We start from the raw sequence: 115343 nt of genomic DNA, 5'->3' as shown, positions 1-115343 counted from the left end.
AAAGTTTAAGAATTACTACTTCTATCAAAAGCTATTTATATAAATCTTGTTACTATGAATTACTTGATAGCTACAAAAGAAATAAAAAAGAACTTAATTATATAGAGCAGATAAAAAAGGATGCTTTAGAACTTTTTGTAGAAGAGGATAATGATTTTGTGAAAAACAGAATAATTAAGGTTAGAGAAGAAATAGAGAAACTTCCACCAAAATGTAAAGAAGTCTTTGTGTTAAATAAGTTACAAGGATTTAAATATAAAGAAGTAGCAGAGCAGTTAAACGTTTCTATAAAAACAGTAGAAGCTCAAATGTATAAGGCGATGACAAGGATAAAAAAATCGTTAGAATCCAAAGATTAGATGTTCTTTACTTTATAATAAACTATTTTCTTAGCATGTAAATCCCAAAGATAGGACCGATACCCAAAAATAAGTAGAGTAAAGTAGGGTCTATTTTATTTGCCAAGAATGATAATAACTGAATGCTGATAATAGTGATAGCAAAACCAATACAATTTACAATAGTTAATGCTGTACCTTTAAGTTCTGAAGGAACTGAAGTAGCAACCATAGTTGAGAATTGAGGAGAATCAGAGATAACTAACATTCCCCAAATATGCATTGCAATCAGAAATAATTCAAATGGTAATTGAAAAAGTAAGGGAGAGGCAAGGCAAAATATTCCTGAGGTTAATAGTGAATGATACGCTACTTTTTTACTACCACTACTCAACGATAGTAGGCCTCCTAGAATACAGGAAATAGCGCCAACTCCTATAATGATAAACGACCAAAAAGATACTTGAATGTCAATATGTTGTGTTTGCGCATAGGTTTTAAGTATAATAGGTACAAATGCCCAAAAAGCATATAATTCCCACATATGACCAAAATAGCCAAAAGATGCTTTTCTAAAACTTTGGATACTAAATAACTGAATGACAATCCCTAGTTGTAGCTTTGATACAAGTTTTCTATAAGGACCATCAGGTACTGTAAGCCACATTGCAAGTCCACCAATAAAAGCTAATAATGAGGTGCTGATGATAACCGTTTTATAATCATTACTCCATGAATACTCATTAATCAAATGAGGTAATGCCGTGCCCAAAACTAAAGCACCTACAAGGTATCCTAATGCTTTTCCTAAACCATCCTTATAATAGTCAGAGGCTATTTTCATTCCTATTGGATAGATCCCTGCTAGAAAGAATCCTGTGGCAAAGCGTGCAGTAAGCAAGTTAAATATTGTAATCTCAGGAACTAAAAGGAATAAATTACAAACTCCTCCTAGAAAAGCGCAAATTATAAAAATGCGCGAAGGGGAAAACCTATCAGCAAGGGTGAGTAGTGCAAATATAAGTGTACCTATGATAAAGCCAAATTGTACGAATGATATAAGGTATCCTAATAGATTAAAATCAACATCAAATTGAGTGACGAGAGTATCGACAATAGCATTACCTGCAAACCATAATGATGTGCAAAAAAACTGTGAAATAATAATCACAGGGAGTATGTAGAATTTTGGCTTCAATATATTTATTCTTCTAGAATAATTGTGCCGAAAATATCAGCATTAATTCGTCCCAGATCTTTTTCTTTTCCAGGAACAAAAACCGAGCCAATACAATTTTCTCGCTCTTTGCTATTATCATTATCATTATAAGCGATAGCAAACCCTAGCTTTTGATCTTTATTCAAGATCACAGGATCATTTACTTTGCCTTCTTTATAAGTGTCATCATAAATGGTAACTTCAAATTCCCATACAGATACATCACCATTGGTTACTCGTTTTGAATGTACATGATTTGTAAGTAATATAGGGTTTTTTTCTTCATCAATATCAATTACGTTACCATCTAATGAAATAGAGTATGCAAATGCATTATTAGAATATTGATGCTCTCCTCCAGAATTATCTGCGTCAATAAAAATTTCTATATTATCATCATTTCTCCAGGAATCTAATGGGTTTTTATTTTGATCAATCAAAATATCATCTTTTATTTCTACAAGGATGTATAGAGCCTCATGTGTCCATGCCATCTTATACCTACCAAAAAAATCAGTAAAATTGTAGGCAGGACCTAACCATCTCTGATCAAAGCCATACCATAATGTTTCTTTCCAGATAGGGTCGTTCATGTCTCCATCTAATTTGGGAACAATAATAGCTTTTTTGACTTCTCTGATTTGATGATCAATTTTAGTGTTGTCAAGCTGTATACTTCGTTGATTGAGTATAGCTAATCTATTTCCTGAGTAATTAGTTATGTCTTTTTTACAACTGCTTATAACTAATAAAAAGCATAATAAAATTAATCTTTTCATAAATATAATTTGATCAAATAGTCGAGGTAAAAGTAAGGAACAAAAATTAAAAATAGAATGTAGTATATGAATAAGTAACAGTCATTTACTTTTCAAATATATAATTATTAAAAGGATGTAAATAGTTTAAGAGGCCTCAAATTGTACTAACCTTAAAAAAAGTGAACATACTTTTATAAAGAAATTCCATACTTCATTCTGTAATGAAATAAAAAAAATAATGAGATTTACTTTTGTGGACTATAAATATTAAAGTGCAAAGTATAGACATAAAAAAGAAGAAATACTCGATTATAGTATTTTATAAAAATAAACAAGAACGAGCGGTATTTGTAGATGGTAAATATAATCGATGACATATGTGATAATCAAAACCTTTACAATTAAAAAATAGTATATATCCATTAACATAAATTTATATTAAAAAATGAAAGATTCGCGAGAAGTAGTTGTAACCTCTATTGGAAAAGTAGAATTAAAAAAAAGATTACATCTAGAAATGTAAAAACCGCCTTTTGTATAATAAAAAGGCGGTTTACTAGACACTATTTCATTAAGTGTGTAATTAAAACTAGGTTATTGTTTTATTATTTTTTTAATTATAGTTTCTCTAGATGTGATAATTTTGATAAAATAAACTCCTTTAGGAATTTCATTTGTTTCAATACTTAATTTAGAGTCATCAGTTATTATTTTATTAACTGAGAATTGTTTTCCGTTTGCTGAATAAAAATATAGTTCAAAATCATTTTTAGTATCAATTCCTTTTATAGTAAGTTCATTAATAAAAGGAACAGGATGTATTTTAATATTTCCTTCTAAATTAGAAGTAGTAAAATTATTATTAGGGTTAGAATTACAAGAATTCGTGAAATTAGTATGTATATCTTTTCTAGTGAATTTTTGGTAAGCATAGTTGATATCATCAACACATATATGATTTAACGCAGGATTATTCGTAGCTACAAAATAGAATATGTTTTTATTGCTTCCGTTTTTGAGATTCACAAAGTTTAGATTCTTATTCTTGCTAAAATCTATACCTTTTAATAGTGGAGTTTGAGATAAATCCAATTCAATTAATTTGTTGTTTTGAATATATAAATATTTCAATTTCTTGTTGTTTAATAATTGTAAATCCTTTAACTGACAATTATTAACATTTAAGTTCTCTAAATTAATATTATACTCAGTATCTAGTTCGTTAATATTCGTGTTTGCTATATTCAAATTTTTAAGCTTCTTGTTGTTTTCTATATTTAAAGCTAGCAGGTTTTTATTATTATCTAAACTTAGATATTCTAATTCTGTATTAAATTGTAAATCAATATTAGAAAAGTTTGTCCCGTATCCTGAAAAAGATTTCAATTTTACATTATTAGATAGATCAATTGTAGTATAGTTTTTTGATTGCCATTCTAAATTCTCTAATTTAACATTGTATTGTAAATTTACTTTGGTCAAATTTGTTCCTCCAATCGATAAATCTATCAATTCTTTATTATTAGTAATATCAAGGGTTGATAAATTGCTAGAAAATGCATTTAATCTTCTAAGTGCTATGTTTTTGGATAAATCTATGCTGACTAGGTTATTATGATTGATGTCTAATTCTTCTAAGTTCACATTAGCATTAAGATTTAAGTTGTTGATTTGGTTAGCCCCAATATTTAGTTTTACCAAATGTATCGTATTAATCAATTTTATACTAGGAACCTGATTGCCTGAAATATCTAACTCCTTTAAAGCTATATTTTTAGAAAAATCTAAATCTGTATTGATGGAATGATCAGAACATTTAAAAGAAGTTATGTTGACAAAAGCTTCTATTCCTGTTATGTCATATATATGATTATAATCATAATTATAGTTACTTACGTCTATTGTTCCTAAAAATTTTTCTGCTTCAGAGTATTGAATTTCACTATCCTGATTTAAATCAATTGGAGGATTATGATTTAATAATGTTTTCTTAAACTTTACATCAGGGATATTTACGATCTCTTCTATAATACATTGATCAACAAAAGTTGTTGTAGCATCAATGTTTGTAAAATTTTGATTAGCATATGCTATATCATCTACACATATCTTAGCATTAGCACTTATATTTCTTAAGTAAAATCCACTAATCCCTATATTGTTAGTGTTTTTACAATTTACAAATTCCAGATTTTTATTGTTATCACCATATATATATGTCAATTTACTCTGCTTAGAGACGTCTAATTCTGTAAGAGAGTTAAATCCGCAAGTCAAAGAAGTTAGGTTGATGTTTTTAGAGATGTCTAAATTGGTAAGTTTATTAGAAGAGCAGGTTAGCACTTTTAGATTTGTAAGAGCACTAAGATCAATAGATGATAAATTATTATTATTACAACTTAATTTTCCTAGGTTGCTAGAAGTTGTTGGTAGTATTAATGAGGATATATTGTTATATTCAGAACCCAAGGTTTCTAACTTCGCATTTTTTGAAACATTTAAATTTTTGATTAGATTGTTATTACATAACAAATATGTTAAATTAAGATTATTTGAAACATTTAAATTTGTTATCAGATTATAAGAGATTACTAAACTTTTTAAGTAAGTTAGGGTGCTAATTTCTATGTTGCTTATTTTATTTTGATTTGCATATACATACTCTAAAGCATTATTATTAGATAGGTCTAAAGCTTGTATATCATTATTATTACAAGAGAAAACTTTTAGTGAGGTGTTTTTTGAAAGATCAATGTTTGTAATGGTATTGCCACTTATATGTAGTGAACTTAATTTTGTATTATTACTAACATTAATTAGAGAGAGATTGTTTTGATTTAATGCTAAATCAATCAATGCAGTATTTGCAGAAATATCGATTTTTGAAATATTGTTTGAAGAAGCATTTATTCCAGTAATATTAACAAACGCTTCAATACCTGTTAAATCATAAATTCCTTTGCTATACAAATTTAAATTTCCAGCAAATGCGATAGCTTCTTGTGTTTGTATTTCAGTATCTCCGTTAGTGTTTATTCTTATATTATCAATAAGCGCTTTCTTAAATTTTGTATCAGGTATAGTTACCGTTTGAGAAAAAATCGGAATGGTTAGTAGTAACAACGTTACTAAAAGATAGGTTTTTTTCATGTTTAAAGTTTTAGTGTAAGGAAAAAATGTGTGATTGTTGGTATAATGACTCATGTTTATACGGTTTAATATATATGTCGTAGCGGCAAAAAATGTTACCTTGATTTCAACACTTTTACGTTGATTTTTTTAAATAATCCATTTACAACTTTGGTGAGATCATGAGTATGTGGATTATTGTGTTTGTTGCTAGTCTGTTACGGATATGTGTGGAACCATTTTTACAGACTTATTTTTCGTAAAAAACATCATAATTTACTTCTGAAAAGCAATTTTCTTATCGATTTTTGTCAAAAAAAATATTGTAGGTGTTTTTTAGTATTTATCAGATACTAACCAATGAAAAAAGAATTATTCAAAACTCTGTTGAAAGTTCTGATTGTGTTTTGATTTTTAGATTCTAATTAAGATATGCTTAAAAGGAGCTAAGAATGAATTATAAAATAATTATATAAAAAAACTAAGAAGAGAAATGGAGTAATAAGTTTTGGGCAATCTTTACATCTAGAAATATAAAAACCGCCTTTTATATAATAAAAAGGCGGTTTTTTCATATCAAAATTAAACAACCCTCCAATTTTAAGCCTAGGAGAAAAGGCTTTTGCATATAGCATAGAAATAATATATCTATGCTATTCTATATGACATTGTTTACCCAATAAAATAACCGTTTTCTTGAGCAATTTTATCAGCGATTTTAGTTCTTAAAGCAACCACATTAGGTTGATTAGCATATTTTGTAAAACGTTTAAGTCCCATAAGCATCATACGTTGCTCATCACCTTCGGCAAAAGAAACTATTCCTTCTTTTCCTTTTCTAATTACGATATCTACAGCATTATATAAGTATAATTGAGACATTGCAATCTGAGTTTCTTGAGCCTCTTCGCCAAAACGTTTGGCATTTTTCTCAGTTCTAAGAATAGTAGATTCAGCCATGTATATTTCTATAAGAATATCAGAAGCGGCCATTAATAATTGTTGATGTTCTTCTATCTGAGGGCCATATTTTTGAATTGCAGCACCTGCTACCATTAAGAAAACCTTTTTTAGCTTTGCTATTATTTCTTTTTCTTCAGAAAACAATACAGAGTAATCTGGTGTGTCAAAAGAAGGGATGCCAGTAAGTTCATCTGCAACCTTCATCGCTGGCCCTAAAAGATCTAGATGTCCTTTCATCGCCTTTTTTATAAGCATTCCTACGGCAAGCATACGATTAATCTCGTTTGTACCTTCATAGATACGAGAAATACGAGCATCTCTCCACGCTGATTCCATTGGGGTATCAGCAGAGAATCCCATACCTCCAAAGATTTGTACCCCTTCGTCTGTACAGTTTTGCACATCCTCAGAAACGGCAACTTTAAGAATAGAACACTCAATAGCATATTCTTCAACTCCTTTAAGTTCGGCTTCTTGGTGAGAATTTCCTTCTTCTTGTCTGATCGCAATTCTATCTTCTATATTTTTTGCAGCTCTATAACTAGCAGATTCATCAGCATATGTATTGGTTGCCATTTCTGCAACTTTAGCTTTGATAGCTCCAAAATTCATAATTGGAGTTTTAAACTGAATACGTTCGTTGGCATATTTGGTAGCTTCCCCAATTACTCGGCGTTGTGCATCAAGACATGCTGCGGCTAGTTTAATACGACCTACATTCAATGCGTTCATTGCTATTTTGAATCCATTACCTCTTTCTGATAACATATTCTCTACAGGTACTTTGGTATCACTAAAAAATACCTGACGAGTAGAGGAGGAGTGAATCCCCAGTTTCTTTTCTTCGTCTCCTAGAGAAATTCCGTTGGAAGGATCATTTTCTACAATAAACCCTGTAATATTTTTATCATCTTCTATACGAGCAAAAACAATAAATAGATTACAGAACCCTGCATTAGAGATCCACATTTTTTGTCCTGAAATAGAGTAGTGCTTTCCATCTTCAGAGAGTACTGCTTTTGTTTTTCCTGAATTGGCGTCTGATCCAGCTCCTGGTTCTGTTAAGCAATACGCACCAAACCACTCTCCTGAAGCAAGTTTTGGCACACATTTGTTTTTTTGTTCTTCATTTCCGTAAAGGGTAATTGGCATAGTACCAATACCAGTATGAGCTCCAAAAGCTGTACTGAAAGACCCAGTTGCTCCAGAAATATAATCACATACCAACATGGTAGAAACAAATCCCATTCCTAAACCTCCGTATGCTTCGGGTACAGCAACTCCTAATAAGCCTAGTTCCCCTGCTTTGCGCATACATTCTTCGGTAAATGCGTAATCTTTATTTTCAAATCTTTCCCAATGTGCCCATAGTTCACGATCTACAAATTCTTTGGCACTATCACGCATCATTCTTTGCTCTTCAGAAAAATCTTCTGGAGTAAATACATCATCGCAATTGGTTTCTTTAACAAGGAATTGTCCTCCTCTAAGAATCGTTTTTTTTATGTTTTCTGTACTCATTTTTTATAATTTTTTAGGAGTTAGTGTTGAGTACTGAGATAAATTAATTCTTGTGGTACTCATATCTCAATTCTAATTAGTTTAAAAATTCAAAGATACCGGCAGCTCCCTGTCCTGTACCTACACACATGGTAACCATACCATATTTACCTTGCATGTTACGTTTACGCATTTCGTCAAATAACTGTACCGATAGCTTTGCTCCTGTACATCCAAGAGGGTGACCTAATGCGATAGCTCCTCCATTTACATTTACAATATCTTTATTAAGGCCTAATTCTCTAACTACTGCTAGGGATTGAGAGGCAAAAGCTTCATTAAGTTCAATAAGTTCTACATCGTTTTGATGTAATCCAGCTTGTTTTAGTGCTTTTGGAATTGCTTTTACGGGGCCAATACCCATAATTCTTGGTTCTACACCTGCTGCCGCATAATTTACAAGTCTGGCAATAGGCTCAAGATTAAGTTCTTTGACCATCTCCTCACTCATTACCATCACAAAGGCAGCCCCATCACTCATTTGTGAAGAGTTTCCTGCAGTTACACTCCCGTTGGCAGCAAAAACAGGACGTAGTCTTGCTAGTGCTTCTTGATTAGTACCTGCACGAGGACCTTCATCTTTTGTTACGGTATAAGATTTTGTAGCTTTTTTTCCGTTTTCATCAACATATATCTGTTCTACATCAATAGGAACTATTTGGTCTTGAAAACGATTTTCTGCCTGTGCTTTTAGAGCTTTCATATGAGAATGATAAGCAAATTCATCTTGATCTTCACGAGATACTTTAAATTGATTCGCTACTGCTTCTGCAGTATTACCCATTCCCCAATAATAATCTTCATGACCAGACTTGGCTAAGTCATAATTAAGTTCTGTCTTGTACCCTGTCATTGGTACAGAACTCATACTTTCTGCTCCCCCAGCAATAATACAATCTGCCATTCCTGATTGTATTTTGGCAGTTGCAATACCAATTGTTTCGATTCCTGAAGAACAAAATCTATTTACGGTTACTCCAGGAACATCAACAGAGTTAAGGCCCATTAATGAAATAAGGCGTGCCATGTTTAACCCTTGAGATCCTTCTGGCATTGCATTACCTACAATAACATCATCAATACGTGTTTTGTCTAATTGTGGCAGTTCTTTCATCATATGTGCTATGGTTTCTGCTGCCAGTTCATCAGTTCTTTTGAACCTGAACACTCCGCGAGGCGCTTTTCCCACGGCTGTTCTGTATGCTTTTACTATATATGCTGTTTTGCTCATAGTTACTGTGTTTATTTTAAAAAAATGAAGACTTTAGAGAATAAAGAGATTAGAATCTAGATGTTCTACTCGTTTAAATTATCCATAAAAGAACCTATCATTTTCTGTATTTGTAAAATTTTATTTTCTAATTCTTCAAACTTTTCTTTACTCAAGTAGTTTTCATTTAAGGAGACAATAAGTTGAGTTTCCCACTCAAAAGCTGATCCTAAACTGTTTTCTAAAAACTTTTTGAAATGTCTATTTGTGCTTTTACTCGACCCTTCTGCTATATTTGAAGGAATTGAAACAGCACATCTATTCATTTGACTAATTAGATTGAACCTTTCTGATTCAGGAAAAGTTTTTGTAAGAGCATAATTATCATTGACTAATTTTATGCTTTGTTGCCAAATTTTCAATTTTTTAAAATTATGTCTTACCATTTGTCTAATCTCTGATCATCTAGTCTCTAGTTTCTGTAAATTAATTACGTAACGGTTTTCCTTTTTTAAGCATATGTTCTATTCGTTCCAAGGTTTTTCGTTCTGTACATAGAGACAAGAAAGCTTCTCGTTCTAAGTCCAGGAGATATTGTTCTGTAACCAAAGTAGGTTCAGATAAATCTCCACCTGCCATTACATAACCTAGTTTATTAGCAATTTTTCTGTCGTGTTCAGAAATATATTTACTAGCTTCCATAGAATCAGTTCCTACTAAGAACATTCCTAAGGCTTGTTTACCTAGTACTTTTATATCTTTTCTTTTGGGTGATTGTGTATATCCTTGTTCTGCTATTAGTTTTGCATATGCTTTTGCTGTAGCAATCTGGCGATCTTTATTTACTACCACAATATCTTTTCCTTTTTGTAGTATATTAAGATCATATGCTTCATAAGCAGAGGTAGATACTTTTGCCATACCAATGGTTAAAAAGTGTTCTTGAAGCACATTAAGCTCAACATCATTTTTCTTGAATGTGTCTGATGCTCTTAGTGCCATTTCTTTTGATCCACCTCCACCAGGGATAACTCCTACTCCAAATTCTACGAGTCCTATATATGTTTCTGCGGCAGCAACTACCTTATCTGCATGCATAGAAAGTTCGCATCCTCCACCAAGGGTCATACCATGAGGAGCAGCTATTGTTGGAATTGATGAATAACGCATACGCATCATAGAATCCTGAAAGTACTTAATAGCCATATTAAGTTCATCGTATTCTTGTTCTACAGCCATCATAAAGATCATCCCGATATTGGCTCCTACAGAGAAATTTGCTGCTTGATTACCAACAACTAATCCTTGAAAATCTTTCTCGGCAATATCAATAGCTTTATTTAGTCCTGCTAATACATCACCTCCAATAGTATTCATTTTACTTTGGAATTCTACATTTAGGATTCCATCTCCTAGATCTTCAACTACAACACCACTATTTTTAAATACTTCAGAAGACTTACGAATGTTGTCTAGTATAATAAAAGCATCTTGTCCAGGAACTTTTATTTGTTCTTTTTTAGGAATATCATAGAAAAATGTTGCTCCATTTTTTACGGTATAGAAAGAAGTATTTCCAGAAGCGATCATATCATTAACCCATGTTGCTGGTACTAACCCTTCGGCTTTCATGATTTCGATTCCTTTTTCAACACCAATAGCATCCCAAATTTGAAAAGGACCATGCTCCCATCCAAAACCTGCTTTCATTGCATCGTCTATTTTGTATAAATCATCAGTGATTTCTGGAATTCTATTAGATACATACGCAAATAAGGCAGCAAAGGTTTTACGATAGAACTCACCAGCTTTATCTTTACCAGCGACTAATACCTTAAATCGATCTACAACCTTATCAATAGTTTTGGTCATTTCTAGAGTAGGGAAGGAGGCTCTTTTCTTTCCTCTGTATTCTAGAGTATTTAGGTCAAGAGAAAGAATTTCTTTTTTTCCATCGGCGTTTACATTCTTCTTATAAAAACCTTGCTTAGTTTTGCTTCCTAACCATTTGTTCTCCATCATGGTATTAATGAAATCAGGAAGTTTAAATAATTCATGGCGTTCATCATCTGAACAATTATCAGCAATACCATTGGCTACATGAACTAGCGTGTCTAAACCAACAACATCTACGGTACGGAAAGTTGCAGATTTAGGACGACCAATTACGGGTCCTGTAAGCTTATCTACTTCTTCTATAGTTAAATCCATATCTTTTACCATATGAAACAAGCTCATAATGCTAAAAATTCCAATTCTATTCCCAATAAATGCTGGGGTGTCTTTTGCAATTACAGATGTTTTTCCTAAATATTGTTCACCATAACCATTGAGGAAATCAAGAACTTCCTGAGAGGTGTTAGGACCAGGGATAATTTCAAATAATTTAAGATAACGGGCTGGATTGAAAAAGTGTGTTCCACAAAAATGTTTTTGGAAATCTTCACTTCTTCCTTCGTTCATAAACTTAATAGGAATACCTGAAGTGTTAGAAGTAATTAAGGTACCTGGGGTTCTGTGTTTTTCAAGGTTTTCAAAGACTATTTTTTTTATATCAAGTCTTTCTACAACTACTTCTATAATCCAGTCTACATCTGCAACTTTTGCAATATCATCTTCTAAATTTCCTGTTGTAATTCTATTAGAAAATTTTTGATGGTAGATAGGAGATGGTTTCGATTTTAGGGCGGCAGTTAGTGAATCATTTACTAATCGATTGCGTACTGCTTTATTTTCTAAGGTAAGCCCTTTTGCTTTTTCTTTGTCATTAAGTTCTCGAGGAACGATATCTAATAATAGTACTTCGACACCTATATTAGCAAAATGACAAGCAATGCCGGATCCCATAATCCCTGAACCGATCACTGCAACTTTTTTAATAATTCTTTTCATTTTATAACTTCGGGTTGTTAAGGTTTTATAGATTCTTGTTTTGAGTAAATTTTTTTGGACGCTATAAGATCATTTATTGTCTGAAAGACTTCTAGAAAGATATCCAGTTTTTCTTTTGATACATGTTTTTTTACAGTGTTATCAAAGGTGAAAACAACTTCTTTTGAGAAGTCTCTCATTTCTATTCCAAAAGGAGTAAGGTAGATCAATACACCGCGCCCATCTTGTGGATTCTTTTTTCTATAAATAAATCCTTTTTCCTCCATGGTTTTCAAGGTACGTGATAGACTTGTTGCTTCCATTCCCATTTTTGGTCCCAAAGAGGTAGAAGGAGTACCATTTTCTGGGTCTATGCTTAGCAATGCGAATCCAGTAGCCATGGTACTTCCCTTTTTGCTAGCTTCTTCATTGTACATCTTGGCAACTGCCATCCAGGTAGCTCTAAGGGCATAATCAATTGTTTTTTCTCTCATTAAAATAGATATTGTGATGTAAAGGTAAGGAATTTTATTATGCATGCATAATAAATAAAGTAGAATTTCAGGAAAATTTAACGTAATTTACATTTTTATATTGAATTAATAAAAAAACTCCTCATAAAATGAGGAGTTTACTGATTAACAGTTAAAGCTTATCGCATTTTGTGATGTAATCAGTTCATTGAATTAGCCATAAATTTTAGAGTATAATTCTTTATATTTTTCTTTTATTATTTTTCTTCTGAGTTTCATTGTTGGGGTAAGATGACCTGCATCAATACTCCATTCTTCTGGTGTAAGTTCAAAACGTTTTACTCGTTCCCATTTACCAAATTTTTGATTGTGTAGATCCATCTCTTTTTGATAACGATCTATTACAATTTGATGGCTAATTATTTCTTCATTAGAATTGCCAATTTGTAAGTTCTTACGTTCTGCCCATTCTTTTAGGAATTCAAAATTTGGTTGTATAAAGGCAGCTGGCATTTTTTCACCTTCTCCTATAACCATTATTTGCTCAATAAAGCGAGATTGCTTCATTGTGTTTTCAATAAGTTGCGGAGCAACATATTTACCTCCAGATGTTTTGAACATTTCTTTTTTACGATCTGTGATCCGTAAAAAACCATCACTATCAATTTCTCCAATATCACCTGTATGAAAGTATCCGTCTTTTAATACTTCGTTAGTTTTTTCTTCATCTTTATAGTAGCCTAGCATTACCTGAGGGCCTTTTACTAGAATTTCACCATCTTCTGCTATTTTTACTTCGGTATTAGGAATTAAGCGACCTACGGTTCCAATCTTGAAACCATTATTTTCCTTTTCGTTAACAGAAATTACAGGAGAAGTTTCTGTTAGTCCATAACCTTCCATAACACCAATTCCTGCAGCATTGAATATTCTGGCTAGTCTTGGTTGTAATGCTGCACTACCAGATGCAATTAGTTTTAAATTACCTCCTAATGCTTCTTGCCATTTGCTGAAAATGAGTTTTCTAGCAACATCTAATTTTTTTTCATACCACCAGCCATTGGCTCCATATGGTTTGTATTCTAAACCAAGCTCTACAGCCCAAAAGAATAGTTTCTTTTTTACACCTGTCAAATCAGTACCTTTTGCAATGATCTTATCATACACTTTTTCTAGTAATCTAGGTACTGCTGTCATGACATGTGGCTGTATCTCTTTAAGATTATCACTGATGGTTTCTAGTGATTCTGCAAAATAGATAGTCACACCACGGTATTGATATAAGTATATTAACATTCGCTCATATATATGACAAACGGGTAAGAAACTTAGTGATTTTGTGTCTCCATCTACAATAGGGAATCTGGTAGAGCTATTAAGAGCATCACTTACAATATTTTTATGACTAAGCATTACTCCTTTAGGTCTTCCTGTCGTTCCTGAGGTGTAGATAAGAGTTGCTAAGTCATCTTCTTGTATAGACGCCATTATTTTTTCTACTTCCTCTTGATTACTATCGTCTTTACCAAGTTCGAGAACTTCATTCCAGCTTTTACAACCATCTATGTCATTAAAAGAGTATACTCCTTTTAATGAAGGTACATTGGCATTAATGTTTTTTACTTTTTGATATACTTCATCATCAGATACAAAACAGTATGTAGCTTCAGAATGATTTAATACATACTGGTAATCTTCTTGAGAAATTGTTGGATAGATAGGAACATCTTGTGCTCCAATCTGAAGAACACCGATATCAGTGATGTTCCATTCGGTTCTATTGTTAGAGGATATGATCGCAATCTTATCATTCGGCTGTACACCTAATCGTAATAAACCACGGCTAATTTGGTTTGCTTTGTCTACATATTCTTTGGTAGAGGTAGCTACCCATTTCCCATTATACTTGGTAACTAGAGCTTTGTCTAAATTAAATTTTTTTAGTTGATGATGTGGAAAATCAAATAGTCTGGTAATTGTCGTCATATGTTGTTTTAAAATATTTATAATAGCTCCTTGTACTCTTGATATTATAAACTACTATTATATAAAAATAGTAATAAACGTATTTACATACATTATTTTTTTGAGAGTTTTAAAAAAAACTATTATGCGTGCATAGTTTTGCAAATTATAAAAAATCTGATAATACACAACTCCAAGATATAAAAAAACGAGCTTTAAAGTGTTAATTCTGTAAAAAATAGTGAACATTTTGATGGTGTTTGTAATAATAACGCATACAATCAGTGTTTTGTAGGGAAAAAAATAAATGAAATTTATTATAGATGTAATGGTTCTCTAGTCCTTTTTTTAATCAAAAAAAGAATAATACCATTTACACTTTGAATTTACCGCAATAAAATTCTCTTTTTCGCCTATGCTTCAGAATAAAAATTAACCGTATTTATAGCTATGCTAACTTTTTCTTCGTTGCATAAACAAAAAATAGCTGGTTTTCTTTTTACAGAAAATTCAAAGTATAACTGGTATAACACAAGTTTTGGATGTCAATAATGTGGTAAAAGAATTTCTTATATAAAAAAAACGAGCGGGATAAATCCCCGCTCGTATCATTCTTTAGCAATATTGATTACTTATTTAGAAGCTTTTTCTTCTAGCCATTTTCTAGCATTTACAAAGGCTTCTGCCCAAGGAGAGACTTGATCTTGTCTTTCTTGAGGGTAGTGAGCCCAATTCCATTGAAATATAGAACGTTCTATATGTGGCATCATTACTAGATGACGTCCTGTTTTGTCAGTAAGCATTGCTGTATTATAATCAGAGCCGTTTGGATTTGCTGGGTATTGGTCATACCCGTATTTTGCAACGATATTATATTGATTTTCATCAAGTGGTAGGTTGAACTTTCCTTCTCCATGAGAAATCCATACACCAAGTGTACTTCCTGCAAGTGTAGATAGCATTATAGAGTTGTTATCCTGAATAGTAACAGAGGTAAAGTTACTCTCATGTTTATGAGAATCATTATGGATTAATTTACCATGTGTTTTATGTTCAGGGTTGATTACCTCTAGTTCCATAAAAAGTTGACAACCGTTACAGATACCTACAGAAAGAGTGTCTTCTCTTTTAAAGAAGTTTTGTAAGGCTGTATTGGCTTTTTCGTTATATAAAAAAGCTCCAGCCCATCCTTTGGCAGAACCAAGAACATCGCTATTAGAAAAACCTCCTACTGCTCCAATAAACTGAATATCTTCTAATGTTTCTCTACCAGAAATCAGATCTGTCATGTGTACATCTTTTACATCAAATCCAGCTAGGTACATTGCATTTGCCATTTCGCGTTCAGAATTACTTCCTTTTTCGCGTATGATAGCTGCTTTTGGTTTTGATTTTGATGTGTCAGTTACAGGTATTTTTCCTGTAAAATGATTAGGAAATGTGTATTGCAGTGGTTGATTTGCATAGTTCTTATATCGATCTTCTGCCAGATTATTAGCAGTTTGTTTTTGATCTAATAAGAATGATGTTTTGTACCATGTATTTCTTAACTCTTCTATGTTAAGTTCAAAAGAATCGTTATGATTTTTGATAGTTACTGTAGCTTGTTCTGTTACTGTTCCTATATTAAAAAATGGAATACCATTTTCAGAAAGGATGGTTTCTATATCTGAATTTGAAGCGCTTTGAAAAACGATTCCAGAATTTTCTGAAAATAATAATTTTATAGAGTCTATTTCAGAAATAGAAGTAAGGTCTAGTGTTGCACCAAGATTTACATCTGCAAAGCACAACTCGAGTAGTGTTGTAATAAAACCTCCTGATGCTATATCATGACCTGCTACAATTTTACCTTCTCTAATTAAATTTTGAATGGTATTGAATGTTTTCTTAAAGAAAGCAGGATTGTTAATACTAGGAGCTTCAGAGCCAATAGTATTTTGGGTTTGTGCAAATGAGGATCCTCCTAATTGATGTTGATCACCAGAAAGGTTGATATAGTAGATGTCTCCTTCATTTTTTTGTAATACAGGCTCGATGACCTTGGTAATATCATTACAATTTGCGGCTGCAGATATAACTACAGTACCAGGAGCAATTACTTCTTCGTTTGGATATTTTTGTTTCATTGATAGCGAATCTTTTCCAGTTGGAACATTGATTCCTAGATCAATAGAAAAATCTGATATTGCCTTTACTGCTTTATATAACCTTGCGTCTTCTCCTTCATTTTTACAAGGCCACATCCAATTGGCTGATAAAGAGATGGATTGTAATCCATCTTTGAGTGGCGCCCAAATAATATTGGTTAATGCTTCTGCAATTGAATTTTTACTACCTGCTTCGGGGTCTACAAGACCAGAAATAGGAGAGTGCCCAATACTGGTTGCAATCCCCTCTTTACCATTATAATCCAATGCCATTACACCGCAATTATTTAAGGGTAATTGTAACGGTCCTGCACATTGTTGTTTTGCAACTTTTCCGCCAACACAACGATCTACTTTGTTGGTTAACCAATCTTTACAAGCAACAGCTTCTAGTTGTAATACTTGATTTAGATAGTTAGCAAAATTATCTGTATTGTATGAAACTTCTTTATAGGTGCGATCAATAGTTTTATCGGTCATGATTGTTTTAGGAGAACTACCAAACATATCTTCTAATGCAAGATTCATAGGAGTGTCTCCTTTGGTCTTAGACTCAAAAGAAAAGCGATGATCACCAGTAACATCACCTACTTCATACATTGGCGAACGCTCACGTTCTGCAATACGTTGTAGGGTGTCTATATTTTTTTGTCCGATTACAAGTCCCATTCTTTCTTGAGACTCATTACCTATAATTTCTTTTGCTGATAGAGTAGGGTCCCCAACAGGTAATGTATCAAGATCAATTTTTCCTCCTGTTTCTTCAACAAGTTCAGAAAGACAGTTTAGATGGCCTCCTGCACCATGATCATGAATAGAAACAATCGTATTTTCTTCACTTTCTACCATTCCGCGAATTGCATTGGCAGCACGTTTTTGCATTTCTGGGTTAGAGCGTTGTATGGCATTTAGTTCAATACCACTACTAAACTCTCCTGTATCTGCAGAGGATACTGCAGCACCTCCCATACCGATTCTATAATTCTCTCCACCTAGGATTACAATTTTATCTCCTTTTTCTGGTGTAGCTTTGATTGCTTGCTCTGCTTTGCCATACCCGATACCACCTGCTTGCATGATTACTTTATCAAAACCAAGTTTACGAGTTCCTTCTTCATGTTCAAAAGTAAGTACAGATCCAGTGATTAATGGTTGGCCGAATTTATTACCAAAATCAGAAGCTCCATTAGATGCTTTTATCAAAATATCTACAGGGGTTTGGTATAGCCAATCTCTTTCTGTCATAGCTTTTTCCCAAGAACGATTATTTTCTAATCGAGAGTAAGAAGTCATATAAACGGCTGTTCCTGCAAGGGGTAAAGATCCTTTTCCTCCTGCTAGACGATCTCTGATTTCTCCTCCAGAACCTGTTGCAGCACCATTGAATGGTTCTACTGTTGTAGGAAAATTATGAGTTTCAGCTTTAAGAGAAATCACACTATTAAATTCAGTTTCTTGATAGAAATCTGGTTTGTCTGCTGTTTTTGGAGCAAACTGGGTTACTTTTGGACCTTTTATAAAGGCTACATTATCTTTATATGCAGAAACAATATCATTAGGGTGTGTTTCTGATGTCTTTTTTATTAATTTAAAAAGAGAGGAAGGTTGTTCTTTTCCATCTATTACAAAAGTACCATTGAATATTTTATGGCGACAATGTTCTGAATTTACTTGAGAAAATCCAAAAACCTCTGAGTCAGTAAGTTTTCGACCTATTTTTTTACTTACATTCTCTAGATATTCAATCTCTTCATTATTAAGAGCTAAACCTTCTGCAGTATTATATGCAGCAATATCATCAATATCTATAATAGATTCTGGTAAAATATTGATAGTATAAATATCTTGATCTAATCGTTCATATTTTTGAGCAAGCATAGGGTCAAAGTCAGTAAAATCTTTTGATACTGCTTGAAACTCTTCGATCCTGATGATTCCTTCGACTCCCATATTTTGGGTAATTTCTACAGCATTGGTACTCCAAGGAGTAATCATTGCGGCACGCGGACCAACAAAAAAAGCGTCAATAGACGCCGCAGATAATTGGGGTTGGTCGCCAAATAACCAACTTAATTTTTTTACAGTTGATGAGGAGATTTCTTTGTTTACTTGAATTGCAAAGACTTTCTCTTTTGGGTTTCCGAAGAAATGGATCATGCTTCGATTATTTGATTTTTAGTAAGCCGCAAATTTACTATTTTATTACAAAAGTATGGTATAAAACAAAAAGAGAATCATGCTAGTTATTCACTGAATTTTGAACAATAATAAATAATACTAAAAAGAATTACATAAAAAACAACTTGGTTGCTCTATAATAGTCTTTTGAGTTGAGAGTTTTGATCGTTATAATAATGAGTAATAAATAATAACTCGCTGTGCATTTTGATATTAATACTAGTATAAAACTATTCTCGATATACTTCTTCTTAAGGAGAAGCCATATTTAGAGCTCAAAAATATCAAAATGCACAACGGTTGGTGATACACTAATAAGAGAGTTACTGTTTTGTATCTGTTTGAATAAATGTATGAATAGCTTCTAAATCTGTTTTTTGCTTTAGTTCGTTATCTAATTCTATAATGGCTTCTTTTTCTAATGCCTTAACTAGAAATTTAACTTTTTTAGATCCGTTATTTTCTGTATTGTAGTTTATTATCATTTTTTTGTTTTCAGCAGAAAAACCTACGATTTGGTCGTATTTAATTAATTTTTTTGAGGCTATTATACCTAGTTTTATTTCTAGATATTGTGGGTAAAGCTTTATTATTTTTAAATTTTTGTTTAGGATTCCCATTGTTGTAAATAAGATACCTATCCCAAATAATGTTGCGTTACCAATTAAAAATAAGAAGATTACACCTATTACTAGGGCAGTTATCCCCATATAGAAATTTTGATTGGCTATTTTTTTACTTAAAAAGAATTCTTTTGTTGGTTTCATGTTTAAAGTGTTTCTAAAAATTGATCTTCCTTTATTTTGTTTAGTATTTTTTTAGCACCTATTGCCCCAATCAAACCGATAGGAACAAAAATGATGCTTCCGATTAGGAATAAAGTACTTCCTATTTTGGGTTTACCTAATAAAATAATAATAATTCCTATACTGTTGAGTATTAGAAAAGGAAGGGTTATCCAGAAGAAGATTAAGGCATCTTGATCGTTGGAACTTATTGTGAATAGGACAATTGATAGTTGAATGATTAACCATATAATCATCTGAGGGTTAATTAGTTTTGTTTTTGGTGTCATTGATAAAAATTGAAGTTTTGAGATTTTTGTTTGTGAACTCAAAATTCAATCATTATTATAGATTTAACCTCCCTGTTTTCAGTGAAAATATTGATTCTTAATAAGTGGTAAAAGGTGTTTTTTTAGTATTATGATTTTCTTTCTAATAATGCCATATAAAATCCATCATAACCAGATTGGTGAGCTAGTACCTTTTTGTCTTTGATCATCATAAAATCACTTCCTATCTCTTTAGAAAGGAAGTTTTTTACTTGATTTTGATTTTCAGAAGGTAGAATAGAGCAGGTAGCATACACTAGTTTTCCTCCTGGTTTTACCATCTTGGAATAACTTTCTAATATTTCTGCTTGGGTAGTTCTGATTTTATCTAAGAATTCAGGTTGTAATTTCCATTTGGCATCAGGATTTCTTCTTAAAACTCCTAGACCACTACATGGGGCGTCGATAAGTACTCGATCTGCTTTGCCGTATAGCTTTTTAATATCCTTTGTGCTCTCAATAACTCTAGTTTCAATATTATGGGCACCCCCTCTACGGGCTCTTCTTTTGAGCTCTTTGAGTTTATTGCCATAAATATCCATAGAAACTATTTGTCCTTTATTTTGCATTAAGGCAGCTAGGTGTAAGCTTTTTCCTCCTGCGCCTGCGCAGGTGTCTATGATACGTTGTCCTGGTTGTGCGTCTATGAAATTAGCAACTAATTGAGATGAAGCATCTTGAACTTCAAAAAAACCTTTTTTGAATGCTTCTGTACTAAATACATTGGCTCTTTCTATAAGACGAAGTGCATCGGGGTATCCTTTGATAAATTCTGTATCAATGTTTTCGTCTTCGAGTATACTTCTTAATTTATCTCGTGATATTTTTAAGGTATTTGCTCTAAGAATTACTGGTGCTTGCTCATTAAGCGCTGTAATTTCTTTGCTCCATTGCTTTCCTAATTCTTGTTCTCCTAATTCATCAATCCAATCAGGAATAGACTCTTTAAACTTTCTTATTTTGCTTAGTTCATCAAAACGTCCTTTGATACGTCTGGTAGGAGTGGGAGCAATCTGTTTCCAATCGGGTAAAGAAATACCTCTTAGTGTTGCCCAAACTGCAAAAATCCGCCATAAGTTTTCTCTAGAAAAAGGTTCTTTTACTTCGGCAATTTCTGCATACAAGCGTTTCCATCTAACAATTTCATAAACCGTTTCTGCAATAAAGCTACGATCTCGAGAACCCCATCTTTTATCTCGTTTTAATAATTTTTGCACAATTTTATCTGCATATGCTCCTTCATTAAATATTTCGTGCAATCCATCTATAACGGCAAAGACAAGATTTCTATGTAAACGCATTGTATTCTTTTTTAAGGTGTGCAAAGGTAGACCTTTGTTATCAAATACCATTATATTTGAAATATAATTATTGTTTATGAGATTTATTTGCATAGTAGCATTCGTTTGGTTGTTTATAGCTTGTGGTGCTAAAACTAAAAAAGAAATTGTGACTCATGGTTTTTCTAGTGTGTTAATAGATGTTGTTTTAGACGATTCTTTGAGTATAAGGGCGTTGGATATCTTTAATGATTCATTGATCGGTTTTGGTTTTGATAAAGGATATGGATTCATAAATATGGATACTCAAAAAACAATTTTAAGAGAGTTTAAAATAAATGATACAACTGGTTCTAAAAAGAACTGGATTACAGAACAACGAGCTGTTGGATTTACGGATGAGGCTTTTTTTAGCTTAGGAGTGGGATCTCCTGCAAGGTTGCGGAAAATAGATAGAATAAATAATAAGGAGAAAATTGTTTATATAGAGACTCATAAAAAAGTATTCTATGATGCGATTGCATTTTGGAATTCTAATGAAGGTATTGCAATGGGAGATCCTACAGAAGATTGTTTGTCTATTCTTATTACTAGAGATAGAGGAGAAAGCTGGAAAAAACTTTCTTGTGATGATTTGCCTAAAACTGTAGCAGGAGAGGCGGCTTTTGCAGCGAGTAATGGTAATATTGCAATTGTTGATAATAAAACTTGGATAGTATCTGGAGGAATACAATCCAGAGTTTTTTATTCACCTGATAAAGGAACTACTTGGGAAGTCTTTGATACACCTCTTATTGATGGTAAAGAAACTACAGGAGCGTATTCTATTGATTTTTATGATGACTATAACGGGATTGTTTTTGGAGGGGATTATACAAAGCCAACTCAAAATAAAGCTAATAAAGCGATTACCAAAAACGGTGGGAAAACGTGGCAGTTAGTTTCTGATGCTAGTGGGCCTGGATATAAAAGCTGTATTAGATATGTGCCTAATAGTGGTGGTAAAGAAATGATAGCTGTTGGTTTTACAGGAATCTCTATTTCTAATGATTTTGGAAAACATTGGAAAGAGATAAGTAAAGAAGGATTTTATATAGTACGTTTTTTAAATGATAGTATTGCTATAGCTGGGGGTAAAGGAAGAATTGCAAAGTTAACGTTTAAATAAAAAGAGGTTGTCTTTTTATAAAACTCTCTATCAATGTTGTTTTTTTCTTCGTTCTTTTATTTTAGCTAACATACGTTTATGAAAATCAGCTTGGGCTTCTATAAGCTTTAGAATTTTATTATTAGGTAACACCTTTTTAAGATCAGGGATTAATTTTTTGCGAGCTTGTGACTTTTGATCTTCTATTTCAAGAAAATTACTTATATAATCTCCAGCAATTTTATCACTTAGGCTATTATTGTTATTAGCTTCTTTTATGCTTTTTATTAATCTACGCTCTTTACGTCTTAATTTTCCTATAGTTTCTTCATGTGCATTGTATATAGGCCAGAAGAACTGTGCTTCTTTACTGCTTAAATCTAGTTTTTCTGTTATATATGCAATTTTAAGAGCTTTAATTCTTTCTCTTGGTCCGTTTTGAGCAACAGCACAAATAGTAATAAAAATAAAGCAAAGAAGTAATCCTATTTTTTTCATGTATCTATATATTTTGATCATATATGATCCTTATTTATTCTACAAATATAATTTCGTCATCCAAATTTTCTTCAGAAAGGTATTCTAATAATGTATCATCATTTATTAATTCATCTTCAAATACTTCGGTATAATTTATATCTTCTCCTAATAAAGAAGCTATTTCTGTATTAGTTAATTCAATGTTTTCTTCACTAAAATAAGTATGAACATCAGTAACTTTTATATCATCAAAATCAAATTCTGATTTTTTCTGTATTGATATAGTTAATATCAAAGTGATCATTGCTGCGATACCAGAAATATATAAGATATTTTTTCTGTGTACCAGAGAGATTATTTTTCCTTTAGATTTATTGGTACTTAATTTTTGTTGTATGCTACCTTCTAGAGTGGTAAAGTATTCTTTGGGTACTTTAAAACCTGTATCTTTTTTATCAGATAGGGTAGGTGTGTTTTGATTATTGGTACTTGATACTTTTTCTGAGAGCTTATTTGTAAAACTCTCAAAATAGTTTTCTGGTACTTTAAAACCATTGTTAGTATGTAAATTATTTTTTTCCACTAATTATATGACTTTGTTTTTGAGAAAAGGTTTAATCACTTTTTAAGAATGCTTCAATTTTTTTTGTAGCATGATGATAAGATGCTTTTAAGGCACCTTCACTGGTTTCTAATATTTCTGATATTTCTTTATATTTTAGTTCTTGAAAATATTTCATATTAAATACCTGTTGTTGCTTTTGTGGTAAAGTTGCAATTGCCTTTTGTAATTTTAATTGCATTTGATCCCCATCATAATAAACATCTGCTTCAAGGTTTTGAATCAATTGGATACTTAGTTCTTCATTACTTATTTTATATTTTTTTGCACGTTGATTAAGAAACGTTATTGATTCGTTTGTTGCAATGCGATATAACCAGGAATATAGTTTGCTATCACCTTTAAATTTTTTAATATTCTTATATACCTTAATAAATACATTTTGCAGTATATCATCAGTATCCTCATGATTTTTAACCATATTTCTTATGTGCCAATAGAGACGTTGTTGATATAGAGCAACAAGTTTTGCAAAATCAGCATTTATATCCTTTTTTGTTTGTAATGCAATAAGTAGATTTTTTTCTTCCTGAGTATCCAAAGGTACAATGGGTTTTATTTATAGCTTCATTAGTTTGTTTTGATGTTATTAAGACTAAAGTACATAAAAAAGGTTTAATGTGTATAGAGCATTTAATTGCCAAATACTTATCTCTAAAGTGGATTTTTAATTTAGTTATTTGTAGGAATTTGTAGGAATAAATGTTAAAAACCAATGTTTTTGCTTGTTTTAATAGATAAAAAGCTAAAAAAGTTTGGTGAAATGAAAATATAGAGTATCTTTACAGTGTAATAATGATTGAGTTCTTTCATTCTCCCCAAGATGAAAGATTTTTATAAAAGTGAGTTTTAATTTTAGAGTAAGCCCCTAAATTAAGATGATTTGTGTGAAGAGAAAGAGTGCGAGAGCACTCTTTTTTTGTTTGGTAATAAATATATTTCATACTACATTATGTAAGTATTTACTTACATAATGTAGATATTTAAAAAGTTTAAAAACATAATAATTAGATAAAAAGCATTTTTTGTTTGGTTTTTTAATAATAAGTTGTATATTTACAGTGTAATAATGAATGAGTTCTTTCATTTTCCCCAAGATGAAAGATTTTTATAAAAGTTGAGTTTTAATTTTAGAGTAAGCCCCTAAATTAAGATGATTTGTGTGAAGAGAAAGAGTGCGAGAGCACTCTTTTTTATTTTATATGATTATTTGTTACAAAATGAGGAATATTTTAAAAGTAGGATATGGACTACAAAATTAAAGTGTTTTGTGTTTTTAAATAGATAAAATGTTAATTTTTAAGATAAAATACTGTTTTTGTTTGTTGGCCTTGTTTTTTTGATGTATATTTATCTCATAATAAGAAAGTTGATTCTTTCATTTCCCCCAAGATGAAAGATTTTTATAAGAGTGAGTTTTAATTTTAGAGTAAGCCCCTAAATTAAGATGATTTGTGTGAAGAAAAAGAGTGCGAGAGCACTCTTTTTTCTTTTGTATATTATTGGTTATTAGAGAGATTAAGTTATTCTAATGATTGCATGTTTACTAATTTTTCATAAACACCATGTTTAGAAATAAGCTCGTTATGAGTCCCTTGCTCTACAATTTTACCTTTTTGCATTACAACGATTAAATCTGAATTTTGTATAGTAGATAACCTATGGGCAATTACAATACTTGTTCTATTTTTCATCATATTCTCTAATGCAGATTGAACCAGTCTTTCGCTTTCTGTATCTAATGCAGAGGTAGCCTCATCCAAAATCATGATAGGAGGGTTTTTTAATACAGCTCTTGCGATAGATAGTCGTTGTTTTTGCCCACCACTTAGTTTATTTCCACTATCACCTATATTTGTTTCAATACCAGTGGGTAAATCTTTTACAAACTCCCAAGCATTTGCAATTTTTAAAGCATTAATAATTTCTTCATCAGATGCTTTTTGATCACCTACTAATAAATTGTTCTTAATGGTGTCATTAAATAGTATTGAGTCCTGAGTAACTAATCCCATTAAATTTCTTAATGAAGTTTTGGTAAGGTCTCTGATATCAACGTTATCTATTTTAATACTACCTTTATTTACATCGTAAAAACGAGTTACTAGATTAGCAATTGTTGATTTACCACTCCCAGATTGCCCCACTAATGCAACAGAACTACCTTTTGGTACTTTTAAAGAAAAATCTTTTAAAACATACTCATCTTCATATTTAAAAGACATATTGTCTATCATGATTTCTGAGGTAAACTCTTTTTTCTCTTGTGCATTAGGTTTATCTTGTAAAGGAGATGTAGAGTTTAGTATTTCTAATACGCGCTCTGCAGCAGCGTTTCCTCTTTTTACGCCATAACTAGCTTTTGATATTGCTTTTGCGGGTGTTAAAATTTGATAAGCTAATCCCATGTAGATGAGAAAAAGACTAGGCTCCAAGGTTTTTTCAACGAGTACCATTTGACCTCCATACCATAATAAAACTGATATAGTAGTGATACCAAGAAACTCACTAGTAGGAGATGCAAGGTTTTGACGGTTAAGCAATTTGTTAGAATATGTGTAAAATCTAGAAGTTGATTGTTGAAATTTTTTACCAAAAACCTTTTCAGCATTAAATCCTTTTATAACCTTTAATCCACCTAGAGTTTCTTCAACAATAGATAAGAAAAAACCTTGTTCTTGTTGTACTTTATCAGAATGTTTTTTTAGTGTTTTACCAATCAAAGAGATTAAAAAACCTGATATAGGGATAAAAACAAATACAAATAAAGTAAGTTTTGGACTTATAAGTAGCATAGCACCTATTGCAAATACAATACTTAAAGGTTCTCTTACAATTAATTCTAGAATGGATAAGAAAGAATGTTGTATTTCTAGAACATCTGTAGATATTCTAGCCATTGTATCTCCTTTCCTTTTTTCTGAAAAATAGGATAGAGGAAGCGCTACTGTTTTTTGGTACAATTCATTACGAATATCTTTTAGAACACCATTTCTAAGAAATGTAATAAAATACATAGCTAAATACCCAAAAATATTCTTTAAAAGAAACATGCATACTACAAGGATAACCATAAAAATTAATACATCTTGGCTGCCTTCGTCTGCTTTTTGCGTTACAAAATAATTCAGGTAATTTTCACCATATTCGCGAGCTTCTAGAAGACCTTCCCATTTAGGTTTTACTCTTAATTTTTTTGTTTGGCCAAATAAGACATTTAGCATTGGAAATAAAGAAACCATGGCAAGGGTTCCGAATAAAGCATATAAAATATTTGAGAAAACATTTAATATAGCGTATATCTTATATGGTTTCGCAAAGCGAAGAATTTGTTTAAAATAGTTCATTAAAAATAGGCTGAACAGTTAATACTGCGAATTAGATTAATTTTAGGTCTTTTTTGATAGCATTAATTTTACTATCTAATTGTTGTTGTGTTATGTCAAAATTTGTAACTGAATCAAGAGATTCTTGTACACTGATATAGAATTTTATTTTTGGTTCAGTACCGCTGGGTCTTGCCGCAATTTTGCTTCCTGCTTCTGTGTAAAATATCAATACGTTTGATGTTGGTATTTCTATAGTAGTTTCGGTATTATCTAGTATATTTTTGGTAATACCTGTCTGATAATCTTCAATCAAAACCACTTTTTCGTTATTGATGTATTCTGGTGGATTATTTCTAAGGTCGATCATGGTTTGCTTAATTTCTGCGGCACCGTCAATTCCTTTCTTTACTAGAGAGACCAGGTTTTCTTTATAGAAACCATATTTTGTATATAATTCTAGTAACGTAGCGTAGAAGGAGCTACCAGTTGCTTTTGTTGCGGCTACTATCTCGCAAGCTAATAAAGTAGATGTGACTGCATCTTTATCTCTAACAAAATCGCCTACCATAAACCCAAAACTTTCTTCTCCACCTCCAATAAAATTTTTATCAGGATAGTCCTTGATTAATTTTGCAATCCATTTAAAACCTGTTAAAACTTCTTTGTATTCTACTTCATATGAAGAGGCCAGATTTTGCATCATTGGGGTTGATACAATAGTAGAAGCAATATATTCGTTACCAATGAAGTCTTGTTGTTTTTTATAGTTTTCCAAAAGAAACCATGTCATTACGATCATGGTTTGATTTCCATTTAATAACTGTAGTTCATTTTTGTCATTTCTAATGGCAATCCCTAAACGATCACAATCAGGATCTGTACCAATTACAATATCCGCTTTAACATCTTCGGCAAGTTTCATAGCCATAGTCAAAGCTTCTGGCTCTTCTGGGTTTGGGGATACTACTGTAGGGAAGTTACCATCTGGTTCTGCTTGTTCCTTTACAATATGTACATTTTTGTATCCAGCTTTTTTTAGAGTTTCTGGGACTGCAGTAATAGAAGTACCGTGCAAAGAAGTGAAAACAATTGTTGTATTGTCTTTTGCTTCTTGAGTAGCTACAAAGCTTCCGTTTTGTACGCTTTTATTGATGAAAATAGTATCGATTTCATGATCGATTTTTTGTATTAATTCTGTGTTGGCGGTAAATTGAATGTCAGAATATTTTAATGAATTTATCTCATTAATAATCTCACGATCTTGTGGGGGAACTAACTGTCCACCATCTTGCCAATAGACTTTATATCCATTATACTCTGGAGGGTTATGACTAGCAGTTAATACAATACCACAATGACAACCTAATTCTCTTACGGCAAAAGATAATTCGGGAGTTGGTCTTAGGCTTGAGAATAAATATACTTTGACTCCGTTGGCTGAAAATACATCAGCTACAATTTGTGCAAGAGTATCACTATTGTTACGGCAATCATAAGCAATCACTGCTTTTGGTTGCTCTCCAGGAAATTGTTTGATCAAATAATTACTTAATCCTTGGGTGCTTTTTCCTAGTGTATATTTATTAATTCTGTTGGTGCCTACTCCCATAACACCACGCATTCCACCAGTACCAAACTCTAAATCTTTATAAAAACTTTCTTTTAACTCTTCAGGATTATTCTGAAGGTTTTGGATTTCTTGTTGGGTAGAAGTATCAAAAAAAGGAGTTAACCATTCTTGAACTCTTGTGTTTATAACGGATTCTGTGATTTGCATGGCTGGTAATTTTATGACAAAAATACTATTTAATTTGGTTAAAAAGTTTTGAAAAGTTGGTAAACAATACTTGATTACATATTATAGGTGGTTATACTTATTATATGTATTGTAAATTTTTACTTTAATTTATAAAAAAGAAAAAAATCAAAGTGGTTATATGCTACAAAAATAGATTTTATTTTAGTAAATGCATGATTATATTGTTATTGCAAATGTATTTTTTCTGCAACATTATATCTTTCTTTACTTCTTTTAGCGGTCAAAATTATTTCACCTAAAAAACCTGCTAGAAAAAATTGAGTACCTAAAATCATGGATGTTAAGGCGATATAAAATTCAGGGCGTTGTGCAATTAGTCGACCTTTTGTTTCTATAAAGAGTTTGTCTATTCCTAAGTATAGAGAGAGACAGAATCCAATTATAAACAGTAACGTACCAATAAGACCAAAAAAATGCATGGGTCTTTTGGCAAATCTAGACATAAACCAAATGGTTACTAAATCAAGGAATCCGTTGATAAAACGGCTCATTCCAAATTTAGTTTTCCCGTATTTTCTGGCTTGGTGTAGTACTACTTTTTCTCCAATTTTTGAAAAACCTGCATTTTTGGCTAGTACAGGAATGTATCGATGCATCTCACCGTGAACATCTATGTTTTTTACAACCACATTTTTATATGCTTTTAATCCACAGTTGAAATCATTTAATTTTACTCCAGAAGTTTTTCTTGCTGCAGCATTAAATAATTTTGAAGGTAGGTTTTTGGCTATAACAGAGTCGTACCGTTTCTTTTTCCATCCAGAAACTAGATCATAACCTTCTTTCATGATAAGATTATACAGTTCAGGAATTTCTTCGGGATTATCCTGTAAATCTGCATCCATTGTAATGATTACTTCTGCATGTGCAGCTTCAAATCCTGCATGTAAAGCTTGTGATTTCCCGTAATTTTTAAGAAAACGAATTCCTTTTACCTGATCATCTTTTTGCGATAGTTGTTGTATGGTATTCCATGAATCATCTGTACTACCATCATCAATAAAGATAATTTCATAAGAAAAAGAATTGGATTGCATAACTTTTGCAATCCAATCATATAATTCATTTAGAGATTCCTGCTCATTAAGCAGTGGTATGACTACAGATATATTCATATATTAATGTAACTCTTGTTTTTTTTGCATGATAAGACCACCAATCAAAGAAATAATAAACCCAAAGAATAGGTTTCCTATTAATGCGATTGCGGCAATCATGTATGGAGTTGTGAACTTTTTTGCAATTTCCAAAGTTTGATTTAATTGTTCTTCAGACATATCTGGATATTGCTCGATTGTCTGTGCTCTTTGCAACTCGTTAATTTGACTAATAATGTCTGGTTCTACTAAAATCATTAAAATAAGAATCCATAAAACATATATAATACCACCGATTAGAGCAATGCCAATACCCACTTTTAATGCTTCAGTTAGATTAAGAAAACCAGCATTTACAGTTTTATATGCTTTTATTCCATAAATAATAACCCCAATTAAGATAGCTATGCCAATAACATTATGTATCCAGTTTGGTTCGGTATACCCATCCATTATATATATAAGAACTCCTAATGCGGTAGATAAGATTCCAAGAATGACTCCATAGTTTATCATCGTCTTTTTTGCAGGTGCTTTGTCATTTTCCATAAGTGTGATTAATTTAATTTTAGATATAAACTATGAGTAGACAAATATAGTAAAATGTTACATGTGTGGTTTAAAAAAGTTATAGGTTGATAGAGATAGTTTTCATGCCATCTTTTAGCCAAAAAAAGAATTATAAAATATAGAGAAGTGATTTTGAGAAATTATAAAAAAATAAAAGAGTATCTCCTTATTTGTTTTGAAATGAAATAGAATGTATGCTTGTTTTTTTATATCAAATAAACATAGTATTTTTATATCTGAAATAAAATCCTGTTTTCTTTATTGAAAATTGTTTTGGATTTTAAAAAATAGTTGTAAATTTGCACCTCGAAAAAAGAAAAGAATAATAAAAATGAGAAAAGATATTCACCCAGAAAATTATAGATTAGTAGCTTTTAAAGATATGTCTAATGAGGAAGTTTTTATAACTAAATCTACAGCAAATACTAAAGAAACTTTAGAAGTTGATGGTGTAGAGTATCCGTTGATAAAACTTGAAATCTCAAGAACTTCTCATCCATTTTATACTGGTAAATCAAAACTTATCGATACAGCAGGACGTATTGACAAGTTCAAGAACAAATACGCTAAATTCAAAAAGTAATTTAAGCAATCATATTTATGTAAAAGCCCTTTCAAATTTTGAAAGGGCTTTTTATTTTTATATGGGCAATGTATTTCATGTTAAAAAAAATGTTGTTTGTCGATTATTATATGTTATTTAGCGCTTTTTAATAACATTTTGTGTAAAGGTATTTTTTGTACCTTTCGTTATTGTATAAATAGATATAAAACCACAGATAATTAATACAAATGAATTATATTCTTTTTGATGGGGCTTCGCGTAATGCTTTACTACCATTTACATACACTAGGCCTGTTGCAGAAATAAGGGTTGGAATATTAACCATTCGTGAAAAATGGGAAAAATATTTAGGGTATACTACTTCTACGGTGACTGAAGATTATCTCAGTGAAAAATTCCCTATGGTAGAACTAGAAGATAATATAATGATTAATGCTTCTTATCTTCCCTCAGAACCTTTGATAAATACAATAAAGAATCTTGAAGTTGATCAAGCTATTTTTTATAATGATGAACCTGTAGCGTTTTATATAAAAGAAGGGCAGGAGGTTGATTTTGAAAAATATGAATCGATTAAGTGTGATTTTGACGCTCTAACAATTCAACATACATGGGATATTTTTTCTAAGAATGAACAAGCAATCCAAGAAGATTTTAAATTGCTTACGTTTGGTAGAGAGAGCCAGCCTATTCCTGTAAGTAATAATGTAATCAAACCAGAAAATATTTTTATTGAGGAAGGAGCTGTGCTGGAATATACTACATTGAATGCTACTAAAGGCCCGATTTATATAGGAAAGGATACAGAAATAATGGAGGGGAGTCTTATAAGAGGTCCCTTTGCTCTTTGTAATAATTCTGTGATAAAAATGGGAGCAAAAATTTATGGAGCAACGACTATTGGGCCATATTCAAAGGCTGGAGGAGAAATTAATAATTCTATACTGTTTGGGTGCTCAAATAAAGGTCATGAAGGGTATTTGGGTAATAGTGTGCTAGGTGAGTGGTGTAATATAGGAGCAGATACCAATGTTTCTAATCTTAAAAATAATTATGCGCCTGTACGACTTTGGAGTTACGAAACTGAAGGTTTTGCAAAAACAGGCTTGCGATTTTGTGGATTGATGATGGGGGATCATTCTAAGTGTGGGATCAATACTATGTTTAATACAGGTACGGTGGTTGGAGTAAGTGCCAATATTTTTGGAACAGGCTTTCCTCGTAATTTTATTCCAAGTTATAGTTGGGGAGGAGGTAATGGTTTTTCAACCTATATTACTAAAAAAGCATTTGAAGTTGCCGAGGTGGTAATGTCACGTAGAAATATAGAATTCACAAAACAAGATAAAGATATCTTAGAACATGTTTTTGAAGAAACAAAACCATGGCGCAAAGGATATGAATCATAAAAAAAGCACCTTTTAATTTTAAAAGGTGCTTTTTTTATAGTGGTATATTTATATATTATTTTGAAAGAAAAAACTCTATGTTATAAGTAATGTTTTCTTCATACGAAAATTTGATTACCATAGAAGATCCATCAATAACGGTGCTGCCATCAAAATCAACATATCCATTTTCAGAAGTACCTTCGTATACTTGATCTCCATAAGCTTCTAAATATTCAAATTCTACTAGCGTCATTCTTTTTTCCTCTTCATCATAAGCCCATTTTCCTTTTGAAACGTAATAACCTGATTCTTGAGTGTCAAAGACAGGCTCACATCTTTCTGTACTTGCAGAGTAGTTAAATCCAGTGTTGGTATCATCACTTCTATATTCATAGGTTCCGTCACTATTTATAGTGAGTTTGAAGGAATCAAGAATGTAACAATAAAAATCTTCGACAACTAATTCTTGATTATTTGAACAGTTAAGAGTAATATCTTCGCATTCACTTTTTTCTCCAGGAAGAATCGTTACCCCGTTTTCAATTTGTTTAGTGTAGTTCCATGTTCCTACTAGAGCAGAGTTTCCTCCCCATGCTTCTACTTCTACACATACTTCTACAGGTTCGCTTATATTGCCATTATCGTCATAAATACATAGTAAATAACAAAATTTACCAGGAGGAATAGCGTTTCCAAAATCTACTTCAATTTCTATATTATTGTCTACTTTACTTTGTTTAGAAAAGATGTTGGCACTCTTTTTAGGAGCACTGCGAAGAGCTGTGCTTTTTGGAACATCAAAATAATCAGAAGCCATGGTTCCGTCATTTGATTTGATCAAAAGATATGCTCCTGCATAATTTTGTGGAGCACTAAAAGAAATGTCAAATCCACTGTTTAAGAAACCTGATTGAGTGGTTTCGCTCATAGAAAAAGGAATATCTCCGTTTGGTGTTGGGGCAGCTCCTGTAATTCTGGTTGCTCCTTCAATAGAGATGTCTTTAGATACGGTATTTGCATTTAGAGCTGTTTCTTCTACAGGGTTTGGGTCAACATTATTTTGTGTGTCACTTTGATTATCGTCATCACTACTACATGAGATTGCTCCAAAGAGAAGGCAGGAAAGAAAAAATAAATTAATTTTTTTCATACGATTTTTCGTTAATTGATTGTGTTAATAATTTGATTAAAAGGTTGCTAATGTAAGGAAATAATCGATTAAAGTCAAATAATAAGGATTAACTGTGTGTATTGTGGTTTTTTTACACTTATTTTAACTTTTCTTTCCAAACTTTTTTCAATATCAAAAAGTTTTGAGGGTTATTGGTAAGTCCTTTTACATTTTTTTGAGTGAATCGTACTACTTGATCATAATATAAAGGTACAATAGGAGCATGTGCAATGATGATAGAATCCATCTTTGCGTATTGTTTTTCTCTAACCTTGGTATCGGTTATCAAAAAACTTTCCTCGTATAATAGATCAAAAGTTTCATTTTTGAAGTGGGTATAATTAGGACCGTTGGGGGTAAAGTTTTTACTATAATACGGGGATAAGAAATTCTCGGCATCTGGGTAATCTGCAATCCAGCTAGCTCGAAATATCTCTAGCTCACCTTTCCATTTTTTTTGGCGTATTGTAGAAGAAGGCATAACATCAACTATGATCTGCAGTCCAACTTTTTCTAGTTCACGTTGAATAAATTCACAAATACTTTGATAATTGGCATCTGTTGCAATTCGTATGCTAGGAGTGTTGTTTCCTGTTTGTTTTTTATAAGTCTCTATAAGCTTACGGGCTTTTTCGGGATCATATTCATATCCAGGAGTACTATTAAAACCAGGAATTCCTTTTGGTATAAAACCATGTGTTGCAGGGGTACCTATCCCGTTTTTGAGATATGTGATCATTTTTTTTCTATCAAACCCATAATTAATAGCTTTTCTCAAGAGTGCTGATTGTATTTCCTGTTTGTCTGTATCTAGATAGAAGCCTAGGTATTCAGAGTTTAGGTAAGAGCCTTTGCTAATGTTGATTTTGTCTTTGTAGTTTTCTCGTAATTTACCACTAGGGGTTAATAATTCGTCTTTGTATGAGGCATCTAGACTGTTGAGTAGGTCGATATTTCCTTTTGCAAATTGTAAGAACTCACCTTGCTTATCTGGTAAAAAAGTAACTGCTACAGCTTCGAGATAAGGTAATTGTTTGCCTTGGTCATCTTTTTCATAATACAACTCATTTTTGCGTAATACAAGTTTAATGTTTTCTTCCCATAATTTGAATTTAAAAGGCCCTGTTCCTATAGGGTTAGCTCTGAATTCGTTTCCGTAAAATGCTACAATTTCTTTTGGTACAACAGAACAATATCGCATACTCATTAATCCTAAAAATGCAGGGAATGGTTTTTTTAATTTAATCTCAAAAACAGTATCATTGATTGCTTTGTAAGAATCTACTGCTTTTAGCACCCAATTACCAGGAGATGCCAGTTTGGGATCGATAAGTCTGTTGAAACTATATACAAAATCCTCTGCAGTAACAAACCGAGTACTGTCTTTGGTGTTAAATAATTTGTGTTTGTGAAACCGTATATCATTGCGAAGGATAAAGGTGTATCGCAAGGCATCATCAGATATTTCCCATCTTTTTGCGATGTCAGGTTTGATGTGTAAAGAGTCGTCTAATTGTACAAGGCTGTTAAATAGCTGGTTGGTAGACCAGATATTGGGAACATCTCTTGCAAATGCAGGGTCTAGAGAGCTTACATTTTCATACTGATTATACTTGAATACCAAATGATCTTTATTCTTTTGGTTAGAATGGCTACAAGATAGCAGAGTGATAAAAATATAAAATACTGTAAAATAACGAATTGCAGAAAAATGACAGATTAATTTCAATTTTAGTAAACGAATTATTGTTGGTATATTTGCACCCTAAAAATTTATTCCAGAGAGACTCAATGTTTTTGAGTTTTTGTTATGAGTAAATATAATGAGATTTCTGCCTTTGCGGAAATGACACTTATTTTTTATGAGAAAAAAAGTTGCTTTTTATACACTTGGATGTAAATTGAATTTTTCTGAAACTTCTACGATTGCAAGAAACTTTAATGATGAGGGTTTTGATCGTGTAGATTTTTCTGAAAATGCAGATATATATGTTATCAATACTTGTTCTGTTACAGAAAATGCAGATAAAAGATTTAAAACAATAGTAAAACAAGCGCAAAAAACAAATCCTGATGCCTTTGTAGCAGCGGTAGGATGCTATGCTCAATTAAAACCAGAAGAACTGGTTTCTGTAGATGGAGTAGATTTGGTGTTGGGAGCTACAGAAAAATTTAAAATTACAGATTATATTCATGATCTTTCTAAGAATGAATTTGGAGAGGTGCATTCTTGTGAAATAGAGGAAGCAGATTTTTATGTAGGAAGCTATTCTATAGGAGATCGTACTAGAGCATTTTTGAAAGTGCAAGATGGTTGTGATTATAAGTGTACATATTGCACCATTCCTTTGGCTAGAGGGATTTCTCGAAGTGATACATTGCAGAATGTGTTAAAAAATGCAAAAGAAATTTCAGAAAAAGGAATTAAAGAAATTGTGCTTACAGGAGTGAATATCGGAGATTATGGTAAAGGAGAGTTTGGTAATAAGAAACATGAGCATACCTTTTTTGAGCTAGTGCAGGCACTAGATACAGTAGAAGGAATAGAAAGATTAAGAATCTCATCTATAGAGCCAAATTTGCTTAAAAATGAGACTATTGATTATGTCTCGGGTTCTAGAACTTTTGTTCCCCATTTTCATATCCCATTGCAGTCTGGAAGTGATTTTATTTTGAGAAAAATGCGTCGTAGATATCTTACGGGTTTGTATGTAGATAGAGTGCAAAAAATAAGAGAGGTAATGCCTGATGCTTGTATAGGTGTAGATGTTATTGTAGGGTTTCCTGGTGAGACAGATGATCATTTTTTGGATACCTACAATTTCTTATCACAATTAGATATATCTTATTTACATGTCTTTACTTATTCTGAGAGAGATAATACTGTTGCGGCAAATTTAGACGGAGTAGTCTCTATGGGAACTAGAAAAAAGAGAAGTAAAATGTTGAGAGGGTTATCTGTAAAGAAAAGAAGGGCGTTTTATGAAAGTCAGCTTGGTAGTGAAAGAACAGTGCTGTTTGAATCAGAGAATAAAGAGGGGTATATTCATGGGTTTACAGAAAATTATGTAAAAGTAAAAATGCCGTGGAATCCATCATACATAAATACATTAAACAGAGTGAGGTTAACTACCATAGATGATGATGGTATTGTGAGATTTGATTTAATTGCAGAAAAATTAGCGGTGTAAACACTGTAACTAGGCAATAAAATAATAACAAAAAAAATCTGCTCTATGGCAGATTTTTTTTTGTTATTATAGAAAAATAGTATCTATATATTAATTCCAACAGGAAGTAGGTCTTTGTATCGCCTTCTGTTTTTTCTCATAAATTTAGCAATAATAGGACAAGTAGGAACTAATCGTATGTTACGTTCTTTAATTACATTAAACACGGCAACAATAAAATCTCGTTCCAGTCCTTTTTCAAGCTGTTCTTCACCTATTATAAGTTTAGTAAGAAAAATTTTTCTTTCCTGTAGCGCATATTCGATCTTTGCTTTCTGACCGTCAATTGTAGTTTCGAATTGTCTTAGAAATTCATTATCTGTAATTTCTAATTCAACAGCACTCATGTTCTCCATATGTTTTAAATTATGAGGTATTTAATCAAATATATAAGGGGTAAACCTTACATGCAATAACAATCCTACGAAGGTGCGCTCTCTAAGAGGTGCGCTCTAGAGATAATTGTCGTCAACTTAAAAAATAAGAGTTGACATTACCTTGTTCAACTAAGAATTGCTAGTTCTAAAAAATTCCCTTTTTGCAAAAATTTAACTCAATATTTCCTTTTATCTAATAAAGGAATACTATAATTTTGAGACGCAAAGATAAGGAAATAAGATTTTTTAATTTAAAATGGACTGTTAAAATACCTATGTCGCAGGAAGTTAACTATATTTACTTTGTTCCAGGATTGGCAGCTGATGTTTCTATATTTGAATTTATTAAGCTTCCTGAGGATAGATTTGTAGCCAAAACCTTACCTTGGAAAATCCCAGGTAAGAAGGAGTCTGTAGAGGATTATGCAAGGCGAATGTGTGAAGAAATTGAACACAAAAATTGTATTTTGATAGGGGTTTCTTTTGGAGGGGTAATTGTGCAAGAAATGAGTAAATTTCTTACCCCTAAAAAAATCATAATCATATCAAGTGTAAAAAATAAATATGAATTGCCAGCAAGAATTAAATTTGCTAGAAAAACTAAAGCCTATAAATTACTTCCTACATCAATAATCTCTAATATTAAAAACTGGGAAAAATTGGCTTTTGGTGACTTTGCAAAAAAAAGGGCCGCGATGTATCAAAGGTACTTATCTATGAATGATAAAGTATATCTGGATTGGGCAATAGAGAAAATGGTATGTTGGGATCAAGAAAAAACATTAGATAAATTGGTTCATATTCATGGGGATAAAGATATTATTTTTCCAATCTCAAATATTAAGAATTGTATAATAGTAGATCGGGGAACCCACGTTATGATTGTGAATAGAGCTAGGTGGTTTAATAAAAATTTACCTCAAATTATTGAGGATAACTTGTATTAGTCTAACTTTTTACGTTATATTGTACTATAGTATTATTCCCCAATAAAATCAAAGTCTACTTAAGCTATGAAAATGATAAAAAAAATGTTAGCCCTTTTGGGAGTTGTGTTTACCTTTGGAATTCTGGTTAATGCTGCTCAAGATGAACCTCAAAAACCTTTGGCTCAGGAAATTCTAGAAAAAAAATTAGTCAACGATTATAATGTCTATGCTATTGCAATGCCAGATAATCTTAATTTTTCGGGAGAATTAGTTCCAATAGAAAACCCTGATATTAGGGAAAGAATGGATAGAGAGTTACTAGTAAATACATATTGGCAGTCTAATGGGTTGTTGCTTTTTAAAAGAGCAAATAAATTCTTTCCTATTATAGAACCAATTCTTAAAGAAGAAGGAGTGCCTGATGATTTTAAATATCTAGCTGTTATAGAAAGTAGTTTGACACAAGCAGTATCGCCTGCAAGAGCAACTGGTTTTTGGCAAATATTAAAAGGAACAGCAAAAGAATATGGATTAGAAGTTAACCAAAATGTAGATGAACGATATCATATTGAAAAATCTACGAGAGTTGCGTGTAAATATTTAAAAAAAGCAAAAAAACGTTTTGGAACATGGACCTTGGCTGCTGCTGCATATAATGCAGGAAGTGCTGGGATCAATAGAAGGTTGCAAAAACAGAATGCTGCTTCTTACTATGACCTTTTATTAGGAGAAGAAACAGGGCGATATGTGTTTAGAATTGCTGCAGTAAAAGAAATTTTGAGTAACCCAAAGAAGTATGGATTCAACTTTAGTACAGAGGATTTGTATGAGCATATACCTACTTTTAATGTACTGATTGATGAGCCGATTACTGATTTTACTAAGTTTGCGGCGCAATATAATATAAATTATAAAATCTTGAAGCTGCATAACCCTTGGCTTAGAGAAGCACACTTAAATAATGCTACAGGAAAAGAATATCTTGTAAAAATACCAAGAGAAGGATATTATACATACGGAGTAGGCCAATAAGCAATAAAGCGTAATTTTTTGATCTCAATTTGATATTATATTCCGTTTAGGATTGAGTTTTTGCTATGCTGTAATATTGGTAAAAAATAGTTTATGTAGATAGTGTTGTGTTGTAAATTTTTTGAGGTAGTGATTCTTCAAGAAAAAGTAATAATTCTAAAAATATACATGAATACTTCGATATTAATTTCACTAATTTTAATAGGTTTATTAGCAGGTTTTTTTAGCGGCGCGTTGGGAATAGGTGGAAGTGTTATAATGATACCTATGTTGATAATATTAGTCAACTTTTCTCAACATCAAGCACAAGGAACAAGTCTAGCGGTGTTGGCAGTACCAGTAACATTATTGGCTGCTTATAATTATTATCAAGAAGGATATGTAAACTGGAAATATGCTGTTATAATTGCAGTAACATTTATTGTGGGGGGGTATTTAGGAAGTAAGCTAGCTATTTCGATAAATCAAGCACTTCTCAAAAAGATATTTGGAGGAGTGCTCATTGTAGTTGCACTAAAAATGATTTTGGGAAAATAACAATTAAATTCTAATTGTCTTTTTGGTTCAAAGAATCACGCTCACGTCTATATTTTTCATATTCTTCATCAATATTTCTTTCATCATCAGTACGTAAATCAGAATTCTCCTTTGTGTTTTCTTCTTCTCCTTCTTTGACTTCTGCGTTCAAATCTAAGTCAGATATTAGTAAGGAAACTCCTTTTGAAAGTGAGTTAAAATGTATGTTGTAAGAATTACTTAAGGTCTCACTAGAATGATGTGTAACAATTTTTCTAATATCAAGTAGTTTCTTTTCATTATCCAAAAAATACATCATAGGGAACCCTAATGCATGTTTTAGTTTATTTATGATATATGAATCTTGATTCGTTTTTTCATCTATATGAACTAATTGTATATTACTGTCATACTCTTTAGATTTTTCTTTTAATCTTTCTTTGTTATCCCAGAATAGAACTACAAAATCTATTTGATCATGAAATCTATCAGCCAAATCATTTAATGCAGGAATCTCTCCAACTCCAGGAACACACCATGAAGCATAAGTGATTAGGAACATTGGTTTTTCATAATCTTCTAGCAGAATAGGATCACCTTTTAGCGGATAAACGCTAAAATTATCCATATATGTACCATTGAGATGGTTGTTTACTAACGAGTCAAATAAAAATTCTGCTCGTTCTAAATCCTGATCTTGGTATGCAGCATCTATTTTTTGGTTATATTTTACAATATGAGCAGAAATAGCAACAGAGAAGGGGACCCTTCTTTCTTCTTGAGCAAAAGAATTACAAAAATGCAAAAAGAGTATCCCTAGTACTAGTATTTTTTTCATTCCAAAATAGATTACGGCATCTAATGTAAGATAATGCTATTAAAAAAACATTTTTTATAGGTAAAAATTGTGTATTTCCTCTATTTAAAAACGTTATTAATAAAAAATCAAACTATGATTATAAACGTAGTTTTCTATGCAATTAGTATGCCTAGATTTTTTTCATTTGCTGTTTCATCATATTAATTTGATCTTTCAGCATATTGTGTTTATCTAGTTTTTTTGCTTCTGTAAGTAGCATTTGTGCTTCCCTTTTACGACGTTTAGTCATTGCAATACCTGCAAGATTTAATTTGGCAACGGCAAGATCCTGATTCATAGATAATCCTAACTTGATTGCTTTTTTTAAGTATTTTTCAGCTTGCGTGATATTTTTTTGAGATAACATAATACCTAGGAGGTAGTTGTAATACCCTTGTTGTTTTACGATAAGAGAACTTTCAGGGTTTTTGATTCTATCCAACCATTTTTTTGCTCCTTCAAAATCTTGTTTACGCAATTTAAGAAATGCAAGTAGAATTAATTCATTCTTAAAATATAAAAAAACAAAAATTGCAGCCAGCAAAATAAGCATGATTCCATTTCCTATATATCCTTCTATTATTTGCCATACAGCAACTCCAACAATAATCGCTGCGATTACTAATTTTATATTTTTATTGTACATTGAAAAAGTTTATTTTTTTTGAGTCACGGCAAAGGTAATAAAAACAAATAAAAATAATTTGATATTTACGTTTGTCAAAGTAAAAACTCTTTGTATATTTGCCCGCAGTTTTGAGGAGAAATTCTTCAATAATACTAAATTAGATATTCCAAGAAGATTTATAAAGATAGATAGCAATGAAAAGAACATTTCAACCATCGAAAAGAAAGAGAAAAAACAAACACGGTTTCAGAGAGCGTATGGCTTCTGCAAATGGTAGAAAAGTGTTAGCTCGTAGAAGAGCAAAAGGAAGAAAGAAGCTATCTGTTTCATCAGAGTTAAGACATAAGCACTAATGGTACTGTGCATTAAAATAATTAAGGTGTTACTTTAACGGTAACGCCTTTTTTTATATCTAATACATAATTTAAAGTAAAAGACAACACTGTAATTACATGCCTAAAAACGAAAAACTAAAGAGTATACTTATTATTGGGTCAGGACCAATTATAATTGGACAAGCTTGTGAGTTTGATTATTCAGGTACTCAAGCATTACGTTCTTTGAGAGAAGATGGGATAGAAACGATTCTTATAAATTCGAATCCAGCTACCATCATGACGGATCCCTCAATGGCTGATCATGTATATCTTAAGCCGTTGAATACGAAATCAATAATCCAAATCCTAAAAGAGCACCCCCAAATAGATGCGGTATTACCAACTATGGGAGGACAAACAGCTCTTAACCTTTGCATTGAGGCAGATGAAAAAGGTATTTGGAAAGATTTTGACGTAGAAATCATTGGTGTTGATATTGATGCAATTAATATCACAGAAGATAGAGAACAGTTTAGAGAGTTAATGCTCAAAATTGGGATTCCGATGGCACCACAGGCTACGGCAAACTCATATCTAAAAGGAAAAGAGATCGCTCAGGAATATGGATTTCCATTAGTGATTAGAGCCTCTTATACACTTGGAGGAGCAGGAGCATCTATTGTATATAAAGAAGAAGATTTTGATGAGTTGCTTACACGTGGGTTGGAGATTTCGCCGATTCATGAGGTAATGATAGATAAAGCACTGATCGGGTGGAAAGAATATGAATTAGAACTGTTAAGAGATAATAATGATAATGTTGTTATTATCTGTACTATAGAGAATATGGACCCAATGGGGATTCATACAGGAGATTCTATTACAGTTGCTCCAGCAATGACTTTGAGTGATAAAACTTTTCAACGTATGCGTGATATGGCAATCCATATGATGCGTAGTATTGGAGATTTTGCAGGAGGATGTAACGTGCAATTTGCTGTAAGCCCTGACGAAAATGAAGATATTATTGCCATAGAGATTAATCCAAGAGTTTCTAGATCTTCTGCATTAGCATCAAAAGCAACTGGATATCCAATTGCAAAAATAGCTGCAAAATTAGCTATAGGGTATAATCTAGATGAATTAGATAATCAAATTACAAAATCTACATCTGCATTATTTGAGCCTACATTAGATTATGTTATTGTAAAGATACCACGATGGAATTTTGATAAGTTTGAAGGCTCTGACCGTACTTTGGGGCTACAGATGAAATCAGTAGGAGAAGTGATGGCAATTGGGAGATCGTTTCAAGAAGCATTACATAAAGCAACTCAATCTCTAGAAATAAAAAGAAACGGACTTGGTGCAGATGGTAAAGGGTACAAAGACTATGATCAGATTATAGACAAGCTTACACATGCTAGTTGGGATCGTGTTTTTGTTATCTATGATGCTATACAAATGGGAATACCATTAAGTAGAATACATGAGATTACAAAAATAGATATGTGGTTCCTTAAGCAATATGAGGAATTATACAATCTAGAAAAAGAAATATCAACTCATACTATACAAACACTTACCAAAGAATTGATACTAGAAGCAAAACAAAAAGGTTTTGCAGATAGACAAATAGCGCATATGGTAGGGTGTTATGAAAGTGAAGTATATGGAAAGAGAGATGGGTTAGGAATAAAAAGAGTATATAAACTCGTAGATACTTGTGCTGCAGAATTTAAAGCACAAACACCGTATTTTTACTCTACTTTTGAAGCAGAGATAGAAACTCCAGAAGGAGAAACTTATGTTGTAAATGAGAGTGAAGTAAGCGACAAGAAAAAGATCGTTATTTTAGGGTCAGGACCTAATAGAATCGGACAAGGAATTGAGTTTGATTACTGTTGTGTACATGGAGTGTTGGCATCTGCAGAGTGTGGATATGAAACAATCATGATTAACTGTAACCCAGAAACAGTATCTACTGATTTTGATATTGCAGATAAATTATACTTTGAACCTGTTTTTTGGGAGCATATCTATGATATTATTAGACATGAAAAACCAGAAGGGGTAATCGTGCAGCTTGGTGGTCAGACAGCATTAAAACTTGCAGAAAAATTAGACCGTTATGGAATCAAAATTATAGGAACAAGCTATAAGTCATTAGACCTTGCAGAAGACAGAGGACATTTTTCTAAATTATTGCAAGAAAATAATATTCCTTACCCACAATTCGATACTGCAGAAACAGCAGATCAAGCGCTAAAAGTTGCAGACGAGTTAGATTTTCCTATTCTAGTAAGACCATCTTATGTATTAGGAGGTCAAGGAATGAAAATTGTAATCAATAAACAAGAGCTAGAAGAGCATGTTGTAGATTTACTACGTAAAATTCCTAATAATAAATTACTATTAGATCATTATTTGGATGGTGCAATAGAAGCAGAGGCAGATGCGATATGCGATGGAGAAAATGTATATATCATTGGTATAATGGAACATATAGAACCTTGTGGAATTCACTCAGGAGATTCTAATGCAACTTTACCTCCATTTAACCTAGGAGAATTTGTAATGCAACAAATTAAAGATCATACAAGAAAAATAGCATTAGCACTAAATACGGTAGGGTTGATTAATATTCAATTTGCTATCAAGGATGATATGGTATATATTATAGAAGCCAATCCTAGAGCTTCTAGAACAGTACCGTTTATTGCAAAAGCATATGGAGAACCGTATATAAACTATGCAACCAAAGTAATGTTAGGAGAAAAGAAGGTCACAGACTTTAATTTTGAACCACATTTAGAAGGATATGCAATTAAACAACCTGTATTTTCGTTTAATAAGTTCCCTAATGTAAATAAGAAATTAGGTCCAGAGATGAAAAGTACTGGAGAGAGTATCTTATTTATAGATGATCTCAAAGACGATCAATTTTATGACCTATATTCGAGGCGTAAAATGTATCTAAGTAAATAAAATAAAAATCCCGCTTCTTGCGGGATTTTTTTTATATACAATTCTGATTAAAATTTGATAAAAACGACTCTTTTTTTTGTGATTTTGTTAATTAATCAGGCTATTACAAGATAATTATATGTTAAATCTAGTTAAAATAAGTTAACATACTGATAAATAAGTAGATGTTTTTTTTATGTGTTTTATTGATTATTACATCTGATTTTTTCCCCAAAATAAAATCACTAAACACTTGATTTTCAGTAATGCAACAGTGTTGCATTGAAGATTTTCAACTTCCCTTTTTATTAAAATAACCTTTTGTTTTTTTATGTAAATACCTGATAAGCATGTTTTTAACGTGTTTTTTGATTCGTATTAATTTATATTTTTGTTCCAGTAAATTTTAATAAGAGCTCAACTTTTAATTTACTTTTAAAATTTTTTTTAACACAAAAATCAATTTTTAATGAAAACTCAACAAAAAATTTTAGGTATTATGGCAGTACTCTCTCTTACTTTTTTCGGTTGCGAAAAAGATACAGAAGAGATTACTGAGATCGACGCTACAATTGACACTGTTATAGAAGAAGTAGGAGTGGATCAAGCAGTTCCTGGCGAATATATCATTGTCTATAATGAAAACAAATCATTACAAGGCAAGCATGCTGAAATACAGATGAAATCAAAAAGCACCTTACAAAAGCATGGAATTCAGGAAGATAACCTGAAGTATGCGTATAGTGATGTTGTACAAGGGTTTTTGGTGCAAAATATCTCAAAGAAACAAGCAGAGATACTTAAGCAGGATCCTGATGTTGCCTATATAGAACCTAATTATGTAATTCAATTAGATGTAGATATGGGGAATCCTGTAAGTACATTGCCAGCCACGGTTGCAAATAAGGCTGTGACCAATGATTCAAATTTACCAAACGGTGAGTTTTTACCATGGGGTATAAACCGTGTTGGTAGAGCAAGTGGCGCAGGCAAAACATGCTGGATTATTGATAGTGGTATTGCGCCTCATAGAGACTTGAATATTGATTCAGGTAGAAGCCGTAGTTTTGTAGGAGGGTCATGGCAAGATCAAAACGGGCATGGAACTCATGTAGCTGGTACAGTTGCAGCAAAAAACAATGGTTCTGGTGTTATAGGAGTAGCGTATGGCGCAACTGTAATATCAGTTAGAGTTTTAAATGCAGGAGGTACAGGTAGTAACGGAGGTATTTTAGCAGGAGTAGATTATGTAGCTCGTAATGCAAGAAATGGAGATACTTGGAACTATAGTATAGGGCCAAAAAACCGATCTACTTCGGTAGCGGTTGATAACGCTTTTAGAAGTCTAGAGAGAACTACTTATGGTGCTATGGCAGCTGGTAATAGTAATGATGATACACAATATTATTCTCCGCAACGATTACGAACAAGAAATTCTTGGTGTGTAGGAAACATGTTGAATACAGATAGACCAGCAAGAGGTTCATGCTACGGAAGTAGTGTCGATAGATGGGCTCCTGGAACACAGGTGTGGTCTACATGGTTGAACGGAAGGTTTAATAAAATTTCGGGTACTTCTATGGCATCTCCACATGTAGCAGGAATTCTATTGCTTAGAGGAAACAATACAGGAACAGATGGGTCAATAACTAAAAGAGGGTATACCGCTCCTATTGCAACTGTAAATTAAAAATCTATTATATTGTTTAAGTTTGGAGGAGTCAGAACTATAGGTTCTGGCTTCTCTTTTTTTATAATCTATCGATTTTTTTTTCAATACTATAGGGTTAACTGTTAGTTAAATGAGGTTAAAATAAGTTAATATAGAATAGAGGATAATTCAGGTTAATTTACATTGTAAATTCAAGACACTTCATGCTGTAGGATGTTTTTGGTTTTTAATTCATTGAATATTAGTATTTAAGGGGGTTAGGTTGTTTGTTTGGTCATTTTTTACGCCTCAGTAAAAATTAAAAACAAAGTGTAATTTATTGTTTGTTAGGTTTTTAATACGGTTTTTGATTCGTGTTAATTTTTATTTTTACTTCTTTAAATTTTTAAAGAAGAGCTCAACTTTTAATTTACTGTTTAAATAATTCTAACACAAAAACAAATTTTTAATGAAAACTCAACAACATATATTTAATATAATAATAGTAATATCTCTAGTGTTTTTTAGTTGTGAAAAAAATACAGAAGAGAGTACAAGTATCGATGTAGTAATTGATAATATTTCAGAAGAAATAGGAGCAGATCAAGCAATTTCTGGAGAATATATAATTGTCTATAATGAAAATGGGTTATTATTAGAAAAACATTCTGAAGTACAAGAGAAATCAAAGAATATATTACAAAAGTATGCTATTGTAGAAGGTAGTCTAAAGCATATATATAGTAATGTAATAAAAGGGTTTTTGATAAAAAATGTATCAAAAAAACAAATAGAAATGCTTAAAAAAGATAGGGATATTGCTTATGTAGAACCTAATTATATATATCAATTTGATTTAGAAATAGGTAATCCGGTAAGTACATTACCTGCAACAGTTATAAACAAAGCAATGACCAATGATATTATTTTACCTAATGGAGAGTATTTGCCGTGGGGGGTAAATAGAGTTGGTAGAGAAGACGGTACAGGTAAGACATGCTGGATTATTGATAGTGGTATTGCGCCTCATAGTGATTTGAATATTGATACGGAAAGAAGTATCAGTTTTGTTGGCGGGACATGGCAAGATGAGCACGGACACGGAACTCATGTAGCAGGTACTGTTGCGGCAAAAAATAATGGTTCTGGTGTTGTAGGAGTGGCGTATGGAGCAACTGTGGTATCTGTGAGAGTATTAGATGCTACCAATACAAGTACCAATGGTAGTATGTTAGCTGGTGTAGACTATGTGGCACGTAATGCAAGAAAGGGTGATACCTGGAATTTTAGCATAGGGTTTAAAGAGCGTTTTACCTCTTTGGCTATTGATAACGCTTTTAAGAATTTAGAAAAAGTTACCTATGGAGCAATGGCAGCGGGTAATAATAATGATGATACACAATATTATTCCCCACAACGATTACAAACTATAAATTCATGGTGTGTAGGTAATATGGCCAATACAGATAGCCCTGCAGGTGATTCTTGCTATGGTAGTAGTGTAGATATATGGGCACCTGGAAGCGAGGTGTGGTCTACTTGGTTAGATGGTGGCTATAATGTGATTTCAGGTACTTCTATGGCATCTCCACATGTTGCAGGTATTTTATTACTGAGAGAAAATAGTACAGGAACGGATGGTTCTGTAAGTAAAGGAGGATATACAGCTCCTATTGCCAATTTAAATTAAAAAAGTATTAGTATGCGTAAGAAAAAGAAGCCACAACGTAGATTGTGGCTTCTTTTTTTTATCACAATGTATTATAAGTTGCTTTTTTTTAAGGTATTAAGAGTTAACTGTTCGTTAAAAGGAGTTAAGGTACGTTAATTTTCGTTAGAATATAGCTCCCGAAAATGTTCACAAATAAACATAAACACGCTACTAATATAGTACATAAATTCATGTTGTAAGTGTTTGATTTTCAGCAATGCAATGGTGTTGCATTATCGAAGTTTAAATTCTCTTAATTTTCTATTAAAACTGTGTTTTAAAATGTAAGGTGTTGTTTGTTACGTGTTTACCGTATTCCCTGATTCATATTAATTTTTACTTTTGCCTCACTAAATTTTAAAGAAGAGCTCAACTTTTAATTTACATTTTAAACAAGTCTAACACAAAAAAACAATTTTAATGAAAACTCAACAAAAAATTTTAAGCGTAATGGCTGTACTCTCACTTACCTTTTTCAGTTGTGAAAAAGATACAGAAGAGATTACTGAAATCGATGCAACCACAGATGCTGTTACAGAAGAAGTAGGAGCGGATCAAGCCGTTTCTGGAGAATATATTATTATATATAATGAGAATAAATCCTTGTATGGTAAGCATGCAGATATGCAGATGAAATCAAAGAGTACATTGCAGAAATATGCTATTCAAGAAAACAACTTAAAATACGCATATAGTAATGTTGTACAAGGGTTCTTGGTGAAAGATATCTCAAAAAAACAAGCAGAAATGCTTAAGCAAGATCCTGATATTGCTTATATAGAGCCTAACTATATATATCAATTAGATGTAGATATGGGAAATCCTGTAAGTACACTCCCTGCAACAGTTGCAAACAAAGCAACAACCAATGGCTCTACTTTACCAAATGGTGATTATTTACCGTGGGGTATAAACAGAGTAGGTAGAGGAGATGGTACAGGAAAAACATGTTGGATTATAGATAGTGGTATATCACGTCATAATGATTTGAATATAAATGAGAGTAAAAGTGTATACTTTGCAGGTACATCTTGGCAAGATGAAAATGGTCACGGAACTCATGTAGCAGGTACAGTAGCTGCAAAAAACAATGGTACTGGACTTGTTGGTGTAGCACATGGAGCAACGGTAGTGTCTGTGAGAGTTTTTGATGCTTCGGGAACTAGTAGTAACGGAAGCACATTGGCAGGTGTGGATCATGTAGCTCGTAATATTAGTAGCGGAGAAACATGGAACTATAGTATAGGGCCTAGAAGCCGATCTACTTCTTCAATTGTAGATAATGCTTTTAGAAATCTAGAACGTGTTTCTTATGGTGCAATGGCAGCAGGTAATAGTAATGATGATACGCAATATTATTCACCACAAAGATTACAAACTGCAAACTCATGGTGCGTAGGTAATATGACCAATACAGATAGTCCAGCAAGAGGCTCTAATTATGGAAGTAGTGTAGATGTATGGGCTCCAGGAACAGGAGTATGGTCTACTTGGTTAAATGGAAAATTTAATCAAATTTCTGGAACCTCTATGGCATCACCACATGTAGCAGGAATTTTATTATTGAGAGGAAATAGTACAGGAACAGATGGTTCTGTAAGCAAAGGAGGGCATACAGCTCCTATAGCAACTGTAAACTAAATATACCATCATATATTGTTAAGTATGGAAAGGCTGGAGTATCATGGTGCTCCAGCTTTTCTTTTATTAAATTTTTTTTGATTACTCTATTAAGCCATCAGCTTCCCAGTCCAATATAATATCTATGGTTTCTTGTGGTAATCTACCCTCAGGTGGCATAACATTAAAACCAGTAGACTTTATTCTTAAAAAGAACTCTCTATTATTTATAGCATTGATAGTTTCTGCATAGGTACGCATAGCAAAAGGAGCACCTTGAGCTAGAGGAATAGTATGGCATTGTAAACATTGATCATCTAAAATAGCTTTTACATCATTGGTGTAAGTCGTGGTCTTGTTAGGGTTAGGGTTTGTAATAGGATCGGGATCAGGATCAGGATCAGGATTTCCACTATCATCACTGCCACTGCTACAACCGAAACAAAGTAGAGTGAATAGAAGTATTAAATTATTTAACAGTAGCGTTCTCATAGTGGGATTTTTGTGAGGAATATACAAATATTTTGTTAATTTCTAATTTTGAGCAGTTAATTATAGTATTACATACATGATTAATTTATGTAATAAAACACCTTGATTTAGGAATCTAAAAGATAAAGAGGGATGGTTTTATTGATGTTTCTATTTTTAAACTTTATAAAAGAGGCGTGAATAATTCACGTACTTTATCAAAATTTATGTTTTTTTCAATTTTGTAAAAATAATTCAGTTGCCATTTTTGAGTTTTCTCTGCCTGCTTATTTTGTGGGATATCCCAGATGGGGTATACCCTAAAAGCTCGTTTTCCTTCCTTTTTATTTGTTGAGATTATACCTTTCTTTATTAAAATAGACTTTGGGAAAACAAATTGTCCAAATTGATCTTTGTTTCGTACGTTTACAATATAAAAATCAATAAGATCAGATTCGGTAAATGGTTCAATAGGGCCTTTTTCTATACGTTTCCAGAAAGTTACAAATTGCCCTATTTTTTTGGGAGTTATCTTGGCATTTCTACAAACAATATGAAATGTATTGATTTTGAATCTACATGCATGGTATTCTGTACTTTCAGACTCATTTTTGAAATCAGAAAATTCAAAAGCACATGGATCATACACTCCTTCCTTAATTCTTATTAATTCATTATTCATTTGATTTTTTTATATGATTGTAAGCAATGCACTATGAGTTTTCTGTGCCTTTGTGGTAGTAAATTAGTACTGATACTAGATGTAAATTGAAAGAGAGACTAATATTATATGATTTTCAATTGAAATGCTAACTGAGATTTATGTATAAAACACCCCTAAATATATGTAAATAGTATAGTACTTAGGGGTGTTATTTTTTAGTTAGATACTTGGGTACTAACAACACTTTTGATAGCAGCTACCATTTTAGAGGCTCTTTGTGTTACTTCTTCTTCTGTCCAGTTTAATTTAATTAGGCAAGAAACGGTGCGTCCCATCCATACATCACTGGCTTCAAATGTTTTATTGTTTTTTTGTAATCCCGATTGTATTTCATGAGAAAGCTTGTTTAAGGATTGTGGTTCTAGCAGGTGTTCCCATTTTTTATAATAATGCCAATTATTATCAAACCAATAAAAACAAGCATCTACGCCATGAGTTCCTAGGGCCTTATGTGTATTTCTTGCCAAATTTTCGTCTGGAAGAAATATGGTAAGAAAGGAATAGTTTTCTACTCCTGTTGCAGGTACTTTCCTGAAACTTACCTCAGGAATTGTAGACAATGCGTCACGGAGCACAGTATAATTTTTTTCTTGAACAGCAAGTGTATTATCTAATTTTCGTAGTTGAGCAATTCCTACAGCGGCATTTAATTCTGATAATCTATAGTTGTATCCTAAGAAAGGATGCGCTTCTGCACCTCGATCATTCCCAATATGATCATGGCCATGATCATGGTATTTGTGCATGTTATTTGCGTAGGTTTCAGAATTTGTAATAATTCCACCACCTTCACCACAAGTAACAGTCTTAACATAATCAAAAGAGAAACACCCTAAATCACCATAACTACCTAAAGGTTTCCCATTATAAGTACCACCAATAGCTTGGCAAGCATCTTCTAGTAATATAAGGTTATGAGTATCACAAATAGCTTTTAATGCCTCAAGGTCAGCCATAGATCCACACATATGTACTGGCATGACAGCTTTAGTCTTTGGTGTGATGGCAGCTTCTACAGCTTTAGGATCAAGAGTAAGTGTATCATCGATATCACAAAGTATTGGGGTTGCACCAACCGATAATATTGCTTCAAAACTAGCTACAAAGGTAAATGTAGGCATGATTACTTCATCACCCGATCCAATACCAGCACAGGCAAGAGCAACAGTAAGAGCAGCTGTACCACTGGATACAACTTGCGCATATTTGGTTTGCATCCTGTTGGATAAATCTTTTTCTAGTTCCAATGCTTTAAAATGACCGTTTCTCATAGGGTCAAATCCATAACGCATTAAAACTCCGTTGTCTAATACGTCTTGTACTTCTTTTTTTTCTTCTGCACCAAATAATTCGAATCCTGGCATCGCTATACTGTTATATAATTAAACACTCTATTAGGCAAAAATACCGAAAAGAGTTTTGATTACGTCTTGGATATTTTAGTTTTTTAACAGAATTATTACAGGTATATCAAAAAGAAATGTAAACTGTAGGAATTACAGCTAATAGCACTCATAATAACGTATTTGTTATTTAAAAAGAATACTATGTCATTCTCTTATATTATGAGTAAGGTTACCTTTATAATATTAAATTAACGAGTAATAACTGTATCTGTTATAGGGCGTCTTACTTTTTTGAATTCTGAGAACATATCGTCTTTGGCACGATATCCTATTGGTAGTACTAAGATTGATGAAAGCCCTAGCTCATCTAGATGTAATATTTCATCGTATTTTTCAGGAATAAACCCCTCCATAGGACAAGAATCTATTTTTTCGATAGCGCATACAGTAAGCAGGTTTCCCATAGCTAGATAGGCTTGTTTTGCTGCCCAGTTTGATATTTCTTCTGCAGATTTAAAAGAAAAAGAGTCAACCAAATGTTCTTTGAAAGGTTGTAAAATCTCATCAGGAGTATTTCTAGTAGTTTTTATATTATCAAAATGACTGTTGATATATTGCTCTCCAATTGTTTTTTCTATACAAAAAACAAGCACATGAGATGCATCGGCAACCTGTTGTTGGTTCCAGGAATGTTTGGTAAGTTCTTTTTGTAATTCCTTATCTTTTATTACAATTAATTTTAAAGGTTGCAATCCGTATGATGTTGCTGTAAGATTAAATGCCTCGGTGAGTGTATTTACTTTTTCCTGAGGAAGTATCTCTGTATTATCAAATTTTTTGGTAGCATATCGCCAATGTAAACTATCTATAATATTCATCCGAAGTTTTTTTTAATATGTAACAAAGATACTAGTATAAGATTTACCTTTGACTCATTGAATACTAAGAAAAAAATATTTTACGATAGGTATGGATGTTATAATAGAAGAATTGATTAAAAAATCAGAAACAAGGATTTTTAAAGCAGTATTTCCTAACACTACAAATCATTATGAAACATTATTTGGTGGGACTGCCTTACAGCTCATGGATGAGGTTTCTTTTATATGTGCGACACGTTTTAGTAGAAAAAAAATGGTGACCATATCTACAGATAAGATTGATTTTGAAAAACCAATTCCAGCAGGTACCATTATAGAGTTGGTAGCAAAAGTTACCAAAGTAGGTAGAACGAGTTGTATGGTAAAGGTTGATATCTATAAAGAAGAGATGTATAGTCATGATCGTGAGATTGCGGTCTCAGGCCATTTTAAATTTGTTGCTATAGGTAATAATAAGAAACCAATTCCTATTCTAGATACCAAATAAAAGTTTTTATTTAAAACATAATTTCCTCAGGCTTTTATCAATAAATAAGAGCCTAGAGTTATTTTATCGACACTATTATGCTATAAATTAATCTTGAGCTAATTGCTTTATTTTAATTCTAAAAGCAGCAAAGAATAGGGTAACAAAGAAACTTAACCAATTAAAGATTGCATAGATCGCATAATCTGCAACTGGCACACCAAGAACTCCACTTTGATATGCTCCACATGTGTTATATGGGATAAGTACAGAAGTTACTGTACCAGTATCTTCTAGAGTACGACTTAAGTTTTCTGGAGCAAGTCCTTTATCTTTAAAAGCTTTAGCATACATTCTACCAGGTACAACAATTGCTAAGTATTGATCAGAAGCTGTAGCATTTAATATGACACAACTTAGTGCAGTACTTGCAAAAAGCCCGAATACAGAATCAAATAAACTTAATAATGCTTTGCTGATTCTAGCTAGCGCACCAATGGCATCCATAACGCCACCAAAAACCATTGCGCATACAATAAGCCATATGGTGCCTAACATACCTGCCATACCTCCTGAAGAAAAGAGGTCATTGAGCTCTGTGCTACTGGTTTCAACAGCAGTATCTACAGTGATAGCTTTCATAACACCAATGTATATAGAGTTGAAATTAAACTCGGTACTTCCAGCAATTTGTAATATAATAGTTGGTTGTGCTATAATTGCTGCAATAGCCCCTAGTAGTGTTCCTGCTAATAATGCTATCAAAGGAGGTGTTTTTTTTATGATTAAGCCTATAACCAATACTGGAACAATAAATAACCAAGGTGAGATATTAAAGGCTTCATCAATTGCTTTAAGTTGTCCACTTATCTCAGGAGTACCAGAGGTATCAATGGTAAGACCAATAATGATAAAAACTATCAATGTAATTATAATGGTAGGTACCGTAGTATAAGTCATATATTTTATATGAGAGAATAAATCTCCTCCTGCCATTGCAGGCGCTAGATTGGTAGTATCAGATAGGGGAGACATTTTATCTCCAAAGTATGCACCAGAAATAACTGCTCCAGCAGTCATACCTAGAGAAATACCCAAAGTATCCCCAATACCTATAAGCGCAATACCAACAGTAGCAGAGGTGGTCCATGAACTTCCTGTAGCAATAGAAATAATAGCACAAATGATAACGCAGGCAGCTAGAAAAATAGTTGGATTTAGAATTTGTAGACCATAATAAATCATGGTTGGTATAATACCGCTAATCAACCAAGTACCAGCCAAAGAGCCTACCATCAATAATATAAGTAAAGCTCCTGTAGTAGATTTTACATTTTTGGCAATCTCTTCCATCATTTGCTTATAGGATACTTTATTAAAGAAGCCTACAATAGCAGCTACTGCAGCACCAAGAAGTAATATAAACTGATTACTACCACTTAATGCGTCGTCTCCAAATGCATAAAAGACATTGTAAAACAACATTCCTACCAATATCAATATAGGAAGTAATGCTTCCCAAATACTTAATTCTTTATTTGTTATGATATTTTCATCTTTTGGGGATGACGGGGTGATGTTTTGGCTTTCCATGTATTGAGTTCGAAATTTTATGGATGTAATGTTACGATTTTAATAAAAGTTATGCAACGTTGGCGTTGACTTTAAGAAAATTCAAAATAAGGCGAACAATATAAAATGTTTTTAATCGTTTATTTGTGTGTTTAATCGAATATGTTAATTTTGTTAATACTACAAATGAAATATTTTTTAACAAAATTTTTACTTTTGAAGTACAAAATAAAGTAAAGGAAAAATTGATTTTTATTTAATTGGTTTAACTTTTTTTTGTCCTAAATAAAAATAATTCGATTGAGTTATTTAAACCTACACCTAATAAGCCTCATACCCAGAGGCTTTTTACTTTTATGGGTAATTCAATTTGCTGTAAAAAATTGATTTAGAACTGTTTGTTTATGCTGTTGTTATGAAGTATTGAAGTTTTGAGTAGATTACTAATTTGGATAAAAGAACAAATTGTTATAAAGAAATAATAATTGTATATGTGAATAGATAAAGGTAAATGTGGTAAGGAAATTTCCTACTTTTTAGATTTTTTTATTATATTTTAAATCAAGAACCTATATCTGGTTTTATAGATTTTTTTTGTCGAAAATATAAATAAATACAAATAAATAAGCTTTTAATCTAAGTAAAACGTATTTTGTCGATAATATTGGTTTTTTTTAATTATTATTTTGTAAGCCTTTTGTAGTAAAAATATACCTTTGATGTATAGGAAAAAGATATTAAAATATTGATTAGCCCCATGTTGAACTAAAGTAAACTTTTTTACCCCAAAAATTAGTTTTCGCCCTAAACTTAACAAGCCTCTCACCCCAGAGGCTTTTTTTTATTTAAATAATTATAGTTTTTGAGCTGTTTATTTTTATTGTTTTAAATTTAGAATAATTTTAAGGCTGTAAATATGCATACAAATCTTTATAAGGGAGTAGAGTTATTTATTTTTTTTATTGTACTGCCACTAAGTTTTTTATTAAATATTCATTTTCTTTTTAAAGTAATCCCTGTAGTTTTTGGTTTTGTTTATATTTTAATTTTTCTCAAGAGGAAAGGTTTATTGAGTATTAATTTTTCTTTTAAAAAATATTGGAAACCTTTTTGTAAAGAAACTATTATAAAACTTGCAATCATATTATTGATTACTAGTGGGTATGTTCTTTATGTTGCTCCTGATAAACTATTTTCTGTGATGATAAAAAAACCTGGTATGTGGGTTGCTATTCTATTTATATATACTTTTTTATCTGTGTGGCCCCAAGAGATTATATATAGAACTTTTTTTTATAAACGATATGAAAAGTTAATAGGTAATAAGTGGTTATTTATTTTTATAAATGCAGTTCTTTTTTCTTTAGCACATCTTTTTTTAAGAAGTTTTTTGGTGCAGTTGCTAACTTTTATAGGAGGTATATTATTTGCGTATACATATCAAAAAACAAAATCTACTCTATTGGTTTCTATAGAGCATGCTATTTATGGTAATTGGCTGTTTACAGTAGGTATGGGAGAGATGTTAGCTTTTCCTGGAGCAGATTAACTTAAATGTTCAATTAGTTGTTGTACAGCTTGACCACGATGCCCTATTTTATTTTTTTCTGATAGCAAAAGTTCGGCAAAAGTTTGACTGTAACCATCAGGTAGAAAAACAGGGTCGTAACCAAATCCTTTTTCTCCTTTTTTAGACTCTGTGATCGTTCCTTTGCAAATACCCGTAAAACTTTTGAGTTCTCCATGTGTAGTTAATGCAATTACGGTTTTAAACTGTGCTTTTCGAGATGGTTTTCCTTCTAATTCTTTCAAGAGCTTATCCATGTTAGCATGAGCATCTTTGTCTTCACCAGCATATCTGGCAGAATATACTCCAGGAGCTCCATCTAGGGCTTCTACTTCTAGCCCTGTATCGTCAGCAAAACAATCATAACCATAATGCTCTTTGATATATAGCGCTTTTTGTTTAGCATTGCCTTCTATAGTAGGAGAGGTTTCGGGGATATCCTCATTACAACCAATATCACTAAGGCTTATGATCTGGATGGTAGAAGGAACCAGTGCTTGAACTTCTTTTAGCTTATTTTTATTGTTGGTGGCAAATACTAATTTCATAGTGTTATGAATTCAAAAAAAGATTAATTTGTTTGAGTATATTTATGATTAGCAGGTTCTTATAGGGTTAGATGTCTATAAAACTGGTTTTAATACCAAAGAGTACTTATATAAGACCAATCCACATAGCTTGGTTTTCCCATTTTAGTGTTTCTAAGTTTAAGAATTGAGCCTCTATACTGTTACCGCCATAAATCCAGACTCTTAAATATTTTACACCGTTAAGTATCATTTCTTCACTACTAAATACTCCTAAATCACCTTTTCGAGTTTTATAATTTATAATGTTACCTTCATTATCTTCTATAGGTGTACCTTCTGGTCGAACTACATATCGTTCTTTATCAAAAGATTTTATTCCATGAATCATTTTATGAGATTTTAGCATTGGAGCTTCTAATACGGTTGTAAGTTGTTTACCTTGTGGGTTAAAAAAAAGGATATTGTTTTTCTTTACATCCATCACCAGTAACATATCATTAGCAATCGTATAGATATGACCTATTTCTGATAAAGTAATAGTATCCCCTTCATGAACCCAGCTTATTTTCTTTATTTTATCAAATCGACTAAAGCTGATGTTTGATGGAGAGAGTATAAGGCTTCCACTATCATTTACAATTGGGGTTGCAGTAGCAATGTAATTGATAATACTATCATTTTTTAAATCAGTTTCTAAATGACTAGAAGTCAAATTGGTAAATTTTTTGAAACGAATCGAATCTAATTTTACTCGCGTAATACTATCAGACCTACTTTGAGTAGTTTTTATATTGATATCATGGCAAAGCTTTTTTATTTCTTCTTCAGACATGTTTTCAATACTTTTTGAGATCGAAGTATTGCCACCGTCTGTAGATTCATCAATTTGACCTTTGCAATTCATAAAAATAAAAAGAGATAGTATTAAAAAGAGGAGCTTATTATTGTGTAAAGTTTCCATATAAAATAGGGTTATGCTTTTGCATCAAAATTCGAAATCCATTTTTCTTGCACTTTAAGTACTTGTTCGATTACATCTCTTACACACCCTTTACCTCCTTTTTTGAAAGACACATATTTAGAAATTTCTTTGATCTCTGCAACTGCATCTTGAGGACAAGTTGGAAGCCCTACCATTTTCATAACAGGAAAATCTGGAATATCATCCCCCATATACAATACATTTTCGGTTTTTATATCGTGCGAGTCTAGATATTCATTTAATTGTTCTACTTTATGATGAGCACCAAGGTAAATGTCTGTAATCCCTAATCCTTTTAATCGTTGACGTACACCTTCGTTCTTACCTCCAGAAATAATACAAACATTAAATCCCTGTTCTACGGCAGCCTTAAGTGCATATCCATCCTTGATATTCATTGTTCTCAATAATTCACCATCAGTATTAATAACTACTGTTCCGTCTGTAAGTACACCATCTACGTCAAAAATAAATGTAGTAATGTGTTGTAAGTATTCTTTATAGCTTTTTTCCATGTTTGTTTTGTATTGCCCTAGTAAGGGTTTGATATATATCTTTTTGAGTGTTGTTTTTTATAGTTTTTAAATGCCTTTGAATAGTTGTAGAATCCTCACGTATGGCAGGGCCAGTTTGTGCAATATCTGGAGATATTGTTGTTGCTTTTTGAGCTGTTTCTAGAATCAAAGGGTGTAAAATTTCGAAAGGAATTTGATGATCTGTACAAATATCATTTGCTATCGAAAATAAATGATTGGTAAAATTATTAACAAACACAGCAGAGACATGTAAAACATTACGTTGTTCAGAGGATATCTCATATACTTTTTTAGAAAGAGTGAGTGCTAGTTTTTTCAGTAACTCACTATCATTTGGGGATTCAGCTTCTATACAAATAGGAATAGCTTTAAAATCTACAATCTTGTTTTTACTAAATGTTTGTAAAGGATAGAATACCCCTTTTTTATTAGTTCCTTTCAAAATATTCATAGGAACACTACCCGAGGTGTGTACTATAAGTTTATTGTTGATAGGTAGTGAGTTAGAAACTTCTTTAATTGCATTGTCACTCACAGCCAAGATATAGATATCGGCATCTTTTAAGGTGTCTAATTCCTTAGTTACAGTATCCTTTTTTTGATTAGGGTGTAATAATATTCCTTTGCGATTATAACATTGTATTACCGCTACAGATTTTTGATCATGTAAAGCAATATACAAATGTTTGGCTACATTACCCGAACCAATAATTATAACTCTAATCATTCGGCAAAAATAAGGAAGTTCCTATTAATAGCAGAATAATACAATTCTTTCATTTCTATTTTAAAATTAAAACGATTCCTATAGCAGTAAGAGGTTGTGTTATATGTCTTAAAATCAAATATGAAAGTATACTCAATCAAGAAAAGGTAAAATTTTGTAACCTTTTCGCAACGTTTTTATCTAAAACTTATAACAAGGGGTAAATATACTAAAGGTGGATAATAAACCTGATAGATATAAAATCACAATTTTTTATATAACTCATAAAATAATAAAATCATGAAACTTAGAAAAACGGTAATTGTTTTAGGGCTCGTTTGTGTGGCCACAATTTTTATTCAATGCAAGGGTGATGATTTGATTCCGATACCTACAGAATTAATGATCCCATCTCCTGTAGAATTAAGTTTGAATCCTGATTTGGTGGCACAAGGAGAAGAAGTGTTTAGGCATGATACTTTTGGTAGTGAAGCACAATGGACAGATTTATTGGAGTTAGATAAAGCAATTTTGGGAGAAGTAAATGGAGGGTTTGGTTCTGGATTGGCTCCATCAACAGCTTTATCTATAGGATTAAAGGTGGATGCAGAAGCACTACCACAAGCTGTAGTAGATGGGATCTCTGATGGTAGCATAGATTTAGAAGATCCAATGACTACAGTGGCATTATTAAGCCTAGATGCAGTAGTAGGGGTCAAAGGAAGTTTTGATGAAAATCAAAATTTGACAGCAGTAGGAATCACCTGTGCATTATGCCATTCTACAGTTGATGATTCGTTTACTTCTGGAATAGGAAAAAGGAAAGACGGTTGGGCAAATACAGACCTTAATGTTGGTGCTATTCTAGGTTTTGTAAAAAATGCTCCTTTGGCAGATTTGTTGAGTGTAGATGTAGCAACTTTTAATAGTGTCGTAAATGCATGGGGAGCAGGACGTTTTGCTCCTACTTTATTGATGGATGGAAAAGTAACAAAACCTAATGGAGAATTAGCAACACTAGTAATTCCTCCTGCATATGGATTACAGGCAATTACTCATGAAACGTATACTGGTTGGGGTGAAGTGTCGTATTGGAATAGGTTTATTGGGGTTCTAGTAATGGGGGGGCAAGGAAATTTCTCTGATAAACGATTGAATGATTCAGAGAAATTTCCACTTGCTGTAGAGAGAGGTTTATTTGATGTAAGTGTCCCTGTAGATATGGTAGATTCAAAATTAGAAAGCTTGCGAGAATATCAATTGTCATTATTAGCTCCAACGCCAAGCCCTGAGAGTTATGATGAGGCTTCTGCAATTCGTGGTAAAATTCTATTTGAAGATAAAGCTGATTGTGTATCATGTCATCCTGCTCCGATATTTGCAGATAATATATTACATACTCCCGAAGAAATAGGAATTGATGATTTTGAAGCAAACAGGTCTCCAACAGAGAAATATAGAACACCTCCATTACGAGGATTGTTTGTGAAATCAGATGGGAATGGTTTTTTTCATGACGGAAGATTTACAACACTTAATGAAGTAATAACACATTATAATGATTATTTTGATTTAGAGTTAACTAGTGAAGAACAACTTGATTTGGTAGAGTATTTAAAAGCATTATAAATAAGAAGCAATGAATAACTTTTTGTAATTGTGAAAACCTGTGTATCCTTTGCTATAGTTACATAAAATGACTTGATGATACTAAAGAGGTAGTAGAATTATAAGTTTCAAAATACAATGAATTTGCCATTATCTTATACTTCTGTTAAAACCTTAAAATCAAAAGGAGATCATGATATATTATTTTTTTAAAAGTAGTAAATTTGCCAAGCAAAAAAAGAAAGGTTACTATGCAGGATAAGCTCGCGAGTATTTTGTTCTCTACACGATTAATGGCTGTTTTATTTATTGTTTTTGCATTTTCTATGGGATTAGGAACATTCCTTGAAGATGCTTATGGTACTACTGCCGCTAGAATTTGGATATATAATACATGGTGGTTTGAGACCATAATGGTGTTTTTTGTGATTAATTTTTGTGGTAATATAGTACGATTCAGATTATACAAAAAAGAGAAATGGCCAACATTGATGTTGCATTTATCTTTTATCTTAATTATTATAGGAGCGTTTGTAACTAGGTATATTGGTTATGAGGGAGTAATGCCCATTAGAGAAGGAGAAACAGCAACTACGATTCTTTCTCAAAAAACATATTTGTCGATTTTCTTAGATGGCGAAATCAAAGGAGAACCTAGACGCCGTGTTGTTACAGAAGAATTAGAATTGGCAGAAGCCGCAAATAATGATTTTACTGTTTATACAGATTATAATAAACAACCTGTGACTATTGTATATAAAGATTTTATTCAAGGAGCAGAGATGGGGTTGATAGAATCAGAGGATGGCGAAAACTACCTCAAAATTGTTGAGGCAGGAGAGGGGAATCGTCATGATCATTTTCTTAAAGAAGGGGAAGTTTCTAATATTCATAATATATTAATTGCGTTTAATAAACCAACCAAAGGAGCAATCAATATTACATATAAAAATGATGATTACTTTATAGAATCTCCTTTTGAAGGCTCTTTTATGAGAATGGCAGACCGTATGGAAGGAGTGGTTCATAAAGATAGTCTACAACCATTAATGTTGCGATCATTGTATCAAACTGCAGGAATGCAATTTGTAATACCAGATCCTGTAATTACAGGTAAATATGATGTTGTGCCTATAGAAGTAAAAGGAAAAGGACAGCAAGACGCCTTGATATTAGATGTGACTACCAATGGTGAAACCAAAGAGATAAAATTATTAGGAGGAAAGGGCTATAATAATGATATGATAAAGATCTCTCTAGGAGGGTTGGATATGTATTTCAATTATGGGTCTAAGTTATTAGAATTACCATTTGGTTTGAAGCTTAATGATTTTATAGCAGAAAAATTTCCAGGAACAGAAAAAGGATATAAATCTTATAAGAGTAAGGTAGAAATTGTAGAAGATAATTCTTCTATTCCTTATGATATTTATATGAATCATGTATTAGACCATAGAGGATATCGATTTTTTCAATCTTCTTTTGATCCTGATGAAAAAGGAACTGTATTATCTGTAAATCATGATCAATGGGGAACATGGATTACTTATATTGGTTATATGCTACTGTATTTAGGATTAATGTTGATTCTTTTTGTAAAAGGATCACGATTTAAAGATCTGGAAGCGATGTTGAGTAAAGTAAAAAAGAAAAAGAAAACACTGACTATATTTTTAGGAATATTGATCTCTTCATTTTCTTATGGGCAGGATCAAACGCAGCATACAGACCATTTGCAAGCGTTACCTACCAAGACTCAATTAGATTCTGTTATTCTTGCAAATGTAGTGCCAGCAGAGCATGCTGCTAAATTTGGAAGTATTGTAATTCAAGATGAGCGAGGGCGAATGAAACCAGTAAATACATTCTCGTCAGAATTGTTGCGTAAATTAAGTAAAAAAGATACCTATAACGGTTTGACTGCAGATCAGGTATTTGTATCTATGATAGAAAACCCAATTATATGGTATAGTGTACCTATTATAGAAATTGACAGAAAAAATGATAGTATACGTAAAATATTAGGGGTTCATAAAAAAGAGAGAAGAGTATCTCTTATTGACCTGGTAGAGCCAGATGGCTCATATAAACTTGACCCTTACCTGGAAGCTGCAAGTAAGACAAATACACCTAATCAATTTGAAAAAGACTTTTTAAAAACTCATGAAAAGTTTTATATCCTTAATCAAGCATTAGGAGGAGGGATTCTTAGAGTTTTTCCGGTTCCAGGAGATGAAGGAAATAAATGGGTTTCTGTACCTGAGCTGAATGAATATAAGTTTAGTGGGATGGATTCTGTGTATACAAGACAGATAATTCATATCTATCGCCAGTCTTTGAGAGAAGCTAGAGAAACAAAAGATTATACCAAACCAGATACATATGTTGAAAGTATAAAGAGTTTTCAAAAAAAGTTTGGAAGTGAAGTATTGCCAACAGATAAAAAAATCAAGGCCGAGATCGCATTAAACAAATATGATATTTTCAGGACTTTGTATCAATATTACGGTGTTGTTGGGCTTTTATTAATGGTTTTTGTTATTGCCAGAATTTTTAAAGATTCAAAAATTATAAGAGGATTAATAAATATCACTATTGGTATTGTAATACTTCTTTTTATTATGCATACTACGGGGTTAATTATACGTTGGTATGTTTCTGGGCATGCTCCTTGGAGTGATGCTTATGAATCTATGATATATGTTGCCTGGATGACCTTGGCAATTGGTTTTGCTTTTGGTAAGCGTAGTAACCTTACAATAGCTGCAACGACCTTTGTAGCATGTATCATTTTGTTTTTTGCCCATGAGAATTGGACAGATCCTGCTATTGCTAATTTGCAACCTGTATTAGATTCATATTGGATATTGATACATGTGTCTATTATTGTAGGTAGTTATGGGCCATTTTTTGTAGGAGCTATTTTAGGAGTTTTATCTCTTTTGCTTATGATCTTAACGACCAAATCCAATAAGAAACGAATGGATCTTAATATCAAAGAAATAACAATTATTAATGAGATGTCACTTACGATTGGTTTAGTAATGCTTACTATTGGTAATTTTCTGGGAGGAATGTGGGCAAATGAAAGCTGGGGGCGTTATTGGGGATGGGATCCTAAAGAAACTTGGGCATTGATTAGTATTATGGTGTATGCTTTTATTATTCATATGCGATTGATTCCTGGATTACGAGGTAGATGGTTCTTTAATCTGATGTCTGTTTTTGCAGTTCTCTCAATACTGATGACATATTTTGGAGTGAATTTTTACCTAAAAGGTTTACATTCGTATGCTAGTGGAGATAGAGCTGTTACCCCTACAGAAGGATATTACTTTATATTGTTTTGGGCAGTTTTAGGAGCAGTGTCTTATTGGAGAAATAAGGTGCATTATAAAAAGGATAAGAAAAAAGTAGCTACCAAATAAAAAATAATTTATTATATCGTACAAGAGAATAACTTATTATAGTTTTCTTTTTAAAAACACCTTGATCATATATAGATCAAGGTGTTTTTATATATAAATAGATCAAGTGTGATAAATAGTATAGTTATGTTGTATTTATTTTATATTTTATAAATCAGTTTACACTCTATCTTATGAAAAAATTACTGTCTTTAATTTCAAAATGTAATGAATGCGCTGCTCAGTTAGAATTTGGACCAAGACCAATAGTCTCTGCGCATTCATTGAGTAAGGTTGTAATTATTGGGCAAGCTCCAGGAAGTATTGTACATGCATCTGGTGTACCTTGGGATGATAAAAGTGGAAAAAACCTGAGAGAATGGATGGGGGTTGATATGCAAACTTTTTATAACCCTCAAAAAATAGCACTTATTCCTATGGGGTTTTGCTATCCAGGAAAAGGAAAATCAGGAGATTTACCTCCTACAAAAACATGCGCACCCTTATGGCATAAAAAAATATTAGACAAACTAGATGATGTAGCACTTATTTTACTTATCGGTAGGTATGCACAAGAGTATTACTTAGGTGATCGATTAAAAAGAACATTGACAGATACGGTAAGGAATTATGAAGAATATCTACCAGATTTTTTTGTGTTACCACATCCTTCACCAAGAAATAATATTTGGCAAGCAAAAAACGAATGGTACAAAAAAGAAGTTATCCCTGAATTAAAAACAAAAGTAAAAACAATATTAGGTTAGTTCTTGTTTTTAAACAGAAAAAAGGGAAGAAAATAACACTTTTTAATCTTAGGTTGAGTTGCAAAAAAAAGTTTGTAATACCTTGAAAAGTAGGTAAAAGTGCCCTTTTCTTTCATTTGTAAGGATATCCTTTCAATAAAATGCCCTTTTTTTGCAAAAAAACCAAAAAAATGCGGAAAAACCGTATCCTAGAAAGTACTAAGACACTGTATATTTACACCATTCTCAAGATAAGTATTTCTTGAGCAATCTAAATTTTCCTTATTTTTTTGTTTTCCCTTTAATCGGAACAGTACTCAATGCTGTTCCGATTTCTATTTGTATCTCTTTGTTATTTTATTGTGGATGTAACAGCTTCTTTTTTAGACATGTTTTTAGAGATTAGAATAGCTATTACTAAACTAATACTAATTAAAAACATAACCACCATAGTCAATATTAGAGTAAATGATGAATTACTATTTAGATATTCATTAAAGGGAGTTATGATAAGTGAAAATAGTTTAATAGGAACAAATGCTATACTAATTATTATTGCTAAATATTTAGGGTTTGAATATTTAATAAGTATTGAATAGAGTATAGGGGCAATATGGATTTCTGATATATTTAAGAATAATAAAGAGGTTAGATATAGAATAAGAGTAGTCTCTGATACCGTATCAGGAATTAGAAGAAGGATAGCAAAAGCAATTGTGCCAGAGATAAACCCGATTGCAAGTTTTAAAAATTGACTTTTATAGAAATAGAGCCAAATAAAAATAACGATTATAGTGATAGGAATTATAAAGATAAAGTTTAATGAAGACCAAATACTAGCAGGTATTGCTTGATAAAGAGAAAATTCTTTTAATTGTATTTGGATATCAAATATTTTAACACTAGAAACTTCATACAATGTCCAAAATATAGCAACTAAGATAGAGACAGTGATGATTTTTAAAATATTTATAACGTTCTGATTAGTCGATGTAATTTTTTGATCAAGTTTTTGAGCATTTGGTTGTTTTACCAATAAAGGAAATATAATTGATATCACTGCAAATATGCCTGCTAGTATAAGTCCTAAACTCATATTATATTTTTCACCAATATAACTTATGATAGCTACACCTATAAAAGAACCTAGATTAATCATTAAATAAAATATAGCGAAAGCAGAATCTAGGAGTTTAGTTTTATTTAGATAAAGTTTCCCGTATTGTGAAGTCATATTTGGAGAAAATAGGCCATTACCTATAACTATGACGGCTAAACCAATATATATACCAGTAATGTTGGGAATACATAAAGAGAATATACCGATAGCTTGAATAATACCTCCTAGAACCCATGCTTTTTTATTACCTATAATTAGATCACCTACTATGGCCCCTATGATTTTTGAAAGCACAAAACAGATGGTAAACCAACCATAAATTTTAAAAGCTTCTTCTCTAGGCATTTTTATAGTTTCCCCAATCATGTAAAGGACAAGTAAAGAACGAAAACCATAGTATGAAGCTCTTTCAAAAAAAATCGAAAGAGAATAAATAAAGGTGTGTTCGTTATGGTTATGTTGTACTGTTTTTTCCATTAGTAAGTTCTTTTGTTGTGTGTAACGATAATTGAATAAATGGTTTTATGTACGGCAAGATTCATTAACCATATAATTTTAAAGTTCAGTTTCATGTTGAAATTCTATATTGATTTGATCAAAATAAATTGTTTTTTCAAAGATAGAATTCATTTCTTTAACTGATATAATTGTTTCAACTGTGAGAAATGGTCTGTTGAATATTTCGGTAAGAATATCAATATATTCTTGATTTAGGTATTTTTTGGTAGTACTAAGATCAGCAAGTACTTTTTTCTGGAAAAGATCAATTTGGCCTTCAAAGTTATCAATAATATCATCTTCCTCGATATTTGCTACTCTTTCTAGCATTCTACGAAATATAAAATCTTCAAAGTTTTTTGATAAAACCTCTGTTCTGTTTGCATCATGCCAAACCAGAACGATAGGATGCTGTCCTTCTATCTCAATATTTTTATAAAAAGCAAATAAATCTCCAGCATTGGTTTGAGCAAAAGGAATAAATTGATGTTTTGGGTGCCAATGCTCATAAAAATCATAGTGTATTATTTCATGTTCAGAAAGTAATTGAAAATCAAATCCTCCAGTATGAAGGAGTAGAGGAGGGGTATCTTTTATTTTTGGGTATATCTCGGTAAACCAATTACGTTCTTGTGTCCATGGTTCATTCCACCCTTTGTTCCAATCTAACATACCATCATTCCATAAATTTCTAAAAATTTCTGGAAAACGAAAATTATATTGTTTTTCTACAAGCTCTAATTTCATTTTTCAATTATCTATAATTATTGGTTTACTATCATTAACCTTTACTTGTATAAAAATAAAGATTAATGATAAAAAACTAGCATAGATTGAAAAACCTTTTGTCAACGCTTATTATAAAATTTAGAAAGCTTTATATGTAGGCTGATTTAATAAGGAAATATAACTTGATATAGCTCCTCAAAACTATCAACCATATACTTTGGATCAGATGATTGTAGCATGGTTTTATTTCTATAACCCCATGTAACCCCGATACTATCTATAGATGCTTGTTTGGCAGTTTGAATATCAATTTCAGTGTCTCCTACATATATCAATCGTTTTGTAGAAACCCTCATTGTCTTCGAAATATTTAATATCCCTTTTGGGTCTGGTTTTTTATACCGTTTGGTTTGCCCCAGAATGGTATCAAATTTTATTAACGGGAAATAATGGCGTATACAAGCGCAGGTGAGATCATGCAGTTTATTAGATAGAATTCCTAATTTAACTCCTTTAAATTGAAGATTTTGTAGTGTTTTGTATGCTCCGTTGTAGACAAAAGAATGCTGTTGATAATGTTCTTGATATAAATTTTTGAATTCCTTAATTAATGATTCAAGATTTCCACTGGTTCTAAATTCAGGAGGTAATGCTTGTGTTATAAAGTGTTTGGTTCCTAATCCTATAAATTGAGAATACTGTTGTTTGTCATGAGTTGGTAAATGATATAATTCTAGTAAACGGTTCATCAAGATAGTATATATATCTAAAGTGTTAAGAAGTGTACCATCAAGGTCAAAAATGACTCCGCGATATTGTTTTTTCATATAGTGTATTTAAAACAACAACCCCCCAGTTTAGTTATCAAAAAGGGAGTTGTTGTAGAGTAGTATGAGTTAGTTTATAAATTCTTTTATTTTAGTCTTTGTTACAATAGCCATTCCTTGTAGAATTAAGTTTTTAAGCAATGTTTTTTGCGCTGAATCCATCTTTTTTTCTAATTCTTTATAGATAATAGTATTGTCTTTTAATAATAAATAGAGCGCTTTACCATTAGTTTGATGGTTTATAAAACGTACCTCTTTATTTCTACTAAGTCCTTTTTTGGTAAACCTGTAACAAGAGATTAACGTATCTGTTTCTGAAAGAACAGCGTTTGCATTAAGCAAAGGATCTTTCCAATAAGTAGCTATTGCTTTTTTTTCCTTTTTAGAGATATCAACAGAGGGAATGCTTGCTTTAAAACCAGGAACATTGATAGAATACCCTTTTCTTATATAGATTCCTTTATGCAATGAAATTTGGTCTTCAGGTTGAGGCTCACACTTATTCAACTCAGAAAGCTTTCTTAAAAACTTTCCTTTTGTGTCTAAATCTTCTTTTTTTAAAGAACCAGAAGTAAGTATAGTAAGCAAATCTTGATTGAGAGAGGTATCGACCAATGCATTAAATGTTTCATCTTTGATACCTAAGTCAGAGCTTAGCATATTTCTATTATTCCAAAAAACGCTTTGAGGATTGTGTTTAGCAATTGCATAATACCATTGATCTATCGATAAGGCAAAAGAATGAGCTATTTTGTGCCATTCTTGATCATAATCATACCAAATATCATTTTTAGCTTCTAAAGTTAATGTTTGATTCTCTATCGTCTCTCTGATTAGCAAAGAAGCAGTAGATGCCATACCGCCAGCAAATGCTACTCCCGATGAAAAAAGAGGGTCAACAAAGTAGGCAGAATCTCCAACCATAATCCACCCCTCATTGAGGTCACAAAATTTCTCTTGAATCATAGAGTAATTGGATACGATTTTGGCTTCACGAGATATTGGTTTGGCATCTTTAATCAATTTATCAAGCCTAGGGATTGTTTTAATAAAATCAAAAAGCTCTTTAGGATTTTTTAAATCTTTACCTAGAGATTTGATCAGTTTTGGGTCTGTAACAATGCCTAATGAATGTACAGTTGTATGTTTGTTATCTATAATTTTAGGAATAGGGATATACCATACCCAACCATGTTCAAAAGCAAAACAAGCTATTGGAGATAATTGATCTTTTCTAAATATGTTCCAATTTCCTTCTAAATCTTCTGCTGGTTTTCCTGATGTAATATGAATCCATGCAGCTAGATTTTTATAATTAGAAAGAAAGCTTTTTTTAGCAGAAGGGATTACATTGTTTTTTCTGCCAGAAGCATCTACAAAAATAGAGCAGTTGATTTTCTCTCCAGACTCGAGTTTAACATATCTATTGCCTGAAGTAGGGTGATATGTGGTAATCTTTTTTTCTTCAAATACCGATACTCCTACTTCTCTGGCATGGTCTAGAAGGATTTTATCAAATTCTGCTCTATCTGTATGTATTGCCCAACGATATACCTGATCTTCTAAATAGTTTTGCATATCAAAAAAGGTGGTCTTGGGTGGGGTATGATCCCAATCAAAAATTCCTCCGTATTTTTTTATCCAGCATTTACTGGTTATTATTTTTTGCAAAATACCAGCTTCCTCTAGAATAGGAATTATTGGATGAGTAAAGGACTCACCAATCTTATCTCTAGGAAATTTTTCTTGCTCAAAAATAGCGATGTTTAGGTTACTTTTCTTTTGTAATAGGGCTCCTAATATTGATCCAGAAGAGCCACCACCCATAATTATAATATCATATTGAGTTTGCATAATATATTTCTAGGGGACAGTTATTATAAAATATGTACGCTCTCTAAATTGACGTTTTTTATTATCTCAGGGGTATTGTATGATAATGCTATCTTAGATAGTTTTAAAAGGTTAAATTTTATGACAATGGTGAAATTTTTTTCTGGCAATGGGGTAATTGCCTTTTTTTGAACTTTGAGTTCATGATATGATAAATTCATTGTTGAGTTTTTAGGTTTTAAGATTGTAAGTATCATATGAATCCTATTGTTAAGGATTGAAAATACCTATGGAAAATAATGGGTTATTGATCTCATAAAGTGCTCGTTTTTTAATTAGACAAAATAAATGTTCATATTTTTCGAAAAAGTTTAAGTAGTTAAATAAAATTCTAGAATTATTTTCTTATGTTATACTTATGGGTAAAACGTATGATAACTGTGTTATTTTTGTATTTTGTAAAGTTAGTTTGTTGTAAGCTATGTAGTTGGGTGTAGTATTGGTGATTGAATTAATACATGTAATTATATGTATATATAGATATAGTTTAAGAATGGGGGATTTGATAGTAATGTATTAACCTGCTATTATCCAATAGGGTACTTATATAAATGATAATAAATGAGCGTACTAAACTGGCTTAGGTTTGTAAAAAAATAAGCTTGGATGTGTTATATCTAAATTAGAGTTTTGATATAAGTAAAATATAATGTTATTGCTGGTAAGAATTAATTAAGCAATGCTAATTTTTTCTGTACAGACCGTTTTGAACGAATAGTTATGCATCTAACAAAAAATTAATTCTAGATAAAAGTTTCTCAGTAGAGAAGGGCTTTACAATGTAGTCATCACCACCTTTAGAGTATCCGTCTTTCTTATCATTTATTTCTCCTTTGGCGGTGATAAAAATAATTTTCGTGTCTTCTAGGGCTTTATCGTTACGAATTAAGCTAGAGAATTCAAAACCGTCAATGAATGGCATCATTACATCCAAAAGAATCAAGTCAGGTTTAAACTCTTTAGCTATTTCGAGGCCTTTTTTGCCATCATATGCCTTTTGTGTATTATAACCTCTAGCAGAAAGAATACTATCTATTGCTAAAACTATAGATTTTTCATCATCTACGATCAAGATCTTTTTATGAATCATTCTTATCTAATTTTTAAAAGGTAAAGTTATTAAAAACTTAGTATATACATTAATTTCACTTTCTACAGAAAGAATACCCTTATGGTGTGCTACAATTTTTTTGGCAATAGATAATCCCAGACCACTTCCTTTGGGTTTATTTTTTTGTTTTTCGTGTTGAATTTGCACAAAAGTGTTGAATATTTTTTCATGGTCCTCCTTAGCAATACCTATTCCATTATCTTCAATACATATAGTAATTGTATGCGAGTCTATAATTGAGGAAATCTCTATTTTGTGAGTATCTTTTTCTGGATCATAAAATTTTATAGCATTGATAAAGATATTAATAAGCACCCGTTCTAAATGCGTTTTGTCTGCATGAATAAGAGTGTTATTATGAGAAAAATGATTTCGTATTACAATACCCGTATCTTTTGATATAGGAGAAACTGCATTGACAGCATTAGAAATAATTTCATGTACAAAATAATCCTCAAATTCCCAGTTTAATTGTCCTAGCTCTAATTTTTCTTGTAGTAGTGTATCATCAATAAGATCACTCAATCGCTCACTTTCTTGGATAATAGTTTTGAGAAAAACATGTTTTTGATCCTCATAAAGAGCAGGTTCATGATATAGCATTTCAGATAATAAACGTATGGATGTAATTGGTGTTCGTAATTCATGAGAAATAGTTAAAATAAACTCATCCTTGATCTGATCAATTTCCTTTAATTTCTCATTACTTTCTAGCAATGTCTTTTGGATACGTTTGAGTTCATCTGATTTTACTGTAAGCGCTTTGCTGTGAGTAATAGCATCTTTGGTTTCTTCTAATATTTCTATAAGCTCTTTACGACTTAGCGGTTCTTCATTAAGTAATTTAGAGATTGCTATTCTTGCAGATATATTTCCTATATAGTCGGATAATATATTTTCCATATAATCCACAAAGTGAATTTCTAAAATATCATTGTTACGGTATTTCTTTTGATACTTTTTGTCATACTGATCAACATACATATTGGTGTTTTTTGAACCAATAAACTTGATGATAAGTTCATATAATTGGTAGAAATATACTTTTTGATATCGGTTTCTAAAACGGTATTCATTAGGATCTTTTATATCTATGAATTTATTTGCCTGCTGTATTTCTATTCCTTTTGGAATCGTAAAAACTGATCCTATAATATAGAAAAAAATATTAAGCGTAATGCTCCAAAAGAAACCATGAGAAATAGGATTAAGATCCTCTAAACCTAATAATGCATACGGTTTAAGCAAAGAAATACTAAAAGGTCCGTTTGATAATATTGATAGACTATCAATGAGACCACTTTGAATAAAAGCAGGAAATAAGAGTGTGTAAGACCATATAAAAAAGCCTACGATAATACCAGAAATAGTACCTGTTTTATTTGCTTTTTTCCAAAAGAGACCACCAAAAAAAGAAGGAGCTAATTGGGCAATACCCACAAATGAAATCAAACCTGTTTCTACAAGAGTAGAACCTTCGCCGATTATTTCTGTATAGGTATAAGCCGATAATAAAACAATTGGAATACTAATTCTTTTACAAAATGAAATTACCTTTTGAATTTTAGAGGTAGAGAATGTTTTTAAGTGATTTAATATAAAAGGAATAAAGATATTATCAGAAAGCATTTTTGATATAGCGATCGTTTCTACAATAATCATTCCTGTAGCGGCAGAAAACCCACCTAAAAATACTAAAGTAGCCAGAAGGTTATTACCACGGTCTATAGGGAAACGTAAAACGTAACTATCCGCACTAAAACTAGTATCAAAAAAATACAATTTACCTGCAATTGCAATCGGAACAACAAATAGAGTCATAGCCAATAGATACAATAGAAATACCCAAGAAGCTTTATCTACATGTTCTTCATTTTTATTCTCAAGTGCAATAAGGTGAAATTGCCTAGGAAGTAACATAAAAACAAAAAATGATAATATAATTAATGAAAACCAATCCCAATATCCACCTTCTAGACTATCTTGAATATTTGCTACAGGACCAAGAATATCTTTTGCTGTAGCTTTAGAAAAAACATCACCGAATCCATTAAAAATAAAATAAGTAACATAAACCCCAACAATAATGAATGCTATAAGCTTAAAAATAGCTTCAAAAGCAATTACAGATACCATTCCTTCGTTTACTTGTTCAGACCTAGTATTTCTGGTTCCAAATAGAATTACAAATAGAGACATGATAATGGCTACAAACAGAGGTATTTTGTTAGACACTGAATTTTGAACAGGAGAATCAATTAAAATATGAAAACTCGTAGAAATGGCCTTAAGCTGAATCGAAATATAAGGAATGATAAAAATAAAAACCATAATGGTAATTAGATTACCAAGAAATTTGTCTTTTCCGTAGCGGGTAGCGATAAAATCAGAAATACTACTGATTTTTTCACGTTTACAAACTCTAATTATTTTTTTAAACAAAATAACCCATAAAGGAGCAAGTATAACAGGACCAATATAAGTAGTAATAAAGCTAATTCCCGAAGTGGCAACTTTACCTACATTTCCATAAAATGACCAAGCTGTAAAATATGTTGTCAAAGACAATGCATAGACAAAGTGATTATTTATAAGGCTTTTTTTTGTCGATCTCTTATCTCCATAATAAGCGATACCAAAAAGTAGTGCCAGGTATACAATACAGATAGGAATAATCAACCACAGTGAGATCATTTCTTATCATGGTTTATAATGTAACGAATGATTAAGATTAGCAATAAACTAAGTGTATAAAAATAAATATATATAAAAGGAATGTGGCCAAATATTAGAACAGTATCAATAAGTCCAATAAATGGAAAATTAAATAAAAAAAAGAAAAATAAGGCAACTACGATCAGCTTAGTTTTTCCTATAGTTTTCATTATTGAGTATTTTGAATTATTCAAATATAGCCTTTATCAATTAAATGTAATATATCTTTGTAAGTAACGAATTGTATTTGAATGTATCATTTTTTTATTTTGAGTAAAAGCTAGATAATTATTTTAGGAGAAGGAGATATCTAGAATAAAAAGATAAGTTTTTATTCAATGATAAAAAGTTGAGATAAGTTCTTTATGTATATTTGAATCTATAAATAGTTACTATCTAAAATATTCAAATAACTTTGTAGCAGTTACTATTTTTAATAATTATGATAGTATCATTAATCTATAAAAACGATATCGTAGAATGAAAGAAGATCTTACAAGTTTTCAGGTTTTGGATAAAAGCGCAGAAATACTAAAGGTAATTGCTCATCCTATACGACTTGCTATTATAGAATTATTATATAAAAAAGGAGAATCCTCTGTTACCGATATTTATCAAGGATTGGATATAGAACAATCTGTTGCCTCTTATCATCTTAAAAACCTAAGAATGGTCAATGTAGTTTTATCAAAAAGAGAAGGTACCAAAATTTACTATTCTATAGAAAATGAGAATGTAATTCAGATTTTTCATAATATTTCTAATTTAGGACAGATGTAGTTTTTTTACATAAAAAGTGAATGTCCTTTAACTTTATTTCAGTTGCTTTAGCCCCCCATGTCTTTTTTGGTATTTAACTACAATTAGTTGCATGCTAGGAACAAAGTGAGCAATCATTTTCTTATTCTATTAAATACATCTTTTTTATAGTAAATACTTGTTGGTAGTACAAGTTATTCGTCGTTCAACCTCGTTTCTTTTTTTAATAGTTCATCTTAAGTGATTTAAACAATATATAGGCACTTTATTTCATTAGTGTGTTTTTAAGGATTTATTAAGTAATTAACAAAATATTTACATAATATATGTGAATATTTGCATATATTAATATTTGTATTTATTTTCGAGCAAATATTAGTCTAAATACATTTTTAAAACTTTTTTGGGGAGTTAATTATTATAGAGCTTTTGTTGAATTACTTTGTAGCAAATCATGCTAAAAGATGTTTTTACAGAAACAATTTTAGGGGAAATTCAAACCATATTAATGCGATTTTATACCATAGCATTAAACAAAAATTATGGAAGACGATTCTTAATAAATTGGTAATACGACCTCTCCACTTTAACAAATTACTGTTTGAAGGAGTATAACTTGAAGTTTTTTTTGAGTTTTAAAAATTCATTTTTTGATCTTAAAAATGAATCTAAGTACTGAGTGTTTTTGGGTAGATATTTCTTTTAAATAGTAATTTAATTAAAGTAATATGGATTTAGGATTACAAGCATTTTTAGCATTTCTGCCTATTTTATTGGCAGGTATATTATTAGTAGGGTTTAGGTGGCCTGCCAAACGAGCAATGCCTATTGTGTTTGCTGTTACTGTTCTCATTGCATTTTTGGGTTGGGATATGTCATATAGCCGTATTATGGCATCTACTTTTCAAGGATTAGGAACAACAGTATCTATTCTGTGGATCATCTTTGGAGCCATTTTATTATTAAATACATTGAAGTATTCTGGAGCTCTCAAAGTAATACGTACAGGTTTTACAAATATTAGTACCGATCGTAGAGTACAGGTTATTATTATTGCTTGGCTCTTTGGTTGTTTTATAGAAGGAGCCTCGGGTTTTGGTACTCCCGCAGCAATTGTTGCTCCCTTGCTTGTAGGTTTAGGTTTTCCTGCAATTACAGCAGTGGTGATTGGTATGATGATTCAATCTACCCCAGTCTCATTTGGAGCAGTAGGTACCCCTATAGTTATAGGTGTAAATGCAGGTTTGAAAACAGAAAGATTATCAGAACAATTACTAGCCGCAGGAACAAACTGGGATAAGTTTTTATTATTAATTACATCAGAAGTAGCAATCATACATGCTGTAATAGGAACCTTTATACCATTATTGATGTGTATAATGATGACCCGTTATTTTGGAAAAAATAAATCATGGAAAGAAGGACTATCGATAGCCCCATTTGCCATATTTGCAGGATTAGCGTTTACAATTCCGTACGCAGTTACAGGCATTTTTTTAGGACCAGAATTTCCTTCACTTATTGGTGCTCTCATAGGGTTGGCTATTGTAGTTCCCGCAGCTAGAGCCAAGTTTTTATTACCTAAAGATTCTTGGGATTTTGCTCCATCAAGTGAATGGCCAGCAGGATGGATGGGAGATTTAGAAGTGAAATTAAATACACTTACCGATACCAAAAAAAGTATGTCATTGGTAAAAGCGTGGTTACCATACCTACTATTGGCCATTGTGTTGGTATTAAGTAGAATTCCAGAATTAGGAATCAATACATTTCTAAAAAGTGTAACAATCTCGATTAAGGATATTATGGGAGAACAAGGAATTAGTACTTCTTTTGCTCCTTTATATGTACCAGGAGGATTAATGATCATTGTAGTAGTAATTACCTATTTCTTACACGGTATGCAACCCAAAATGATGTCAAGTAGTATTAAAGAATCTACAAAAACACTTATGGGAGCAGGGTTTGTCTTGATGTTTACCATACCAATGGTTCGTATCCTTATCAACTCAGATGTAAATGGGATGGAGTTGTCTAGTATGCCGATAGCTATGGCAGAATGGGTTTCTGTTACAGTTGGTAATATTTATCCTTCATTTGCAGCTGCAATAGGAGCTTTAGGAGCTTTTATAGCAGGTTCAAATACAGTATCCAACATGATGTTATCTCAGTTTCAGTTTTCGGCAGCAATGAATTTGGTATTGCCAGGATCTGTATTGGTTGCTTTGCAAGCAGTAGGCGCAGCAGCAGGAAATATGATTGCAATACATAATGTTGTGGCAGCTTCAGCCACTGTAGGATTGCTTGGTAGAGAAGGAGCTGTATTACGAAAAACGATTATCCCAACTTTGTTTTATATCATTTTTGCTGGAATTATAGGAGTAGTAATGCTACACTTTTTTGGTGTTACTGATGAGTTATATACATATTTACAATCTATAAAATAGAAAGGGTGCTTAAAAACCAATATAAACTGTATTTGGAGCGTATTTCAAAACGTGTAGATACAAAACGAATTCATACCAGTAAAGCAAAAACTCTCGCTTTTGGAACAGATGCTAGTTTTTATAGATTGATACCAAAAATGGTAATTGATTCAATAACTATAGAAGAAGTATCATTTTTGATTGCAGAAGCATATAAATTGGGGCTTCCTGTCACTTTTAGAGCAGGAGGAACCAGTCTTTCTGGCCAAGCAATTACAGATTCTATTTTAATTTTAACCGCTAACTACTGGAAAGAGTATGAAATTCTAGATAATGGAAATAAAATAAAATTGCAACCTGGTATTATTGGGGCTAGAGCAAATATATATTTAAAACCATATCATCGAAAAATTGGGCCTGATCCAGCCTCAATAAACTCTGCGATGATCGGTGGTATTGCGGCAAATAATGCCAGTGGAATGTGTTGTGGGACAGCCCAAAATTCATACAATACTGTAGCCGATATGTGTATTGTATTTTATGATGGGACAATTCTAGACACCTCTTTAGAGGAAAGCATTGCAGATTTTAAAAATAAACATAAAAATTTGTATGATGAGTTATCAAAATTAATAGTGGTAACCAAGAACAATAAAGCACTTAGCAATAGGATTCGAGAAAAGTTTAAAATGAAAAATACAACAGGGTATAGTTTGAATGCCTTGGTAGATTATAATGATCCTATTGAAGTGATAAAACACCTTATGATTGGGTCAGAAGGTACGCTGGGTATGATAGCAAATATTACCTATCATACAGTAATAGAGCACTCACATAAGGCCAGTTCTTTGATGATATTTGAAGATATAAAAACAGCCTGTGAAGCAGTGATATTACTTAAAGAATCCCCTGTTGCTGCTGTAGAATTAATGGATAGAGCCAGTTTGCGATCTGTAGAAAATATGGAAGGAGTGCCTAATTATTTACCTACACTAAGCAAAGGAGCATCTGCCATATTAGTAGAAACAAGAGCCTCAAATAAGGAGGTTTTAGATAGTAATATTCAAACAATAATCGATGCAGTAAATATACTCGAAGCAGAAATACCTATTAGATTTACAGACGATCCCAACGAATATTCACAATATTGGAAAATACGTAAAGGGTTGTTCCCATCGGTAGGAGCGATTAGAAAACTAGGAACTACAGTAATTATTGAAGATGTTACTTTTCCGATACATCGTCTTGCAGAAGCAACATTAGATTTACAAAAGCTATGTTACACTTTTGGGTATGATAATGCGGTGATTTTTGGTCATGCATTAGAAGGAAACTTACATTTTGTATTCACTCAAAGTTTTGATACAGAAGAGGCATTAAATCGGTATCGAGGATTCATGGAGGAACTTGCCATATTGGTGGTAGATAAATATGACGGAGCTCTTAAGGCTGAGCATGGTACAGGGCGAAATATGGCTCCGTTTGTAGTTAAAGAATGGGGAGAGACTGCATTGGAATTAATGAAAAAGATTAAAAATATTTTTGACCCAGAACAAATTCTTAATCCAGGAGTAATTCTTAATGATGATGATGAAATTCATCTTAAAAATTTGAAACCGCTACCTGCAGTTGATAGTACTATCGATAAATGCATCGAATGTGGTTTTTGTGAATCATCCTGTGTTTCTCATCAACTCACTTTTTCTCCAAGACAACGAATTGTTTTACATCGAGAAATAGCACGATTGCATGAAGAAGAAGAAAAGAATGAAGCAGATGCGCTAGAAAAAGAAATAGAATATGGTTTTGATCAAACTTGCGCTACAGATGGTTTATGCGCTCTCGCATGTCCCGTAAAAATTGATACAGGTGTTTATGTCAAAAAAATACGAGCAACCAAGAAACAAAATAACAGTATCGCTCAATTTATAGCCAAACATATGGATACTGCTATAACAGGAGGTAAAGTAGGACTTAGTTTAGGACATAAGACAGCATCTGTGCTAGGAGATATACAAATGAAGAAGCTTGTGAAATCTGTTACATCTTTTACCGGTACATCGATTTTGTGGAATTCTCAAATGCCCAAAGCATCAAAATTTAAAAAATTAGAAAACCATAATATTACAACAAATGCTTTAAAAGTAGTGTATTTCTCAACTTGCATTAACCGTACAATGGGGTCTAGCACTAAACAACAAGAAGAGCAAACAGTTTATAGTAAAACTCATAAACTACTGAATAAAGCAAATTGTGAAATCGTTTATCCAGATAAATTAGAAAATCTTTGTTGCGGTATGGCCTATTCTAGTCAAGGATATCAAAAAGCCGCAGACATAGCCAGTTTACAATTAAAAGAAAGTTTATTGAGAGCTAGTGATAATGGTAGGCATCCTATTCTTTGTGATATGAGTCCTTGTTTATACACAATGAAGCAAAGCTTAGAAAACGCAGGTCTTAAAATGTATGATATCACAGAGTTTACATTGAAATATTTAAAAGAAAGATTATCCTTTATACCAGTAGATAAAGAGATTACTGTGTTTTCTGTATGTAGTTTAAAGAAAATGGGATTGAGTGATAGCCTCTATGAGATAGCAAAGTTATGTTCTACAAAAGTATATCACCCAGAAACGAATTGTTGTGGTTTTGCAGGAAATAAAGGATTTAATGTGCCTGAACTTAATGCTCATGGATTGAGAGATGTAAAAAATAATGTTCCTAAAACAGTAAAGCAAGGATATGCTACCAGTCGTACTTGTGAAATCGGACTATCTACCCACAGCGGTATTGATTTTCAATCTATAACCAATCTTATTGATGAAGCTACACAACCAAAATCACTAAACAAATAGAGATAAATATGAAATCTAAATTTCAAATCAAATTACTTTTTATTGTATTAATTTTTGCAAGCATAGGGAGTCGGGCACAAGAACAATCACAAGAGAATAAGCTATCAGTAAAATTAAGTGGATTTGTCTGGTCAGAAACTATTTTTGACACAAGGCAAACAGTATCAGCAAGAGATGCAGATGTGATATTATATCCAAAAGAAGAGGTCCTAGATGCGTATGGTAAGGATATTAATGATGCTTCAAGTTTTAATATGATTTCCATTCATTCTAGAGCAGCGCTACGTATTACGGCACCAGATTTTTTAAATGCTAAAGTATCTGGTCTTATAGAAGGTGATTTTGTTGGAACGTCTAATGATAAAATAGGATTGTTTCGTTTGCGCCATGCAATGGTAAAACTTAATTGGAGAAAGACAGAGTTGTTATCAGGGTTTTATTGGCATCCTATGTTTCCTGTAGAAGTGTTTCCACAAGTAGTTTCATGGGGAGGGGCAGCGCCGTTTCATGTTTTATCACGTAATCCGCAAGTACGATTTAGTTATATGCCTAATTCTTCAACTCGTTTTTCTATAACAGCGCTTTCACAATTAGATTTTAAATCAAACGGACCAAATGGAGTCTCAACAGAGTATATTCGTAATGCAGGGATTCCTGAAATGAATGTGCAATATGTTACTGGGCTCAATAAAAATTTACTCTTTGGGGTAACAGCGGGATATAAGTGGTTAAAACCAGCTCTGAGTTTTACAAACCCTAATGAAACAGTTGTAAAAACAGATCAAAAGGTAGGGAGTTATCATTTTAATGCTTTTACAAAAGTAAATTTACATGGTAATTTTTTGCGTGCTGGTGCAATTTATGGTCAAAATATGTTTAATTTTTTGATGATAGGAGGGTATGCTGTAGAGAATATTACTGATAGTAAAATCGATTATACAAATATTGCTACAGGTTCTTATTGGACAGATTTTACATTGAAACCAATTAAGGAGAAGTATACCTTTGGGATCTATGCTGGATATAGTAAAAATTATGGGGCCGATGCAACTATTAATGGAGATATATATGCAAGAGGAACAAATATTGACTATATGTATCGAGTAGCTCCTAGGCTAGTTTATGGTAAAGGAAAATTTAAAGTAAGGGGTGAGGTGATGTATAATGCCGCTGCATATGGTACACCAGATGCATCATTAAATTTTACAAATTCTAATGAGGTAGCAAACGTGCGATTTTTATTGGCTACTACATTACATTTTTAGATATAATACAAGCAAGCTTATCTACAAAAAGCTTCTTGTATTTATTTTGAGATTTCAAAAATACCCTTCTCTTTTTTAAAGAGAGGGTATTATCTATATTTTGAAGTTTTTATCAAAAACATAATAAATTTTAAATGATCTTGCTTGTAAACTTAATGGTTTGTAGTTGAGCTTCTTTACATATGTGGTTTGATAGTAGTAATATTTATAACATTTAATTATTAGTATCTTTATCAAATATTAATAGAGAAGTATAAATTTCTATTTGGGTAACTATATAAAAGCATAGAGGGTAGATAGGAAAACGAGAATAAATGAAAACTAAAATTATATATCCTAGGCATCCTGTTCTAAAAGAGTTTATTCAGTATTTCTTATTTATAGAAAAAGAAGATTTTAAAGAAGTTTCGCAAATTTGCTATCCTAATACAAATCATTGTTTAAGTTTAATGCAAGACAGTTATCTTTTTAAACAAAATGATTTTAATTATAGTGTTTTGCCGTCTAATACAAATAGCAGTTACCTCACAGGAATTTATAAAAATCCAATAAATATATCTGCAAATTTTCCATATAAAGAATTGTGTATTAACTTTAACCCTCTTGGATTAGAAGCAATTTTAAATGAGAAACTTTCTTCATTTATTTTTAAAAATAACGTGTTAAACTATTACGAAGAAGCAAATTGGTCTCATCTTTTTGAAATTGTTTTTAGTAAGAATTCTCTTCAAAGTATACATTGTGAAATTGAAGCTTTTTTTATTTCAAACATAAAAGAGAACTTTATGAGTTATCAAAATTTTGACCTTAATAAAATAGAAAGCTCTGTTAATGTTAATGAGGTAAGCGAGTTAATTAATAAAAGCTATCGTTCTACACATCGTTTTTTTAAAAGTGAGCTAGGACTTACTCCTAAAGAATTTTTGATCATAAAAAAAGTAAGAGAAGGGATGCAATCTATATTTGATAATAAAAGTATTACAGAAATCGCTTATGATCTAGATTTTACAGATCAATCTCATTTTATCAAAACATTTAAAAAATATACCAATCTTAGTCCTTTACAATTTAGAAAAAGTGTATTGAAAGTCGATAATACACTTATCTGGAATATAGAGTAAAAACGAACTTGGCAGATTTTTACAATTTTCAAGAATTTACATTTATTTTCTTTACAGTTCTTTTAAAAAAGAATAAAATGAAAATATCAGTATTTATAACAATTGCCTTTTTGATTATAGGATGTGCAAAATCTAAAAAACAAGATTCATCTCATAAAATAAAAGGAACTCCACAGCTTACCTACCTACAAATGTTGGAAGACCACGATTCATTGGTTTCTTATATTAATCAAGTAAGTCCAATAATCTATTTTAATAAAGAGGTAAGAGGTATTGATTTTAATCAATATGCAGATAAATTAAGGTTAAATATTAATTCAGAAACAACGATGCCTGAATATCTAAATGTTATTCAGAAAACAGTTAACGCTGCTCAAGATGGACATACGAATATTTTATGGCCTGGATTGTCAAGTATTGTAAAAAATCATTGGATACCAGATGGTATAGATGTAGTAGGTAATGATAGTACAGCTTTTGGATTCGTAGATAAGTATAATGATTATCTTAAAAAAGAATTTTATACACAGTTGGAGTTAGAGTTAATATACTCTTCTGGGGAATATTATAATCTATTACCATTCTCGTATAAAGGGAGAAATTATCCTTCTTCGATGAAGTTAATTAGTTGTAATAATCAAAATATACATCAATTTGTAAAAGGAATGGTAACACTAGTTTCTCCGATGAGATGGGATAAGGATAATAGAAGAGAATATTTTGAGAGATTTTATCAATCCTCATTTATATATAAGCAAGATTCATTGCATCTGATGTTTTTAGATAATAAAAACAAAGAACATAGACTAAGTATCGCAAAAAAAGATACGGTAACTTTCTTAAAAGATAAAAAATTAAATTTTGGTTATAATGAAGGTTCAGATTCAATTAGAACTCATTACTTTAAAAAAGAACGTATTTTTTATGCAAAACTGCCCTTTATGGAAGAACAATTGGGGGATTCATTAAGTAATAAATTAAAATCAATTATTTCTAACAGTCAAGTGGAGGCTGTTGTTCTGGATATCAGAGGAAATGGAGGAGGAAATGATAATACGTATAGCAATTTTTTGAAAAAAATTATAAAAGATACTCTACAAGTAGATTTAAAATTAGGAAGAAACTATAGCTCTATTAATCGTGAATTTTATAAAATAAACAAAGACACTATAGTAAATAATCCTTCATATAGTTTTGAGGTAGATAATGTTGCAACACTGCAAAATCCAAAAATGTATTATATAGTGATGCCTAAATATAACTTTGTCATTCCAGATTCAATATCTTATCCTTTTAATGGAAATATATACATATTACAAGATCGTTTTATTTATTCTTCTTCAAGTAACCTCTCTAATTTAGCAAAGAAAAACGAACAATTAATTAGTGTTGGAGAGAACCCTAACTTGCTAGGAGGGCTTCAAACAGTACCAATCATTCTTTGTCTTCCACACAGTAAGGTATTGTTAAGGATAGAACCGCAAATTGATTTTACAGATGCAAAAACAAAAGCAGATATTTTTCAGAATAATGTAGAGTATTTAGTTAACTACTCTATTGATTTTTTATATGAGCGAACAATCACATTTGAAGATGTATTTGGTAAAGATTTCTTAATAAGTAAAGATCCAATATTTAAAGAAGTGATTAGACTAGAGCGTCTAAAGTAAGAAATATAGTGTGTTGTATTCTTATTAATATCAAGCTGTTTAAGGTCTTGTGAGTTTAGTTTTGTTTAAAATGAGATAATTAAAAAAGAAGAAAACCTTTTAGTTGACCTTTAACCAGAATATATATTGAAGTTCTTTGTTATAGACCCTTCTCTTTTTTAAAGAGAGGGGTTATCTAGTAATATATTAGCTTAAAAAAACGGGCAAAAAAGAATGAGAATTAAGTTAATTAGAGATATAAGAGGCAAAAATGGAGTCCTTTTTTTTTGATTAGTTATATAAATAAACATTCATCCCATTCAATTTTGTGATTTGTTATATCAGAAATTATACTTAGTCCGATTCCTGATAAACCTTCTAATAAACTATAGGGGTTAGACCAATTTCTATCACCAAGGTGAATTGAGTAATAAATATTTTGGTCCTCATCATATTTGACCATATCGTCGCTAACTTCTTTCCAATGTATAGAAGCTTCTTTAAAGTAATTGATCTTTGTTTTTTTAAATAATTTCCCATAGATGTGAAACAAACCATACGTCCCATGGCAAATACCAGCATCTAAAACAGAGTTTTGTTTCAAATCTCTTCTCTTTGAAGAATGGATTAATATGCTAATAGCTTCTTTTTTGAGTAGTACATCTTTGGTTACATCGGCTGCTTTTAATAACGAAAGCCCAATCCCGATATCCCCATAGCACCATCCTAAACGGCTTATATGTTCTTCTTTTTTTAGAGACAGATATTGATAAGTAGGAAATAAAGAGATCATATTTTTGGATATGTTTTTGGTTGATAGCATGTAGCGATTAATTCCCTTTATCAAAGGTCTAATTTTTTCTTTACAAAGTCCCTCTTCATATACAAGGCACAAAAAATACAATATACTAGGGACACCATGGGCTAACCCTAAATCAATATTGATTTCATTTTTTACATCAGATTCTTGGGGAGATTGCCACATAATACCATGTGTATTTTCAATCTTTGATGTATGTAAATAAGCAATCAATTCTTCTAGTATTTTTAGGTATTTATTTTTTAGATTAGGATTTTCTATGGTTTTATATCTTTTTAGAAAGAACATACCATAACCGATAGCTCCGTACAAAAAATCATAATTTCTATTTTTAATACTAAAATCCATGGCCTCATAGATATAATCTTCTATTTGACAAAAGATAGCATCATTATCAATCTCTATGATAGAATTTTCTTGTAAAAACTGTAATGCCCAAAAGAAACCCGCAATGCCATTACCATAACTAGGGTCATTATATCCATCATTAATTTTTTCTAAACCTTCTGTAATTAAGGATTTAGCCTTTTCAAATTCTTTCTCACATTCTAAGACTCTAGATAGTAGAAAACGAAAAATCATAATTCCAGAAATTCCAGATACCAGCCCTAGATTATTTTCTTTATTAGCATTTTTATCAATGGTATTTTTTATTTCTTTTAGAATAGATAAGTTTACTTCTGTAGCGTTCATTTTATTATTTAATTAAAAAAAACAGCAAGAGAATACCCTTGCTGTTTTTAGTATTTTCTTAATGATTTGTATGTTTAGCAGCCTCCACCAACAGAGTACCACTGACCACTACAACAAGTTCTAACTCGAGTAAATCTTGTATTAATGCTTGTTCCTCCTTCTTCAGCCATTTTACCCCCTTTTACATTCTGTAAAGAGCTAATGGTCATTTTCTTAATATTTAATTTACCGAGACTAACTTTTTTGTCTTTCATGATTAAAAATTTAAATGATTTATTTCTATTTTCTTTTTAGACTCATAGAAATGTAAAGTCGACTTTTTGCAAAAAATATTTTGATTACTTTATAAGTAGTAGATAAACTCGTTTAGATCACTTTAAAACTGGTGGTAAACTTAATCTTTGATCGTAGCTTTGTTTTGTAAATGTATTATAGCTATAAATTATGTTTTAGTGTAAAACAGATAGCGATACAATACGTAATTAGTAAGTTTTCAATATTTAATCATCGTCTAATAACTTTTACAACATTTTTTGATCGTAGTAAAGGTAAAGGTTAAAGTTTTTTAGAAACAAAGAGAGTAACCAAGGATTTATAAATCTTGATATATACATTTATAAATTTTAACCACTTTTTTTAAGAAACTAAGCAGGGATAAATATCTTTTTTGGGCTTTTTAAAAATAGAATACAGTGTTTTTTAATACCAAAAAGACTAGGCTACTAGATAAATATATAAAAAAAAGAATGTTGTTTAGATTTTAAGTATTTAAAAATCAGTTATTTATAAATTTGTTTTATTTGTTTTTATAAATACCCCTGAAAACAGTGTATTTTTCTTACGCTATTTAAAATACTTTTGACACAGACCTAAATCTGAATCAAATTAATATTTGATAATCAGTTTTACATCGTTAACACTCGGGAGGTATTTTTGTTAATGTAGTCGGTCGAAGAATATATGATAGCATATTTTTTGTTTTTGAAAAACTATTTCAGAAATGATATTTGTAATAAGGGAATATGGGAAAAAAACAACCAGCGAACCCTTAAAGCACTTTCTTTCATTTTTTTGATAAGTATCTCAACTACCACATTTTGTCAGGATTTAGGTCTAATAGGAAAATCTAAATTATTTAAACTAACAGGAGGAGTGGCAGCCAATTCAATTTTTTATAGTGGAGACTCAAATAGAGAAGCATTCAGTTACTTTCTAACTGGAAATGTTAACCTTACTATAAGTGGTGTATATAATATCCCTGTCACTTTTTCTTACTCTAATCAAAAATTTAAAAGTAGTAACCCTTTTTCTTTTAATAGATTGAGTATACATCCATCTTATAAATGGATAACTACACATATAGGAGATGTGAGTATGACATTTTCTCCATACACCTTGAGTGGTCATCAATTTACAGGGCTAGGGGTAGATCTTACTCCAGAGGGACCCTTTAAAATTAGTGCCATGTATGGTCGATTGCTTAAAGAATCAGAATATAATCCAAACGAGCCTCAATCTCAACCAGCATATAAAAGAATGGGATATGGTGTAAAAACATCATATGATTTTAAAAAGTTTTTTATTGGAGCAATTTTTTTTAAAGCCTCTGATGATAAAAATTCTATTCAAAACCCTTTGCCTATAGAATTAGAAGTACAACCAAAAGACAATGTGGTTGTAAGTGTAGAGGGAAAAGTAAAACTTTTTGATAAAGGAGAAATTCGAGCTGAGGTTGCTTCATCTGTAATAACCGAAGATATAAATGCTGGAGGTAAAACTGAAAATTCCTTTTTATCAACCTTAGTAAAGAGTAATTCCTCTACTCAAAACTATAAAGCATATAATATCAACTTTTCTTATCCAGTAGGCCATGGTTCAGTTGGAGTTGGATACGAATATATAGACCCAGAATATAGAACACTAGGAGCTTACTTTTTTAATAATGATCTTGAAAATATAACTCTTAATGCTACTCAGAATCTATTCGAAAATAAAGTTAGCATTGCTTTTAATGCGGGTTTACAGAGAGATGATTTAGAGAACAAAAAAAGCACCCAGTTGCAAAGAGTAGTGAGTGCTGTAAATGTAAATTATAATGCCTCTGAAAAATTGAGTATAACAGGAGGATATTCTAATTTTCAATCCTATACTAATATTAAGAATCAGTTTGATTATATCAACGAGGTTTCTCAAACAGAGAATTTGGATACTTTAGACTTTCAACAAATTTCACAAAACGCTAATCTTACTGCCAATTATATCTTAAAAGATACAGAAACTCAAAAGCGTAACCTAGGCGTTGGATTATCTTTTCAAAATGCAGTAAATAAACAAAATGGACGAGTTTTAGAAAATGGAGATTCTAATTTCTATAATGGTAATGCTTCATATACTTTAGGATATCCGTTGATTGATTTAAATGTCTCTGCTATGGTTAACGTAAGTTATAATACTATAGGTGTAGACAATAGCCTGACATATGGCCCAATGGTATCTGTAAACAAAAAATATTTTGATAAAAAATTAAGAGCTACAGGATCAATTAGCTACAATCAAAGTAGAAATAATGGAGAAAAACAAGGAGAGGTTGTCAATTTGAGACTTGGTAGTACCTATACCTATCTTAAAAAACATAATTTTAATCTTAATGTATTAACTCAATTCAGAAAAGCTACCACATCAAATACTGATTTTACGGTTACTTTTGGTTATAACTATAGCTTTGACAAGTTTAAGCCTAGATTAAAATTTTCTAAAAGACAACGAAAAGAAAAGAAAGAGAAACCCAAAAGAGGCAAAAGATCTAGAAGAAGTAATGAAATCTTACAGTTTAGATATAGAGATTCCTTATACCAGGGTACTATGGATGAGATAGATGTACAATTGGTAACTCTTCAAAACCACCCTCAATTTGATTATATCCCTGAATACAAAAAACAAGAAATTACCTTATTACGTTTGGAAGTTGCAGACGAAAGAAAAGCAAAAATGTACAAACCAAAAGCGATTGTTTTTCTTAAAGAATTATATAGTTATATAGATTTTCTTGCAGGATATAATCAGTTGGTTTTTAATATGCTTACTGAATTAAGGAAAGATATGTTGCGACTTGATTATACTTTTGAAAAAGCCTTTGTAAGAGCAAAAATAGCCGTTGATAATCATAGTTTACATAAAAAGACTCCAGAAGAACGTATAAAAGTTCATGAAGCATTGAAAAAGAAATATGCCCAATTAGAGCAAAACTCTGAGAATGCCTTAGCAAGATTAATAGGACACCGTTGGACTCTCCCAATCATACAGAGTTATAAAACTATAGATAAAGTGGAAAACCCAGACGAATTTCTTAAAGAAGTCATGGAACAAGAAAAAGACAACATTTTCCGTATGATGGATAATGAAGAAGGAGCGCAGAAAATAGAGTTATATATGATTACACAAATCATTGATTTCTACCTTAAGAAATCACTAAACTATACCAATCCAGATAAATTTGATTTGAAATATATTGAAAAACACTAATCTATGAAGAAATTTGTTCTTACACTGTTTATTATACTTTATGGTTATAGTCAAGCTATTGCGCAACGATTTCCAATTACGATTATTCCGCAAGTTAATTCGCCAGCTCCTGTAAACTTTTATAATTATGCAGATGCAACTACGATCAATAGCCCATTGCGAGTACAATTATTACTTAATGATTTAACCATTACTAATGAACAAATTAGGTTAAAGGTATATTTTAAAGGAAACGGTATTGCTTTTGAAAGCAAGGATGTAGTTGCAGGTGCCTCATCATTGTTTATAGATGGAGGTATTCCTATAATCTTAACAAATGTAGAATTAGCCCCATATTTTGAACTTCAAAATATACTAGGAATTAATTCTAATGTGTATAGTGAGACAATCCCAGAGGGGAGTTTTGACTTCTGTTTTGAGGTCTATGATTATTCTACAGGCAATCGCTTGTCTTCAAAAACTTGTGTATCCACATATATCTTTAAAAACGAACCTCCCATATTAAATCTACCTCTCAAAAGAAGTAATATAGAACCCTCAGAGATAGATAATATTGTTTTTCAATGGACACCTAGGCATATTAATGTCAGTAATGTAGAATATGAACTTAGTATTGTAGAGATATGGGATGATTTTGTAGACCCGCAAACTGCTTTTTTATCATTACCTCCTGTTTTTCAAACAACAACAAGAGCCACCTCATTTGTATACGGCCCTACACAACCGTTATTATTACCAGAAAAGCGTTATGCCTGGCGAGTAAAAGCGAAAGCATTGCAAGGAGCAGAAGAGATAGGCTTATTTAGAAATGAAGGAAATAGTGAGATATTTTGGTTTTCTAGAACATCCCCATGTAGTACTCCTTTTAATGTATATGCAGAACCAAAAGGAATATCAAAGATTAATGTTTTTTGGGATCAAGATCCATCTGTATATCAGGAATACACCATAGCATATCGAGAAGCAAATAAAACTGATGCCTATTGGTTTACAAAGAAAACCAATAGTAGTTGGGCAACCATATGGGATCTAAAACCAGGAACAACCTATGAGTATAAGGTAAAAGGTAAATGTAAATATCAATATGGTAAGTATTCTGATGTACAAGAAATAACTACTGCAACTGCGCAAGATGAAACAGCCAATTACAATTGTGGAATTGTACCCGATGCTATTGCAATAAGCAATAGAGAACCACATCCTGGTTTAGAGGTGGGAAGTCGAATTACTGCAGGAGATTTTGTAGTAACCATAGTAGAAATAGAAAGCCAATCCAACGGTATAACTACAGGAAGAGGGTATGTGGGAATTCCTTATTTAAAAAATGCTCGCTTTGGGGTAAAGTTTACTAATATTTTGGTCAATACAGATAATCAGTTGGCACAAGGAGAGATTATAACATTATATGATCCTGAATTTGGAGAAGGAGAAACAATGACCGTAGATTTTAATATTGATATCGTAGAAACTATTAAAGGAGATCAGGGGGAAACTACGCAATTTGAGGTTGGATTTGAAATAGAAGAGATTAGAATTGATCAAAATGGTGCAGTGGTTATGATGGGAACCAATGGAGAAGAAGCTACTGTTCCAGGAGGACGAGATATACAGGTGGTTGATTCTGATGGAAAAGTATGGAATGTTGATGAACAAGGAAATGTTAAAGAAGTAGGAGAAATTGCTCAAGAAGGTGCTTCAACAGGTGATAATACAGATGGGATAAAAGATGATGATATTCTTATGATCACAGCAACAGATGCACTCGTAACGTTTAAAAAATCTGGTTATTATTATTTTGATGAATTGCCTGAAGCAACAGAAAATTTCTTCGATAAAAAAACATTGTACCCTTCTATTCCTATAATAGGAGGAGGAACTTATACCCCTGCTTTTAAAGCTATTTCAAATAGTAATGGAGACGATATTGTAACAGCTCATGTAGATTTTAAAAACGATGCTATTACAACAGATGATATAGTATTTAAAACCAAAAATGGAGTATTAATTCCTGCAATATGGAGTGGAAATGTGGCTACATTAACCCTTACAAAAACATTTGATTATGCCACTACAAAAATACTGGCAACAGTAAAACCAAAAGCAGCAAACGAAAAACATTCTATAGCTGGAGTTCTTAATGTAGTTCATTTAGGGAGTAAAGAGTTTACTGATATTAACATCGTATTGATACCCGTAAATAATTCAATAATAAGTAGAAGCACAGAAAGAGAAATTAAGGAAATATATAACAAAGCAGGAGTTAACTTTAGTATTACCGTAGGAGAACGACTACAGCTTTCAGAAAATACATGGGATATAGAAGAACCATATAATGAGCTTAATGCGGGAGATAGTGGCGCAATGTCGCATTATAGTAAAGAAGAACTAGCTATTAATTCATATTTCAAAACATTAGGCTCCTATAGAAAAGATGCATACTATGTTTTTGTAACAGATCTTAAAGCAGTTAATTCTGATACCAAAGAAGAGATAGATGGATTTATGCCGCTGAAAAGGCAGTTTGGGTATATTTTTAAAAAATCTGAAGATGATGCCAAAACTATAGCTCACGAATTAGGACATGGAATTTTTGGATTAAACCACCCATTTAATAAATACGGTACCCCCAAAGGAAGCACAGATTTCTTAATGGATTATGGTCATGGCACTGCTGTTAGCCATATGGATTGGAAAAAAATATTTGCTTCTGGGTTTAAACTATATTGGTTTCAAGGGGATGAAGAAGGGCAAAGTGCAGGTGATACTAAAAAAGCTAAAAATGAAGAAGAAAAAATGTTAGCAGTGCTTAGACATAGTAAGATTAATTTTAAAGGAGGTAACGATACTTTGAAATGGAGGGAACTTACGGCAAGGGAAATTGGAAACGGAAATAATTATACTACAGCATATGGTTTGAGTAAGAAAGAGTATAAGTTGAAAATATCTGAAGGTAATGAGCTGAAATTTAAACTGGTCGATCAACCTAATAATTCAAGTAACAAAATAAAAATATCCAAAATAGATAATGAGTTTAAGATTGAAAAGAATGAAATAGTAGGCATTGGAGTTTATAATATTTATTATGAATTAACCTTACAGGGAGAAACAGAGGATGCTTTTGTTTTTAGATTTGATCATTATGATGACATAGAGAAATTTTACAATTATCTTCAAGATGATATTTCTTCCAATCTTTTTTCAAAATCCGAATTTTCAAAATCAATCATAACATATCTTGATAATGAGGTGTTTCCAAAAAAGGGAATACAAACATGTAATAATATAGACCTATATTTTTCAGAGATACCAGATGATCATATAATAAAAGAAATAGAAACTCCGAAATTATGGACGGCTTTAAAAACGTTATTGTCATGTTCAATAGACGAAAAATTGATAGATGAAGAAAAAGCAGTTCATACTATTATTGACGCTTTGGGTGAAATTGATAAGAATTATTTTCTTTCTACAATAATTGATGAGAAGATAGAAGATAAAACAATATTTCAACTTCTCTATGATAAATTAGATAGTAAAAACGAATCCAAGAAATTTATAGAAATAGTAGGAGAAATTGCCTCACAATTGGATACAGATTACAGCAAGTGGGAAGTAATTAATAAAATAATTAAGCAAACTTTTAATAACACTGTTGATTTCCATAAGTTCAAAGAGGATAAAGAAGCACAGAAAGCATTAAGCATTATTTTTTCATCGTTAAAATCTGAATATTCTAAAAGAAGTGATGTAGAGTCTATTTCAGGATTGTTTGCAGAAATGTTGATTTCAGACTGTAAACATTTAGAGGATTATGAAATTATATATAAAATCACCAAAGACAGGTATAGAAATAGAGAAGCATTCGCAACATTTACACAATCAGAAAAGATAAGCTTTTATAATGGTTTATCTCAGACTATAGGCGCTGCATCTTGGGTATTACCTCACAATTTTGAATTCACAAATAATTTCGATAAAAAATATTTTGCAAAGGATATATTCTCTTGGGCTAGTAAATTGAGTAGTACAACAGGACAATATGATAGAGATAACATAAAAAATACAGTGCTACTTAAAAAACCATATCAGGATTTTTTCAAGAAGTTTAGAGAAGAATATAAAATACATCTAGAAAAAGAAAAACAAACCAATAAAAGCTTTTGGAATAGTATAACAGTAGCCAATGTAGATGAGAGATATCAGGAAATTATAGATCATATCAACAAAAATGAAAATGCTAAATCGTTAAGAAGTTATGAAACTGCTAAAACTGCTAAAAAAATAGCAGTACTTAAAAAAATAATAACTAAGCCAGTAAAAGACAAACCTATATATAAGGATCTGCAAAATGATGCATTACTAAAGATAGCGCTTAGCTTTAGGTCTAACGACAGTAATGTAATTGAAGCCATAGAAGAAATTGGGTTTCATACTATTTACAAAGAATTATCTGGAGATCGGTTAAATAAGTTTTTAGCCTGGTTTGGAGAATATATTAATAATTCAGAAAAAATAAACCGTCTTAAAAAAGAAGATATAGAAGATATCTTAAAAGAGAAAGACTTATCGAATTCTAATCATAAATATGTAGTAAAATTAGAACAGAATATTTTTCAAGGTAAAAATGATGACATATTTGTTGCTAAGAATAACAAGAATTTTGTTAAGATTAATGGGAAAGAAATTGCATATAACCAAGAAGTTCTGGTGTATATCGTAGATGATTTCAACTTTTTAAATTTTAAATTCAAAAAAGGCCAAGTACTATCCATGCCAATTATTCATGCCTTGGCAATCAGCAACAATAATTCTAATATAGTAGCAAAAGAAAGTGCATGGTTGGTTACAGATGTAGTATCCTTTGCAATAGGAGTAGGAGCGGCAAAATATACTTTTACTATAGGAAATGGTTTGTCTAAGGCATTGTATACATCTAGCACGATAGGATCTGGAATAAGTATTATTACAACAGCACTTGATGAAAGTGCTATAGATGCCGAAACAAGATCAAAATTGGCTGTTTTAGGATTTTATCTATCTATTCCAGGGCATTTAAAAGATACTGCAGATTTATATGATGTCCTGATGAGTACTCGTAAAAAAGTTAATGATATTCCAGATTTAAGTCAAAATTCTAGAAATAAAATAAACAAGTATTTAGATGAACTAAGCACAAAAATAAAAGTAAAACCTGCTACAATAGTAGGAAAATTAAGAGCAAAAATTAGTAATGTTGAAGGAATAGAAGATTTTAAAAATTGGGTTAAAACAATACCAGAAGATTCCAAACTAGTAGAGAAATTATTAGATATGGACAACGTTGATATTGCTGCACTAGCCAAAGATTTTAATTTTAAATCAAGAAATACTCGTCCAGACTTTATTGGTAAACCAAATCTTCTTGATGCTTGGAAAGTGCTAAAAATATTTCCAACAAAAAGAGCAGAAATCATAAATTTAGAAGTACTTGCTAAAATTAGTAAACGATTTAAATACCAGAATAAATCTGGATTCGAGGGATTAACTAAGTTAATAAGTGAAGGAAGTGATGCAAATAAAAAAAATCTTGTTAAAGGATTTAAACTTGCAGATGAATTATTCCCTGAAAATTTATCTGAAAAGAAGTTCGTTATTACTGCGATAAAGAAAGGAGATGTTAAAGTTATTATACTTGAAGATGGGAAAAAAGAAAAGATAGCTCGTATTGTTAAAGGAAAGCTTACTGGAAATAAAAAATACCTTACAGAAGGAATAGTAAAAAGTGAATCTCCAACTGCAAATGTCAAAATTCTTCAAAATGGCGATGATATTGGTATAGAACTAAAAGATATCAAAAATGTAAACCTTACTGAAGGAGATCGCATTGATGAACTATGGATCAATAAGATCAGAAAAGGAGTAATTAATAAAATTGCAATTGTTGGTAGAGGGATTAAAGCTATAGATAAAAAAAAGGGAGAAGTAAATAAGGTTACTTCAAAATTTCAAATATTGGATACAGAGGAAGTGGAAACTTTTAATGAAACTTCACAATACCTAAAAACATTTACAATAGATGGTACATCATATACATGGAAAGAACTTGTTGATGATTATAAAAATAAAAAAGGCATTTATGCTACCAATGATGATGGGGAAATACAAACTAGTGAATTACCTAAAACATTATTATACAAAGCAAATCAACAATGGTGTGAAAGAATGATTAATGAAGGATATATGATACTGGGTATTGAGCCTATCTCGGGTGAAAATACTATAAATCCATTATATGATTTTCAGTTTGATCATTTTTTTAAGTAAACGTATTAAAATTTTGTAATAAAGATTAACCAAGTATTAGTTGTGTTGATTTGTAAAACCACCTAGTTATTGTTTTGAAAACAAATTAAGCTTTACAAAAATACAAACTGTAGAAATTGTTAAATTAATTAAGCTTTAAAATACATGAATAAACTTATACAAACCATATTATTTACATGCTTTTGTTTATGCACGCAAAGCTTCTTTGCCAAAGGCATATATAGTATTACGACGGTAAAATCAGAAAACATAGAAATAAAGAAGAGTACACATATAAAAGATAAGGATAGTGTAAACAATAGAGAAAGAACTTCTGATCAAGAAAAAATAACAGTAAGGCCAACAAAAGGTTTTAGAAATTTTAAATCTTTAGAAAGATTTGATAAAATATCAGTAGTACATAAATCATTTGAGATAGAGGATCAAGAAGAGGGGGATGTTACTATAGCTGATGGTGAGATAAATAATAAATGGTTGGAGATGGCAAATCAAACATTTGCAACAATCGAAGAAACCCAAAATTATGTGGATTTGCTTTCTGATGACAGCCTTCAAGAACTACCTGTAGCGATTAAGCCTAAAGAAATCAGTAATGTAAAATATACTGTAGGGATTGCAAAAGCAGTTTTTAAACCAGCATATACAGAACTTACTGCCTTTCTAAAAGTAGAAACAGCAAGAGGTACACTTGTGTTAGGAGAATCTAATATCAAGCTCTCTCACGAAGGAGGAATTATAGGAGATGCCAAACTTAACCTGATCTCACAATTCACCTTTAATATTAATAGTGGAAAAGTAATAGTAACCCTTAACGGTAGTTTTAATGAATCAGGGACTTATGCTACGATAGACTGTTCTGGGTTTAAAGAATTAGGAATAGATGCTAATGTTGAATTTTCTAATGAATTGTTGCACCCAGTAGATCAAAATGGTAAAAAGAAAATAGGAAGTGTAGAAGGTAACTTTAAAACAGTAGTTGCAGATTGGAACGATATTGTTGCAAACATTGAATTACCTGAATTTGGAATTAAAGGAATAGAAGGAACCACCTTTAAACTCAATACCGCAATATTTGATTTTAGTGATTTACGTAATGATGATGCAATGCCAGGGGATTACCTGAATAAATACTATACAGAGAATCCTACATTATGGAGAGGAGTATATGTTAGCACACTAAAAGTTGTTTTGCCAAAAGCATTTGAGAAAAAGAATAGTAACAAACGTGTTTCTTTTGAAGCCTCTAATCTTATTATAGATGAACAAGGAGTAACAGGAAGATTTGAAGGAGAAAATATATTGACAATAGACGAAGGATCAGCTTCAAAATGGAAATTTTCTTTAGATCATTTTCTGTTGGATGTTGAAACCAACAGTTTAACAGCAGGAGAGTTTAGTGGAGAATTACTCTTACCAGTTTCAGAAGTCGACCGATTGAAATATGATGCCATTATTCGTCCTGAAGAAGAATACAGTTTACGAGTTACAAGTACCAAAGAAATGAATTTTGATGTATGGAATGCAAAGGTTTCTTTGACCAAAGATTCATACATAGAAATGAAAGTAAAGGATAATAAATTTAGACCCAAAGCAAACCTGAATGGTTCAGTAAGCATTCAGTCTGGATTAAGCAAATCATCATCAGGCTCTTCAGGCAAGAAAACAGTGGATTTTAAAGGTATTGTTTTTGAAAAAATGGTATTACAAACAGAATCACCAAAATTCTCAGTAGATTATTTTGGATATCGAGGTAAAATGAATTTAGCAAATTTTCCTGTAACCGTAAATGAAATTGGGGTAAGAAGTCGATCAGGAAATAAAGTAGCACTTGTTTTTGATTTTAATATTAATCTGTCGTCAGAGAGTGATGGTGGTAATGGTGGAGGAGCCAAGTTAGCCATCAAGGCAAAACTAGACGAGACAGATAATAGAGATCATTGGAAATATGATGGCATAGACCTAGAACGAGTTTTTGTGCAGATGGAAGTGGCAGGAACAGAGCTTAAAGGTGCTATTTTTATTTTTGAAGATGACCCTGTGTATGGTACTGGTTTTGCTGGGGCAGTAGGAGCTAAGTTTAGCACAGGAATGCAATTAGAACTTGAAGCCAAAGCATTATTTGGTCGTACTCCCGAATTCAGATATTGGTTTGCAGATGCACAGGTAACTTTACCCGTAGGAATCCCAATTTTTGCAGGATTTGCATTAAATTCTTTTGGTGGAGGAATATACAACCATATGAAAATGGATGGAGTTACCTATGAAGAAAATGCAGCCTATAATACAATCGGAGCTTCTACCTCTGGTGTAATCTATAAACCATATAAAGAAAATGGTTTCGGTATGAAAGCTACAGTAGGTATCATAACGCAAAACTCAGAAAGCTTGTTCCACGGGACTTTAGAATTTGGCATGGCATTTCTTAACTCTGGAGGATTACAAGATATCTATTTCAGAGGTCACGGAGAATTACTGGTAGACCTGCCAATAGATTTTTATGACAAGCTTCAAGATCAGTTAGGATATTTGGCAGAAGGGTTGGAGATCCCAGCACAAAGCCCTACAGCCGCAATAAGCGGAGATGTTTTCTTAGGATATGATTTTGTCAATGATATATTTCATTCTACATCAGAACTATATGTCAATTTTGGAATTTTAAAAGGAATAGGACCAAACGGACGTGCAGGATGGATGGATTTTTATATAGGCCCAGACGAATGGCATTTACTGATAGGGACACCTACAGACCCTATAGGGTTAGAATTAAATCTACTTGGATCAAAAATGCGAACAGAAAGCTATTTTATGGCAGGAGATAATATACCTAATAGCTCACCACCACCCAATATTTTGGCAAATATTTTGGGAGTAGAAGCCGCAGAATTAGATGCTACTAGAGATCTTAATAGTTTGGGAGCAGGTAGAGGAATGGCGTTTGGGTCAAACTGGAGTATGAGTACAGGAGATCTTAGGTTTCTTATTTTTTATGCACGTTTTGATGCAGGAATAGGCTTTGATTTAATGCTAAAAGATTATGGAGATGCACATTGCAAAGGATCATCTAATACCATTGGACTTAATGGGTGGTATGCTACAGGACAAGCATATGCATACTTGCAAGGAGATGTAGGGTTGAAAATTAAGGTCTTTGGAAAGAGAAAAAAAGTTTCAGTTTTTAGCGGGGGAGGAGCAATATTACTACAAGCTCAATTACCCAACCCTGTATGGTTAAGAGGATATCTGTCAGGTAAATACAATGTATTAGGAGGACTGGTTAAAGGAAGCTTTAGATTTAAAGTACAAATGGGGAAAAAATGTGAAATAGATGGTGCTGGCGCTCTTGATGGGATTGTAGTAATTGGTGATATGTCACCAAAAGATAAAGGAGCAAATATTGATGTATTTGCTGCACCACAAGTAGCATTTAATCTACAAATTAATAAAGTATTTGAGCTGCAAGATGATACAGGATACCGAAAATACCGTATCCTAATGGATAAGTTTGAAGTTACCAGAGATGGAAAACCAATTGTAGGTGACATCAAATGGAATACTAATAATGACCTGGCAGTATTTTATTCTCATGAGATATTACCACCAGAAACAGATATTAAAGCCTATGTTCAACTACATTTTGAAGAATATATAAATGGAAAGTGGGAAACGATAAAAGACCAGGGTAAAGAATATCTTGAATCCAAAGAGGTTACCTTTACTACAGGCACTGCACCAGAAAGTATACCATTGAGCAATATCGCTTATATGTACCCTACCATAGAACAAAAGAATTTCTTTACAAAAGAATATGATAAAGGATATGTAAAATTAAAGAGAGGACAATCTTATTTGTTTGACAATGCTCCTGGCTGGAACAAAACCATGAGTATGGAGAGTGATATGGGAACAGAAATGAATAAAAAATTCACTTATAATAAAGGAAATAAACAAATTATTTTTGAATTACCACAAGAAATGGCTACCCAAACAGCGTATTCAATTCAAATAGCTTTAGAACCACCTTCGAGTACGATATCAGATAATGTTAAAGAATCTTATACTACTACAACTGTAGGAGGAGAATCAGGAAATACATTAGAGGTAAGATCTAAAGAAATTAAAGACGTACTTGTTAATGGTGAAAAACGAGAACTGCTGGTTTTTGATTTTGGAACCAGTCAATACACCACTTTTCATAAAAAAATGAATGCCATAAAACAAAATCAGAACTTATATGAATATGTGCCTTATCCTTATGGATTAGTGTTATACAATACTATTGACCCAATAGAACCTTTTGATATGACAGAATTGTTAGGTAATAAGTACACAGCAGATGTACCTCTTGTTATCGCAAAAGCAGCTCCTAGCGATTCATACTATCAAAAAGAAATATACCCCTTATTGTATCAAAACTATCCTCTGGAAGGCACATTTTCTGTAACCAGAAAAACAGATAAAGTAGGAGTACCTCCTATAGAAGGAGTAGAACCTATGGCATGGTACATTACTCACTTAGAACACAACCAAACAGGTAAGACCAATACATATCATCCATATCGATATAACTTGACACATTATTATTATAAAGATTATGAAGACCTGAGGTATCAATTGGTCAACTCTAATTTGTCCTGGGAAGTAAGATCTAAATACACCAAACTGATTATTGACCCATTACCAGTAATGAAAAACGGGAAGTATAAAACAACATTCCAATACATCTTACCAGGACAGGTAAAAAAAGGAAAAAATAAAACAGTAAAGTTTACCAATCCGCTTTATGAATAAAATTAGAACATACATATATATAGTTGCAATTATCTCTGGAGTACTGCCATTTCAAGGAATATCACAAGAACCTATTGGTAATCAGGAGGCCGCTGTAAAAGTTATCGGTACAGTAACCAAAGATAAAGGAGCAATCATGTTACGATGGACAGCAAATACCCCATCAAGCTGGAAATATGGGAATACCTATGGATATATGATAGAACGAACCACTATTGCTATAGGAGATCAATTATTAAAAGATCCTATTGTAAAAAAACTGACTAAAAATCCGATACTACCAAAACCAATGATGGAGTGGGAAGACTTTGCTAGTACTGATGATTATGCCGCTATTGCAGCACAGGCAATTTATGGACAAGACTTTGATGTGTCTATGGAAGAAGGAGGCAATGCAATGATGAATATCATTAATCAGGCAAGAGTCTTAGAACAACGTTTCTCTTTTGCATTGTTTGCAGCAGATCAGAATTATGAGGTCGCAAAATATTCTGGACTGGCGTACACAGATACAGATATTAAACCTAATGAGCGATATCTATATAGAGTATACGCCGCAACGCCCCCAGAAAAATTAAAGATTGATTTTGGGGGAGTGTATTTGGGGGTAAGCGATTACAAACCCTTACCAGAACCACAAGATTTTATTGGTATATCAGGAGATAAAAATATAATGCTAAGCTGGGATATTGCACTACTCAAAAATCAGTATTCTAATTACAAGATCGAACGTTCTGATGATAAGGGAACTACCTATAAGGTTATTACAAAGAAACCTATTGTAAATCTTAATGAAAATGACAAAAAACCTTCAAATCGAATGTTTTATGTAGATAGCATTTCAGAAAACAATAAGGAATATTATTATCGACTAAAAGGAATTTCTTCTTTTGGAGAAGAAGGGCCCGTTTCAAAAGTATATAGAGGCAAAGGAGCAAAAGCCTTGAAACATGGTCCAGCCATAACCGAAGCCAAATTGATGCCTGATAATAGTACCGCAAAGATTAGCTGGGAGTTTCCTGAAGAAGGATTAGCATCTATTGCACATTTTGAATTAAATCGATCAGATGCATTTAAAGAAAAATATCAAACGGTCGTGCCTACCATATCCAAAAACACCAGGACTATAGACTACAAAAACTTAGGAGCAATAAATTATTTTACCATAACAGCCGTAGGAACTGACGGAACAAAAAGAACCTCTTTTCCACAAATGATACAACCAGTTGATGATACTCCCCCAGCAGTTCCTTTTGGTATCACAGGAGTGATTGATTCTACAGGAGTAGTGCAATTACAATGGAATAAAAATACCGAAGCCGATTTTTTAGGATACCGTGTTTTTAAAGCAAATCAAGAAGAAGAAGAGTTTACTCAGATCACGTTTCGCCCTATTCCACAAAGCGAAATCATAGATACAGTACATATAAAAACGTTAAACAGTAAGGTGTTTTATAAAATACAGGCATTTGACAAACGATATAACCCTTCAGCTTTTTCTGAGGTAATCGTGCTTAAAAAACCAGATGTTATTCCACCAACACAACCCGTTTTTAAATCCTTTTCTATAGATCAGGGAATCGTTCAGTTACAGTGGATAACCAGTAGTAGTATAGATGCCCAAAAAACAGCAGTCTATAGAAAAGAAAAAGGAAAAGACACCCCTTGGGAACTAATTACCGAGGCGACTCTTCCAGAAAATGAGTATAAAGACGGTACTGCAAAACCTACGCATACCTATCTATATACTTTGGTTACTATTGATGAGTCTGGATTAGAATCAGAACCGGTAACTCCCTTAACAATAAAATTGCCCGACACTAGTATAAAACCTGAAATCAACCAATTTTCAGCACTAGTAAATAGAGAAGAAAAGAAAATCTCATTAAGCTGGAAATATAAAGAAGATCATGTAGTAGAGTATATGTTGTATAGATCAGATGAACAAACAAAACCCACCTTGTATAAGGTGTTTAAAAGTGAAAATCAAAAATTTCTTGATACCAACTTAAAAGTGAATACAAAATACACATACGTTTTGCAGGCGGTTTTTAGCTCAGGAGCAAAATCACCACTCAAAAAAATCGAAATAAATTATTAGAAACATAAGAATATGAAAAGAATATTATTTGTTTTAATTGTAATATTGACCTCTTTTGAGGTATATGCCCAAACCTATACTGTAAAAATAAGAGGACATATAACCTTAATAGGTGGAGAACCACAAATGTCTACAACCTGTACAGATGCTGGAGGAAATGGTTTAATGAACATTATTCTTATGTATGAAGATGGCACTAGTGACTACCTTTTAGATTTACCACTTAATAGTGTAGGGAAATTAAATGGAGGTTTTGGATATTCTAAAAATATCCCTATGTCTAAAAAGATCAGAGAAATTTCTTTTTATAGCGCCACAATTAAAACAAACAATAATCCAACATCAGATGGATGTAATGAACCTTGGATCCTAAACAAAAGAATACCTATTGATTTTAGACATTGTTTCTCTAAACGTTATGATCAGGATGTAGAACAAATATTTGAAAGTAGATTTGGCCCCAGAAGTTATGCAACTATTTATATAACACCTAACCCAAATCTAACATTTACTGAAGAAAGAGATGTTAATAGTGTTTATTATGGATGTGAAGATGAGGCAGTAGGTATTGAAGCACCATCTGGATATATTCCAGGAAATAGTATATATAATTGGGAGTTTTTGGATAATGTAAATTTGGAAGAGAGAGATCATCCAGATTATGCACTATTAAAAAAAAGAGAAGAAGATGCTAAAGATGCTTATGATGAATGTGAATCATCTATAATTATACGCAATTGTCAAAACTTGTTTTTAGCTTGGCTAAGAGCAAAACAGAATTTAAATGCGTATGAAGGTCCAAAAACCATAGGAGTCAGCGTATGGCGACCAATTTCTAATATAAGAGGAAGATCAAATATTGCCTTAAGACTTAGCGATATATATCCAAACGTAAATGATCAAGCGGCTGCATTAAATAGTAATATTCAAATTAGGATGAAACCCAATTGCAGAGAAAATTTACCTGAATCAAATATAGTGACGGTTCATTACCTACCCCCACCTCCTAGAACAATTGCAGAACCAGTGATAGAAAACCTGTCATGTTCTTATAGTACTATAGATCGCTTTAAACTATATTTTGATCGTCAGATACAAAGTCATGAAGCAATTGATATCAATTTGTTTGAAAAAGATGCTGCCTCAGGTGGATATATCGGTGTTGGAAATAATATCAGGATTACCAGTTTTACACGACGTAATAATAGATGGGAATACGAATATCAATCTCCAAGTAATATAACAGAAGGAGAGTATAAAGTACAAATTACTGGATACGAAAGAGGAGGGAGTAGTATCACACCATTTTGTGACCCAACAGAAAAAACATTTACCATAGAGACACCACCCAGAGTGGTATTTGAGGTAGAAAAAATTCAGGACGAGAACTGCCATAACAGTAGAGATGGTCAAATTAGAATTACAGCTTCTGGAGGTACAGGTAGCTACCAATACAGTGTAGATAATGGAAGAAATTGGGTTTCTATGCCACGATCCCCTTATACTATTAGCGCATTGGTTCCAGGTACCTATAACATACAAGTAAGAGATTCCAACGGTTGTTATGATAAAGTAAATATCAGTGATCCAAACAAAAATATACCTATAACAATTGAGGCTATTGCACCCATAGAACATCAAATACCGTCTGATGGGGTAATTCATCCCAGTAGACCAAGACCAGAACCAAATGATGCAACTATTACTATTACTAGAGTGAGTGGAGGTACTCCATTTACAGGAGTAGGGTATTTATATAATTATCAGGTATTTTTAAACGGGACAACTCCTTTTCAAAGTGGTATTGTTCCTTCTGGAGGGATCACAATTACTGAATTACCCGCAGGAAACCATACTATTGTATATACTGATGCCAATGGGTGTTCTACAACTCCGCCAATTAATTTACCAGAAATTAAAGATCCATTGCCTATAGAGTTTGAAATAAATAAACAAGACCCAGACTGTTCTGATGCAGATGGATCTATGGAAGTAACGAATTTAGAAGGTGGATATCCTCCATATATTATTTCATGGAGCAAAGATGGCAGTGCCTATAGTTCTGGTTCAGCAATAACAGGAAGTCAAGGGAGTTATGACGTAACTATTCTTGATAGCAGAGGCATAGAAGCAACGCAACCAGATATTCGTTTTGAAAATATTCCTCTACCGATTGCTATTGCCAATATTGATATTCAGCCTATTTTGTGTTATGGAAATCAGGCAGCTGTAACCCTTACAGCTCAAGGAGGAAAATCTGGAGCGTATCAATATGCGCTTTGGACTGGAGAAACTACAACAGTTTGGCAAGATAGTAATGTATTTTCCCTAGATGCCAATACAACTGCAGGATACCGTTTTAGAGTAAGAGATCGAAATATAATAAGTTGTGATTCAGAAATATCAGACAGACAACTGATTTCTCAGCCAAATAAAATAAACATTGAAACGATTACTATAACTGATAATACTATTTTTAATGGAAGAGAAGGTGCAATAGAAATTAATGTAACAGAAGGAACACCCAACTATACTATAACTTGGGAGAGAAATGGAGTTTTGACCTCTCATACAGGTACTTCTATTTCTAGTCTTATTGCAGGTAATTATATAGCCATAGTACAAGATGGTAATAATTGTAAGGTGCGATCATCGGTTATAGAAGTAAAACAACCAGAAGAACTTACTGTATCTATAGTAGAAACAATAGCCATACCCTGTTATAATGAGGTAGGAACCTTAACAGCAAATGCAGGAGGGGGATCACTACAATATACATATCAATGGTATAAAAATGGGGAGTTGATCAATGCCCAAACTTCTAATGTTTTATCAGATATACAGGCAGGTACTTATAGAGTGCGCATCGAAGATGGATTTACCTCTTCAGAAATGTCTTTTCAGTTAGAAGAACCCGAAGAGTTGATTTTGCCTAGCCCAACAATTAAGCATGTTTCCTGTTTTTCGGGTAACGATGGAGAAGTCATAACAAATCCTCAGGGAGGTACCCGACCTTACTATTTTTCTATTGATGATAAAAACACTTACATTTCAGAAGAAGATCTAACAAATTTAACCATAAAAGATGTAAGTGCAGGAATCTATGATCTTTGGTTAAAAGATGCTAATGGGTGTGAGGTTTCAACCCCTCAAAGGATTACTCTAAATTCTCCTGATGAGATTAAGGTAATACCAACTTCAATTGTACATGTAACTACGTTAGGGGGGAACAATGGTAGTATTACAATGGGTGAAGTTACTGGAGGGGTAGGAACTTACACCTATAGCTGGAGTAAACAAGGAACCCCTGATTTTATAGCCACAACAAGAGATATACAAGACATATCATCTGGGATATATACTATAAAAGTTGAAGATACCAACGGTTGTATCGTTGAAAAAACTTTTGAAGTAAAACAACCGCTTCCAATGGTTGTAAATATAGATATAATGACTCCTATCTTATGTTATAATGATGCTTTTGGAGAATTGGTGGCTATGGTAGAAGGAGGATACCCTATAGAATCTACTCCTGCCGATTTTGAATATAGATGGTATAAAGTAGAAAGTAGTGGAGACATTGCGATCAATACAGATATCACCCTTGACCGTATAGGTGATTTAATTTCAGGGAGGTATAAAGTTGTAGTAAGTGATTCTCAGGGAACAACGGCAGAAACTAGTTTTGATTTAACCCAACCAGAAGAGCTTGTAGTGTCACTCAGTAATGCTTCTACAGAGATTTTGTGCTATGGTAATACTAGTGGTAGTATTGACATTACAGTAACAGGGGGGCCTAAAGATCCAGTTACAGGAGAGTATTTGGCCTATTCATATAAATGGACAAATACTGATGATCCGAGTTTTGAAGCCACTACAGAAGACCTTCCAAGTATTCCAGCAGGAACCTATCAGGTAGTTGTTATTGATGATAACCTATGTACAACCTCTCTTAGCGAACCAGTAGTAATACATCAACCAGATGCTCCTCTGGAAATATCTAATGTTGTAGTCAATAACCTTACAGGGTATCAAACAGCCAATGGAAGTATTAGCCTTGATGTTAGAGGTGGTGTAGGGCCATATGCCTATACCTGGAGTAATTTGGAAGACCCTTTATTCACATCATCTGATAAAGATATCACGGATCTAAAACGAGGAAATTATCAACTTTTGATTACTGATGATAATGGATGTACGATATCATTATCAAGAGAGGTTACAGAGCCAGAAGAATTGATTGTTACTATACCTGTTTTAACAATAGAAGAATCTATTTCATGTTTTAATGAGAAAACCAAAATTCCATTAACATCAATCGTAAGAGGAGGAGTTGAGCCATATACATACCTGTGGTATGAACAAACAGCACCAGCTATAACAATAGCAACAACACCAGATACGCAAATCCCTGTTTTGGCAGGTGAATATATTGTGGTGGTTACTGATAGTAATGGAAATATGGCTAATACTACCTATACTGTTTCTCAGCCAGAGGAATTAAAAATTACTGAGATAGTAACACATTTAGAATGTTATGGAGAAAACAACGGAGAAATTAATATTACCGTAGAAGGCGGTACACCACCATATACTTATTATTGGAATAATGGAGAGACTACCGAAGATGTACAAAATTTAATATCAGGAGTGTATACGGTTAATGTAAGGGATGCCAATAATTGTATAGCTGTAAAAATGATAGAAGTAGAACAACCTACTCAAATGTATGTATATGATATCACTAGAAATTATCCTTCATCAAATGGTTTAAGAGATGGAAACATTACTGTTGATATCAGAAGAGGAACTCCCCCCTATAACTACGCATGGAGGGATTCTCAAGGAGTAATACAAAGTTCTACGACCCATGTTTTAAGTGGTATTGGTGCAGAAAAATATTCTTTAACTGTAACAGACAGTAATGATTGTATTTTACAGATAGACGATGTAGATTTATTTGAGCCACCAACTTTAGAAGTTAATGTTTTACCTTTTAATGTGATTTCATGTAATGGAAGTACTACATCAGGAAGCCTTAGTGCATTATCAGAAGGGGGAAGACCATTTAATAATATCAAACAATACAATTATCAATGGTATAATGCCGATACAGATACACCTATTGGCACTGACAGCTCTTTGCTGAATGGGATTGGTGCAGGAAATTATTATGTTACAATATCTGATGCAGTAGGTGCAACAGCCACAAGCCTCACGTTTGAGTTTAAGGAACCCGAAAAATTAGAAATAATATTTGATACAGATTATGTAGATTGTGGAGACGATGAAGATTGGACTATTGTAGTGCAGGTAAAAGGAGGAACAGCCCCTTACAGTATTGTATGGAATACTGGAGATACAGGTGCTACGCTTGAAAATGTGGTTGCAGGTTCCTATAGTATTGAGGTTACAGATGTACGAGGATGCTATGTTACAAGTCAAGTAGTTACTATTGCTCCAGAAAAATTGACAGTAGCCTATACACCAATACTCCCAACATGTTATAATGGGTGTGATGGATCAATTTTATTAGAAACAGAAGGAGGAACACCACCATATACCTATCAATGGAATAATGGAGATACAAGAGAAGACCTAACCAATATATGCTCAGATACGTATAATGTTGTTATAACCGATAGTAAAGGGTGTCAAATTACAAAAGAAATTATATTGGAAAGCCCAGAGGAATTGATTGTAGATTTAGGAGAAGATATAGTGTTATGTAAAGATCAAAGCATCGTATTAAATGCAACTATTGCAGACTCTGATGCTACCTATCAATGGACATCATCAACTGGCTTTAGTAGTACAGAAGCATTTATAGAAGTTCAGGAAGCAGCTACGTATGAGATTACTGTAACCGATAGCAAAGGATGTTTGGCCGTAGATAGTATATTTATTGATAAGGTTACAGATGTTATAAGTGCCCAGTTTATTACATCTACTCAGATCTTTGTGGGAGAAAAATTTGTAGTAGTAGACAATAGTGATCCAATACCAGATCATGTAGATTGGATTTTCCCAGAAGAAGCTGAGGTAATATATGAAGACAATAACTATGCAGAAGCAGTCTTTAGCACTCCTGGAGAATATGAAATCACTATGCAAACCTATTTGGGATTATGTACAGCTGTAACTACCAAAAAAGTAATCGTTGTAGAACAGGAGTTTGAAGGAGGAGAAGGAGAAGAAAACACTATAGAAATTCAAAGTTATCTTGATTACAAAGTGTATCCAAACCCAACAACCAATGGTAGGTTTAAAGCAGAGGTTCATTTGTCAAAACCACAAGATATTAGCCTTAAGATATATAACGTTATCAATAATACTTTAATAGATTACCGCAAGGCAGAGGCAAAAGATACATATACTCTAGAGTATGATATGTCAATATTACCCTCGGGCATCTATTTTATTTTATTAGAAACACCAACCATAAATCAGGTTAGAAAATTAATGATAGAATAAAAATGATTCATTAGAATTATTGAGCAAAGGCATCTTTTTATTAGTGATGTTTGTTTTTTTAACAGAATTTAAAATAGGGGATAAAATAGGTATGAGTTAATAGCTAAGCTATTGAGAAAAGAAAAAGTTGAAATACACTTTTTGGGTAAAAACATCCCCTGTTTTTGGAGAGGAAAAAATATCAGGTAACACATATTTTTAAAGTTGATAAATTTTTATATATGGGGAATACAAGAAGAAATTATTTTAAAGTATCAGTTGGTTTTATATTACTAATAAATTGTGTTTTAATAGGGAATAGAGGGGTAGCACAACAATTATACCCAGCAAGTTTTGATGTAACTACTTTAAATGGTGCAAACGGATTTAGAATACCAGGAATAGATCCTGAATCTCAATTTGGTGCAGAAACTAAATTTATTGGAGATATTAATAATGATGGATTTGAAGATATAGCATTGGGAGTAAACAATGCAGACGTTAATGGAGTGAATCTTGCTGGAGCGGCTTATATCATTTTTGGTAGTGATACAGAGCTTTTAGCTTCATTTGATATCACTCCTCTGGATGGTACTAATGGCTTTGTCATTGAAGGGCGTAATGATGAAAGCCGACGTATGGGAAGCTCTGTAGAGGGTGTTGGAGATGTTAATGGTGATGGTATAGATGATTTAGCTATTACAGCCTCTAGAGTGACTTTTGTTATTTATGGAAAAACTACTCCTTTTACTCCAACACTGGATATAGATTATGTTAATGCAGGAACGAATGGATTTAAAATGAATTTCTTTTTATTTTCTTCTAATGAAGTAAGTAAACTTGGAGATGTAAATGGAGATAATATAGATGATTTTATTACAGCTAATTCTATTGGAGGTAGTGCTGCTATTGTTTTTGGAAGGTCTTCTAATTTTCCTGCTGAGATAAATCTTTCTTATCTAGATGGGATTAATGGGTTTACAACCAGTGGATATCCTAGTAGTAGAGCCGCATATTTCGTAGGGGGCGCGGGAGATATTAATAATGATGGTTTTAATGATATAATTATAGGAGAATGGTCGAGTTCAGGAGGGCTTTCTTCAGGAGGGCAAAGAACACGAGTATTGTTCGGAAGATCCACTTTTTCTGCATCAGAGGATTTAGAAGCTTTAGATGGTACCAATGGTTTTACAGTGGATAATTCTGGTGGAGGACTCTTGATTTTTGTTGGTAGTTTAGGAGATATCAATAATGACGGTATTGATGATTTTTATTCAGAACAAAGCGCAATCTTTGGGAAGCAGTCATCAGACCCTTTCCCTGCGCATATCCCACGTAGTAGTATAGAAGATAATAGTCTTGGTTTTAGATTACCTGGATTTTTAACATCTTCTTCTATAGGTGATATTAATCAAGATGGAATCAATGATTTTATAGCTCTTTATGGCAGTTCAGGGTCAGGTCATGCTGCTTATGTGGTATTTGGTAGTACAACTGGATTTCCTAATTATATAGATCAAAGCGTACTTGATGGTAGGAATGGGTTTGTTATACCAGAGTTTAACACATCCAATATTGGTAGACCTGTAAGTGGAGGAGGAGATTTTAACGGAGACGGAATTGTCGATTTTATAGTGGGAAGTCCTAGAGAAACACCAGAGGGGAGCACCAACAGAACTGGAGAGGCGTATGTTGTTTTTGGAGGAGATCATTATGCTTTGCCCTTAAATACTGGATACCCTCGAGTTATAGATGAGACTATTTCAGGATTTACTTTAGAGGTTAATGGTCCAGAAATAGGAACTATACATTATGCTATATATCCAGGTAATTTTTCTGGAACTCTTGATTATGAAAATATTCTGAACGGAACTGGAGCAACTCAAAATGGAAACTTTTTGATGAGCACAGCTAATACAGATATTTCTGAAATAATCACTTCATTGACAATTGATACTACTTATGATGTATACCTATTCTTAGAGGATAATGTAGGGAATCAGGGAGAGATATATCATATGAATGATGTGACCACGCTTTCTAGTACCGATACCGAAAATCCAACAGCTAGTAATCCATCACCAATTGATGTACAATGTGTAACTAATGTTCCGTTACCTGACCCTTTGGTAGTTACAGATGAGGCTGATAATAGTGGAGTTGCACCAGTAGTTGCTTTTGTAAGCGATGTAAGTGATGGTAATAGCAATCCTGAAATAATTACCAGAACCTATAGTATAACCGATGAGGCAGGAAATAGTATCAATGTTACTCAAACGATTACAATTAATGATACTGAAGCCCCAAGGGCAAATAATCCGTCAGGAATTACAGTTTCATGTCTATCAGACATTCCACCAGCAGATATAAATGTGGTAATCGATGAAACAGATAACTGTAGTACAAATCCTATAGTTGCTTTTATAAGCGATGTAAGTGATGGTAATAGCAATCCTGAAATAATTACCAGAACCTATAGTATAACCGATGAGGCAGGAAATAGTATCAATGTTACCCAAACGATTACCGTGAATGATACCACTGATCCTATAATTGATTGTCCAATAAATATTACACAGAATGTGGATTCGGGTTTATCTACTACAGTAGTAACATATTCATTTCCTACAGATGCAGATAATTGTGAGGTAAGTTCTGTTGTTCAGATTACTGGTTTGTCATCAGGATCAGAGTTTCCGATAGGAACGACAACTAATACTTTTGAAGTTACTGATAGTGCAGGGAATTCTAGAAGATGTAGTTTTGATGTAGTGATTATTGATACATCTCCTATTACTTGTGAGATAGATGCTGGAGAAGATGAACAAATTACTGAAGGCGAAGAGATACAATTGAATGCAACTACCACATATTCTGGGATATATACATGGAGACCTTCAATAGGCTTAAGTAGTAGCAATATTGTAAATCCAATAGCAAATCCAGTAGAAACCACAACATATACCATTATTTTTACCAGTGATGATGGGTGTACAACAGAAGATATGGTAACAATATTTGTTACACCACTGCAAAAGGATAAAACCAAATATGGATTTTCTCCAGATGGCGATGGAATTAATGAATTTTGGGAGATTGATGCTATAGAAAATTATCCTAATAATAAAGTTTCTATATTTAATAGATGGGGGGATTTGGTTTTTGAAATCGAAGGATATAATAATACATCTAGGGTTTTTACAGGAATAGCAAATAGAAAGAGAGGTATAGGCGGTGACCAATTACCAGAAGGAACTTATTTCTTTAGGATCAAAATAGAAGGAGCTCATCGTAAGAAAAAGATAGATGGTTTTGTCGTTTTAAAGCGTTAAGCCATAAAAGTAGTTGTAGGTTTTCTCTTTTTATGACACTTCTAAATTTGACAAATAATTATTAAAGTCTGCCATATTTTATTTGAGCCTCTTCACCAAATATAATAGTAGTATTGGGATGTTTTATATCGACTCTAATACTGGATAGGGCTTTTTTTATTTAAGCCTTCTATATATATGTTTAACATGTAGGAATCCTTCTCGTATGCTTTATACCAGTGGAGGTGAGACTCGGTTAGTACCTAATTATTCTCCATCACTTTTTTTATACTTATATATTCTATACCCCTCTTTTTGTTCATATCCATTAGGTCTATATCCTTTTCTTAATATTAAATCACCTATTAATGCCATATTTAATCCCATTGCATCATTTAATTTGTCTGATATTAAGAGGTTTTCTTCTTTTTTATTAAAAGATTTAGCTACATATTCTCTCGCATCATCTACAGTTTTTAATAGGAATGTTTCTTTTTTGTGATCAGTATTAATTTTATCTTTTTTCCTGCATTTACATTCGATACCATCTGTTTTTGCCATTTCATCGCAGATAGCTTTAGAAACCTTCATAACTTCTGTTTCACAACTTTCATATTTTTCAATGATTTCATTGCTTTTTATAAGCTCGCAAACTTCACATTCTTTTTGATTTTTACAACTAGAGAAAAGTATAATTAGAATAAGAAGATTTAAGTAGTTTATAATGGGATTTATATTTTTTTGCATCAGATTGTTTTGTGTGAGAATAGGGACTAAAAATTTAGATACTCTTTGATTGAGCACTTAGCCTAATTTACAACTTTACTGTTGTTTTTTTTCGTTCAAAATATTTTAGAAAGTATCTTTTTAAAATTTTATACTTTTTTCTTCTTTTTTTGAATTCTGCCAATAGCTTTGGATCATCTGAGATTATTTTTTTTAAAACTCGTTTTGTAAGCACAGATACCTTTCTGTTATTTATATTTAGAATCTTATATATTCTATTTGAGATTCCAAAACCATTATTTACTGTGGGCATACCTGTAGATCCAATACCTTCGTAAAGACAGTATTCACCTACAAAATCCAATTGTGAAAAGGTTGTTTTTGGTCTTAATTGAACTTTATACTCATTTATATAAACATGCTTTCCATCACAAAACCCATAAATAGTACCAATTGATTTTGCTTGTTCTTTTGTTACATCTAATCGATAATAAGTGATAATCTTTTTATTACCAATGGCCCCATATTTTACGTTTTTAACTAGAATTTCATAATCTAATTTAATTGACGGGGTGTTATATTTAAATTCATCAAAGTTTTTATAAATCCCTTTTTTTAGGTTTGATACATCATCTTTTATTGATGTTTGGGCTTTTAAGCAAAAGTTTGCAAAAAAAGCTAGAATAATTATTAATGAGTAATTGGATATCTTCATTGAATTAATAGTTTTTAGACAGTGTACGATTATAAGTGAGTGTTGTAGTAGCATAAAATGTTACTATACGATGGTTACATTTTTAATCTATTAGATGTTCCATTTAACTCAAAAGATCTTCTGATGCGTCTTTTGAATTAACATAAAACTATTCTTAGAAATATTGAAGTAATGTTTTTCTAACTAAATAAAGAAAGCCTCTGTAGAGAAGCTTAAAATGAGTCGTTTTATCAGTAGTTATAGGCTTGTACGACGGTTACCATTTTGGGAAACAGTGTTTTATTGATTAATATCGAAATATTCCTGACCATATTTGTCAACCCATCCTGTTTTTCCGTCGGGATATTCAAAATATGCGAATTGAACTATATAGTTATCTAACACTTTGTATTTGGGTGTTAAGCCTAAATTTGAAAAAGTATACAAACCATTTTTTTCTAAAAGAAAATAACTTCTATCAATAACGGTAATTTTTTTATAGTCAAAGGGTAGTATGTTTTTATTTTCTTCTATATCCCAAACGCCATATTTAGTTGATTTTTTAGCAATAATATAACTAGGCTTTAATGCGTAAGGATACCAATCTAGGTCATCATTAAATTGCATTCGTTTAGTACTATTATTTGTAAAACGCACTTTTTTAAATTTTTTAGGTAATTTTATATATTCACTATCGTAGCTATCTATTTTATCATCAAGAAAATAACCAAAAATTTCAGAATTGAATTCTTTTTTATTTTTGAAAACTTTTTTCATAAAGTCTTCATCCTTACTATTAGGTGTAGTAATTTGATATGGTTCGTTACCATAAAGTTTTAAAGAATCTTTTTTAAAGGTATCTTTTCTTTCTTTATAGGTAGAATGAATATTAGTTTTTAAGATGTTATTTTTATGTACATAATACGTAATATATGTTCTTCTTTTAATGTAATCATTACCTGGCCTCAGATGCGTTTCTCTAGGTTGTTTTTGTTTCAGACCCAAAGTATCAATAAAATACATATTATTTTTAGAATCAATAATTTGATGTTCTGTGCGAGAATATTGATAATCAGCTTTTACGTTTTTTTCAAGTAATTTTCCATATAAATTGTATAAGTCAGTTTTTCCATCATTAAATATAGTCGCTATTTTAGAGTAGATGTATAAAGAGTCACATTCGTTTTTAATTATTTTTTGTCCTTTAGATTTAATTCCAATTTTGACATTTTTAACATAAAATCTAATATTAGGGTTTTGAAAATTTAATTCAGGAATAATTTCTTGACTAACAAATAACTCCTTGTTTTTATGGTTTTCTTGAATAATAGTTGCCGTATCAGAATCATAATAGCCATTAGATTCTTCCCAATTAATAAAATATTTTTTATTTTCTTTTAAAGCAACAATAAACCCTTTTGGGGAACGTCTATATTCATTTAAGAGTACTATTAAAGATATGTCTTTAGTAATAACACGCTTGTATTTACCTAAAATTTTTTGTTTGCCATCAGTAAGTAAAAAATAGGTGTCATTTATAAAATATATTTTTTGAAAAAAACTATTGTGACTTCTATCGCTGAGCAATGTCTTTCCTATAAGTTCGTTATAATTTTTTGAGATATTTTTTTTTATTTGACCGTAATTAGTAGATATAAATTTTTCAACAGTTTTATCAAAGTCATTTAGATTTTGTCCGTAACTAAATTGAGATAATAATAAGAGCAGAAATATGTTTTTCATTTAGTTATTTAATGTTGTTATTAGTCATATTGGAGACAGTCTGACGTTAAATATATGGCAAGTAGAGCAGAAAACAAGCGATTATTTTCGACTTATCCACAAGTCAAAAGATTTGATGAATTTGGTTAAAAGCACGAAACTTTGGGTTAAGTACCAAAACCTATAAATAGTACCAATTGATTTTGCTTGTCTTTTGTTACATCTAATCTATAATAAGTGATAATCTTTCTATCATTAATGCCTCCATATTTTATGGTTTGAACTAAAATTTCATAATCTAATTTAATAGAAGGGTTGTTGTACTTAAATTCGTCAAAGTTTTTATAAATTCCTTTTTTTAAGTTTGATACATCATCTTTTATTGATGTTTGGGCTTTTAAGCAAAAGTTTGCAAAAAAAGCTAGAATAATTATTAATGAGTAATTGGATATCTTCATTGA

At 32.0% G+C, this 115343-nt stretch carries 76 protein-coding genes (1 of these 76 running past the window's edge); 30 read left to right on the top strand and 46 right to left on the bottom strand.

What is annotated here, in order from left to right; translation table 11 throughout:
- Window positions 1-359, top strand: partial view of an RNA polymerase sigma factor gene (locus tag DG508_RS19645; protein ID WP_108869911.1) — the 3' portion only. It extends 217 nt beyond the left edge of the window; the window shows 359 of its 576 coding nt (coding positions 218-576); its start codon lies beyond the left edge, outside the window; it ends in the stop codon at window positions 357-359.
- A 22-nt stretch (window positions 360-381) separates the two neighbouring features.
- Here DG508_RS19645 and DG508_RS19640 read toward each other — a convergent pair whose 3' ends face one another.
- The 13 genes from DG508_RS19640 to DG508_RS19575 all read right to left on the bottom strand — a co-directional run bounded on the left by DG508_RS19640 (window position 382) and on the right by DG508_RS19575 (window position 21232).
- Window positions 382-1509, bottom strand: coding sequence for an MFS transporter (locus tag DG508_RS19640; RefSeq protein ID WP_234418266.1), 1128 nt, complete (start codon window positions 1507-1509; stop codon window positions 382-384).
- A gap of 32 nt (window positions 1510-1541) precedes the next feature.
- Window positions 1542-2336, bottom strand: a complete 795-nt coding sequence (locus tag DG508_RS19635; protein ID WP_108869907.1) for a sugar-binding protein — start codon at window positions 2334-2336, stop codon at window positions 1542-1544.
- A gap of 576 nt (window positions 2337-2912) precedes the next feature.
- On the bottom strand, window positions 2913-5468 hold the full coding sequence (locus DG508_RS19630; RefSeq protein ID WP_159090939.1) for a T9SS type A sorting domain-containing protein: 2556 nt from the start codon (window positions 5466-5468) through the stop codon (window positions 2913-2915).
- A gap of 651 nt (window positions 5469-6119) precedes the next feature.
- On the bottom strand, window positions 6120-7931 hold the full coding sequence (locus DG508_RS19620; protein ID WP_108869901.1) for an acyl-CoA dehydrogenase family protein: 1812 nt from the start codon (window positions 7929-7931) through the stop codon (window positions 6120-6122).
- 76 nt (window positions 7932-8007) lie between these two features.
- Window positions 8008-9201 carry an acetyl-CoA C-acyltransferase gene (locus DG508_RS19615; protein WP_108869899.1) on the bottom strand — a complete coding sequence of 398 codons (1194 nt, stop codon included), beginning with the start codon at window positions 9199-9201 and terminating at the stop codon, window positions 8008-8010.
- 65 nt (window positions 9202-9266) lie between these two features.
- Entirely contained in the window at window positions 9267-9602 is a 336-nt protein-coding gene (locus tag DG508_RS19610; RefSeq protein ID WP_416354255.1) for a four helix bundle protein, read from the bottom strand.
- A 64-nt stretch (window positions 9603-9666) separates the two neighbouring features.
- Entirely contained in the window at window positions 9667-12072 is a 2406-nt protein-coding gene (locus tag DG508_RS19605) for a 3-hydroxyacyl-CoA dehydrogenase/enoyl-CoA hydratase family protein (RefSeq protein ID WP_108869895.1), read from the bottom strand.
- Window positions 12073-12089: 17 nt separating this feature from the next.
- Complete coding sequence (locus DG508_RS19600; protein WP_103864074.1) at window positions 12090-12545, bottom strand: MarR family winged helix-turn-helix transcriptional regulator; 456 nt, start codon at window positions 12543-12545, stop codon at window positions 12090-12092.
- Window positions 12546-12737: 192 nt separating this feature from the next.
- A complete protein-coding gene (locus DG508_RS19595; RefSeq protein WP_108869893.1) occupies window positions 12738-14510 on the bottom strand; it encodes an AMP-dependent synthetase/ligase in 1773 nt (590 codons plus the stop codon).
- Window positions 14511-15121: 611 nt separating this feature from the next.
- Window positions 15122-18796 carry a phosphoribosylformylglycinamidine synthase gene (purL, locus tag DG508_RS19590; RefSeq protein WP_108869891.1) on the bottom strand — a complete coding sequence of 1225 codons (3675 nt, stop codon included), beginning with the start codon at window positions 18794-18796 and terminating at the stop codon, window positions 15122-15124.
- A 344-nt stretch (window positions 18797-19140) separates the two neighbouring features.
- A complete protein-coding gene (locus DG508_RS19585; protein ID WP_108869889.1) occupies window positions 19141-19584 on the bottom strand; it encodes a hypothetical protein in 444 nt (147 codons plus the stop codon).
- A gap of 2 nt (window positions 19585-19586) precedes the next feature.
- The gene (locus tag DG508_RS19580; protein WP_103864078.1) at window positions 19587-19892 is read right to left on the bottom strand and encodes a hypothetical protein; all 306 of its coding nucleotides are present in this window, start codon (window positions 19890-19892) and stop codon (window positions 19587-19589) included.
- A 128-nt stretch (window positions 19893-20020) separates the two neighbouring features.
- Entirely contained in the window at window positions 20021-21232 is a 1212-nt protein-coding gene (locus DG508_RS19575) for an RsmB/NOP family class I SAM-dependent RNA methyltransferase (protein ID WP_108869991.1), read from the bottom strand.
- A 76-nt stretch (window positions 21233-21308) separates the two neighbouring features.
- On the opposite strand from DG508_RS19575, the gene DG508_RS19570 reads away from it, so the two are divergent.
- Window positions 21309-22379 (top strand): WD40/YVTN/BNR-like repeat-containing protein, encoded by a 1071-nt coding sequence (locus DG508_RS19570; RefSeq protein WP_108869887.1) that lies wholly within the window; start codon window positions 21309-21311, stop codon window positions 22377-22379.
- A 30-nt stretch (window positions 22380-22409) separates the two neighbouring features.
- On the opposite strand, the gene DG508_RS19565 is transcribed toward DG508_RS19570, so the two are convergent.
- The 7 genes from DG508_RS19565 to DG508_RS19535 form a co-directional block, all read right to left on the bottom strand.
- A complete protein-coding gene (locus tag DG508_RS19565) occupies window positions 22410-22856 on the bottom strand; it encodes a sensor of ECF-type sigma factor (protein ID WP_159090938.1) in 447 nt (148 codons plus the stop codon).
- Between the two features lie 34 nt (window positions 22857-22890).
- Window positions 22891-23421: a hypothetical protein gene (locus DG508_RS19560; RefSeq protein WP_108869883.1), complete on the bottom strand. Its 531-nt coding sequence runs from the start codon at window positions 23419-23421 to the stop codon at window positions 22891-22893.
- Window positions 23422-23452: 31 nt separating this feature from the next.
- Window positions 23453-23971, bottom strand: coding sequence for an RNA polymerase sigma factor (locus tag DG508_RS19555; protein WP_103864106.1), 519 nt, complete (start codon window positions 23969-23971; stop codon window positions 23453-23455).
- 1012 nt (window positions 23972-24983) lie between these two features.
- On the bottom strand, window positions 24984-26807 hold the full coding sequence (locus DG508_RS19550; protein WP_108869881.1) for an ABC transporter ATP-binding protein: 1824 nt from the start codon (window positions 26805-26807) through the stop codon (window positions 24984-24986).
- 31 nt (window positions 26808-26838) lie between these two features.
- Window positions 26839-28566: a phospho-sugar mutase gene (locus tag DG508_RS19545; RefSeq protein WP_108869879.1), complete on the bottom strand. Its 1728-nt coding sequence runs from the start codon at window positions 28564-28566 to the stop codon at window positions 26839-26841.
- Between the two features lie 206 nt (window positions 28567-28772).
- On the bottom strand, window positions 28773-29723 hold the full coding sequence (locus tag DG508_RS19540) for a glycosyltransferase family 2 protein (RefSeq protein ID WP_108869877.1): 951 nt from the start codon (window positions 29721-29723) through the stop codon (window positions 28773-28775).
- A gap of 3 nt (window positions 29724-29726) precedes the next feature.
- Window positions 29727-30254 (bottom strand): DUF4199 domain-containing protein, encoded by a 528-nt coding sequence (locus tag DG508_RS19535; RefSeq protein WP_108869875.1) that lies wholly within the window; start codon window positions 30252-30254, stop codon window positions 29727-29729.
- A 352-nt stretch (window positions 30255-30606) separates the two neighbouring features.
- Here DG508_RS19535 and DG508_RS19530 point away from each other — a divergent pair, with 352 nt between their 5' ends.
- Window positions 30607-30858 carry a type B 50S ribosomal protein L31 gene (locus tag DG508_RS19530; protein ID WP_103864107.1) on the top strand — a complete coding sequence of 84 codons (252 nt, stop codon included), beginning with the start codon at window positions 30607-30609 and terminating at the stop codon, window positions 30856-30858.
- 209 nt (window positions 30859-31067) lie between these two features.
- Window positions 31068-32249, top strand: a complete 1182-nt coding sequence (locus DG508_RS19525; RefSeq protein WP_108869873.1) for a GlmU family protein — start codon at window positions 31068-31070, stop codon at window positions 32247-32249.
- A 55-nt stretch (window positions 32250-32304) separates the two neighbouring features.
- Here DG508_RS19525 and DG508_RS19520 read toward each other — a convergent pair whose 3' ends face one another.
- Both DG508_RS19520 and DG508_RS19515 read right to left on the bottom strand, forming a co-directional pair.
- Window positions 32305-33381 carry a hypothetical protein gene (locus DG508_RS19520; protein WP_108869871.1) on the bottom strand — a complete coding sequence of 359 codons (1077 nt, stop codon included), beginning with the start codon at window positions 33379-33381 and terminating at the stop codon, window positions 32305-32307.
- Between the two features lie 118 nt (window positions 33382-33499).
- Entirely contained in the window at window positions 33500-35131 is a 1632-nt protein-coding gene (locus DG508_RS19515; RefSeq protein ID WP_416354254.1) for an ABC transporter substrate-binding protein, read from the bottom strand.
- Between the two features lie 133 nt (window positions 35132-35264).
- Between DG508_RS19515 and mtaB the strand changes: the two genes are divergently transcribed.
- Window positions 35265-36593, top strand: coding sequence for a tRNA (N(6)-L-threonylcarbamoyladenosine(37)-C(2))-methylthiotransferase MtaB (gene mtaB / locus DG508_RS19510; protein WP_108869869.1), 1329 nt, complete (start codon window positions 35265-35267; stop codon window positions 36591-36593).
- Between the two features lie 83 nt (window positions 36594-36676).
- Here mtaB and DG508_RS19505 read toward each other — a convergent pair whose 3' ends face one another.
- The gene (locus tag DG508_RS19505; RefSeq protein WP_199912820.1) at window positions 36677-36979 is read right to left on the bottom strand and encodes a GNAT family N-acetyltransferase; all 303 of its coding nucleotides are present in this window, start codon (window positions 36977-36979) and stop codon (window positions 36677-36679) included.
- Window positions 36980-37284: 305 nt separating this feature from the next.
- Between DG508_RS19505 and DG508_RS19500 the strand changes: the two genes are divergently transcribed.
- The 3 genes from DG508_RS19500 (at window position 37285) to DG508_RS19490 (ending at window position 39507) form a co-directional block, all read left to right on the top strand.
- Complete coding sequence (locus tag DG508_RS19500) at window positions 37285-37956, top strand: alpha/beta hydrolase (RefSeq protein ID WP_108869865.1); 672 nt, start codon at window positions 37285-37287, stop codon at window positions 37954-37956.
- Between the two features lie 66 nt (window positions 37957-38022).
- Complete coding sequence (locus tag DG508_RS19495) at window positions 38023-38970, top strand: lytic transglycosylase domain-containing protein (protein WP_108869863.1); 948 nt, start codon at window positions 38023-38025, stop codon at window positions 38968-38970.
- A 168-nt stretch (window positions 38971-39138) separates the two neighbouring features.
- Window positions 39139-39507 carry a sulfite exporter TauE/SafE family protein gene (locus DG508_RS19490; protein WP_108869987.1) on the top strand — a complete coding sequence of 123 codons (369 nt, stop codon included), beginning with the start codon at window positions 39139-39141 and terminating at the stop codon, window positions 39505-39507.
- A gap of 10 nt (window positions 39508-39517) precedes the next feature.
- On the opposite strand, the gene DG508_RS19485 is transcribed toward DG508_RS19490, so the two are convergent.
- Both DG508_RS19485 and DG508_RS19480 read right to left on the bottom strand, forming a co-directional pair.
- Entirely contained in the window at window positions 39518-40324 is an 807-nt protein-coding gene (locus DG508_RS19485) for a TlpA family protein disulfide reductase (RefSeq protein WP_108869861.1), read from the bottom strand.
- 151 nt (window positions 40325-40475) lie between these two features.
- On the bottom strand, window positions 40476-40991 hold the full coding sequence (locus tag DG508_RS19480; RefSeq protein ID WP_108869859.1) for a tetratricopeptide repeat protein: 516 nt from the start codon (window positions 40989-40991) through the stop codon (window positions 40476-40478).
- Window positions 40992-41167: 176 nt separating this feature from the next.
- On the opposite strand from DG508_RS19480, the gene rpmH reads away from it, so the two are divergent.
- The 5 genes from rpmH (at window position 41168) to DG508_RS19455 (ending at window position 49260) form a co-directional block, all read left to right on the top strand.
- The gene (gene rpmH / locus DG508_RS19475; protein ID WP_081414554.1) at window positions 41168-41326 is read left to right on the top strand and encodes a 50S ribosomal protein L34; all 159 of its coding nucleotides are present in this window, start codon (window positions 41168-41170) and stop codon (window positions 41324-41326) included.
- 99 nt (window positions 41327-41425) lie between these two features.
- Window positions 41426-44278 (top strand): carbamoyl-phosphate synthase large subunit, encoded by a 2853-nt coding sequence (carB, locus tag DG508_RS19470; protein WP_108869857.1) that lies wholly within the window; start codon window positions 41426-41428, stop codon window positions 44276-44278.
- Between the two features lie 448 nt (window positions 44279-44726).
- Window positions 44727-45947 (top strand): S8 family serine peptidase, encoded by a 1221-nt coding sequence (locus DG508_RS19465; RefSeq protein WP_108869855.1) that lies wholly within the window; start codon window positions 44727-44729, stop codon window positions 45945-45947.
- A 430-nt stretch (window positions 45948-46377) separates the two neighbouring features.
- Entirely contained in the window at window positions 46378-47598 is a 1221-nt protein-coding gene (locus tag DG508_RS19460; RefSeq protein ID WP_108869853.1) for a S8 family serine peptidase, read from the top strand.
- A gap of 441 nt (window positions 47599-48039) precedes the next feature.
- Window positions 48040-49260, top strand: coding sequence for a S8 family serine peptidase (locus DG508_RS19455; RefSeq protein ID WP_108869851.1), 1221 nt, complete (start codon window positions 48040-48042; stop codon window positions 49258-49260).
- Between the two features lie 81 nt (window positions 49261-49341).
- On the opposite strand, the gene DG508_RS19450 is transcribed toward DG508_RS19455, so the two are convergent.
- The 4 genes from DG508_RS19450 to DG508_RS19435 all read right to left on the bottom strand — a co-directional run bounded on the left by DG508_RS19450 (window position 49342) and on the right by DG508_RS19435 (window position 52658).
- The gene (locus DG508_RS19450; RefSeq protein WP_108869849.1) at window positions 49342-49731 is read right to left on the bottom strand and encodes a hypothetical protein; all 390 of its coding nucleotides are present in this window, start codon (window positions 49729-49731) and stop codon (window positions 49342-49344) included.
- A gap of 163 nt (window positions 49732-49894) precedes the next feature.
- Window positions 49895-50392 carry a MepB family protein gene (locus DG508_RS19445; protein ID WP_108869847.1) on the bottom strand — a complete coding sequence of 166 codons (498 nt, stop codon included), beginning with the start codon at window positions 50390-50392 and terminating at the stop codon, window positions 49895-49897.
- Between the two features lie 197 nt (window positions 50393-50589).
- Complete coding sequence (locus DG508_RS19440; protein WP_108869845.1) at window positions 50590-51798, bottom strand: DegT/DnrJ/EryC1/StrS family aminotransferase; 1209 nt, start codon at window positions 51796-51798, stop codon at window positions 50590-50592.
- Window positions 51799-52028: 230 nt separating this feature from the next.
- Window positions 52029-52658: an NAD(P)H-dependent oxidoreductase gene (locus DG508_RS19435; RefSeq protein WP_108869843.1), complete on the bottom strand. Its 630-nt coding sequence runs from the start codon at window positions 52656-52658 to the stop codon at window positions 52029-52031.
- Window positions 52659-52749: 91 nt separating this feature from the next.
- Here DG508_RS19435 and DG508_RS19430 point away from each other — a divergent pair, with 91 nt between their 5' ends.
- A complete protein-coding gene (locus DG508_RS19430) occupies window positions 52750-53148 on the top strand; it encodes an acyl-CoA thioesterase (RefSeq protein WP_108869841.1) in 399 nt (132 codons plus the stop codon).
- A gap of 87 nt (window positions 53149-53235) precedes the next feature.
- On the opposite strand, the gene nhaC is transcribed toward DG508_RS19430, so the two are convergent.
- Entirely contained in the window at window positions 53236-54720 is a 1485-nt protein-coding gene (gene nhaC / locus DG508_RS19425) for a Na+/H+ antiporter NhaC (RefSeq protein WP_108869839.1), read from the bottom strand.
- 895 nt (window positions 54721-55615) lie between these two features.
- On the opposite strand from nhaC, the gene DG508_RS19420 reads away from it, so the two are divergent.
- Complete coding sequence (locus DG508_RS19420) at window positions 55616-56248, top strand: CPBP family intramembrane glutamic endopeptidase (protein WP_108869837.1); 633 nt, start codon at window positions 55616-55618, stop codon at window positions 56246-56248.
- Here the strand turns inward: DG508_RS19420 and DG508_RS19415 are convergent.
- The 4 genes from DG508_RS19415 to DG508_RS19400 all read right to left on the bottom strand — a co-directional run bounded on the left by DG508_RS19415 (window position 56245) and on the right by DG508_RS19400 (window position 59041).
- Window positions 56245-56814, bottom strand: a complete 570-nt coding sequence (locus DG508_RS19415; RefSeq protein WP_108869835.1) for a non-canonical purine NTP diphosphatase — start codon at window positions 56812-56814, stop codon at window positions 56245-56247. The two genes, DG508_RS19420 and DG508_RS19415, sit on opposite strands and share 4 nt — an antisense overlap.
- Window positions 56815-56920: 106 nt before the next feature.
- Window positions 56921-57757 carry a hypothetical protein gene (locus tag DG508_RS19410; protein ID WP_159090937.1) on the bottom strand — a complete coding sequence of 279 codons (837 nt, stop codon included), beginning with the start codon at window positions 57755-57757 and terminating at the stop codon, window positions 56921-56923.
- Between the two features lie 11 nt (window positions 57758-57768).
- Window positions 57769-58293 carry a KdsC family phosphatase gene (locus DG508_RS19405; protein WP_108869830.1) on the bottom strand — a complete coding sequence of 175 codons (525 nt, stop codon included), beginning with the start codon at window positions 58291-58293 and terminating at the stop codon, window positions 57769-57771.
- Complete coding sequence (locus DG508_RS19400) at window positions 58277-59041, bottom strand: Rossmann-like and DUF2520 domain-containing protein (RefSeq protein WP_108869829.1); 765 nt, start codon at window positions 59039-59041, stop codon at window positions 58277-58279. The genes DG508_RS19405 and DG508_RS19400 overlap by 17 nt, the downstream gene beginning before the upstream one ends.
- A gap of 279 nt (window positions 59042-59320) precedes the next feature.
- Between DG508_RS19400 and DG508_RS19395 the strand changes: the two genes are divergently transcribed.
- From DG508_RS19395 to DG508_RS19385, 3 genes are all read left to right on the top strand, one after another.
- A complete protein-coding gene (locus tag DG508_RS19395) occupies window positions 59321-60649 on the top strand; it encodes a hypothetical protein (RefSeq protein ID WP_108869827.1) in 1329 nt (442 codons plus the stop codon).
- 230 nt (window positions 60650-60879) lie between these two features.
- Complete coding sequence (locus DG508_RS19390) at window positions 60880-64056, top strand: cytochrome c biogenesis protein (protein ID WP_108869825.1); 3177 nt, start codon at window positions 60880-60882, stop codon at window positions 64054-64056.
- Window positions 64057-64229: 173 nt separating this feature from the next.
- Complete coding sequence (locus tag DG508_RS19385) at window positions 64230-64802, top strand: uracil-DNA glycosylase family protein (RefSeq protein WP_108869823.1); 573 nt, start codon at window positions 64230-64232, stop codon at window positions 64800-64802.
- A 331-nt stretch (window positions 64803-65133) separates the two neighbouring features.
- Here DG508_RS19385 and DG508_RS19380 read toward each other — a convergent pair whose 3' ends face one another.
- The 6 genes from DG508_RS19380 to DG508_RS19350 all read right to left on the bottom strand — a co-directional run bounded on the left by DG508_RS19380 (window position 65134) and on the right by DG508_RS19350 (window position 73653).
- Window positions 65134-66378 carry a POT-type proton-dependent oligopeptide transporter gene (locus tag DG508_RS19380; protein ID WP_108869821.1) on the bottom strand — a complete coding sequence of 415 codons (1245 nt, stop codon included), beginning with the start codon at window positions 66376-66378 and terminating at the stop codon, window positions 65134-65136.
- Between the two features lie 78 nt (window positions 66379-66456).
- Window positions 66457-67146: an SMI1/KNR4 family protein gene (locus tag DG508_RS19375; RefSeq protein WP_108869819.1), complete on the bottom strand. Its 690-nt coding sequence runs from the start codon at window positions 67144-67146 to the stop codon at window positions 66457-66459.
- Between the two features lie 146 nt (window positions 67147-67292).
- Window positions 67293-67955 carry an HAD family hydrolase gene (locus tag DG508_RS19370; RefSeq protein ID WP_108869817.1) on the bottom strand — a complete coding sequence of 221 codons (663 nt, stop codon included), beginning with the start codon at window positions 67953-67955 and terminating at the stop codon, window positions 67293-67295.
- A gap of 69 nt (window positions 67956-68024) precedes the next feature.
- Window positions 68025-69809 carry an NAD(P)/FAD-dependent oxidoreductase gene (locus DG508_RS19365; protein WP_108869815.1) on the bottom strand — a complete coding sequence of 595 codons (1785 nt, stop codon included), beginning with the start codon at window positions 69807-69809 and terminating at the stop codon, window positions 68025-68027.
- A gap of 757 nt (window positions 69810-70566) precedes the next feature.
- Window positions 70567-70938, bottom strand: a complete 372-nt coding sequence (locus DG508_RS19355) for a response regulator transcription factor (RefSeq protein WP_108869811.1) — start codon at window positions 70936-70938, stop codon at window positions 70567-70569.
- Window positions 70939-70944: 6 nt separating this feature from the next.
- Window positions 70945-73653, bottom strand: a complete 2709-nt coding sequence (locus DG508_RS19350; RefSeq protein WP_108869809.1) for an ATP-binding protein — start codon at window positions 73651-73653, stop codon at window positions 70945-70947.
- Between the two features lie 501 nt (window positions 73654-74154).
- Here DG508_RS19350 and DG508_RS19340 point away from each other — a divergent pair.
- From DG508_RS19340 to DG508_RS19315, 6 genes are all read left to right on the top strand, one after another.
- Window positions 74155-74454, top strand: a complete 300-nt coding sequence (locus DG508_RS19340; protein WP_108869805.1) for an ArsR/SmtB family transcription factor — start codon at window positions 74155-74157, stop codon at window positions 74452-74454.
- Window positions 74455-75161: 707 nt separating this feature from the next.
- The gene (locus DG508_RS19335; RefSeq protein ID WP_108869803.1) at window positions 75162-76880 is read left to right on the top strand and encodes an L-lactate permease; all 1719 of its coding nucleotides are present in this window, start codon (window positions 75162-75164) and stop codon (window positions 76878-76880) included.
- Between the two features lie 32 nt (window positions 76881-76912).
- A complete protein-coding gene (locus tag DG508_RS19330; protein WP_234418265.1) occupies window positions 76913-79714 on the top strand; it encodes an FAD-binding and (Fe-S)-binding domain-containing protein in 2802 nt (933 codons plus the stop codon).
- 8 nt (window positions 79715-79722) lie between these two features.
- Window positions 79723-80979 carry a hypothetical protein gene (locus DG508_RS19325; protein WP_108869799.1) on the top strand — a complete coding sequence of 419 codons (1257 nt, stop codon included), beginning with the start codon at window positions 79723-79725 and terminating at the stop codon, window positions 80977-80979.
- Between the two features lie 314 nt (window positions 80980-81293).
- Window positions 81294-82100 (top strand): helix-turn-helix domain-containing protein, encoded by an 807-nt coding sequence (locus DG508_RS19320; protein WP_108869797.1) that lies wholly within the window; start codon window positions 81294-81296, stop codon window positions 82098-82100.
- Window positions 82101-82177: 77 nt separating this feature from the next.
- Window positions 82178-83770: a S41 family peptidase gene (locus DG508_RS19315; RefSeq protein ID WP_108869795.1), complete on the top strand. Its 1593-nt coding sequence runs from the start codon at window positions 82178-82180 to the stop codon at window positions 83768-83770.
- 274 nt (window positions 83771-84044) lie between these two features.
- Here the strand turns inward: DG508_RS19315 and DG508_RS19310 are convergent, their stop codons facing one another.
- Together DG508_RS19310 and DG508_RS21400 are read right to left on the bottom strand one after the other, a co-directional pair.
- The gene (locus DG508_RS19310; protein ID WP_108869793.1) at window positions 84045-85262 is read right to left on the bottom strand and encodes a lanthionine synthetase C family protein; all 1218 of its coding nucleotides are present in this window, start codon (window positions 85260-85262) and stop codon (window positions 84045-84047) included.
- A 74-nt stretch (window positions 85263-85336) separates the two neighbouring features.
- Window positions 85337-85471: a hypothetical protein gene (locus DG508_RS21400; protein WP_255412595.1), complete on the bottom strand. Its 135-nt coding sequence runs from the start codon at window positions 85469-85471 to the stop codon at window positions 85337-85339.
- A gap of 751 nt (window positions 85472-86222) precedes the next feature.
- Between DG508_RS21400 and DG508_RS19300 the strand changes: the two genes are divergently transcribed.
- The 6 genes from DG508_RS19300 to DG508_RS19275 all read left to right on the top strand — a co-directional run bounded on the left by DG508_RS19300 (window position 86223) and on the right by DG508_RS19275 (window position 111761).
- Window positions 86223-88784, top strand: coding sequence for a TonB-dependent receptor (locus tag DG508_RS19300; protein WP_108869789.1), 2562 nt, complete (start codon window positions 86223-86225; stop codon window positions 88782-88784).
- A 3-nt stretch (window positions 88785-88787) separates the two neighbouring features.
- Complete coding sequence (locus tag DG508_RS19295) at window positions 88788-95087, top strand: fibronectin type III domain-containing protein (protein WP_108869787.1); 6300 nt, start codon at window positions 88788-88790, stop codon at window positions 95085-95087.
- A 144-nt stretch (window positions 95088-95231) separates the two neighbouring features.
- Window positions 95232-99875, top strand: coding sequence for a hypothetical protein (locus DG508_RS19290; protein ID WP_108869785.1), 4644 nt, complete (start codon window positions 95232-95234; stop codon window positions 99873-99875).
- Window positions 99868-101976, top strand: coding sequence for a fibronectin type III domain-containing protein (locus DG508_RS19285; protein WP_108869783.1), 2109 nt, complete (start codon window positions 99868-99870; stop codon window positions 101974-101976). The genes DG508_RS19290 and DG508_RS19285 overlap by 8 nt, the downstream gene beginning before the upstream one ends.
- A 12-nt stretch (window positions 101977-101988) precedes the next feature.
- Window positions 101989-108450: a T9SS type A sorting domain-containing protein gene (locus tag DG508_RS19280; protein ID WP_108869781.1), complete on the top strand. Its 6462-nt coding sequence runs from the start codon at window positions 101989-101991 to the stop codon at window positions 108448-108450.
- A 221-nt stretch (window positions 108451-108671) separates the two neighbouring features.
- Complete coding sequence (locus tag DG508_RS19275) at window positions 108672-111761, top strand: T9SS type B sorting domain-containing protein (RefSeq protein WP_108869779.1); 3090 nt, start codon at window positions 108672-108674, stop codon at window positions 111759-111761.
- 246 nt (window positions 111762-112007) lie between these two features.
- Here the strand turns inward: DG508_RS19275 and DG508_RS19270 are convergent, their stop codons facing one another.
- From DG508_RS19270 to DG508_RS19255, 4 genes are all read right to left on the bottom strand, one after another.
- Window positions 112008-112487 carry a hypothetical protein gene (locus DG508_RS19270; protein ID WP_108869777.1) on the bottom strand — a complete coding sequence of 160 codons (480 nt, stop codon included), beginning with the start codon at window positions 112485-112487 and terminating at the stop codon, window positions 112008-112010.
- Between the two features lie 67 nt (window positions 112488-112554).
- Window positions 112555-113181 carry a hypothetical protein gene (locus DG508_RS19265; RefSeq protein ID WP_108869775.1) on the bottom strand — a complete coding sequence of 209 codons (627 nt, stop codon included), beginning with the start codon at window positions 113179-113181 and terminating at the stop codon, window positions 112555-112557.
- 279 nt (window positions 113182-113460) lie between these two features.
- Window positions 113461-114903: a hypothetical protein gene (locus DG508_RS19260; RefSeq protein ID WP_108869773.1), complete on the bottom strand. Its 1443-nt coding sequence runs from the start codon at window positions 114901-114903 to the stop codon at window positions 113461-113463.
- A 146-nt stretch (window positions 114904-115049) separates the two neighbouring features.
- Window positions 115050-115343, bottom strand: a 294-nt coding sequence (locus DG508_RS19255; protein WP_159090936.1) for a hypothetical protein, incomplete at its 5' end; no start/stop codon positions are given.

This window comes from Aquimarina aquimarini (genome assembly GCF_900299535.1).
Taxonomy (GTDB): domain Bacteria; phylum Bacteroidota; class Bacteroidia; order Flavobacteriales; family Flavobacteriaceae; genus Aquimarina; species Aquimarina aquimarini.
This window is presented reverse-complemented; position numbering and strand designations above follow the sequence as displayed.

Excerpts from the sequence above, each read along its gene's own strand:
- DG508_RS19635 (WP_108869907.1), bottom strand. The coding sequence starts at position 2,336 with ATGAAAAGATTAATTTTATTATGCTTTTTATTAGTTATAAGCAGTTGT.
- DG508_RS19630 (WP_159090939.1), bottom strand. The coding sequence starts at position 5,468 with ATGAAAAAAACCTATCTTTTAGTAACGTTGTTACTACTAACCATTCCG.
- DG508_RS19620 (WP_108869901.1), bottom strand. The coding sequence starts at position 7,931 with ATGAGTACAGAAAACATAAAAAAAACGATTCTTAGAGGAGGACAATTC.
- DG508_RS19615 (WP_108869899.1), bottom strand. The coding sequence starts at position 9,201 with ATGAGCAAAACAGCATATATAGTAAAAGCATACAGAACAGCCGTGGGA.
- DG508_RS19605 (WP_108869895.1), bottom strand. The coding sequence starts at position 12,072 with ATGAAAAGAATTATTAAAAAAGTTGCAGTGATCGGTTCAGGGATTATG.
- DG508_RS19600 (WP_103864074.1), bottom strand. The coding sequence starts at position 12,545 with ATGAGAGAAAAAACAATTGATTATGCCCTTAGAGCTACCTGGATGGCA.
- DG508_RS19595 (WP_108869893.1), bottom strand. The coding sequence starts at position 14,510 with ATGACGACAATTACCAGACTATTTGATTTTCCACATCATCAACTAAAA.
- purL (WP_108869891.1), bottom strand. The coding sequence starts at position 18,796 with ATGATCCATTTCTTCGGAAACCCAAAAGAGAAAGTCTTTGCAATTCAA.
- DG508_RS19585 (WP_108869889.1), bottom strand. The coding sequence starts at position 19,584 with ATGAAACCAACAAAAGAATTCTTTTTAAGTAAAAAAATAGCCAATCAA.
- DG508_RS19580 (WP_103864078.1), bottom strand. The coding sequence starts at position 19,892 with ATGACACCAAAAACAAAACTAATTAACCCTCAGATGATTATATGGTTA.
- DG508_RS19575 (WP_108869991.1), bottom strand. The coding sequence starts at position 21,232 with ATGCGTTTACATAGAAATCTTGTCTTTGCCGTTATAGATGGATTGCAC.
- DG508_RS19570 (WP_108869887.1), top strand. The coding sequence starts at position 21,309 with ATGAGATTTATTTGCATAGTAGCATTCGTTTGGTTGTTTATAGCTTGT.
- DG508_RS19565 (WP_159090938.1), bottom strand. The coding sequence starts at position 22,856 with ATGAAAAAAATAGGATTACTTCTTTGCTTTATTTTTATTACTATTTGT.
- DG508_RS19550 (WP_108869881.1), bottom strand. The coding sequence starts at position 26,807 with ATGAACTATTTTAAACAAATTCTTCGCTTTGCGAAACCATATAAGATA.
- DG508_RS19545 (WP_108869879.1), bottom strand. The coding sequence starts at position 28,566 with ATGCAAATCACAGAATCCGTTATAAACACAAGAGTTCAAGAATGGTTA.
- DG508_RS19540 (WP_108869877.1), bottom strand. The coding sequence starts at position 29,723 with ATGAATATATCTGTAGTCATACCACTGCTTAATGAGCAGGAATCTCTA.
- DG508_RS19535 (WP_108869875.1), bottom strand. The coding sequence starts at position 30,254 with ATGGAAAATGACAAAGCACCTGCAAAAAAGACGATGATAAACTATGGA.
- DG508_RS19530 (WP_103864107.1), top strand. The coding sequence starts at position 30,607 with ATGAGAAAAGATATTCACCCAGAAAATTATAGATTAGTAGCTTTTAAA.
- DG508_RS19525 (WP_108869873.1), top strand. The coding sequence starts at position 31,068 with ATGAATTATATTCTTTTTGATGGGGCTTCGCGTAATGCTTTACTACCA.
- DG508_RS19520 (WP_108869871.1), bottom strand. The coding sequence starts at position 33,381 with ATGAAAAAAATTAATTTATTTTTTCTTTCCTGCCTTCTCTTTGGAGCA.
- mtaB (WP_108869869.1), top strand. The coding sequence starts at position 35,265 with ATGAGAAAAAAAGTTGCTTTTTATACACTTGGATGTAAATTGAATTTT.
- DG508_RS19505 (WP_199912820.1), bottom strand. The coding sequence starts at position 36,979 with ATGAGTGCTGTTGAATTAGAAATTACAGATAATGAATTTCTAAGACAA.
- DG508_RS19500 (WP_108869865.1), top strand. The coding sequence starts at position 37,285 with ATGTCGCAGGAAGTTAACTATATTTACTTTGTTCCAGGATTGGCAGCT.
- DG508_RS19495 (WP_108869863.1), top strand. The coding sequence starts at position 38,023 with ATGAAAATGATAAAAAAAATGTTAGCCCTTTTGGGAGTTGTGTTTACC.
- DG508_RS19490 (WP_108869987.1), top strand. The coding sequence starts at position 39,139 with ATGAATACTTCGATATTAATTTCACTAATTTTAATAGGTTTATTAGCA.
- DG508_RS19485 (WP_108869861.1), bottom strand. The coding sequence starts at position 40,324 with ATGAAAAAAATACTAGTACTAGGGATACTCTTTTTGCATTTTTGTAAT.
- DG508_RS19480 (WP_108869859.1), bottom strand. The coding sequence starts at position 40,991 with ATGTACAATAAAAATATAAAATTAGTAATCGCAGCGATTATTGTTGGA.
- rpmH (WP_081414554.1), top strand. The coding sequence starts at position 41,168 with ATGAAAAGAACATTTCAACCATCGAAAAGAAAGAGAAAAAACAAACAC.
- carB (WP_108869857.1), top strand. The coding sequence starts at position 41,426 with ATGCCTAAAAACGAAAAACTAAAGAGTATACTTATTATTGGGTCAGGA.
- DG508_RS19465 (WP_108869855.1), top strand. The coding sequence starts at position 44,727 with ATGAAAACTCAACAAAAAATTTTAGGTATTATGGCAGTACTCTCTCTT.
- DG508_RS19460 (WP_108869853.1), top strand. The coding sequence starts at position 46,378 with ATGAAAACTCAACAACATATATTTAATATAATAATAGTAATATCTCTA.
- DG508_RS19455 (WP_108869851.1), top strand. The coding sequence starts at position 48,040 with ATGAAAACTCAACAAAAAATTTTAAGCGTAATGGCTGTACTCTCACTT.
- DG508_RS19450 (WP_108869849.1), bottom strand. The coding sequence starts at position 49,731 with ATGAGAACGCTACTGTTAAATAATTTAATACTTCTATTCACTCTACTT.
- DG508_RS19445 (WP_108869847.1), bottom strand. The coding sequence starts at position 50,392 with ATGAATAATGAATTAATAAGAATTAAGGAAGGAGTGTATGATCCATGT.
- DG508_RS19440 (WP_108869845.1), bottom strand. The coding sequence starts at position 51,798 with ATGCCAGGATTCGAATTATTTGGTGCAGAAGAAAAAAAAGAAGTACAA.
- DG508_RS19435 (WP_108869843.1), bottom strand. The coding sequence starts at position 52,658 with ATGAATATTATAGATAGTTTACATTGGCGATATGCTACCAAAAAATTT.
- DG508_RS19430 (WP_108869841.1), top strand. The coding sequence starts at position 52,750 with ATGGATGTTATAATAGAAGAATTGATTAAAAAATCAGAAACAAGGATT.
- nhaC (WP_108869839.1), bottom strand. The coding sequence starts at position 54,720 with ATGGAAAGCCAAAACATCACCCCGTCATCCCCAAAAGATGAAAATATC.
- DG508_RS19420 (WP_108869837.1), top strand. The coding sequence starts at position 55,616 with ATGCATACAAATCTTTATAAGGGAGTAGAGTTATTTATTTTTTTTATT.
- DG508_RS19415 (WP_108869835.1), bottom strand. The coding sequence starts at position 56,814 with ATGAAATTAGTATTTGCCACCAACAATAAAAATAAGCTAAAAGAAGTT.
- DG508_RS19410 (WP_159090937.1), bottom strand. The coding sequence starts at position 57,757 with ATGGAAACTTTACACAATAATAAGCTCCTCTTTTTAATACTATCTCTT.
- DG508_RS19405 (WP_108869830.1), bottom strand. The coding sequence starts at position 58,293 with ATGGAAAAAAGCTATAAAGAATACTTACAACACATTACTACATTTATT.
- DG508_RS19400 (WP_108869829.1), bottom strand. The coding sequence starts at position 59,041 with ATGATTAGAGTTATAATTATTGGTTCGGGTAATGTAGCCAAACATTTG.
- DG508_RS19395 (WP_108869827.1), top strand. The coding sequence starts at position 59,321 with ATGAAACTTAGAAAAACGGTAATTGTTTTAGGGCTCGTTTGTGTGGCC.
- DG508_RS19390 (WP_108869825.1), top strand. The coding sequence starts at position 60,880 with ATGCAGGATAAGCTCGCGAGTATTTTGTTCTCTACACGATTAATGGCT.
- DG508_RS19385 (WP_108869823.1), top strand. The coding sequence starts at position 64,230 with ATGAAAAAATTACTGTCTTTAATTTCAAAATGTAATGAATGCGCTGCT.
- DG508_RS19380 (WP_108869821.1), bottom strand. The coding sequence starts at position 66,378 with ATGGAAAAAACAGTACAACATAACCATAACGAACACACCTTTATTTAT.
- DG508_RS19375 (WP_108869819.1), bottom strand. The coding sequence starts at position 67,146 with ATGAAATTAGAGCTTGTAGAAAAACAATATAATTTTCGTTTTCCAGAA.
- DG508_RS19370 (WP_108869817.1), bottom strand. The coding sequence starts at position 67,955 with ATGAAAAAACAATATCGCGGAGTCATTTTTGACCTTGATGGTACACTT.
- DG508_RS19365 (WP_108869815.1), bottom strand. The coding sequence starts at position 69,809 with ATGCAAACTCAATATGATATTATAATTATGGGTGGTGGCTCTTCTGGA.
- DG508_RS19355 (WP_108869811.1), bottom strand. The coding sequence starts at position 70,938 with ATGATTCATAAAAAGATCTTGATCGTAGATGATGAAAAATCTATAGTT.
- DG508_RS19350 (WP_108869809.1), bottom strand. The coding sequence starts at position 73,653 with ATGATCTCACTGTGGTTGATTATTCCTATCTGTATTGTATACCTGGCA.
- DG508_RS19340 (WP_108869805.1), top strand. The coding sequence starts at position 74,155 with ATGAAAGAAGATCTTACAAGTTTTCAGGTTTTGGATAAAAGCGCAGAA.
- DG508_RS19335 (WP_108869803.1), top strand. The coding sequence starts at position 75,162 with ATGGATTTAGGATTACAAGCATTTTTAGCATTTCTGCCTATTTTATTG.
- DG508_RS19325 (WP_108869799.1), top strand. The coding sequence starts at position 79,723 with ATGAAATCTAAATTTCAAATCAAATTACTTTTTATTGTATTAATTTTT.
- DG508_RS19320 (WP_108869797.1), top strand. The coding sequence starts at position 81,294 with ATGAAAACTAAAATTATATATCCTAGGCATCCTGTTCTAAAAGAGTTT.
- DG508_RS19315 (WP_108869795.1), top strand. The coding sequence starts at position 82,178 with ATGAAAATATCAGTATTTATAACAATTGCCTTTTTGATTATAGGATGT.
- DG508_RS19310 (WP_108869793.1), bottom strand. The coding sequence starts at position 85,262 with ATGAACGCTACAGAAGTAAACTTATCTATTCTAAAAGAAATAAAAAAT.
- DG508_RS21400 (WP_255412595.1), bottom strand. The coding sequence starts at position 85,471 with ATGACCATTAGCTCTTTACAGAATGTAAAAGGGGGTAAAATGGCTGAA.
- DG508_RS19300 (WP_108869789.1), top strand. The coding sequence starts at position 86,223 with ATGATAGCATATTTTTTGTTTTTGAAAAACTATTTCAGAAATGATATT.
- DG508_RS19295 (WP_108869787.1), top strand. The coding sequence starts at position 88,788 with ATGAAGAAATTTGTTCTTACACTGTTTATTATACTTTATGGTTATAGT.
- DG508_RS19290 (WP_108869785.1), top strand. The coding sequence starts at position 95,232 with ATGAATAAACTTATACAAACCATATTATTTACATGCTTTTGTTTATGC.
- DG508_RS19285 (WP_108869783.1), top strand. The coding sequence starts at position 99,868 with ATGAATAAAATTAGAACATACATATATATAGTTGCAATTATCTCTGGA.
- DG508_RS19280 (WP_108869781.1), top strand. The coding sequence starts at position 101,989 with ATGAAAAGAATATTATTTGTTTTAATTGTAATATTGACCTCTTTTGAG.
- DG508_RS19275 (WP_108869779.1), top strand. The coding sequence starts at position 108,672 with ATGGGGAATACAAGAAGAAATTATTTTAAAGTATCAGTTGGTTTTATA.
- DG508_RS19270 (WP_108869777.1), bottom strand. The coding sequence starts at position 112,487 with ATGCAAAAAAATATAAATCCCATTATAAACTACTTAAATCTTCTTATT.
- DG508_RS19265 (WP_108869775.1), bottom strand. The coding sequence starts at position 113,181 with ATGAAGATATCCAATTACTCATTAATAATTATTCTAGCTTTTTTTGCA.
- DG508_RS19260 (WP_108869773.1), bottom strand. The coding sequence starts at position 114,903 with ATGAAAAACATATTTCTGCTCTTATTATTATCTCAATTTAGTTACGGA.